Source organism: Providencia sp. UF-224, assembly GCF_058245955.1.
The window spans coordinates 56,509-171,851 of the sequence record NZ_JBSICC010000001.1 but is presented as its reverse complement, the minus strand read 5'-3'; the positions used below and the strand labels follow the sequence as shown (position 1 = coordinate 171,851).

Annotated in this window: 114 protein-coding genes and 3 pseudogenes (2 of these 117 only partly in view); 58 read left to right on the top strand and 59 right to left on the bottom strand. The window is 40.2% G+C overall.

All coding sequences use genetic code 11. The features are described 5' to 3' along the window. From mnmA to AC4IFO_RS00880, 4 genes are all read right to left on the bottom strand, one after another. Positions 1-581, bottom strand: the 5' portion of a protein-coding gene (gene mnmA, locus AC4IFO_RS00895) for a tRNA 2-thiouridine(34) synthase MnmA (RefSeq protein ID WP_490731487.1). It extends 523 nt beyond the left edge of the window; only the first 581 of its 1,104 coding nucleotides appear in the window; its start codon is at positions 579-581; its stop codon lies off the left edge, out of view. Between the two features lie 135 nt (positions 582-716). Further along, positions 717-1,166, bottom strand: coding sequence for an NUDIX domain-containing protein (locus tag AC4IFO_RS00890; RefSeq protein ID WP_490731064.1), 450 nt, complete (start codon positions 1,164-1,166; stop codon positions 717-719). Beyond that, positions 1,159-1,815 carry a 23S rRNA pseudouridine(2457) synthase RluE gene (gene rluE / locus AC4IFO_RS00885; RefSeq protein ID WP_490731062.1) on the bottom strand — a complete coding sequence of 219 codons (657 nt, stop codon included), beginning with the start codon at positions 1,813-1,815 and terminating at the stop codon, positions 1,159-1,161. Before rluE ends, AC4IFO_RS00890 begins: the two co-directional genes overlap by 8 nt. A gap of 131 nt (positions 1,816-1,946) precedes the next feature. Continuing rightward, positions 1,947-2,600 carry a hypothetical protein gene (locus tag AC4IFO_RS00880; RefSeq protein ID WP_490731060.1) on the bottom strand — a complete coding sequence of 218 codons (654 nt, stop codon included), beginning with the start codon at positions 2,598-2,600 and terminating at the stop codon, positions 1,947-1,949. A gap of 531 nt (positions 2,601-3,131) precedes the next feature. Between AC4IFO_RS00880 and icd the strand changes: the two genes are divergently transcribed. Further along, positions 3,132-4,385: an NADP-dependent isocitrate dehydrogenase gene (gene icd, locus AC4IFO_RS00875; protein ID WP_225818816.1), complete on the top strand. Its 1,254-nt coding sequence runs from the start codon at positions 3,132-3,134 to the stop codon at positions 4,383-4,385. A gap of 107 nt (positions 4,386-4,492) precedes the next feature. On the opposite strand, the pseudogene AC4IFO_RS00870 reads toward icd, so the two are convergent. Then, positions 4,493-4,795 (bottom strand): annotated as a pseudogene (locus AC4IFO_RS00870) (site-specific integrase); the annotation flags it as partial. A 92-nt stretch (positions 4,796-4,887) separates the two neighbouring features. On the opposite strand from AC4IFO_RS00870, the gene AC4IFO_RS00865 reads away from it, so the two are divergent. Both AC4IFO_RS00865 and AC4IFO_RS00860 read left to right on the top strand, forming a co-directional pair. After that, positions 4,888-5,451, top strand: coding sequence for a hypothetical protein (locus AC4IFO_RS00865; RefSeq protein WP_490731058.1), 564 nt, complete (start codon positions 4,888-4,890; stop codon positions 5,449-5,451). A 359-nt stretch (positions 5,452-5,810) separates the two neighbouring features. Beyond that, complete coding sequence (locus AC4IFO_RS00860) at positions 5,811-6,053, top strand: hypothetical protein (protein WP_490731056.1); 243 nt, start codon at positions 5,811-5,813, stop codon at positions 6,051-6,053. A gap of 292 nt (positions 6,054-6,345) precedes the next feature. On the opposite strand, the gene AC4IFO_RS00855 is transcribed toward AC4IFO_RS00860, so the two are convergent. After that, positions 6,346-6,498 (bottom strand): hypothetical protein, encoded by a 153-nt coding sequence (locus AC4IFO_RS00855; protein WP_490731054.1) that lies wholly within the window; start codon positions 6,496-6,498, stop codon positions 6,346-6,348. A gap of 82 nt (positions 6,499-6,580) precedes the next feature. Here AC4IFO_RS00855 and AC4IFO_RS00850 point away from each other — a divergent pair, with 82 nt between their 5' ends. Together AC4IFO_RS00850 and AC4IFO_RS00845 are read left to right on the top strand one after the other, a co-directional pair. Next, positions 6,581-6,727, top strand: a complete 147-nt coding sequence (locus AC4IFO_RS00850) for a hypothetical protein (RefSeq protein ID WP_490731052.1) — start codon at positions 6,581-6,583, stop codon at positions 6,725-6,727. A gap of 451 nt (positions 6,728-7,178) precedes the next feature. Continuing rightward, positions 7,179-7,301 (top strand): annotated as a pseudogene (locus AC4IFO_RS00845) (hypothetical protein); the annotation flags it as partial. A gap of 210 nt (positions 7,302-7,511) precedes the next feature. Here the strand turns inward: AC4IFO_RS00845 and aes are convergent. The 3 genes from aes to AC4IFO_RS00830 all read right to left on the bottom strand — a co-directional run bounded on the left by aes (position 7,512) and on the right by AC4IFO_RS00830 (position 10,132). Beyond that, a complete protein-coding gene (aes, locus tag AC4IFO_RS00840; protein ID WP_490731050.1) occupies positions 7,512-8,480 on the bottom strand; it encodes an acetyl esterase in 969 nt (322 codons plus the stop codon). A 471-nt stretch (positions 8,481-8,951) separates the two neighbouring features. Beyond that, positions 8,952-9,275: a helix-turn-helix domain-containing protein gene (locus AC4IFO_RS00835; RefSeq protein WP_490731048.1), complete on the bottom strand. Its 324-nt coding sequence runs from the start codon at positions 9,273-9,275 to the stop codon at positions 8,952-8,954. A 647-nt stretch (positions 9,276-9,922) separates the two neighbouring features. Beyond that, the gene (locus AC4IFO_RS00830; RefSeq protein ID WP_490731046.1) at positions 9,923-10,132 is read right to left on the bottom strand and encodes a hypothetical protein; all 210 of its coding nucleotides are present in this window, start codon (positions 10,130-10,132) and stop codon (positions 9,923-9,925) included. A 429-nt stretch (positions 10,133-10,561) separates the two neighbouring features. Here AC4IFO_RS00830 and AC4IFO_RS00825 point away from each other — a divergent pair, with 429 nt between their 5' ends. The 3 genes from AC4IFO_RS00825 (at position 10,562) to umuC (ending at position 12,588) form a co-directional block, all read left to right on the top strand. Beyond that, the gene (locus tag AC4IFO_RS00825; RefSeq protein ID WP_490731044.1) at positions 10,562-10,819 is read left to right on the top strand and encodes a hypothetical protein; all 258 of its coding nucleotides are present in this window, start codon (positions 10,562-10,564) and stop codon (positions 10,817-10,819) included. Positions 10,820-10,909: 90 nt separating this feature from the next. Next, positions 10,910-11,326 (top strand): translesion error-prone DNA polymerase V autoproteolytic subunit, encoded by a 417-nt coding sequence (gene umuD / locus AC4IFO_RS00820; protein ID WP_490731042.1) that lies wholly within the window; start codon positions 10,910-10,912, stop codon positions 11,324-11,326. Beyond that, positions 11,326-12,588: a translesion error-prone DNA polymerase V subunit UmuC gene (gene umuC / locus AC4IFO_RS00815; RefSeq protein WP_490731040.1), complete on the top strand. Its 1,263-nt coding sequence runs from the start codon at positions 11,326-11,328 to the stop codon at positions 12,586-12,588. The genes umuD and umuC overlap by 1 nt, the downstream gene beginning before the upstream one ends. A 321-nt stretch (positions 12,589-12,909) precedes the next feature. Here umuC and nqrE read toward each other — a convergent pair whose 3' ends face one another. Continuing rightward, positions 12,910-13,509 (bottom strand): NADH:ubiquinone reductase (Na(+)-transporting) subunit E, encoded by a 600-nt coding sequence (gene nqrE / locus AC4IFO_RS00810; protein ID WP_353241434.1) that lies wholly within the window; start codon positions 13,507-13,509, stop codon positions 12,910-12,912. Between the two features lie 579 nt (positions 13,510-14,088). Here nqrE and AC4IFO_RS00805 point away from each other — a divergent pair. The 9 genes from AC4IFO_RS00805 (at position 14,089) to AC4IFO_RS00765 (ending at position 22,742) form a co-directional block, all read left to right on the top strand. Next, positions 14,089-14,478 (top strand): nuclear transport factor 2 family protein, encoded by a 390-nt coding sequence (locus AC4IFO_RS00805; RefSeq protein ID WP_490731037.1) that lies wholly within the window; start codon positions 14,089-14,091, stop codon positions 14,476-14,478. Positions 14,479-14,912: 434 nt separating this feature from the next. Next, positions 14,913-15,476, top strand: coding sequence for a fimbrial protein (locus AC4IFO_RS00800; protein ID WP_490731035.1), 564 nt, complete (start codon positions 14,913-14,915; stop codon positions 15,474-15,476). A gap of 169 nt (positions 15,477-15,645) precedes the next feature. Beyond that, positions 15,646-16,350: a fimbrial biogenesis chaperone gene (locus AC4IFO_RS00795; protein ID WP_490731033.1), complete on the top strand. Its 705-nt coding sequence runs from the start codon at positions 15,646-15,648 to the stop codon at positions 16,348-16,350. Further along, on the top strand, positions 16,328-16,909 hold the full coding sequence (locus tag AC4IFO_RS00790) for a fimbrial protein (protein ID WP_490731031.1): 582 nt from the start codon (positions 16,328-16,330) through the stop codon (positions 16,907-16,909). Before AC4IFO_RS00795 ends, AC4IFO_RS00790 begins: the two co-directional genes overlap by 23 nt. Before the next feature lie 12 nt (positions 16,910-16,921). Then, complete coding sequence (locus AC4IFO_RS00785; RefSeq protein ID WP_490731029.1) at positions 16,922-17,458, top strand: fimbrial protein; 537 nt, start codon at positions 16,922-16,924, stop codon at positions 17,456-17,458. 11 nt (positions 17,459-17,469) lie between these two features. Beyond that, complete coding sequence (locus AC4IFO_RS00780) at positions 17,470-18,168, top strand: fimbrial biogenesis chaperone (protein ID WP_490731027.1); 699 nt, start codon at positions 17,470-17,472, stop codon at positions 18,166-18,168. A gap of 18 nt (positions 18,169-18,186) precedes the next feature. Then, complete coding sequence (locus AC4IFO_RS00775) at positions 18,187-18,930, top strand: fimbrial biogenesis chaperone (protein WP_490731025.1); 744 nt, start codon at positions 18,187-18,189, stop codon at positions 18,928-18,930. Positions 18,931-19,036: 106 nt separating this feature from the next. Continuing rightward, on the top strand, positions 19,037-21,580 hold the full coding sequence (locus AC4IFO_RS00770; protein WP_490731023.1) for a fimbria/pilus outer membrane usher protein: 2,544 nt from the start codon (positions 19,037-19,039) through the stop codon (positions 21,578-21,580). Then, positions 21,573-22,742: a hypothetical protein gene (locus AC4IFO_RS00765; protein ID WP_490731021.1), complete on the top strand. Its 1,170-nt coding sequence runs from the start codon at positions 21,573-21,575 to the stop codon at positions 22,740-22,742. The genes AC4IFO_RS00770 and AC4IFO_RS00765 overlap by 8 nt, the downstream gene beginning before the upstream one ends. Before the next feature lie 61 nt (positions 22,743-22,803). Here AC4IFO_RS00765 and AC4IFO_RS00760 read toward each other — a convergent pair whose 3' ends face one another. Further along, complete coding sequence (locus tag AC4IFO_RS00760) at positions 22,804-23,646, bottom strand: MBL fold metallo-hydrolase (RefSeq protein WP_490731019.1); 843 nt, start codon at positions 23,644-23,646, stop codon at positions 22,804-22,806. Between the two features lie 158 nt (positions 23,647-23,804). Next, a complete protein-coding gene (locus tag AC4IFO_RS00755) occupies positions 23,805-25,463 on the bottom strand; it encodes a methyl-accepting chemotaxis protein (protein ID WP_490731017.1) in 1,659 nt (552 codons plus the stop codon). Positions 25,464-25,830: 367 nt separating this feature from the next. On the opposite strand from AC4IFO_RS00755, the gene AC4IFO_RS00750 reads away from it, so the two are divergent. Then, positions 25,831-26,169, top strand: coding sequence for a GlpM family protein (locus tag AC4IFO_RS00750; RefSeq protein ID WP_490731015.1), 339 nt, complete (start codon positions 25,831-25,833; stop codon positions 26,167-26,169). Between the two features lie 132 nt (positions 26,170-26,301). Further along, positions 26,302-26,730: a hypothetical protein gene (locus AC4IFO_RS00745; RefSeq protein ID WP_490731013.1), complete on the top strand. Its 429-nt coding sequence runs from the start codon at positions 26,302-26,304 to the stop codon at positions 26,728-26,730. 54 nt (positions 26,731-26,784) lie between these two features. Here the strand turns inward: AC4IFO_RS00745 and AC4IFO_RS00740 are convergent, their stop codons facing one another. Continuing rightward, on the bottom strand, positions 26,785-27,567 hold the full coding sequence (locus AC4IFO_RS00740; protein WP_490731011.1) for a class I SAM-dependent methyltransferase: 783 nt from the start codon (positions 27,565-27,567) through the stop codon (positions 26,785-26,787). Between the two features lie 84 nt (positions 27,568-27,651). Further along, positions 27,652-28,143 carry an N-acetyltransferase gene (locus tag AC4IFO_RS00735; RefSeq protein WP_490731009.1) on the bottom strand — a complete coding sequence of 164 codons (492 nt, stop codon included), beginning with the start codon at positions 28,141-28,143 and terminating at the stop codon, positions 27,652-27,654. 123 nt (positions 28,144-28,266) lie between these two features. On the opposite strand from AC4IFO_RS00735, the gene AC4IFO_RS00730 reads away from it, so the two are divergent. Continuing rightward, complete coding sequence (locus tag AC4IFO_RS00730; RefSeq protein ID WP_490731007.1) at positions 28,267-28,611, top strand: DMT family protein; 345 nt, start codon at positions 28,267-28,269, stop codon at positions 28,609-28,611. A 59-nt stretch (positions 28,612-28,670) separates the two neighbouring features. Here the strand turns inward: AC4IFO_RS00730 and AC4IFO_RS00725 are convergent, their stop codons facing one another. Then, positions 28,671-29,822 carry a pyridoxal phosphate-dependent aminotransferase gene (locus AC4IFO_RS00725; protein WP_490731005.1) on the bottom strand — a complete coding sequence of 384 codons (1,152 nt, stop codon included), beginning with the start codon at positions 29,820-29,822 and terminating at the stop codon, positions 28,671-28,673. 271 nt (positions 29,823-30,093) lie between these two features. On the opposite strand from AC4IFO_RS00725, the gene AC4IFO_RS00720 reads away from it, so the two are divergent. Continuing rightward, positions 30,094-30,597, top strand: coding sequence for a DUF1543 domain-containing protein (locus AC4IFO_RS00720; RefSeq protein WP_490731003.1), 504 nt, complete (start codon positions 30,094-30,096; stop codon positions 30,595-30,597). A 55-nt stretch (positions 30,598-30,652) separates the two neighbouring features. Here AC4IFO_RS00720 and AC4IFO_RS00715 read toward each other — a convergent pair whose 3' ends face one another. Beyond that, on the bottom strand, positions 30,653-31,003 hold the full coding sequence (locus AC4IFO_RS00715; RefSeq protein ID WP_490731001.1) for a hypothetical protein: 351 nt from the start codon (positions 31,001-31,003) through the stop codon (positions 30,653-30,655). Between the two features lie 169 nt (positions 31,004-31,172). Beyond that, positions 31,173-31,397, bottom strand: a complete 225-nt coding sequence (locus AC4IFO_RS00710) for a HEAT repeat domain-containing protein (RefSeq protein ID WP_219247452.1) — start codon at positions 31,395-31,397, stop codon at positions 31,173-31,175. 292 nt (positions 31,398-31,689) lie between these two features. On the opposite strand from AC4IFO_RS00710, the gene AC4IFO_RS00705 reads away from it, so the two are divergent. Next, the gene (locus tag AC4IFO_RS00705; RefSeq protein WP_490730999.1) at positions 31,690-32,058 is read left to right on the top strand and encodes a hypothetical protein; all 369 of its coding nucleotides are present in this window, start codon (positions 31,690-31,692) and stop codon (positions 32,056-32,058) included. Positions 32,059-32,122: 64 nt separating this feature from the next. Here AC4IFO_RS00705 and AC4IFO_RS00700 read toward each other — a convergent pair whose 3' ends face one another. Both AC4IFO_RS00700 and AC4IFO_RS00695 read right to left on the bottom strand, forming a co-directional pair. Continuing rightward, entirely contained in the window at positions 32,123-32,494 is a 372-nt protein-coding gene (locus tag AC4IFO_RS00700; RefSeq protein WP_490730997.1) for a hypothetical protein, read from the bottom strand. A 361-nt stretch (positions 32,495-32,855) separates the two neighbouring features. Beyond that, positions 32,856-33,107: a penicillin-binding protein gene (locus AC4IFO_RS00695; protein WP_490730995.1), complete on the bottom strand. Its 252-nt coding sequence runs from the start codon at positions 33,105-33,107 to the stop codon at positions 32,856-32,858. Positions 33,108-33,696: 589 nt separating this feature from the next. Here AC4IFO_RS00695 and AC4IFO_RS00690 point away from each other — a divergent pair. Continuing rightward, a complete protein-coding gene (locus tag AC4IFO_RS00690; RefSeq protein ID WP_490730993.1) occupies positions 33,697-35,157 on the top strand; it encodes an alanine/glycine:cation symporter family protein in 1,461 nt (486 codons plus the stop codon). 164 nt (positions 35,158-35,321) lie between these two features. After that, the gene (gene yddG, locus AC4IFO_RS00685) at positions 35,322-36,218 is read left to right on the top strand and encodes an aromatic amino acid DMT transporter YddG (RefSeq protein ID WP_490730991.1); all 897 of its coding nucleotides are present in this window, start codon (positions 35,322-35,324) and stop codon (positions 36,216-36,218) included. Positions 36,219-36,268: 50 nt separating this feature from the next. On the opposite strand, the gene yidA is transcribed toward yddG, so the two are convergent. Both yidA and AC4IFO_RS00675 read right to left on the bottom strand, forming a co-directional pair. Beyond that, entirely contained in the window at positions 36,269-37,081 is an 813-nt protein-coding gene (yidA, locus tag AC4IFO_RS00680) for a sugar-phosphatase (protein ID WP_490730989.1), read from the bottom strand. Positions 37,082-37,308: 227 nt separating this feature from the next. Next, positions 37,309-37,692, bottom strand: a complete 384-nt coding sequence (locus AC4IFO_RS00675) for a helix-turn-helix domain-containing protein (RefSeq protein ID WP_490730987.1) — start codon at positions 37,690-37,692, stop codon at positions 37,309-37,311. 346 nt (positions 37,693-38,038) lie between these two features. Here AC4IFO_RS00675 and mgrB point away from each other — a divergent pair, with 346 nt between their 5' ends. Beyond that, on the top strand, positions 38,039-38,173 hold the full coding sequence (mgrB, locus tag AC4IFO_RS00670; protein ID WP_490731485.1) for a PhoP/PhoQ regulatory lipoprotein MgrB: 135 nt from the start codon (positions 38,039-38,041) through the stop codon (positions 38,171-38,173). Between the two features lie 231 nt (positions 38,174-38,404). Beyond that, positions 38,405-39,778, top strand: a complete 1,374-nt coding sequence (locus tag AC4IFO_RS00665; RefSeq protein ID WP_206086483.1) for an amino acid permease — start codon at positions 38,405-38,407, stop codon at positions 39,776-39,778. A 62-nt stretch (positions 39,779-39,840) separates the two neighbouring features. On the opposite strand, the gene pagP is transcribed toward AC4IFO_RS00665, so the two are convergent. After that, on the bottom strand, positions 39,841-40,416 hold the full coding sequence (gene pagP, locus AC4IFO_RS00660) for a lipid IV(A) palmitoyltransferase PagP (protein ID WP_490730985.1): 576 nt from the start codon (positions 40,414-40,416) through the stop codon (positions 39,841-39,843). A 584-nt stretch (positions 40,417-41,000) separates the two neighbouring features. Here pagP and AC4IFO_RS00655 point away from each other — a divergent pair. The 3 genes from AC4IFO_RS00655 (at position 41,001) to thiD (ending at position 44,376) form a co-directional block, all read left to right on the top strand. Next, positions 41,001-42,557, top strand: coding sequence for a YjjI family glycine radical enzyme (locus AC4IFO_RS00655; RefSeq protein WP_490730983.1), 1,557 nt, complete (start codon positions 41,001-41,003; stop codon positions 42,555-42,557). Then, positions 42,529-43,395, top strand: a complete 867-nt coding sequence (locus AC4IFO_RS00650) for a YjjW family glycine radical enzyme activase (RefSeq protein WP_490730981.1) — start codon at positions 42,529-42,531, stop codon at positions 43,393-43,395. Before AC4IFO_RS00655 ends, AC4IFO_RS00650 begins: the two co-directional genes overlap by 29 nt. A 183-nt stretch (positions 43,396-43,578) precedes the next feature. Then, positions 43,579-44,376 (top strand): bifunctional hydroxymethylpyrimidine kinase/phosphomethylpyrimidine kinase, encoded by a 798-nt coding sequence (gene thiD, locus AC4IFO_RS00645; protein WP_490730979.1) that lies wholly within the window; start codon positions 43,579-43,581, stop codon positions 44,374-44,376. A gap of 419 nt (positions 44,377-44,795) precedes the next feature. On the opposite strand, the gene trhP is transcribed toward thiD, so the two are convergent. The 6 genes from trhP to AC4IFO_RS00615 form a co-directional block, all read right to left on the bottom strand. Further along, positions 44,796-46,181 carry a prephenate-dependent tRNA uridine(34) hydroxylase TrhP gene (gene trhP, locus AC4IFO_RS00640; protein WP_490730977.1) on the bottom strand — a complete coding sequence of 462 codons (1,386 nt, stop codon included), beginning with the start codon at positions 46,179-46,181 and terminating at the stop codon, positions 44,796-44,798. Between the two features lie 126 nt (positions 46,182-46,307). Beyond that, a complete protein-coding gene (gene baeR / locus AC4IFO_RS00635) occupies positions 46,308-47,003 on the bottom strand; it encodes an envelope stress response regulator BaeR (RefSeq protein WP_490730975.1) in 696 nt (231 codons plus the stop codon). A gap of 2 nt (positions 47,004-47,005) precedes the next feature. Next, positions 47,006-48,394 carry an envelope stress sensor histidine kinase BaeS gene (baeS, locus tag AC4IFO_RS00630; RefSeq protein ID WP_490730973.1) on the bottom strand — a complete coding sequence of 463 codons (1,389 nt, stop codon included), beginning with the start codon at positions 48,392-48,394 and terminating at the stop codon, positions 47,006-47,008. Then, complete coding sequence (gene mdtC / locus AC4IFO_RS00625; protein WP_490730971.1) at positions 48,384-51,485, bottom strand: multidrug efflux RND transporter permease subunit MdtC; 3,102 nt, start codon at positions 51,483-51,485, stop codon at positions 48,384-48,386. The genes baeS and mdtC overlap by 11 nt, the downstream gene beginning before the upstream one ends. After that, a complete protein-coding gene (locus AC4IFO_RS00620) occupies positions 51,485-54,607 on the bottom strand; it encodes an MdtB/MuxB family multidrug efflux RND transporter permease subunit (protein ID WP_490730969.1) in 3,123 nt (1,040 codons plus the stop codon). Before AC4IFO_RS00620 ends, mdtC begins: the two co-directional genes overlap by 1 nt. Beyond that, positions 54,607-55,854: an MdtA/MuxA family multidrug efflux RND transporter periplasmic adaptor subunit gene (locus AC4IFO_RS00615; protein WP_490730967.1), complete on the bottom strand. Its 1,248-nt coding sequence runs from the start codon at positions 55,852-55,854 to the stop codon at positions 54,607-54,609. Before AC4IFO_RS00615 ends, AC4IFO_RS00620 begins: the two co-directional genes overlap by 1 nt. A 400-nt stretch (positions 55,855-56,254) precedes the next feature. Between AC4IFO_RS00615 and AC4IFO_RS00610 the strand changes: the two genes are divergently transcribed. After that, positions 56,255-56,545, top strand: coding sequence for a hypothetical protein (locus AC4IFO_RS00610; protein ID WP_490730965.1), 291 nt, complete (start codon positions 56,255-56,257; stop codon positions 56,543-56,545). Between the two features lie 73 nt (positions 56,546-56,618). Here AC4IFO_RS00610 and AC4IFO_RS00605 read toward each other — a convergent pair whose 3' ends face one another. The 7 genes and pseudogenes from AC4IFO_RS00605 to purM form a co-directional block, all read right to left on the bottom strand. Beyond that, positions 56,619-57,974, bottom strand: coding sequence for an MFS transporter (locus tag AC4IFO_RS00605; protein ID WP_490730963.1), 1,356 nt, complete (start codon positions 57,972-57,974; stop codon positions 56,619-56,621). A gap of 590 nt (positions 57,975-58,564) precedes the next feature. Next, positions 58,565-59,845, bottom strand: a pseudogene (gene mgtE, locus AC4IFO_RS00600) (magnesium transporter); the annotation flags it as partial. A gap of 365 nt (positions 59,846-60,210) precedes the next feature. Beyond that, positions 60,211-61,740: an exopolyphosphatase gene (locus tag AC4IFO_RS00595; RefSeq protein ID WP_490730962.1), complete on the bottom strand. Its 1,530-nt coding sequence runs from the start codon at positions 61,738-61,740 to the stop codon at positions 60,211-60,213. Between the two features lie 4 nt (positions 61,741-61,744). Further along, entirely contained in the window at positions 61,745-63,814 is a 2,070-nt protein-coding gene (gene ppk1 / locus AC4IFO_RS00590) for a polyphosphate kinase 1 (protein ID WP_490730961.1), read from the bottom strand. A gap of 54 nt (positions 63,815-63,868) precedes the next feature. Continuing rightward, a complete protein-coding gene (gene speG / locus AC4IFO_RS00585) occupies positions 63,869-64,456 on the bottom strand; it encodes a spermidine N1-acetyltransferase (RefSeq protein ID WP_490730959.1) in 588 nt (195 codons plus the stop codon). Between the two features lie 245 nt (positions 64,457-64,701). Further along, positions 64,702-65,340: a phosphoribosylglycinamide formyltransferase gene (purN, locus tag AC4IFO_RS00580; protein ID WP_490730957.1), complete on the bottom strand. Its 639-nt coding sequence runs from the start codon at positions 65,338-65,340 to the stop codon at positions 64,702-64,704. Continuing rightward, positions 65,340-66,380 carry a phosphoribosylformylglycinamidine cyclo-ligase gene (gene purM / locus AC4IFO_RS00575; protein ID WP_490730955.1) on the bottom strand — a complete coding sequence of 347 codons (1,041 nt, stop codon included), beginning with the start codon at positions 66,378-66,380 and terminating at the stop codon, positions 65,340-65,342. Before purM ends, purN begins: the two co-directional genes overlap by 1 nt. Before the next feature lie 358 nt (positions 66,381-66,738). Between purM and upp the strand changes: the two genes are divergently transcribed. The 3 genes from upp (at position 66,739) to hda (ending at position 69,601) form a co-directional block, all read left to right on the top strand. Then, positions 66,739-67,365, top strand: coding sequence for a uracil phosphoribosyltransferase (gene upp / locus AC4IFO_RS00570; RefSeq protein WP_047757238.1), 627 nt, complete (start codon positions 66,739-66,741; stop codon positions 67,363-67,365). A gap of 109 nt (positions 67,366-67,474) precedes the next feature. Beyond that, positions 67,475-68,767, top strand: coding sequence for a uracil permease (gene uraA / locus AC4IFO_RS00565; RefSeq protein ID WP_219247510.1), 1,293 nt, complete (start codon positions 67,475-67,477; stop codon positions 68,765-68,767). 129 nt (positions 68,768-68,896) lie between these two features. Next, positions 68,897-69,601 (top strand): DnaA inactivator Hda, encoded by a 705-nt coding sequence (gene hda / locus AC4IFO_RS00560; protein ID WP_490731483.1) that lies wholly within the window; start codon positions 68,897-68,899, stop codon positions 69,599-69,601. 711 nt (positions 69,602-70,312) lie between these two features. Here the strand turns inward: hda and arsC are convergent. Next, positions 70,313-70,669, bottom strand: a complete 357-nt coding sequence (gene arsC, locus AC4IFO_RS00555) for an arsenate reductase (glutaredoxin) (RefSeq protein WP_490730953.1) — start codon at positions 70,667-70,669, stop codon at positions 70,313-70,315. A 9-nt stretch (positions 70,670-70,678) separates the two neighbouring features. Further along, entirely contained in the window at positions 70,679-72,142 is a 1,464-nt protein-coding gene (bepA, locus tag AC4IFO_RS00550; protein WP_490730951.1) for a beta-barrel assembly-enhancing protease, read from the bottom strand. Positions 72,143-72,338: 196 nt separating this feature from the next. Here bepA and AC4IFO_RS00545 point away from each other — a divergent pair, with 196 nt between their 5' ends. After that, a complete protein-coding gene (locus AC4IFO_RS00545) occupies positions 72,339-73,403 on the top strand; it encodes an AI-2E family transporter (RefSeq protein WP_490730949.1) in 1,065 nt (354 codons plus the stop codon). A 53-nt stretch (positions 73,404-73,456) separates the two neighbouring features. Here the strand turns inward: AC4IFO_RS00545 and bcp are convergent, their stop codons facing one another. After that, positions 73,457-73,927, bottom strand: coding sequence for a thioredoxin-dependent thiol peroxidase (gene bcp / locus AC4IFO_RS00540; RefSeq protein ID WP_206086558.1), 471 nt, complete (start codon positions 73,925-73,927; stop codon positions 73,457-73,459). A gap of 14 nt (positions 73,928-73,941) precedes the next feature. Next, positions 73,942-74,499 carry a glycine cleavage system transcriptional repressor gene (locus AC4IFO_RS00535; protein WP_353241479.1) on the bottom strand — a complete coding sequence of 186 codons (558 nt, stop codon included), beginning with the start codon at positions 74,497-74,499 and terminating at the stop codon, positions 73,942-73,944. Between the two features lie 286 nt (positions 74,500-74,785). On the opposite strand from AC4IFO_RS00535, the gene dapA reads away from it, so the two are divergent. From dapA to purC, 4 genes are all read left to right on the top strand, one after another. Continuing rightward, the gene (gene dapA / locus AC4IFO_RS00530) at positions 74,786-75,694 is read left to right on the top strand and encodes a 4-hydroxy-tetrahydrodipicolinate synthase (RefSeq protein WP_490730946.1); all 909 of its coding nucleotides are present in this window, start codon (positions 74,786-74,788) and stop codon (positions 75,692-75,694) included. 16 nt (positions 75,695-75,710) lie between these two features. Continuing rightward, positions 75,711-76,763: an outer membrane protein assembly factor BamC gene (gene bamC, locus AC4IFO_RS00525; protein WP_490730944.1), complete on the top strand. Its 1,053-nt coding sequence runs from the start codon at positions 75,711-75,713 to the stop codon at positions 76,761-76,763. A 192-nt stretch (positions 76,764-76,955) separates the two neighbouring features. Beyond that, a complete protein-coding gene (locus AC4IFO_RS00520) occupies positions 76,956-77,615 on the top strand; it encodes a hypothetical protein (RefSeq protein ID WP_490730942.1) in 660 nt (219 codons plus the stop codon). 430 nt (positions 77,616-78,045) lie between these two features. Then, entirely contained in the window at positions 78,046-78,759 is a 714-nt protein-coding gene (gene purC, locus AC4IFO_RS00515) for a phosphoribosylaminoimidazolesuccinocarboxamide synthase (RefSeq protein ID WP_206086563.1), read from the top strand. 57 nt (positions 78,760-78,816) lie between these two features. Here the strand turns inward: purC and AC4IFO_RS00510 are convergent, their stop codons facing one another. The 6 genes from AC4IFO_RS00510 to AC4IFO_RS00485 form a co-directional block, all read right to left on the bottom strand. Beyond that, positions 78,817-79,617 carry an energy-coupling factor ABC transporter ATP-binding protein gene (locus tag AC4IFO_RS00510; protein ID WP_490730940.1) on the bottom strand — a complete coding sequence of 267 codons (801 nt, stop codon included), beginning with the start codon at positions 79,615-79,617 and terminating at the stop codon, positions 78,817-78,819. After that, positions 79,601-80,467: an energy-coupling factor ABC transporter ATP-binding protein gene (locus AC4IFO_RS00505; protein WP_490730938.1), complete on the bottom strand. Its 867-nt coding sequence runs from the start codon at positions 80,465-80,467 to the stop codon at positions 79,601-79,603. The genes AC4IFO_RS00510 and AC4IFO_RS00505 overlap by 17 nt, the downstream gene beginning before the upstream one ends. Beyond that, on the bottom strand, positions 80,458-81,162 hold the full coding sequence (locus AC4IFO_RS00500; RefSeq protein WP_490730936.1) for an energy-coupling factor transporter transmembrane component T: 705 nt from the start codon (positions 81,160-81,162) through the stop codon (positions 80,458-80,460). The genes AC4IFO_RS00505 and AC4IFO_RS00500 overlap by 10 nt, the downstream gene beginning before the upstream one ends. Further along, positions 81,163-81,744, bottom strand: a complete 582-nt coding sequence (locus tag AC4IFO_RS00495) for an ECF transporter S component (RefSeq protein WP_490730934.1) — start codon at positions 81,742-81,744, stop codon at positions 81,163-81,165. 36 nt (positions 81,745-81,780) lie between these two features. Next, entirely contained in the window at positions 81,781-82,206 is a 426-nt protein-coding gene (locus tag AC4IFO_RS00490) for a PPC domain-containing DNA-binding protein (protein ID WP_490730932.1), read from the bottom strand. A 357-nt stretch (positions 82,207-82,563) separates the two neighbouring features. Further along, complete coding sequence (locus AC4IFO_RS00485) at positions 82,564-83,208, bottom strand: epoxyqueuosine reductase QueH (RefSeq protein WP_490730930.1); 645 nt, start codon at positions 83,206-83,208, stop codon at positions 82,564-82,566. Positions 83,209-83,463: 255 nt separating this feature from the next. Between AC4IFO_RS00485 and AC4IFO_RS00480 the strand changes: the two genes are divergently transcribed. Beyond that, a complete protein-coding gene (locus AC4IFO_RS00480) occupies positions 83,464-83,916 on the top strand; it encodes a DUF441 domain-containing protein (RefSeq protein WP_369310960.1) in 453 nt (150 codons plus the stop codon). Then, positions 83,903-85,945 carry a tRNA(Met) cytidine acetyltransferase TmcA gene (locus AC4IFO_RS00475; protein WP_490730927.1) on the top strand — a complete coding sequence of 681 codons (2,043 nt, stop codon included), beginning with the start codon at positions 83,903-83,905 and terminating at the stop codon, positions 85,943-85,945. The genes AC4IFO_RS00480 and AC4IFO_RS00475 overlap by 14 nt, the downstream gene beginning before the upstream one ends. Here AC4IFO_RS00475 and AC4IFO_RS00470 read toward each other — a convergent pair. Beyond that, a complete protein-coding gene (locus tag AC4IFO_RS00470) occupies positions 85,926-86,117 on the bottom strand; it encodes a YpfN family protein (protein ID WP_353166721.1) in 192 nt (63 codons plus the stop codon). The two genes, AC4IFO_RS00475 and AC4IFO_RS00470, sit on opposite strands and share 20 nt — an antisense overlap. A gap of 237 nt (positions 86,118-86,354) precedes the next feature. Between AC4IFO_RS00470 and AC4IFO_RS00465 the strand changes: the two genes are divergently transcribed. Next, positions 86,355-86,747: a DUF454 family protein gene (locus tag AC4IFO_RS00465; protein WP_490730925.1), complete on the top strand. Its 393-nt coding sequence runs from the start codon at positions 86,355-86,357 to the stop codon at positions 86,745-86,747. Positions 86,748-86,793: 46 nt separating this feature from the next. On the opposite strand, the gene AC4IFO_RS00460 is transcribed toward AC4IFO_RS00465, so the two are convergent. The 4 genes from AC4IFO_RS00460 to AC4IFO_RS00445 all read right to left on the bottom strand — a co-directional run bounded on the left by AC4IFO_RS00460 (position 86,794) and on the right by AC4IFO_RS00445 (position 89,772). After that, the gene (locus AC4IFO_RS00460) at positions 86,794-87,462 is read right to left on the bottom strand and encodes a M15 family metallopeptidase (protein WP_490730923.1); all 669 of its coding nucleotides are present in this window, start codon (positions 87,460-87,462) and stop codon (positions 86,794-86,796) included. Continuing rightward, complete coding sequence (gene dapE / locus AC4IFO_RS00455; RefSeq protein WP_490730921.1) at positions 87,459-88,586, bottom strand: succinyl-diaminopimelate desuccinylase; 1,128 nt, start codon at positions 88,584-88,586, stop codon at positions 87,459-87,461. The genes AC4IFO_RS00460 and dapE overlap by 4 nt, the downstream gene beginning before the upstream one ends. 12 nt (positions 88,587-88,598) lie before the next feature. Next, positions 88,599-88,973: an ArsC family reductase gene (locus AC4IFO_RS00450; protein ID WP_490730919.1), complete on the bottom strand. Its 375-nt coding sequence runs from the start codon at positions 88,971-88,973 to the stop codon at positions 88,599-88,601. Between the two features lie 178 nt (positions 88,974-89,151). Next, positions 89,152-89,772 (bottom strand): LuxR C-terminal-related transcriptional regulator, encoded by a 621-nt coding sequence (locus AC4IFO_RS00445; protein ID WP_490730917.1) that lies wholly within the window; start codon positions 89,770-89,772, stop codon positions 89,152-89,154. Positions 89,773-90,361: 589 nt separating this feature from the next. Here AC4IFO_RS00445 and maeB point away from each other — a divergent pair. From maeB to AC4IFO_RS00420, 5 genes are all read left to right on the top strand, one after another. After that, positions 90,362-92,641 carry an NADP-dependent oxaloacetate-decarboxylating malate dehydrogenase gene (gene maeB, locus AC4IFO_RS00440; protein WP_490730915.1) on the top strand — a complete coding sequence of 760 codons (2,280 nt, stop codon included), beginning with the start codon at positions 90,362-90,364 and terminating at the stop codon, positions 92,639-92,641. A 129-nt stretch (positions 92,642-92,770) separates the two neighbouring features. After that, entirely contained in the window at positions 92,771-93,643 is an 873-nt protein-coding gene (locus AC4IFO_RS00435; RefSeq protein WP_490730913.1) for a ChaN family lipoprotein, read from the top strand. 130 nt (positions 93,644-93,773) lie between these two features. Continuing rightward, on the top strand, positions 93,774-94,568 hold the full coding sequence (locus AC4IFO_RS00430; RefSeq protein WP_490730911.1) for an energy transducer TonB: 795 nt from the start codon (positions 93,774-93,776) through the stop codon (positions 94,566-94,568). A 12-nt stretch (positions 94,569-94,580) separates the two neighbouring features. Continuing rightward, positions 94,581-96,755 carry a S9 family peptidase gene (locus tag AC4IFO_RS00425; protein WP_490730909.1) on the top strand — a complete coding sequence of 725 codons (2,175 nt, stop codon included), beginning with the start codon at positions 94,581-94,583 and terminating at the stop codon, positions 96,753-96,755. Between the two features lie 153 nt (positions 96,756-96,908). After that, positions 96,909-99,170, top strand: a complete 2,262-nt coding sequence (locus AC4IFO_RS00420) for a TonB-dependent receptor (RefSeq protein WP_490730907.1) — start codon at positions 96,909-96,911, stop codon at positions 99,168-99,170. 54 nt (positions 99,171-99,224) lie between these two features. On the opposite strand, the gene xseA is transcribed toward AC4IFO_RS00420, so the two are convergent. Further along, positions 99,225-100,601, bottom strand: a complete 1,377-nt coding sequence (xseA, locus tag AC4IFO_RS00415) for an exodeoxyribonuclease VII large subunit (RefSeq protein ID WP_490730905.1) — start codon at positions 100,599-100,601, stop codon at positions 99,225-99,227. A 171-nt stretch (positions 100,602-100,772) separates the two neighbouring features. On the opposite strand from xseA, the gene guaB reads away from it, so the two are divergent. The 3 genes from guaB to AC4IFO_RS00400 all read left to right on the top strand — a co-directional run bounded on the left by guaB (position 100,773) and on the right by AC4IFO_RS00400 (position 105,328). After that, on the top strand, positions 100,773-102,239 hold the full coding sequence (gene guaB, locus AC4IFO_RS00410) for an IMP dehydrogenase (RefSeq protein WP_490730903.1): 1,467 nt from the start codon (positions 100,773-100,775) through the stop codon (positions 102,237-102,239). 84 nt (positions 102,240-102,323) lie between these two features. Further along, positions 102,324-103,901, top strand: coding sequence for a glutamine-hydrolyzing GMP synthase (gene guaA / locus AC4IFO_RS00405; RefSeq protein ID WP_273803079.1), 1,578 nt, complete (start codon positions 102,324-102,326; stop codon positions 103,899-103,901). A 218-nt stretch (positions 103,902-104,119) separates the two neighbouring features. After that, a complete protein-coding gene (locus tag AC4IFO_RS00400) occupies positions 104,120-105,328 on the top strand; it encodes a tyrosine-type recombinase/integrase (RefSeq protein ID WP_490730900.1) in 1,209 nt (402 codons plus the stop codon). A 2-nt stretch (positions 105,329-105,330) separates the two neighbouring features. On the opposite strand, the gene AC4IFO_RS00395 is transcribed toward AC4IFO_RS00400, so the two are convergent. From AC4IFO_RS00395 to AC4IFO_RS00360, 8 genes are all read right to left on the bottom strand, one after another. After that, positions 105,331-105,516: a hypothetical protein gene (locus AC4IFO_RS00395; protein ID WP_490730898.1), complete on the bottom strand. Its 186-nt coding sequence runs from the start codon at positions 105,514-105,516 to the stop codon at positions 105,331-105,333. Next, the gene (locus AC4IFO_RS00390) at positions 105,509-106,162 is read right to left on the bottom strand and encodes an MT-A70 family methyltransferase (RefSeq protein ID WP_490730896.1); all 654 of its coding nucleotides are present in this window, start codon (positions 106,160-106,162) and stop codon (positions 105,509-105,511) included. Before AC4IFO_RS00390 ends, AC4IFO_RS00395 begins: the two co-directional genes overlap by 8 nt. 75 nt (positions 106,163-106,237) lie before the next feature. Beyond that, the gene (locus tag AC4IFO_RS00385; RefSeq protein ID WP_490730894.1) at positions 106,238-106,708 is read right to left on the bottom strand and encodes a hypothetical protein; all 471 of its coding nucleotides are present in this window, start codon (positions 106,706-106,708) and stop codon (positions 106,238-106,240) included. A 114-nt stretch (positions 106,709-106,822) separates the two neighbouring features. Continuing rightward, the gene (locus AC4IFO_RS00380; RefSeq protein WP_490730892.1) at positions 106,823-107,026 is read right to left on the bottom strand and encodes a hypothetical protein; all 204 of its coding nucleotides are present in this window, start codon (positions 107,024-107,026) and stop codon (positions 106,823-106,825) included. A gap of 38 nt (positions 107,027-107,064) precedes the next feature. Beyond that, positions 107,065-107,334: a hypothetical protein gene (locus tag AC4IFO_RS00375; RefSeq protein WP_490730890.1), complete on the bottom strand. Its 270-nt coding sequence runs from the start codon at positions 107,332-107,334 to the stop codon at positions 107,065-107,067. 39 nt (positions 107,335-107,373) lie between these two features. Then, on the bottom strand, positions 107,374-108,435 hold the full coding sequence (locus AC4IFO_RS00370) for a RecT family recombinase (RefSeq protein ID WP_490730888.1): 1,062 nt from the start codon (positions 108,433-108,435) through the stop codon (positions 107,374-107,376). Positions 108,436-108,490: 55 nt separating this feature from the next. Next, the gene (locus AC4IFO_RS00365; protein WP_490730886.1) at positions 108,491-110,218 is read right to left on the bottom strand and encodes a PD-(D/E)XK nuclease-like domain-containing protein; all 1,728 of its coding nucleotides are present in this window, start codon (positions 110,216-110,218) and stop codon (positions 108,491-108,493) included. 465 nt (positions 110,219-110,683) lie between these two features. After that, complete coding sequence (locus AC4IFO_RS00360) at positions 110,684-111,241, bottom strand: helix-turn-helix domain-containing protein (protein WP_490730884.1); 558 nt, start codon at positions 111,239-111,241, stop codon at positions 110,684-110,686. 186 nt (positions 111,242-111,427) lie between these two features. Between AC4IFO_RS00360 and AC4IFO_RS00355 the strand changes: the two genes are divergently transcribed. From AC4IFO_RS00355 to AC4IFO_RS00315, 9 genes are all read left to right on the top strand, one after another. Next, positions 111,428-111,649 (top strand): hypothetical protein, encoded by a 222-nt coding sequence (locus AC4IFO_RS00355; protein ID WP_490730882.1) that lies wholly within the window; start codon positions 111,428-111,430, stop codon positions 111,647-111,649. A 126-nt stretch (positions 111,650-111,775) separates the two neighbouring features. Continuing rightward, on the top strand, positions 111,776-111,979 hold the full coding sequence (locus AC4IFO_RS00350; protein WP_144141182.1) for a hypothetical protein: 204 nt from the start codon (positions 111,776-111,778) through the stop codon (positions 111,977-111,979). After that, a complete protein-coding gene (locus tag AC4IFO_RS00345; protein ID WP_226537963.1) occupies positions 111,976-112,161 on the top strand; it encodes a hypothetical protein in 186 nt (61 codons plus the stop codon). Before AC4IFO_RS00350 ends, AC4IFO_RS00345 begins: the two co-directional genes overlap by 4 nt. 9 nt (positions 112,162-112,170) lie before the next feature. Beyond that, on the top strand, positions 112,171-113,196 hold the full coding sequence (locus AC4IFO_RS00340; protein WP_490730879.1) for a DnaT-like ssDNA-binding domain-containing protein: 1,026 nt from the start codon (positions 112,171-112,173) through the stop codon (positions 113,194-113,196). Next, on the top strand, positions 113,189-113,638 hold the full coding sequence (locus tag AC4IFO_RS00335; protein ID WP_490730877.1) for a replication protein P: 450 nt from the start codon (positions 113,189-113,191) through the stop codon (positions 113,636-113,638). Before AC4IFO_RS00340 ends, AC4IFO_RS00335 begins: the two co-directional genes overlap by 8 nt. Positions 113,639-113,860: 222 nt before the next feature. Further along, on the top strand, positions 113,861-114,289 hold the full coding sequence (locus AC4IFO_RS00330) for a hypothetical protein (protein WP_490730875.1): 429 nt from the start codon (positions 113,861-113,863) through the stop codon (positions 114,287-114,289). Continuing rightward, positions 114,286-114,681 carry a RusA family crossover junction endodeoxyribonuclease gene (locus tag AC4IFO_RS00325; RefSeq protein ID WP_490730873.1) on the top strand — a complete coding sequence of 132 codons (396 nt, stop codon included), beginning with the start codon at positions 114,286-114,288 and terminating at the stop codon, positions 114,679-114,681. The genes AC4IFO_RS00330 and AC4IFO_RS00325 overlap by 4 nt, the downstream gene beginning before the upstream one ends. Positions 114,682-114,808: 127 nt before the next feature. Further along, positions 114,809-114,991: a hypothetical protein gene (locus AC4IFO_RS00320; RefSeq protein WP_490730871.1), complete on the top strand. Its 183-nt coding sequence runs from the start codon at positions 114,809-114,811 to the stop codon at positions 114,989-114,991. Positions 114,992-115,001: 10 nt separating this feature from the next. Continuing rightward, positions 115,002-115,343: the 5' portion of an XkdD/Y8K6 family phage-associated protein gene (locus AC4IFO_RS00315; RefSeq protein WP_490730869.1), read on the top strand. The gene runs 48 nt beyond the window's last position; 342 of the gene's 390 nt are visible here — the first part of the coding sequence; the start codon lies at positions 115,002-115,004; its stop codon lies beyond the right edge, outside the window.

Genomic DNA, 115,343 nt, shown 5'->3' with positions numbered 1-115,343 from the left:
TTTTTCTTTGCGGTGATTAAGCCGATTTCTTCTGCAATACGGCGGACTTCAGGTTTTTCGAGTTCACCGACAGGGAATAGGCTTTTTGCCACTTGCTCATGACTGAGTGTGTACAGGAAATAGCTTTGGTCTTTGTTGCCATCTAAACCACGAAGTAACTGACTTTTTCCATCAACATCACGGCGGCGTACATAGTGACCAGTAGCAATATAATCAGCCCCTAAATCTTCAGCGGCAAATTCTAAAAAGGCTTTAAATTTGATTTCTTTATTGCACAGGATATCAGGGTTTGGCGTGCGGCCTGCTTTGTACTCGGTTAAGAAATGTTCGAATACATTATCCCAATATTCAGCGGCAAAGTTGATGGTGTGTAACTCGATACCGAGCTTGTCACACACAGCTTGTGCATCAGCAAGGTCAGTTGCTGCGGAGCAATATTCCGTATCGTCATCTTCTTCCCAGTTCTTCATAAACAGACCAGCCACCTGATACCCTTGCTGCTGGAGCAAATAGGCGGATACGGATGAGTCAACACCACCGGACATACCGACGATGACTTTTTTCTGGCTGTTATCTGACATGGTACTGTTATTTGACATGGAAATAGTCTCAATGCGGAAAAATCAAGCCCCATACTTTAGCATGTTGACCCCTTGTTGCACCAGAGTTAGAGAGAATATTATTGCTTGGTGACTATTTCACCAAGCAAAAGGGCGTTATTGATAGTGAGTGCCATAAGCTGAAAGAATATCGAGTGAATAATTATTTCCAGTTTGAAAGCAACGTAAGCTTTCAGCGACTAAAGGGGAGCGCAGGCAGTCACTTTCTAAAATGTCTTGCGCGTCGACCCAGTGACAACAGGCGATATCGCTATCTTGCGGGTGGGTTTTACAAATAGCATCAAGTTCGACGGCAAATAAAAAACGAATAAATTGGGTACTATCTGGTGCTATCCATTGGTGGATTTGAATTAATTGGGTTGGCGTAGCCTGTATACCCGTTTCTTCAAGTAATTCTCGTTCAGCAGCTTGTAAGAGGGTTTCGTTGGCCTCTAGGTGCCCTGCGGGTTGGTTCCAAGTCGGCTTGTTATTGATCCATTCTTCCACGACCAAAAATTTGCCTTCAGCATGCACAATTGTTGCGACAGTGACATTGGGTTTAAACAACGTTGACCTCCATCCATTCACCTACTGATAAATTTCCTAAATTAAATTCGCCCATTTGATAGCGAATTAAACGCAATGTAGGAAATCCGATATTTGCCGTCATGCGACGTACTTGCCGGTTGCGGCCTTCATATAAGGTAATTTTAAGCCAGCTTGTTGGAATGTTTTTACGTTCTCTAATTGGTGGGTTGCGAGGCCACAGCCATTTGGGTTCCTCAACTAACTCTACCCCTGCGGGAAGCGTAGGGCCATCATTTAATGTTAGCCCTTGGCGAAATTGAACCAATGCGTTTTCATCAGGTATGCCCTCTACTTGAGCATAGTATATTTTTCCTGTTTTTTTCTGGGGTTGTGTCAAACGCGCTTGCAATTTTCCATCATTAGTTAGAATTAATAAGCCCTCGCTGTCTCTATCAAGGCGACCAGCGGCATAAACATCCGTAATGGGAATATAGTTTTTTAAGGTATCGCGGCCTTGTTCATCGGTAAATTGTGGCAGTACATCAAAGGGTTTATTAAATAGGATAACTTTGCGCACTTTCGCGGGCTGGTGACTAGCTGAAGTTGCTAAATGCTTGGTGGATTTGGCATGTTTTTGTTTTATAGGGGATGCGCCAAATTTAGCCCGTTTCTTAGGTGTTATATTCATTTATGGTTAATCAGATAGTGATGCCAGTAGAAAGGTAAACGTTAGAGTATAATCGAAATCAACGGAAAAAAATATTCTAAGGAGATAGGGAAATATGAGCCACAACGCGTTATGGCCCAGATTTTAATTAATTATTCGCTTATCTCATCAATAAAATCACGAAATATTTCGAATGTGCGCTCAATGAGACCTAAGCAAATTGTATATTCTTGATGACTAAAAGGAATGGTATCAATAAGCCCAACTTTACTACCCATAGTATGACCGCTTTCACGACTAAAATGAAGATCACCACAATAAACTAACGTATCAGGGGAATGTTGTGCAATTTCATTTAAATAAGTAAAAAATACACTGCCTGTGGCTTCAATTGACTCAATGATGACTAATCGAATTTTTGCAGGCTGGTTTGATAGCATTTCAATGAGTTGATAAGTGAGTTTACGATTCGCTTCCATTTGTGGTGACCATAGCCACGCTAATGTATCTGTTATAGGTTGTGACTTATTCATTTTCAATGTGCATAAATCACTGAGATACCATGGCCAATGATTTTCGTCTTCATGTGCGTGTGTATTAACAGCTACCTCTAACGCATTTTGTGGAGAAGTAAAAGGCAAAATAAATTTATTTAAATCACCAAAGCTCATAATAAAAAAGGCTATCTTAGGCAAAAACTCTAGAGATTCAGCGGTAGGGCGCTGAGGGTCGATGGGCCTTAAGAAAAAAGGATGTTGAGCATATTCATTTTTCTTTTTTTCAATAAAAATAGATAGTTTTTTCATATAATCACCTTTTTATAAGTTGTTTATTAATGATTTTATATTCATTTTATATTTGCCAATATTGCGATATTTATTAGTGAGAGTTATTTTTTAGCTTGTTTTATGTACTTATTGTTCGCTTTCACTAGAGATTAAAAACATTAAAATCATAAAAGTAATAAATTTAGGATTTGTTAATTAAAGCTATTGTTTATTAAGGATAAAAAATAACAGGCAACTCAATTTATGTGAGCAGTTCGAATGTTTATTAACGTTATTCCAGATAAAATTAATGTGAATTGAGTTTCAAAGTCGTCAATGTAGTGTTATTGGGTTTCGATGATTTGTAGGGTATGAGTAAGTTATCTTTCTCAGTAACGAAATGATTTTAAAAGGAATTATTCTGTTTTTATTCACGTGTTAGTGCGTTTAATGCGATCAAGACTAAAGCTTAGGTGAGTAATCATTGGCGTTCGACGCAGATTGCAGTAGTATTGACACGTCTCTTACAAAAAATTAACAAGCAAAATACGCAAGTGAAAGGAGAGGTTAATGGAAAGCAAAGTAGTAGTTCCGGCAGAAGGCGCTAAAATTACCATTGATGCAAAAGGCAAACTAAACGTTCCGAACAACCCAATTATCCCTTATATCGAAGGTGACGGCATTGGTGTTGATGTCACTCCAGCAATGTTAAAAGTGGTTGATGCGGCAGTTAAGAAAGCTTACAACGGTGAGCGCAAAATTTCTTGGATGGAAATTTACACTGGCGAAAAATCTACACAAATTTATGGTAAAGATGTTTGGTTACCAGAAGAAACTCTCGATTTAATCCGTGATTACCGTGTTTCAATTAAAGGTCCGTTAACAACTCCAGTTGGCGGTGGTATTCGTTCTTTGAACGTTGCACTGCGTCAACAACTTGACCTGTACATCTGCTTACGTCCAGTACGTTACTACAAAGGCACACCAAGCCCAGTTAAACAACCTGAACTGACGGATATGGTTATTTTCCGTGAAAACTCAGAAGATATCTATGCAGGTATTGAGTGGAAAGCTGGCAGCGCAGAAGCTGATAAAGTGATTAAATTCCTGAAAGATGAAATGGGCGTGACAAAAATCCGTTTCCCACAAGATTGTGGTATCGGTATCAAACCATGTTCAGAAGAAGGAACAAAACGTTTAGTTCGTGCTGCAATTGAATATGCAATTGATAACGGCCGTGATTCAGTGACTTTAGTTCATAAAGGCAACATTATGAAATTCACTGAAGGTGCATTTAAAGATTGGGGCTACCAATTAGCACAAGAAGAATTCGGCGGCGAATTATTAGACGGCGGTCCATGGGTTAAAATTAAAAACCCTAAAACGGGCAAAGATATCATCGTTAAAGATGTGATTGCTGATGCATTCTTACAACAAATCCTACTGCGCCCTGCGGAATATGATGTTATCGCATGTATGAACCTAAACGGTGACTACATTTCTGATGCATTAGCAGCACAAGTTGGCGGTATCGGTATTGCACCGGGTGCTAACATTGGTTCTGAGTGTGCATTATTTGAAGCAACTCACGGTACTGCTCCTAAATATGCAGGTCAGGACAAAGTAAACCCTGGCTCTATCATCCTTTCCGCTGAAATGATGTTACGCCATATGGGTTGGACTGAAGCGGCTGACTTAATCGTTAAAGGTATGGAAGGCGCAATCGCAGCTAAGACTGTAACTTACGATTTCGAACGTCAGTTAGAAGGCGCTAAATTACTGAAATGTAGCGAATTCGGCGATGCAATGATCGCACATATGTAATTTATTACGTGGTGTGATTAACAACGGGAGCCTAAAAACTCCCGTTTATTTTGCCTAGAAAAATTCTTCTGCAAAACTCTTCTGCAAAACAGGCTACAAAATAATCGTTATTTTATAGCTAAAACCTGCCAATTTTTCCCTCTGTCATCATGATACTTATCGGTCATTGCTTGGCTCTTATGTCTCAATAATGTTTTAGTATCGATGCCTTGATCTTTAGATAACCTTTCCGATAAAGAACGTTGCTCATGAAATGAAGTTGGCGTTCCTTCCCCCCAGTCAATATCAGTTTTATTTAGCGTCTTCTTAAAATTTGTTGTTATTGTATTAGCAGTGACTTGGTCACCGCGATTTGCTTGAGAAGTCGTGCGTAAGTAATGGACTAGATACGGACTGAGAACACGGTCTTTTTTATGCCAAAATAAACATAAAGCTTGCTGTTACCTTTGTTCAGAGTTACATGTGTAGTTATGCACAATAAGGTCAAACAAAGGTTTATCGTATGATTAAAAAAATCACCCTAATGCTGTCTTTGCTTTTTATGCTATCAGCATGCTCAGTTAAAACACTTCACTTAACACAGGAACAAGCAAGCAGAATTCCACCTATGGGAAATGTAAAGGTGCTTTTGCCTGAACTAAGTAAGCACAATATTCAGTTTGCAAGCACACCTTCACTTTTTATTACATATCGCTCCAGCGATTTAAATAAAATAAAGACGGAAAAATATCTTTTCATTTCTCTTGATGAAGCGACTAATAACCAAGAATATGTCATTAGTGTACCAGACTACGAAGGAGTCACTGTTGGCAGTATTTCATTATTGATTGCATATAGCGTTAATGGAGATTCAACTATATATGCTAATGCACCCATAAAGTTAAATGCTATCTATTATGAAGATAGATATGAGATAGATAAGCTGTTGAAAGAGAAACACTATAAAAATGGAGATAGCATTGACTATATTTTTGATATAAAAATGCAGCCAAATTTAAAACTAAAAGAGTTATATTTCTATACGGATAAAGATGTTGTCTATGGTTCAGGGCTTTCATCAGTGTAATGATATGCAGTGCTTATAAGTGAAACCGATACGGCAAGAAAGTTTAAGCAAGCACACTATTTCGAACAACAAAATATCCCCAAAATTATTCTAATGGCTACGCATTGCGTGGCCTTTTTTCGCATATAGTCATCGCAAATCACTATCAACATATTTTATTAACACAATAGCGTTTTATCGAGCGAGTTTTTATAACTATAAGGTAACATCAAGTATTAGCCCTGACGCTCTTGAAATCCACCCGCAAAGCTAAGAGTTACCTTATCATTGTGGAGAATGTTAAGATTGATTGGATAACTATTATTTTGACCTGATTAATATTATAGTATTCCTAAGTTAAATTAGCGGATGCAAACCAAATGAAAACACTAAGAATTAAAAAATATATTGAAGGTAGCTTAGATGAAGAGATAAACGTTCCTGTGGTCTTTATCTCTATGCTTAATGGTATTTTACCAAATCAGGCTGTTGTCTCATTAAGAAATGCTGGCTTTGATTTTGATGAAATCATTAATGCAGCTAAAAATAAGCAGAGCTATAAAGCAGAAGCGGTTATTGATGAAAAAGGTGTTACTAAGCGAGTAGAGCTTTCGATTAGTTAATAATATTGTTTAGCATTTTAAGAGGCTGCCTAGAGCAGCTTTTCTATTTAAGAGAAGTAGTTATGACTATTCAAGATTAATTTAATTTTTATAGCCGTCAGCTAATAACTGGTGGCTTTTTCATTTTTCGAGGAAAACAAAAAAGCCTCGACGCCGGGGCTAAATAAAAAGAAGCAATAGTTTTGAACACACTATCAGGATAGGTGATTAGAAAAGTTTTCACATGAATTAAGCGTAAGCAAATACGGAAAAGAAAATACGAATGTGAAGACATGGCAGGCGTTAGTTTTATCTAGTCTTCATTTTCTATGTTATTTTTAGTGTCTTCTTGTTGAGTAGCGGTCTTAGGGGTGTTACTTAGCATCAATACTAACCATACAAGAAATGCGATCGCTGAAAATACCAAGACATTAACAATCCATACAAAAATTTCACCAATAGCCATATACGACTCCATAGAAATTTATTAAATTCAGGTTAAGTTGGTTTAATGTGATTTAAATTGCAAATATATTAAGTATGTTGACTTGGTTAAGAAGTTACCGTGGACTGGTGTTGCATTGAAAGTCGTACTGGTAATGACAGTAGAAACAATGAAGCTAACACCAGCGGAAGCGGAGTGGCAGAACATTACTGTTGTAGCTGGCTATTCGCAAGACCATACAGAGAAATAATGGCAATAGACGAAGAGTATGGTTAAAGGGAAATTTCTAAATCATGTAGCAATATGCCATTGAATATTAAATAGATAACAAGAACTCACAATGACCCGCCTACAGCAGGTTTTTAATATAAATTAAAATTGTACAAAAATACTGCAATAAAAATAATTAGTGGAATCAAAAATGAAGCAAAGAATGAATTAAAGCATCCTGACATAGATGTGTCGCCTTTATATTTATTATCCATATAAAGCGCTATAGCTATGAAAGAAATAAATGAAACAAGGAAAGCGATGAGAAGTGCGGAAAAAACCTCAGCCATAAATCACATAATCTTTAAGTTATTTTAAGTTACCAGTACTATACATAAGTTAAATATTTATAGCCATTAGCTAATCATTGGCGGCTTTTTTATTGCAAATTACCAAGTCAGTTCATGCGGACTGGTTTTCTAATTTGTTATGAGGGAAATATTATGGCTAAACCGGGTTGGGGGACGCTACATTACGATTTCGAAAGTCAATTAGAAGGCGCTAAATTACTGAAGTGTAGCGAATTCGGCGATGCAATGATCGCACACATGTAATTTATTACGTGATGTGATTAACAACAGGAGCCTAAAAACTCCCGTTTTATTTTGTCTAAAAATATTCTTCTGCAAAATGATTCGAAATCGGTGCATCAATTTTCAATAGTTAGAGAACAAATTATTAGGTGTCATTTAATGTTTTGATTTTCTTATGAAAATATATATTTGCTGTTCATTTCTAAGTTGAATCATCGCAATAAATAGTACTTATCGTTTAAGTTGTTCTTTAAAATACTCAGCGCCATCTCTAATGGCTTCATCAGCAATATCCATCATACGGCTATAATGTAAAAATGCATGTAATGTACCTGGGTACATTTTATATTTGCAGGATATCTTATTGGCATTTAATACACCAAATAATGCGGTGCTATCATCCAGTAAAGGGTCAAATTCTGCACTGGCAATAAAGCAAGGCGGAATATTATGCGTTAAATCATTATTGAATAAACAGTAATATGGGGATCCGCGGCTTCCTGACTCACCAAGATAGGCATTATCATAACTTTCAAGGTCTTTTTGTGTTAAGCCATCCCATTCCCCACCATAAAGTCGGCGACTTGCTGAATCTTGTAAACCATAGAGCCCATACCAAAGTAAATTGGCTTTAATCTCTTGATTTTCAATGTTATTGTCGCGAAGCCAAAGCGTTGTTGCCAATGACAGCATAGCCCCAGCGGAGTCGCCTGCAAAGCCTGTTTGCGCCATATTAATATTATACTTATCGGTATTAATAGAATAAAACTGATATACCGCAGATATTTCCTCAATTGCTTGGGGATAGCGGGCTTCAGGTGATAAAGAATAGTCCACACCAATGACAGTGCAGCCCGTATATAATGCCAGCAAACGCATTATCCTGTCGTGGGTATCAAGGTTACCTAAAATAAACCCGCCACCGTGAATATAAAACAATGTCGCTGGCGAATTGATTATAGGCTGAAATATACGTGTAAGAACGCTTCCATAAGGGGTTTGGATGCAGACATCGCGGGTTGATTGCATGGATGGTGCGCCGGCATTCCAATGCTTTCTATCTTTATTATAAGCATCTCGTAACGATGCTAAATCAGCATCTTGGGGGGGATTGGAAGTTACTTTTGAATAAAAATCAATAACTTTCTTCATTTCTGTTGAAATAAGGTCAAGCACTTTTACTTTATTTTTTTGGTTCATTTTTCCTCCTACCATCGTGGTTTTTATTGTAGATGGACTAGAGTATTAAGATGTGACCTTGTTATCCAATATTAAAGAATATTTAATTTGTTATATGGTGACATAGCTTTAATTAACAAAAAATAATATAAATATGTTATTTGTTAAAATCATTGAAAGCCCAGGGGGAAGTGTGACTTTACCTTGGGCTTTCATCATGGCTAGTTCAAGTAAACTTCAATAAAATTCTTTATGTCTTTTTTTAATATTTTAGATATAAAAAAAAGGTGCTCTGCATAAATAGAACTATCGCCATTTTCATATTCTATATATAATTTATCTGATATTTTTAGTGAACTGGCCATTTCATGAATTGAAATTTTGTTCAGTATTCTGTTTTTTTGAATGTATAACCCAAGGTTTTTGTTGTTTTTTTTCATTTTTATAAGCTGTCTTGTTATTCTCTAGTGTTGGTGGTTAATACTATTTTTATTAAATGTATAGGTATTGGTTCTTTTTTGATGAAGGGTCTAAGTATAGTTTTAATCCCAAGTCTATTATTTCACCTTCACTTTCTAGTTCTCTTAATAAAGAAATAAAAAAAGATTCAACGCTGATATTTAGTTTCATTAAAAATAATAAAATAAGACTAAATGAAATAGTGTTAATTCCATTTTCATAACGAGAAATTTGTTGTTGACTAACATGGAGTAATTTACTGATTTCAGCGCCAGTCATATCATTTTCAATGCGCTTTTGCCTTAAATAGTTCCCCACTAATATATTGACTTTGCTATTTAAAATAGCACGATCCATATTGACTCCTTTTTTGATTAAGAATTTTCTGAGGTAAAAACTAGTCAAATATTTATATCAAGTACAATCGTTTTAAATGTTTTTTTATCAGTTTTTCAATTGATAAAAACTATCAATTGAAGTCAATCAATTGTTTGATATAGATGGAGCTTTGATTAAAAATTTTTTTAAAACAAGGGAATAGGTAAATCTACCTATTTTTTATTTTTTATAGAGATATTTATTGACAATTGCAGATACGCGCATAAGGAGTATTTACAAAGGCATTTTTTTTGTATCTATAAATAATAATATGAATCAGTAATTTCTAATTATTGTGTGGAGTTTTATTTTATTGCTATTACATTTATTTTTTTTATTATTTTTTTTACAAAAAAAATTTATATTTTGAATATTATGATTTTTTTTGAAATAAAATGTTACCCTTTGAAATTATTGGTTACAAATATTTTTGTAAGAAAAGAAATTACTGTTTCATCACTGGTTTAGAGTGGGGGAGTGTACAGAAACAAACAGGTACCCTATATCAGAATTAGGCGGAATAATTTAGGTTATCAGTGGATAGGACTAAAGCCTAATTCTTTGATGAAGAAAATGAGACTAGGCTTAGTTACATAGAAGCATTCAGTATTAAACAAGAATTAATATTACCCATTAGAGCAACGTTCAAAATTATGCTTAGCTTGCTTAATTGCTAGCTTTTCAATATCCCTTAAACTAAGGGCCATCATATCTAAACCTTTGATATCCATTTTAAAGTTGTGAGTAGACTTATCATCCCCTGTTAAGGTGATATCTAATCCTATAATTTTGGAGTTTTCTTCTAAGATACTTATTTGTGTTAAATTAAACCTCATAGCAAAGCCTTATATAGAGTTAACCTAATATTAGTCTAGGTAAAGGTAATATTAATTTACGTTAAAAAATCATGTATTACCTTAACAAAGGGTTAAATAATGTAACGACTAAGCAATGAACTTTGGATAATTGACATTCATTAGCGAAATATATTGCAATTAACTCTAGAAGGTTAAAAATTGTTGTTTAACATCGTCACAGGCTGAAATTAAATGAATATTCACCAGCATAAACGGATATATTCCATGTTAACTCTTTTTTAGCTACATATTTATGAGCATATCCTATGCTACGACAAGTGCGTCATCGGAAGCTTTTGTAAGAGAATTCCAACAAGACTATCTAAACTGGACAACCAATCGTTTAATCGTAAAGGTGCTCAACCGAAACAGTATGTGGTATTGGCTCAGAAGGAGTGGAACTATATTTTGTATAAATACACGTTACCTAATTTTTCTGGGGAAAATATTGCTTACGGATCTGAGTCAAGTCACCACCCAGTAAAAGAAAAGTTTTTATCTATAAAAAAGGACAAAGATAAAACAATCGTCAGGACTCAATTATTGAAAGAAGGGCATTATTCACCTATCTATGAGTATCACCTCATTTTTAAGGAAAACCGTTGGTATTTGACACAAATTTATGTTGTAGACGAAACTGATGGGCAGCTATACCCAGGTTTATGAGCTCTTTGAACGCAAAAATGAAATAGTGCTTTACAGTAAAATTAAATAAGTAAATAATACTGTTTATTTATACAGTATTATTGGTGGCGTATGAATTTTGAAAAGATAGAGTCTATGGTGTTACCTGTAAATCTCCCTTTGTTTCTTAGCGGAGTTCCTGCGGGGTTTCCATCTCCTGCAACTGACTATATTGAAGAGAAAATCAATCTAAATCATATCTTAATTAAACATCCTGAAAGTACGTATCTACTTCGAGTCGAAGGCCACTCAATGATCGATGCAAACATCAAAGATGGGGACATCATTATTGTTGATAGCGCCATTACAGCAAAAGATGGTGATATTATTATCGCGAGCTTGGAAGGGGAGTTTACAGTTAAAAAGTTGCAACAATATCCCCTTAGACTATTACCAATGAATAATGCATATTCGCCCATTTCTATTGAAGAAAATAATGATTTTCAAATATTTGGTGTTGTTACGTACATAATTTATCAGGCTAAATAATGTATGCATTAGTTGATGTTAATTCATTTTATGCCAGCTGTGAGAAAGTTTTTCGGCCTGATTTAACCCATAAACCCGTTATTGTCTTAAGTAATAATGATGGATGCGTAATTGCACGTTCTTCTGAAGCGAAGGCTTTAGGGGTAAAAATGGGGGAGCTTTACTATGAACGTCAACCATTTTATCAACGTAATCATATTCATGTTTTTAGCTCAAATTATGCACTGTATGGGGATATGAGCCAAAGGGTGATGGCTTTATTATCATCTTATAGCCCACATACTGAAATCTACTCTATTGATGAAGCTTTTTTAGACCTTACGGGAATGGAAAACCTTTTTAAACTAGAAGAGTACGGGCGAAATATTCAAGCAACAATATTAAAATGTACTCATCTTCCTGTTAGTGTTGGTATTGCCCCTACAAAAACATTAGCAAAAATGGCAAATCTAGCTGCGAAGCGTTGGAAAAAAACAGGCGGTGTTGTCGATTTATCTGTTAGAGAGCGTCAGCGAAAATTAATGGCTCTTATTTCGATAGAAGATACTTGGGGTATTGGACGAAAAATTTCCGCACAATTAAGAGGTATGGGAATTTATACTACTTTAGATCTCGCTAATACTTCACCTACCATGATGCGCAAATCGTTTAGTGTCGTAGTTGAAAGAACAGTTAGAGAACTTAATGGTGAAGCCTGCATTGCTATAGAAGAAGAAAGCAAGGTAAAACAGCAAATCCTTTTTTCTCGATCCTTTGGTGTTAAAGTTTTTGATTTTGAAACAATGCGAAGGGCCGTGTGTGATCACGCAGAGCGTGCAACCGAAAAATTGAGAAAAGAAAAACAGCGTTGTAAGTGTATTAGTTTATTTATTCAAACAAACCAGAGAGCTATAGGGCTAAATTATTCTAATAAAATCAGCGTGCCACTGGAGTATCCTAGTAATGATACTAGGGATATTATCCAAGCCCTAATGAAAGGATTGTCATTAATCTGGCGTGATGGTTATCGCTATTGTAAAGCAGGGATTATTTTATCTGATTTTACAGATAACGATATTACACAATTTGATATGTTTTCGACCCAAAAAATGTTTAAGAACAGTGATAAATTAATGCAAACATTGGACATGATAAATCGCAGTGGGTTAGGAACAATAGGTTTTGCAGGGAAGGGAGGAGCTTATGGTTATAAAATGAAAAGAGAGTTACTGTCTCCTGCGTACACAACAAACCTTGCAGAAATTCCTATTGTTAAGAGCTAATTATATTATGTAAAAAAAAGCCCCTGCAAGCAGGGGTATCTAATGGAAATGTATCTGTATAATTATAGTTATCTATTCATCCACCCTTGGGTAGATAGATTGATAATACCAGTGTTTATCTTTTAATCCAATTTAGAGTGAATATAAATATAAAAATGCGAGGGAAATGTCGCTAGGCTCGAGAAGAACCAAGTGTATAGTTAGTTGTATTGAGCGTGTTTTCAGGGTGTTTATAATGTTAAAAAAGCAAAATCCTTATTACTTTTTAACATTAAAGAGAAAATAATTACAATTTTTTAAAGCGAAGTTAGCACATTAAAATCAAAGTGAAATGCCTGAAAATGACATAAAGCCTAAAGACATTAAACCTACAGTAATAAAGGTTATTCCTAATCCTCTTAAGCCTTTTGGAATATCGGAATATTTCATTTTTTCACGAAGACCAGCGAGTGCAATAATTGCAAGCATCCAGCCAATCCCACAACCTGCACCATAAACAACAGATTCTGTAAATGTGTAATTTCTTTCCACCATAAAGATTGTTGCGCCGAAAATAGCACAGTGGATCGTTAATAACGGTAGGAAAACACCCAATGAGTGATAAAGTGAAGGAATAAATTTATCAAGAAACATTTCTAAAATTTGTACTAACGCGGCTAAAACAGCAATAAACGTTACAAAAGATAAGAAAGAAAGGTCAATACCTTCAGCTATAGCCCCATCTCTTAGAGCATAGTTATAGATCAAGTTATTGATTGGTGTCGCGATAGTGAGCAAAGCGACTACAGTTAATCCTAGCTTAAAGGATGTTTTCACTTCTTTAGACACGGCAAGGAATGTACACATCCCAAGGAAGAAACTCAGCGCCATATTTTCAATGAATGCTGCCCGGATAAATATGTTTAAATGATTTTCCAGCACAAACCCTCCTTTATATATATTATGGCAATATTTAACAATAAAAACAGTTCATTGTATTAAAAATTACCAATGTTAATGGGGGCAGAGATCTGTGTAAGATAGCCCTCCAATAAATTATAGATGTCATTTTCAGGACTTATCCAAGATTACTTGAAAAAACTGAATGGCATGAAATTACAAAAACAGTAGTTATCATTGTTTAATATTATGGATAAAATGATAAAAATTAGCAAGATGCATTGTTTTGGAAAAACGTGAAATTTTTGGTAATTATCATGTTTTATATGAATTTTGTGATCTAAATAAAGAAAAGACTCAAATAGCTTAAAAATAGAAAGTTAATAAGTATTAAAAGTTAGGTTTTTGGCTAGGTTTTAAAAAAAACCTGAATATACCGATATGAATTATATGGGTATTATTTGTGGGTTATATGTACTTTATGTGTTTTTAAGGTTTTTAAGTTGAAAATAAGCAATTTAAAAGCAAGGCCTACTCCGCATTAAAACATAAAACCCCTTGAAATAAACGATTTGCAACATATAAAGAATAAAGAAACTATTGTTAAGAAAAGAGGACAGAATGAATAGCATGCAATTGGTTAAGCTGGCGTTGGATTCAGTGTTAGGGGCTCAAATTGGCAATCTGTCGGTGATAGAGCAGTTTTTTTCTAGAAGTTATGTTCAGATTGTAGATGGTAAAAAAATTGACTTTGATGGATTTGTTAAGCATATGCAAGTACTAAAGGAAGCCACAGAGTCAATTAATATAACAATAAAGTCTATTGCACAAGAAGGCTACCGTGTTCACACACAACACTATGCAAAGGCAATTAAAAAAGATGGTTCTTGTAGCGAGTATGAAGTATTTGCTTGCTTTAGTCTCTCAGATGGCAAAATTGTGCGTTGCGAAGAGTTAACGAGAATGATCCAAGGTGCTAACTCTGACCATAATTTAGGTTCGAGAACCTAAATTATTCAAACATTGATTCCCCGTCTTATGAATGTAGTTAATTAACGACAAAAAGGTAAAATTAACTGCATTAATCTATCTTATTGATTTTCAAATAAATTATAAATCCCTCTCAGTCCAGACAAAACAAAAAAAGCATTATTTTTTTGCCTATCTATTACTAAATGTTTCTACTCCTTAAGGGTTATTTAATTGATTTATAAATGAAATATAACTTAAGTTCGATTTGTAGTGTGTAATAAATTAACATTTTACGCTTAATTTGATACACATTTGAAGTGTATTTGCGGGCTATTGCATTGTATCTTTATTTCATCGAAATCTGGTGATTAATACTTTGATTTGAAATTAAATTAGACTATTAAGTTGCTAGGAATTTTCTTAACGAATATAAATTCTATTTTTAAAATTATAAATTAAATGGGGATACACATATGTCAATGTTCAAAAAATTAACACCTGCATTCATTATTTCTAGCATCTTATTAAGCCCAACTGCGTTTTCAGCAAGCCAAGGTGCAACCGTAACATTTGAAGCTATGGTGCGTACAGCAAGTTGTACTGTTTCATCAACAACAGAAGGCGCTATGGTTAATTGGGGCGTATTCACAACGCAAGACCTCGCCAATACAGAGGCAGGTAATGCATTAGGTGAAACTAAAGATTTTAATCTGACACTGACAGAATGTTCATCAGAAAACGAGATTGGTGATACAGCTGTCCATGTGCATGCTTCTGGCTCCGCTTCTGCATTTAATCCTAATTTATTTGCAAACGCTTCATCTAAGTCTCTAGCAGTTAAATTACAGGCAGTAGATACAAAAAATACCCTTATTGATGTTAAGCCAAATAAAGATGCCGAAGTGACAATTGCAGATACATTAGCAGAACAAGGTTTTGCACTTATTCCAATGAAAGCGTCACTAATTATGGTTAATAAAGCGTCTGTAGGTGATAGTTTAAAAGTACCTGTCACATTTACAGTTTCTTATAACTAAGGATTACAGGTGTTGTCAGTATTAGTAAAACAATAAGCGAGATACTGTCAACACCTAAAATGTGTAGTAATATAGACAAAATAATGTGGAAATTTATGTTTTATTAAACTTACGCATAAAGCATAAATTCTGACATAACAATTTGAACGTGTGAAAATTGGAAATAACAATGAGAATACAAACAGCAAGAGCAGTTATTGTATCAAGTTTATTTGCGTTTATGGTACCTACCTTAGCCTGGGCCAAAGGTGTCAGTTTAGATGCAACACGCATTGTTTATCCACAAAATGAGAAAAGTGTTTCTATCGCTGTTAAAAACACGGATCCTCAAGTGACATATTTAAGCCGTTCATTCATCACGGATAAAGACAACAAGCCAACTAAAATATTTGAGGTAACGCCACCTGTATTCAAAATTACGCCAGGAATGAAACAGGATGTTAGGATTATCAGCAAAAATAATTCACTGCCAACAGACAGAGAAACATTGTTCTATTTTCATGCCACAATGATTGCAGGGCAAAATGCACAAGTCGATGGTGATGCGTTGAATATTGGTTATGATCACGTGATCAAGTTATTTTATCGTCCACAAAATCTATCAATGACATCAGCACAAGCACAAGAATTACTTAAATTTAAAATTGATGGGCAAACTCTTAAGGTTACTAATGATTCCCCATACTATATTAATTTAGCTCAAATTAAGCTAAATAATCAGCGTGTTGATATGAGTATGGAAAAAGGAAATACGATGGTCGCCCCATTTGAATCAGTGAGTTATCCAATTTCATCATCGATGATAAAGGGAACAGTAACTTGGCGTGTACTCACGGATTTAGGTGGAACAAATGAATTTAAAACACAGATTTAATAATAAAACTAATTGGCTAATTTTACTTTTATTGCTTGGTAATATAAGCGTTATGGCATATGCAGTAACAGAACAAGACCAGCAGACTGATTTGATTGTGAAGGGCAAGGTTTCAAAAGGAACTTGCTCTTTTGCTTTTTCTAGTAAAACAGTGGAATTTACCAAACCTTTAGTTTCGGCAGAAATAGGTAATGTAAAAGATACTCAGTCCCCTCTAGAGCCATTTAGTATTCAATATATTTGCCAAGACTACTCTGAAGAAATCATTCCTGATTTGCAGGTTGCAATAAAACCTGATGGAAACTCGAATATTATAGACGGAAAGTTATCTCCCAAAAATAATGTGACGAATGCGGCTTTTGTTTTGCAGCAATGTAATGAAGGAAGTGCAGATTGCTCCTTTATGAACTTTTCAAACCAAGGTGCTGAAGTGGGATTTCCGGTCCAAAATGGTGAAAATGAAAAACATTTTAAAGTTCAAGTAGTGAAACTAGATGGAGCCCCGATAAAATCAGGAAAATTAAGTGCGAGTGTTGTTTTTTCATTCATTCAACCATAAGAAGCAAACGTTATGAGAAATTTATCACCTCTATTTACATTATGTTTGTTACTCGCAGCCCCTCAGCTTGCTTTTGCTAGTAATACAGCGAACTTTGATTTTAATATCAAGATTATCGCACAAATGTGTAAAATTTCGATTGTTGGTACATCCCTCAATGAGGTGGATTTTGGTAATGTGACTGTCGCAGATATACGTGGAAATAAAGTCCAGCCTATTCAAACTAAAATTATATTAACTGATTGTACAACAAGCAATTTTATTGGCGCACATGTTAAAATATCACCTAAAAATTATTTGGATGGAATTACGTTTATTGATGACCCAAATAAAGGTTTTGGGATCAGCTTTTCTGATAAAAGTAACATCATGAATTCAACCTCGACTACAGACTTTTATGAAAGAGAAAGCAATGTCTGGAGTAACATCAGCGAAAATCAGCTTGATAAAACGCTTTATACTTATGTAAGGTGTAAACAGGGTAATGAATGTGCACCACAGGTCGGTGATTTTCAATCGACTATTACATTTTCATTTGTTGTTGATTAAATGAGGTAGGCATGAAGCATACAGCGTTACTTACATTGGCCATATTTTGTTTTTGGTTAATTCCAAATGCTGTATTTGCAGATGGTATCCGTTTGGAGCAAACCCGAGTTATCTTTAAAGATGATGCAAATAACCAATCAGTCACAGTATCGAACGATGAAAGTTCGCCATATTTAATTCAAGCCGGGGTAACAACACATGTTGATGGTGGGCGAAATCAGCATTTCGTAGTCACTCCTCCGTTGTTCAGAATAGATGCTAAAAGTAAATTTACATTACGTATTTTTTTAAAAAATAAAAGTGGATTACCTGCTAATGAGGAATCCATTTTTTATTTGAGTACAAGAGCAATTCCTGCAACGAATGTAGCTGAAAACTCAGAAAATAATGCGAAATTAGTTTTTGTTACAAATATAATAATTAAATTGATTTATCGTCCAAATGGTCTCGAAGTGCCTGATGATAGCATATTTAAACAGGTAAATATTGTGTACAAAGAAGGGCAATGGCAGTTTATTAATCCAACCCCTTATTATATGACACTCGTGAATATCCACGTGAATAATAAGCCTTATAAGCATAGTGTTCTTATTGCGCCATTTAGTCTGTTACCTATTGAGGGATTCTCTGGGAATATTACACAAGGTCAGTGGCAAATGCTAAATGACTATGGTGGGCTAACATCAGTATATATGCTAGCTTCAAAGTAATATGGGTAAGGTAGACTAATGTATAAAAAAACAATGTTTTTTATTCGATTTATATTTTTATTGGTGTTTTGTTCACAATATTCCTATTCACTCGCAGCAGAAAACGGCCTTAAATTTTCTTTGCAACGTTTAACTTATGTTTCAGGGGCTAAAAGTATTTCTGTAAGTTTACGAAATACAGATAATCAGCCTTACCTGATGCAAGCAAATATGAAATGGCTAGACGAAAAAACGGGTTTAAATATTATAGAAAAAAATGTCAATCCACCTTTTACTGTTACACCACCTTTGTATAAAATTTCTCCAGAAGAGTACCACAGCTGGCGAATTTTTTTTACAGGCAAACGGGATGTATTACCAGATGATAGAGAAAGTGTCTTTCTTGTTCAGTTGAAAGCCATTCCATCAACAGCTCCATCTCAGGAAACTTTGCAATTTACTGTCATGAGAGCGTTATTATTCAAAGTGTATTACCGGCCAAACTCATTAAAAGATATAAAACTGACCGAAGTTGCAAAGCAATTAAATTTTCGAAGAGAAGGTGATCAACTCATCGTTAAGAATAATATGGGAATATATGCCACATTTAATTCATTATCTGTGGGAGGGTACCGTTTAAAAGATGAGCAACTTTATGTTTCGGTTGCCCCATTTAGTGAGCAAAAATACGAGATCCCCAAGGATGTAATGGGCAATGTAGTTTGGGATATTCTTGATGAAAATTTATTTCCGACAGAAAAATTCACAGCAGAACTTAACTAAAATAAATGCTAAGCACAGCAATTAAAGGAACGTCATCAATAGAAATGATGGTGAAATAACATGAGAAGTAACCTTATTAAAAACATATTTATTATGTTCGTTTATATTGCTGCCATTTTCTAGTCGTAGTGATGTTTACTTCGATCCCAGTTTACTTGATGAACAACTAGGTATTGACCCAAATGAAGTTGATTTAAGCCATTTTTCACAGGAAAGTAGTGTTCCAACAGGAACTTATACAATGCTGGTTTATGTCAACCAAGCGTTAAAAGGTGAGTACACTCTCAAATTTGTTGCGAACGAGAAGAATGCAGTTGTTCCTGAGTTTACACCTAAATTTTTAGCCTTAATTGGCGTGAAAGTAGACAGCATTGCTGATCTTCGAGCGCTACCCGAAGAATATGTTATCACCGATTTACCACATTATATTGTGGACTCCAGCGTTAAAACGGATTTAGCGAATGTTAGCGTTAATATTAGTATTCCTCAAATTGCAATGGAACAAACGGCGAATGGTTATATTGACCCATCATTATTAGATAATGGTGTTCCAGCATTTTTAACAAATTATATGTTTAGTGCGAACCATGCGGTAAATAAGTCGACATCTAGCCAAAAACAAAAAAGTGACAATTTATTTGCAAGCTTACGTATGGGGGCAAATGCAGGCGCATGGCGTTTACGTTCTACTATGACCCATACTTATAATAGACAGGATAGTGCGGGAAACAGCATTACGCGCAACGAAAATAATTTTTCAAACACATATGTCTCTCGAAACTTATATGCGCTTCGTTCAGATTTGCTAGTTGGTGAAAGCACAACAGATGGCGAAATTTTTAATTCAGTTCCCTTTAAAGGGATTAAACTGAGTTCAAATGAGCAAATGTTACCAGATAGCACAAGGGGCTTTGCTCCAGATGTGAATGGCATTGCACAATCGAATGCGCAAGTCACTATTAGGCAGAATGGTTATGTCATTTATCAGACATATGTTGCTCCAGGGCCTTTTAGTATCAAAGATCTAACTACAGGAAGTAATTCAGGTGCTCTCGATGTAACGATAAAAGAGGAAGATGGTTCAGAAAGAACATTTATTGTTGCTTTCGCCTCATTACCTGTTATGCAGCGACCGGGCGGCTGGAAATATGAATTAACAGCGGGACGATATGATGGTGGTATAACGGTCGGCTCAAAAGAAGCTGATTTCATTTTAGCCACGGGAAGTTATGGTTTACCTAGGAATATAACGCTGTATGGTGGGTCATTAATCGCAGATGATTATTGGTCAGGTTCTTCTGGCCTAGGAATATCGTTAGGAAATATAGGTGCTATTTCAAGTGATATTACATATGCTCAGGCAAAAATAGATAGTGAAGAGTCAAAGGGGGCTCAAGCCTACCGTCTGCGTTATTCTAAGAATATAAATTCTACCAGTACATCTATTGATGCATCTACAACACGTTATTCATCGAAACATTATTATTCGTTTAGTGATTTTAATAATTTAAATTATCGTCTAAAAGAGGATGTTGCACCTTGGTTAGCATCCCGAGAGAAAAACCAATATTTTATCTCACTCTCTCAACCGTTAAGTAGCTACGGAAATGTTTATATTTCGGCAAGCAAATATGAATATTGGGATAATGCTCAAAATATGGTTCAGTTGTCTACAGGATATAATAATACATTCAAGGATATGTCTTATAGTATTAATTACAGTATTGACCGGGTGAAGAATAAAGACAAATGGCCTGAAAATAGGCAAATTAGTTTTAACGTAAGTGTACCATTGAGTGTTTTATCTAATGACCCTAGACTAAAAAATATGAGTAGTACTTACTCAGTTAGTCATGACAATACAGGAAAAACAAATCATCAAGCGGGTATAAGCGGTAGTTTATTAGAAAATAAATTAACCTATGGCCTTTCTCAAGGATGGGGAAATCAAGGGCAAAACCCAAATGGGTCTGTTTACGCTAATTACGCTGGAAATAAAGGCACAGCCTCTGCAGGTTATAATTACTCAAAAGACTATTATTCTGTTAATACCAGTTACAATGGTGGAGTCGTTGCTTATTCTGATGGCTTTATTTTGGGGCGCACTATGAGTAATAGCATTGCTATTATTGAAGCTGATGGGGCTGAAGGAACGGCCTTATCCACGAGTAATGCCTATATCAATCAGCAAGGAAAGGCCATTTACCCATATTTAGCTGATTATGCGAAAAACACCGTGGGATTGAATGTAAATACACTACCAGACGATGTGACTTTACAGCAAACAACATTAAATCTATATCCAACAGCAGGCGCTGTCATTAAGGCAAAATTTAATACAAAAGTTGGGTACCAAGCGCTTATTAGTTTACTTTCTGATAATAATGTTGTGCCATTTGGCGCCGTTGCATCCGTAATATCCCATGACGCTTTAGAAACTGAAAATACAGGCTTAGTGGGGGATGATGGAATGCTATATATGAGTGGTTTAGCTGATTCAGGTGAATTGCGTATTCAATGGGGCAAAAATAATAAGCAAAGCTGTTTAGCCTCATTTAGTGGGTTGAAAGAGATTGAGTTGAGTGTGGATAACCCAATAAGAACATTGGCAATCAAGTGTGTTACTGAGCAGGGGCATAATAATGACTAAGATAATTAAATTTATTTCCCAATCGGCTATTATCGCACTATTTAGCCCAAACATTGTATTTGCTGGTGTCGTTGGTACTGCGAATTTATATTTAAATGGCATCCTTGATATGACATTGGATACACGAGAGGAACATGAAGTTACTGGAGCGTTGACGGGGGACAATTCATTTAGAGTTGAACCGATTTATTCAGCTAAAAATTTATCTTACTGGACAGAGACAAATCCATTTATTGGAATTAGTAATTCACAAACAAATTGCACTTCTACAGGGTTTGAGGTGCGACCAGGAACATTTACATTTAGAGCTATCCCTTTAACCAATAATTCAGGTATCGGTGGAAAAGCATTCATATTACCTGCAATTAATTTTGAGATTTTGACTGAAAAGAATAACCGTTTTTTACCTTATTATGCAGGAACATTCTTCGCGACACCACCTGAAGGCTTAACCGTGAGTGCGTCTCAGGTTAGTAATAGTTGTTATATTCCTACAAAGAGTTATTTAGATGTTCCCGCTGGGGGCGTTAAAACAATAAATATTTCGTCGCCAAACAAATATACAATATATGTCGATAAAGATATTTCACCTGGTGACTTTTCATATGCAAATACAACAGCGCCATTATATATTATGACTGGTGGAAGTGCTGCCGCTTCAAGAGCAGCGTTACGATTGAATATCTCCGCGAAGCTGACTGTATTGCGCTATTGTGAAGTAAGTAGCGTTACGAATACAAAAATTGAACATCAATTTGCCAACGAAATGGAGAATATACAGAATTCCTCACTAACCGTAAGATGTAATGGAAGTAGGCTCGATACATTGAATATGGTGGCTTTAGCAAAAGAGACAACTTATGATGCAAATGAGCCAACGAAACTCCTCTTACAGCCTACGGATAACGCAATAAAAACGGATACACTCCCATGGGTATTAGGGCGAATATTCCCAGAGGGTACCTCTTCGTCTTTAAAATGTAGTGATGTAGGTCGGGATGAACTTATCCATTTTGATGGTCGCGAAAAAGATCTTGGTATTAGAATTGAACCCAATAAACCAATGATATTAAATATTAAATGGGCACTTTGCCGGACTCCAGAAGTAAAACCTGGAAACTACCATGGAAAAGCGGAATTAAGTTTTTTCGTGAAAAGCTGATTTCATTATTTTATCAGATAATGTGTCGTAAATGCCCAGATGATGCTGGGCATTTTGCTTATTAGCTGGGATATGTTAATTGCAAGCCTGTGCCAACTTCTTTTACAGGGGCATACTTGGATAAATGGATTTTGGCAGCAAGATCAGTGCAGTGACAAGGGTGGAGCTGTAATAAATCTTGTTGATTAAAATAGTTAGCTGTGTGCTCTAAAACTTCATCAGAGGCCTGCTGCAGGTGAAATCCACCGATAACAGTAACAATTTTATCTATTCCGGTTATATATTTTGCGTATTCAACAATGTTGCAAATCCCTGAATGAGAGCAGCCTGTTATGATGATTAGACCTTCAGTGGTTGTTATAGCGATAGCTGTATCATCAAGTACATAATCATCAATACTCTGTAGGTTTTCATTTATTGTGCTGCCAATAGGTTCTTTTCCTTCAAAGTGGTTATTACGCGGAATTTGCCCTAAAAATATAACGTTTTTGGATAAATGATATGGTTTGATTGATTCAATACACGTGAAGTATGCCTCAAGTATATTTTTGGGTGTGTTAGTCCCAATAACTTTTGATTGAAACTTTTTGGGTTTGAGTGCATCTGGGTGATAAACAAGCTGCTTAGGGTGTTTTGTTTCAACATTACGACGATCAAAATGTTGAATGAGATGACCCAATCCCCACGTGTGGTCATTGTGTCCATGGGAAAGAATTAAGTCTGTTATATCAGCTAGGTCAATACTGAGTATTTGGGCGTTATTAATGAAAATATCGGAGTAGCCGGTATCGAATAATATTTTTCTGTTATCGGCTTCAATATAGTAGCAAACACCTGGCTCACCACAAAAATAACTATCAATTAGGGTATTGTTATCAACGAGAACGGTAATTTTAATTGTCATAGTGTACTCATAGTCATTCAAAGTAATCGTAATATGTTATATCAGATAATGTGTGAGTAATATTAAATAACAAACAAACACGAGCAAAGAAGGGGGATTATGAGAGGAAATATAATAAGGGCGCAATAAAATAGCGCCCTTAAGTTGAATAACGTTATTTAGTTCAGTTTTTGCTCTTTTGTTTGCATGGTCATCTCAGTTTCTTTTGTCTCTTTGGCTTCAATATGAAATACAGCGATGATCTCTTCCAATAAATCAGATTGTGACTCTAAAGCTTTTAATGAAGATTGCAGTTCACGAGTCATTGAAGCATTTGCCTGCGTTGTATTATCGAGTTCATTGATAGCAAGATGAATTTGGCTCACACCGTGAGTTTGCTCATTAGATGCGAGGGCAACACTTTGGATCATTTCGTTAATGTTGGATGTGTCTTGGGCAATCGAAACAATATTATCGTTTGCATCCGCAGCTAATTGGAAACAGTGATTGATTTTATCATTTGAGTTATTGATGAGTAATTTGATTTCTTTTGAAGCCTGTGTACAACTAATTGATAACTCACGAACTTCATTCGCTACTACGGCAAATCCCTTCCCATGTTCACCGACCCGCGCAGCTTCAACCGCTGCATTTAGTGCCAACAAGTTGGTTTGGAAAGCAATGTTATCAATAGTAGAGGTGATTTTGCTGATTTCCTTTGAAAAATCAACGATATCATCCATGTTTTCTACGACATCAGAAATGAGTTCATTGCTCTTATCAATAGTGATACTGGTTGCTGACATGAGCTGGCAGGATTGGTTCGTATGTGCGGTATTGAGTTTAAATGAAGAGTCTAGTTCTTCTACACTGGCAGCTGTTTCAACAATTGCAGCAGCTTGCTGATCTGCTCGAATGGATAGGTCATGATTCATTTGAGTAATATCGCCTAACTCAACTTTAATATGATGTGTATTGTCATAGATATTTTTAACAATATCTATGAGCTTGGATTGCATATTAGAGACATGATGTTTAAGCAATTTTATTTCAGAAAGACCTTTATTATCAAAGCTGTGGTAAAGAATGCCTTGACTCACTTTCTCAATACCATCAATGACTTGGTTAAGCGGGCGGATAAAGAAAAATTGCAAAATAAAGCGTATAAATAGCGTGATAATGGTGATTATTACCATAATTACAATAAGACCAATAATGCTTTGGTTATAAAGTTTTTCGCTTGCAACTGCGATGTCATGATAACTGGTATTAAGCTGTTGGTGATAATTTATGTAATTCTTTTCAAATGCATCTTGAAACGATTGGGTGGGTTGATTTAAAAAGTCATAAGTTTTGCCTTCGACTAAGAATACAGAAAGCTCATTCAGTGCTGCATATAATGTGTTGTAAGATTTTTCTAAATCGGTGAAAGCGGCATTGTTTTGATACATGGAACTGTCAGAAAAACGTTTCCAATACGCGCTAGTTTGTGTCATTTTTTGATGATAAAACTGGATAAGACTATCGATATCAGTATTCGATGTTTTCATTTTATTGATAATCAATAAGTGGCGTGAACTCGCTCGATTTAAGGTATTACGAGCTTGGAGGAGTGACTGCCACGTATTGTTTAATTCAGTTTGTTCGTTATAAATTATATCCAGGTTATTGAGCGTTGTTTGATACTGTTTTAACGAGCTAAAGAAAAACCAGCAAGTTGACAGTAGAAGAACAATCAGCAGTCCTGAAATAAACCAGACTAACGTTGTCGTTTTGAGGCCAGTGAAGGTGAATTTAGCCGAACTGAATTTAGTTTTTTTTGAAGTATCAGACATCATTGATTATTTCCTTTCATACCATCGAGCAGTATGCTTTGAATACATACAAATAACGACTTTCAGACATAACGTTGTTAACCAGGAGCAAATCAAAGCTGTCCAATAGGCTAAAATGTTATATATAGTCACGCGAAAGCATCAGGCGTAGGGACTAGTTGAATGTATCGGCATCTATGATGGATACTTTATGGTCAGTAATATGACTTAGTTCATAAAAACGAATGAAAACTAGATGAAATTGCTTAATTTTCGGTTTGGTTAACAAAATGAAAATAGTTTATAAACGCTGTTATTGTTTATAGTGATACTGTTAACGTTTAAATATTAGTTGATAATAATTAGCAGAAATAAAAAGGGATTGGTTAGGATGATTTCGTTATTTTTGAAATGTCTCATTGGTGCTGTTGCTGTGCTTATTATTGCCTTGTTTTCGCGAAGTAAAGTTTATTATATAGCTGGTTTAGTGCCATTATTTCCAACATTTGCACTTATTGCACACGTGATTGTGGTGCAAGAACAAGGGACAGAAGCATTAAGAAAAACTGCATTATTTGGGTTATGGTCACTGATTCCATATGCTATGTATTTGCTCACGGTATATTTATTCGCAACAAAAATGACAGCTTGGGGGAGCTTAAGTTTGGCGACAGTCGTTTGGGTAATTACAGCCGCAATTTTAGTTTATGTTTGGCAACTTACTCAGTAGGTCGTAAAAACTGATATCAAGTTTGGTTTTTAGTGTGAAATAGCATTTAATAAATGAGAGTGCGATAAAAATAAACAACTTGCTTGCTCTTTGAGGTCGCAAAATTATAGGCATAAACTATAATAGTATTTAATGTTTTCTCTTGGTCATATAAATAAAATGTTATTAAGGTCTTTAGTTCTGTTACTCGTTGCTGGATGTGCATATATTGCCGGTATCATGACGGAAGTGACTCTGGATCCAGAGTTGGATACTGAAAGTAGAGTGAGAAGTTCTGTTGAAGATTTTTTAGCGTATCCGTCTGCTGCTACGTATAAAAATGTGAAATATTATGTATTAACAAAAAGTGATGAAGGTGAGGAAACAGGGTACTATTGTGGTGAAGTTTTCGGTTTTGAAAATGAATTACCGCATGGTTATAAGCGATTTATTGTTAGGTTACATAAAAATAGAACGGGCAAAGTGATGATTTCAATTCCATTTGTTGAAAAAACAGATGATATTATTCCCCCCGAACAATTTGAAGCTGTCTGGGATCGTTATTGCCACCGAGATGAGTAATCTATTCTAATAAATTTACATTCGTTAGCTATCCGGCCAACGAATGTAAGATATTTAGCGAATTTTAACTGCCATCGTTGATAGGAATGTTGGCAAATAATGGTCAACAACAAAACGTGGATGAGGCTGCCAATCTTCCTCAAAGCCTGCAATATGAAACCCTGCTTTAATCTGCCCACCAATTAAATCAGTTAAAGAATGACCAAATACAAAAGCTTCTTGTTTTTCATTCTTGAGTGCGATTTGTTCTTCAGATAAAGTGCTTAATTCAGAAAAAGGCATAGCGTAACTGGGTTTGATGATACCTTGCTCATAGTACTTTTTATCCCGATCACCTATAAAAACGATGGGGTTGAAAAAACTAGATAATAATTTTCCACCCATTTTTAATACACGGTGGCATTCCTGCCAAACTGGCGCTACGTTCGGAATATACAGGTTTGATATAGGGTGGAAAATAATATCAAACTCTTCATCAGCAAACATGGATAGTGAGCGCATATCACCTTGTACGGTCTCTAATGTTAAGTGGTCTCGCTCTGCGACCATTTTGTCTTGCTCAAGCTGCTTTATTGAAAAATCGAAAACAGTAACTTGTGCACCCGCAGCAGCTAATACAGGGCCTTGCTGGCCACCGCCAGATGCGAGGCAAAGAATTTTCTTCCCTTTAATGTCACCTAACCAATCTTTTGATACAGGGGAGGGAGTAAGGTGAACTTGCCAATTACCCTGTTTAGCTTCAAAGATAGTTTTTGAATCAACGGGTGTGGACCATGCTTGCTGTGATTCAGCTTGTTTATCCCATGCTTTTTGGTTTACAGAAAGAAAGTCTGTCATAAAATGTACTCCTTAATACAGTAATTTATTTAGTTTATCAAAATATGAACAAAATGAAATAAAAATGTACTAAGTAGTACTGAATTAATTTCCTATCATAAGATGGTACTCGGTATTATCAAAAATAAAATTTGTGGCAACATGCATACCTAATTTTTGGTGGGCAGCTAATGACCGTTGATTTTGAGTATTAATAAAGGCAATAGGCTTACCTGTATTCAAGGCGCAGATTTTGGCATATAAATTCTTAAGAATATCTTTGCCTCTGTAAGCGTTATCAATACAAACGGGCCCATAAAGCCAATTATCTTTGATAAGGTCTGGAAAGTGTTCAAGGATAAAAAGAGCAATAGGAGGGAGTGAGGAAGATAACGGATTAAAACTGAAAACAACACCGATCACGTCTTGAGGTGTGAAGGCGATAATGGTTCCTGAACTTCCTTTAAGCATAGCTTCTACCTTAGGAAGTGGAAATTCACCGAGAAGTTCACCATGGTTAGATGGCGCATTAGCTTGCAATAAATGAGCGACTTTAGGACTATCTGTAAGCGTCATTAGGCGATATTGAATAAACATGTAGTTCTCCATTTAGCTAAATTAAAATGGCTTTTAGAATGAATAATAGGCTTAATATACCGCATTGAAATTGTGATTGTTTAATTTCATAATAATGCAAATTACCTTCTTACTATGAAAAAAATGTTAGCAAAATTATATCCTGTATTTTTACTTATCGTTTCAAATGTTTTTATGATGTTTGCTTGGTATGGTCACTTAAAATTTACCACGAAACCTTTATACATAGTGGTGTTCTTTAGCTGGTTAATTGCCTTTGTTGAATACTGTTTTGCGGTCCCTGCAAATCGTATTGGGCATCAGTTTTACAGTGCAGCCGAATTGAAAACTATGCAGGAGGTGATTACTCTGTGTGTGTTTGTACTTTTCTCAGTTTTATACTTGGGAGAGAGTATCACAATCAACCATATTATTGGGTTTATACTCATATTTGCAGGTGCATTTTTTATTTTTAAAGGACCATTTTAAAAATAAAAAGAACAGGTTAGCGCCTGTTCCTTTTACTTTATAGCACGGGATTGGGGATATTATGCCCAGTCTTTTTTATGAAATTCTTTTAAAACCGTGACGAATTGTTCCATTTCCTCAGGGGTTCCTAGTGTTAAACGGTTCCAACCTACAGCAGGAGGGAACTCTCGCCCAACCATCACGTTAGCATCTGCCATGCGCTGCTTATAGGTTTTTACATCACCTTTTACTTTATGAAAAATAAAGTTTGCTTGGGAAGGCGCATATTCTAACCCCAATTCATTCAGTGCTGTTTCGACAATTTTACGCGATAAATTATTGGATTTAAGACTATGTGCAATAAATGGCTTATCTTTTAGTGAGGCAATGGCAGCGACTGCACCGGCAGTATTTGTATTATCTATAGATAAAAACTCATCGACTGCGGCAATAACCTCTGGTGCTGCTACGCCGTAGCCAACACGTAACCCTGCTAGCGCAAATATTTTTGAAAACGTTCGTGTCACGACAAGGTTTTGCTGACCTTTTTTAACTAACTCTATTGCACTGACAAAGTCAGGGTCTTCAACGAATTCAGCATACGCTTCATCAACAATAAAAAACTGGTTATCGGGAGCTTTACTCATCCAGCCATCTAACTGGCTATGAGGAGTGATCATGGCAGTTGGGTTATTTGGGTTACAGATATAAATCATGGATAAACCATCAAAATTATTTGCGGCTTGCTCCATTTTTTCTAAGTCAAAAGACAAATCCTCTTTTAGAGGAACTTTTGTAATTTGTACGCCAAGTGGAAGCGAGTATAACTCGGCATAATTGAACGTAGGATCAGGGGTAACCAGTTGGATTTTGATCCCTTGGTTTTTAGCTTTATTTACCAACATGGCAACGGCAGCTTGGATGGTTTCTGATGAACCATTACCGATACTAATATGCTTATCAGATAAATTATAAAGCGAACCAATGTTGGTGATTAATTCAGCCCGTGCATCGTCAGGGTAGCGAAACGAATTTGGTAAAGCAGCGATAATGGCGTCTTTCGCTTTTGGGGACATCCCTAATGAGTTCTCATTAAAATTGAGTAATAGCGGATGCTTAGCATCTGGTAGCTGTATCGATGCTGTATTAGCAGAAGCTTGATTTATAAGTGTATTTAGCGCTAATCCACCAGCTACTAATGATGTGGATTTTAGAAATGAACGACGATCCATAATTATTCCCTGAAATTATTATTCTTGAGCTTATTAGATTACTCAAAATAATTTCAAAGTAAATAATTATATAATAAAAATGATTTTTTATTCATTTTTTATGCTACTGACAGTGATGCCGAGTAGAGGACGTAATGTGAACAAAACGAATATAATGAAAAGGATAAGTAAAAATTTAAGTTGTTATTTTCCTACAAAATGGAAGATTATGAATTGAATTATAATGGTTGTATAATTAAGTATATAACCATGGTAATAAATTGGAGTTAGAATGAAATTATTTATGTTTTACATTGGTGGGAATGCAGGCAAATCAAATATAGAGGTTCACGATATCCAGTTTGTTGTTGCAGAAAAACCGAAGGATGCCTGGCCAACATTGAGAGAAGCTTGGTTTGGTGATAAAGATAAGATTCATATTGATGGTTATGCAATTATTACATGGGTTGATGGTTTTGATGTGACTCTAAGCCGAGAACCCTCAAAAACTAGCCATAAATTGTATTTTGTTAATGTCGGTGGGTATACCCCAAACAGCTTAGCAGAATTACACGAATTTGATCTTTTTGTTGCGAAAACAGCCGATGAAGCAAAGCAAAAGGCCATTAAAAAGTTATTAGTTAACAGTGAACAACAGCATAAAGATAATTTAAAAGATGTAGATGACTGTTTATTGCTACAACAAGTGGGGGATTTTTATATTCACCTTGTTGAGAAACAAAACGGGGAGCATTTTATGCCAAAATGGCAAGGTTATCAGCCTATTGGCCTATAAAAATTATTAGATGTATGTAATATACAGGGTAGCTTTAGCTACCCTGTTTTTTCAATTATTGAGCTTGTACGGGGGTAGGGGGTGTGATTTCGACCACGGCAACTTTAACCATGTACTGTTTGCCATTTTCACCTTTAGGAACATCAGTCACTATTTTTTTAAGTGCTTCTTCAGGTTGAGTTGTTTGAATTGAGGTTGAATATTGCATCATACCCCGATGACGTCCATTATAATTATTATGGCGGTAGTTATCACAAGGACGGTTATTATATTGCTGTTGGTTTTGATATTCGCCACGATGCCAAGACCCATTGCCATTTCCGTAACCATCTCCGTGATAAGCAAAAGTTGAGAAACTTGCCACCAATAAACTTGCTGAAATAATTAATGGTTTAAGTATGTTCATATTTCATCTCCTTTGGAATATTTATTAATTATTATATTGGCAGCTTAATTAATTAATTAATTCAATTGGATTTACTTATCTAAATACATAAACCATATTTTATGCAATATTCATTCATTATTTCTACATAATGAAAATAGGTTGTTAAAATAATTGAAAATTAGTTAACTTACTGGTTTTCAGTGAAAAATTTAGCGAGCTTGCTGAGTGAGGTTATTGAGGCGACAGCAATATCTTTATTATAATCATCACACAGATTTAATAACCGGTCGATAGCATGTTGTTGTTCAATAGAACATTTATAATCACCTAATGCATTGATGGCGGCAATTTTAACATCATTATTTGTGCCATAAGTTAATTCAACTAAATTTTTAACGATTTTTTCTTTCATAAAATAATTGGCGGTCAAAATACGGGAATACGCTAAGTATAAAACTAGAAATGAAAACTTAAAATGTTTTTTTTATCAATGATTAACAAAATGATATAAAAACAACTAATATTAATAAAAATAAATAATAGAAAGATAAAAAATATTATTTGTGCATAGTAAAATATAAATGAATGCTAAAAAAGAGTAGGGTAGTGTATCTGTGGCAGCTGAAAGGCTCATTTTGCTCACTGTTACAGTGACTAAACCTCTATAATGATGAGTATTAACATTTTACATGAAGGGTAGTCGATTGAAGCGTATCAAAACAAAACTTTTAATCGTTGTGTTATTAGCTTTGGGGGTTTTTGCTTACCATTTTGTTACCACAATTGGGGATTCAGACGTTGAAAGTGAAGCTAAGCAATTGGTTGAGAAGAAGTTAAACCAACCAAGCAATATTACATTTAATGATGTCAGAATTGTTTTAAAGAGTGAATACAAAGAGGGGGAAAGCTACCGAGTTTGTGGGTTATATAGCACTTCCACTCAAAATGACAGATTGCCTTTTGTAGCTAATGTTAGTGTTCAAGATGGTAAATTTTCTGAACATAGCCAGCTAATTATCAGTGAAACACCTGAGTTGCAGTTCTCAATAGAAAATCTATGTGTTAAAAAATGATTAAATGAAAAAGAGCGCGATTTTATGTAGCGCTCTTTTTAGTTTGTGGTGAGAACTGTTTTGGTTACGATTTATTTAAAAGCAATTCTGTCTGGATCTTACACGCTGATATTGAATCATTTAATGATTTAGAAAACTCGGCTTCATTTTTGAATTGAGATTTGTTGCTGCGAATTGCATCAATCGCTGATGTAAGGTTTTGACGAAGATCAGTTTCAACAGTCTCTAGTTTTTTCAAATCGACGTTTTCGCGTTTCAATTTCGCAATTGTTTCACGGGTTAAGTCGTCACTACTCTTATTAGTGCTGTATGCCTCACTTAGCGCCTGACCTGTTATTTCACAATAATCCTTGGCAGTTTCACTAATGTTTAACGGGGCATTGGCTGCCATAGCTAATGCGGGTGACAGGCAAAGAGCCAGTAATAAACGCTTCATAGTCATACCTCAGTTTGCACTCAATGAATAGTTACTCTAAATAAACACTCGGAATTACTATAGCAGATTAGGACTAAAACGGGGGAGGTTGAGGTGCTTTTCGCATCATTTCATAAAAAAGAGCCAGTATAAATACTGGCCGCTATAATTAGCAAAAGCAATGTAAATGAAAATTACGTTATATACTCTAGCATATAACGGTAAAAAATAAAGGCATTTTACTCAAGTACATTAAAATAGAAGGTTAATTATGATCTGGATCAGGCTTTAGGAATGCAAAGATGAATATTGGGGGATTTGGAGGAGATAAAAAACTGACTGAAGCCTTACAGCAACAGCCAGTAATGGTTAATCGTGGTGCTTAGTTATTTTTTAGCCAATGACCATGTTTCAAAACATCTTCAACGAGTTCATGTAAAACGATGTGAGCTTCATTATCGTTATGGAAACCTTTGGTTGAGAAAGTTGTTGGTCCGCTATCATGGGTAATCAATAAGTTGCTGCTAGGATAAACTTCTAAAACGCGAGCTTTTAACTCTGCACAAAACGCATCATAAGTTTTAGCAGGGAGCTGTTCAATTGAATCATCAGATACTGTAATCGTAATTTCCATATGTTAACCTCTTGTCAATAAAGCGAATTTGCGTTCAGTGTATTGTTATCGGAATGCATAAGCAATATTCGTTTTAAGACTATCATTATTTGACAGTAAAGTGCTGTAATTATATAAAAAAATATATTCTTTATAATTTAAATAAATTAATTTTTATTTTTAAATATAGTTTTATTTAATTTTGGTGTGAAATTGTATTAAGCATATTTTGGTTAAAATGTAATGAATTAAGATTAACCATTATCTTAATTAGTTAATGGTTTAAAAAAATAGCTAAAAATCAAACGATTGATTTTAGATTTTAAAGTAAAATTATTTATTGGTTAACTTATTGATATTATTGTTAATATATATTTAACTGTTTCTGTTTTAATCACTTTGTTTTGTGTTTTTCGATTTTAAAAATTTTCAAAAAGCGAAATGAATTTACATCAAAGATAAAAAAATATAATTTCATGGATAGGCTGTTTTTATATTAAATATATGGTTGTTTTACTTTTAGTGGTTATATTTAAATGTTTGGCTGATATGGGGTAAGCTCAATTACCAACTAGTTGTCTTAGTTGATTTAATAAAAAAGGAGAGTAATTTGATAGAATTTATAAACTCATTAACGAATATTATTTGGGGCTCCCTGCTCATTTATTTATTACTTGGTGCTGGGCTATATTTTACTATTCGTTCAGGTTTTATTCAAATCAGGCATTTTGGCCATATGTTTGGTATCCTGAAAAATAGCAAGCAATCTGATAGCGCAGGGATTTCTTCATTTCAAGCGTTGTGCACCAGCCTCGCTGCAAGGGTTGGCACTGGAAACTTAACAGGGGTCGCTATCGCATTAACGGCAGGAGGGCCTGGTGCAATATTTTGGATGTGGGTAGTTGCATTACTTGGAATGGCAACGTCATTCGTTGAATGTACATTAGCTCAATTATATAAAACGAAGGATGACCAAGGAAATTACCGAGGAGGGCCTTCTTATTATATGCAAAAAGGTTTAAATCAACGCTGGATGGGGATCCTGTTTTCTATATTTCTTATTATCGCATTTGGGTTGGTTTTTAATGCCGTTCAAGCTAACTCAATTGCTCAAGCGACCGCAGTTGCTTTTGACTTCAATCCACTTTATGTCGGTATTGGCTTAGTTATCCTTAGTGGTGTCATTATTTTTGGCGGATTAAAATCAATAGCAAAAGTGGCAGAACTTGTTGTACCTATTATGGCTCTTGCCTATTTATTGTTAGCTTTTTGGGTTGTTGGCCACCATATTGAGCGCTTACCCGATGTGTTTATGATGATTATTCGTAATGCATTTGGGCTGCAAGAAGCGGCGGGGGGAGCTGTAGGTTATGGTGTCGCTCAAGCGATGACTCAAGGCATTCAGCGCGGTTTGTTCTCCAATGAAGCAGGGATGGGGTCAGCACCAAATGCAGCGGCTTCTGCATCGCCTTATCCGCCGCATCCTGCTTCCCAAGGGTATGTTCAAATGCTTGGTGTCTTTATGGATACAATTGTTATCTGTAGTGCGACAGCGATTATTATTTTATCGTCTGGGGTATTAGATAGCGGAGTTGATAAAATTAATGGTATTGAATTGACTCAATTAGCATTGTCATCGGCTGTAGGCAGCTGGGGAAGCACATTTATTGCAATTGCGATATTTTTCTTTGCTTTTACATCAATCATTGCAAATTATGCTTATGCTGAAAGTAATATGATCTTTTTAGAAAATAACCATACGGCGGGCTTGTTTATCTTCCGTTTAGCGGCACTTGGCATGGTAATGTTTGGCGCCTTGGCTGAAATGCCATTTATATGGAAGCTAGCTGACTTGTCTATGGGATTAATGGCTGTGACGAACCTTATTGCAATACTTTTATTATCGGGGATCGCATTCAAATTAGCCAAAGATTACAACCAACAATTAGCGGCAGGAAAAGTTCCCACATTTGATATTAACCAACACCCTGAATTGAAAAAACAATTTGAAGAAGGGATTTGGGAAAAAGAGCAAGTTGAGAAATGGGTTGAAAAAGAAAGCTCCCGGTAATCAAAAAAATATTTAATCATAAAATTCTTAGGTTAATACCTAGGAATTTTTTTATGTTGAAAGAAAAGTACTTGCATTCCAATGTATTGAGCTATAAGGTTTTTTAAAAGAATAATAGTATTGCTTATTAGGTGTGTTTTTGAAATTAACTGGCAGAGAAAATAATGAAACTAGGTCAATACGCTGCGACACTGTATGGGGTGATTTCTATCCTATTGTGGAGCACTATGGTTGGGCTGATCCGTAGTGTTAGTGAGAATTTCGGTCCTGTAGGCGGTGCTGCATTAGTGTATACCATTGGTTCAATTGTTTTAGTTTTAGCAATGGGCCTTCCAAAGATAAAACAATACCCTAAACGCTATTTGTTATGGGGAACACTGCTGTTCGTCAGTTATGAAATCTGTTTTGTACTTGCACTCGGTTTGGCCAATAATCGTCAGCAAGCGATTGAGCTTGGAATGGTGAATTATTTATGGCCAAGTTTTACTATCGCTTTAGCCGTATTTTTTAATCGTCAGCGTTTTACCGTATTACTTGCTATAGGGTTAATTCTTGCATTTATGGGGCTTGTCTGGGTTATTTCAGGCGATCAGCCACTTTCTACTGACTCTATTTTAGCCAATATTCAAAGTAACCCACTTTGTTATTTTCTCGCCTTTATCGGCGCAATTTTTTGGTCATTTTATAGCAATGTAACGAAACGAATCTCTGGTGGGCACAATGGAATGGTGCTCTTTTTTATTATGACGGCAATAGGGTTGTGGATTCTCTATTTATTTAGTGCGCCTAGTGAATTTAACATTACGCCAAATAGCCTGACGTTATTACTTATTGCGGCTATTGCGACGGGAGGGGCGAATGCCTTGTGGACGTTTGCGGTCATTAAAGGCAATGTTGCTTTTTTGGGCACGCTATCCTATTTCACCCCTGTTATTTCAACGGCATTCGCTTCCGTTTTATTAAGCACAGCATTAACGTTGGGCTTCTGGCAAGGCGTCTTGATGGTTACTGTCGGTTCAATTATTTGTTTTCTTGCAACCAGACAAAAACAGGTTAGATAGTGTGTGAAAACAGCTCACGTACATGGGCTGTTTTCTGGTTGACTGACGAATTACACATTAACAAACTTATTAATGGCGATAGCGACACCATCTCCTTCATTTGTACGGGTGACAAATTTCGCCATCTTACGTATAGGCTCTACCGCATTTCCCATCGCGACAGAAACACTGGCATATTGCAGCATTTGGATATCATTATTTTGGTCGCCAATGCTCATGACTTTATCAGGAGTCAGACCTAATTTTTCACAGATAATCTGAAGTGCCGCACCTTTATTGGCTGCCTTATTGGATACTTCAAGAAAATAAGGGCTGGTTCTGGTTAAGGCATAGTTGTCGAAAACATTTTCAGGAATATAACTGATACCCGTTTCCAATGTTTCAGGGTGGTCAATCATCATAAATTTTGTGAATGCGAGAGAATTGTCCATTTCATTGACAGGGCAGTATACCAGCGGCGTATTGGTGAGATAAGCATCCATTACGGTGTAGTGGCTAATATGACGATTAGCGGTAAACATCGTGTTATCTGCAAGGGCATGCATGTGAATTCCCACATTCCGAGCTAATTCTTCAAAATACTGAAAATCATCAAAATCTAACGGCACTTCTACTAAATGACTGCCATCGCTTGCTTGGTGGATAACACTGCCATTGTTACTAATACAATAATTATTAGCAGTATCGAGACCTAACTCTTTTAGGTAAGGAGCAATCCCTGAAAAAGGGCGCCCTGATGCGAGTACGACATAAACCCCTTTTTGACTGGCTTGTATGACGGCATCTTTAACAGCTGGGGATATTTGATGTTGGGGATTGAGTAATGTGCCATCTAAATCAATAGCAACCAGTTTGATAGACATCCACTGCCTCCTGAAATTAATACATTACCACAGTACCTTACTCTAATTATTCGGAATGTAAATTATCTAAGTGAGTATAAATAAAGAGGTGAAGGATAAAAAATGGCCTTGAACAGCGCGTAATTTCAGCGACTGTTCAAAAATATTAAGGATGATGATGGGTTGAAATGACAATGTGTTAGAACATTAATTAAAAAATTCAAGGTATTAATGTGATTAACACATCTTCACTCATACTCTCGGGTTAAATGTAGCGGCTCTTTGACATCAAGCTGAATTTGGTCATTTTGCCTAAAATCGAATGGCGTAATGCCATACTCCTTACGGAACATATAGGTAAAGTGAGATTGAGAACCAAAACCAAAATCGAGGGCAATGTCGAAGATAGTTTGGTTACTATTGCGTAATAAATTAACGGCGCCAGCTAAACGGCGCTGGCGAATGTATTTTCCCAAGGAAATCCCAGTGACTTCTTTGAATATTTTTTGCATATGCCAAAGTGAGTAGCCTGAGTAGGCTGCGAGCTCTTCCAGATGTATGACTCGACCCAGATGTTCTTCTATCCATTTACTCAACGCATAGACAAGTGCTAAGTGGTTATCTTGTGGCATCTCAAATTATTTCTTGTTTTACGGTAGCTGAAGTATACACAACTTCATTTCCCCATGACAAAGGCTGGTTGTGCGATATTCACTGTTTTTTGAATAAAAAAAGCACAAACAGAATAAGTTAACGAAGGATAGCGCTTAAAATAAGCTCAATTATTGTAAAGGTGAGCCAATTGCTTATTTTCCTCAAATTTCACGTAAATGATTGGCGTACTATTCACTATTCGAAAATTTACCTGTAATGCAATTAAAATGCACGGTCATAAAATGACAGGGCATAAGTATTGTAATCATTTGAAAAATAAAAATCATCTTTGTTATTTTGAAGGAATGCCAGGTGTTAGGTCGTATCATTGTTATCACAATTAGCGTTTTACTTGTTTGCCTGTTTCTGTACTTGCTTGCTATGGATAGTGTTTGCGATCAGGGAGGTGATAATTTTATTTTTGGAATTTGCCGTGTAACCGACTTGTTACCATTTTGAATTTGCTTTTTAATGCACAATACTTGATATTGAAGCGCGATAATAATTATTCAGTATCAATGCGTAATGTACGAATAAATAAAAGCAACAAATAAAAAATGCCCTTGGGCATTTAAAATGCAAAAACAGCATCATAAGAATGTGGTTTTAATAAGAAAATTCAAATAAACTTGTCCGATTATTATAATTTTGGACGATAAAAAGCAAGTAATAGGACGAAAGGGTAAAGTTATGGCGCAAGAGCAGCAAATGCTAAAGCGGGGATTGAAAAATAGGCATATCCAGTTGATTGCATTGGGGGGCGCTGTTGGTACAGGTTTGTTCCTCGGGATTGCAACAACGATACAAATGGCAGGGCCATCTGTTCTGTTAGGTTATGCATTGTGTGGCGTTATCGCCTTTCTGATTATGCGTCAATTGGGCGAGATGATTGTACAAGAGCCTGTTGCGGGTTCTTTTAGTCATTTTGCTTTTAAATACTGGGGTGGTTTTGCAGGCTTTTTATCGGGCTGGAACTACTGGTTTATGTTTATCCTTGTCGGCATGACAGAATTAACTGCCGCTGGGAAATACATGCAGCATTGGTGGCCAGAGCTACCAATTTGGGTATCCGCAGTAATATTTTTTATCGCTGTGAATGCAGTAAACTTGATTAATGTTCGTTCTTACGGTGAAACTGAATTCTGGTTTGCATTAATTAAAGTGATTGCCGTTGTTGGTATGATCATCTTTGGTTGTTACCTCCTGCTAAGTGGTCATGGTGGGCCACAGGCTAAAGTCAGTAACTTGTGGGAATATGGTGGCTTTTTTGCGAAGGACTTCCATGGCCTTCTGATGGCGCTGGCCATTATCATGTTCTCGTTTGGTGGTTTAGAGCTGGTGGGGATCACGGCGGCTGAAGCGGAAGATCCTGAAAAAAGCATTCCAAAAGCCATCAACCAAGTCGTTTACCGTATTCTCATTTTCTATATCGGTTCACTTGCTGTCTTGTTGGCGCTTTACCCGTGGGTTGATCTCGACGGCAAAACAAGCCCATTTGTCTTGATTTTCCATGAATTAGGCGATTTGCTGGTTGCGAACACCTTAAACTTTGTGATTTTGGTTGCGGCACTTTCTGTCTATAACAGTGGCGCTTACGCAACAAGCCGCATGTTATTTGGCCTGGCACAACAAAATAACGCACCAAAGTTTTTATCCAAAGTGAATAAAGGTGGCGTACCAATCATGGCATTGCTGGTTTCAGGTATTGCAACATCAGGCGGGATACTGATTAGCTTTGTGATGGAAGGAAAGGCATTTGAATTATTAATGTCTTTAGTCGTCACCACATTAGTATTGAACTGGATTATGATTTGCGTTTCAAACTTGAAATTCAGAGCGGCAATGAATAAACAAGGTGTAGCAACCAAGTTTAAGAGTATCTGGTATCCATTTGGTAACTACCTGTGCTTAGCTTTCTTATTGTTAATTCTAGGGATTATTTTAACGATGGACGGGTTACGCGTTTCTGTTCTGATGATCCCGGTATGGATTGGTGTGCTGTGGATTGGCTATCAATTCTCTGGTGCGAAGAAGCAAGATGTCGCGAAACGCCAACAAAGCTAGAATTAAACGTTAAAAAAAGGCCAGTAGATAAAATCTCTGGCCTTTTTTGTATCACAGGGTTTTTACCACTGCCAACGCAACCAGGCAAACAGCACGTTTCCGTTATTGTAGGTTCCAGGGATATATGTTGCTTGAAGTGAAAGCCTATCATATTCGACCGAAACTAAAGGAAGTGGCGCAGGGATTGGAATGTAGTACATGTCCTTACGTGCAGTGACACTCAATGTGAAACCCGCTCCCATTCGAAAACCATCAAGGTCCCCGGGGATCCACATTTTTTGGTAGGCATAACCGCCAATTGGCTCCCAATCGTTATGTGAATCTTTGAATGCCATCGCATAAATCGCGTGCCAGTCATTATCTTCATCATAACGGTATTTGCCAAAGCCAATCCCCCAAGGGCGCTCATTGTATTCATCCGTTTTCTTTTTGTCGTACATTGCACGGTTGTGCCATGTGACAGCAGGAACATACAACTCATACTGATCGGAATCCCAAGTGGAACTCACATTCCCTTTGAAGGTGTCCCAAAGATTGGTTGATTGGTCTTGTGCAAGTGCAGGTGTTGACATGCTAAGGGAAGCGCCCAGTAATATTGAGGCACCGATGACCCATTGTCTCTTTTTATAAACTCTCATTGAAGATCCAGTTCTTTATCGCTGATATAAATGATAATTAGCTCGCTAATGATTATCAGATTAGCATTTTTATAATAATTATGAGCTGAATTATTTTAATTAAGATACGCCAAAGATGACAGTATTTATTCGATAGTTAAGAGGAATAATTAAATAAGACTGTCATAACAGATTTTATACAGGTAAAAAATGTTCAAATTACAATCATTGATAGAGGCTATTTTAGCCTAGTTTCACGTCATTTTGGCGTATAACTTTCCTAAAAAATTTAATGGGGTGATTTAACGCTATTTTTTGTGCCGCACAGAGCAGTTTTTATGTGTGAATTACATCAGTAATTCATAAGGAAAAATGATTTTTAACACATTTTTTGTGTTGCTAATGAATTGTAATTTCAAGATTTTACGTAATTATTAGTAATAATATTGACCAGGTAGACATTTATGAGAAAAACCCTGCAAACAATACAGAAAAGTATGACGGGCATCAAATAACGAAGACGCACAATGGGATGAAATGAGCTTATAGACGGCGTATTGACCGCCAAAGGTGTGCTACAGCACCCAGAAAATAAGGAATCTCCTATGATGAAGCGCCAAGAACCTTTAACCGATTATCAAGCCAAATGTTTGGCCATCGCCACGGATAAATTATTATCTCCCAGACAAAAAGCAAATTTTTTAGCCATCGAGGCAGAAAGCCACATCCCTTATCTATCAATGAGTGAACCTTTAGCTGAAGCGCTAGATGAGCGCGTTATTTGCGACATGTATGAAGGGAATGCGCCATATAAGCCACGCTATGTATTACCTGATTACGCGAAGTTTCTTAAACAGGGGTCAACTTACTTAGAATTGGCGCCTGCGGAAGATTTTGACGATGCACTGAATCATTTGATGATTATTTACAATCATGTCCCTTCCGTCACAGGTTTCCCCGTTTTCCTTGGGTATCTCGATAAAATCTTAATGCCTTATGTGGGCGAATTTACGGAGGAACAGCTTTATCCGAAGTTAAAACGCTTCTGGGTGATGTTAGACCGTACTTTACCTGATGCGTTTATGCACGCCAACATTGGGCCTGATGATAATATCATTTGCCGCCTGATCTTGCGTATTGATGCAGAATTGAAGCAGGTTGCGCCAAACCTAACATTTGTTTATCACCCACAAAGAACGCCTGAGTCGCTTTTCTTACAAGCTATCGAAAATATATGCGAATGCAGTAAGCCGCATATCGCCAATGACCTTGTGCACAGTGCTGCATTTGATGAGCAGGGGTATGGTATTGTGAGTTGCTATAATTCCTTGCCTGTGGCGGGAGGTGGTAGCACATTGGTGCGGATCAATTTACGTGAAGTGGCTTTGCGCAGCCAAAACTCAGATGACTTCCTGCAAAATCAACTGAAAAAGTATTGTGATTTACAAATGGAGCTTATTGAAACGCGCAGCGCGTTTTTATTTGAAGAGTCTAACTTCTTTCAAACCAGCTTCCTTGTACATGAAGGCTTGATTGAGCCACAGCGTTTTGCGCCAATGTTTGGTATTTTTGGTTTAGCAGAAGCGGTCAATCTGTTAATGGAAAAAGATGGGGTGAAAGGCCACTATGAACCGAACTCCCCAGCCTTGCCGTTATCTTATCAAATCAGTGAACAACTGGCGGATTATGTTGAAGCAACCCCTGTTAAATATGGTTATAAACAGCGGGCGATGTTACATGCCCAGTCAGGGATCAGTTCAGATATTGGCACTACACCAGGGGCTCGTCTGCCTTATGGGGAAGAGCCAGACCCCGTTTCACATATTCAAGCTGTCGCACCGCATCATAAACACTACTTATCTGGGATCAGCGACATCTTAACCATCGATGAAACCATTAAGCAAAACCCGCAAGCGCTTTTGCAACTGTGTAAAGGGGCATTTAGCTGTGGGATGCGTGAATTTACCGCAAATGTGGCCAGCAACGATTTAGTGCGTGTCACGGGGTACATGGTGCGTTTATCCGATATTGAAAAATTCAAGGCGGAAGGGTCGAGAAGTAATACCACGTGGTTAGGGGAAGAAGCGACAAAGAATTGCAAAATTACCGCACGGCAACAACGAGTGATTAGCCATGAGCAATCGATGCGCTACGCTGAATAAAATTATTCCGTTCTCTTGCGTTGATGGGCCGGGGAACCGGCACGTGATTTTCTTACAAGGCTGCAATTTGCGTTGCTTGAATTGCCATAACCCATACACCATGGCGTTGTGCGATGACTGTGGGGACTGTGTGGTTACCTGTCCTCACGGGGGTCTATCTATGGTGGATGGCAAAGTCATTTGGGACACTGTGGCTTGCCAGCTTTGTGATACGTGCCTGCAAACCTGTACAAAAAACTCAAGCCCTATGACAACGTCGCTGAGTGTGAGCGAGGCCATCAGTAGCTTGAATAAAAACGTGATGTTTTTAAATGGCGTGACGATAAGCGGTGGGGAAGCGACAACTCAGCTTCCCTTTATTGTTGATTTGTTTAAAGCCATTAAAGCATCACCCACACTGAATCATTTAACGTGTTTTATTGATAGTAACGGTCACCTTGCAAAAGCGGGGTGGGCGCGGGTGATAGATTACACTGATGGCGTAATGATTGATTTAAAGGCCTGGAGCGATGAATGCGCATTACGGTTAACGGGGAAAGATAACCAGCGTGTTTTTGAAACAATTCAATTATTAGCAAATGCAGGGAAATTATACGAATTGCGCTTATTGTATATTCCGCAGCAAACTGATTATCACGATCATATTGATGCGCTGGCAGAATTCCTCACTTCATTGCCATCGGCAACACGAATAAAAATTAACGCATTTCAGCAGCATGGCGTTAAAAATGACGCGGCAAATTGGCCAGCCGCCACTCAAACTGACGTAGAGGCATTTGCGGCTCAGTTGCGTGAGCGTGGTGTTGATAATATTCATTTACCCAATGTGTATTTATAAGACAAGTTAACCCTTTCAATAGAAAATGACGGTTTTAATTCACTAAGTCATTAAAATTCATTCAGTAACCGCTGGTATTTGTTAAATGTTATGAGACAATCGAAGCGGTTTTATTGTTTGGTTTAAAGTCTATTTTAAACGGATGATATTGACGTATTTTCTAATCAAAAAGGGGTGCCACTCATGCGGATCAACGCGTTAACCATTGCCGGAACAGACCCATCAGGTGGGGCGGGTGTCCAAGCGGACTTAAAAACTTTTTCGGCGCTTGGGGCTTATGGAACCAGCGTGATGACAGCATTGGTGGCGCAAAATACCCGTGGCGTGCAATCTGTTCAGGATTTACCTGCACAGTTCGTGGCAGCGCAGCTGGACTCGGTTCTCAGTGATGTGCGCATTGATAGCGCGAAAATAGGCATGTTATTTAACCAAGCCAATGTCGAGGTTGTGGCGAACGCATTGAAACAGTACCCGATCCCGTTTGTTGTATTAGATACAGTGATGGTTGCAAAAAGTGGCGATCCTTTATTGTTACCTGATGCGGTTGATGCATTGCGTCAGCAATTATTACCGCTAGTTTCATTAATCACCCCAAATTTACCGGAAGCGGCGGCATTGTTAGATGAGAACATGGCGCAAACAGAAGGTGAAATGTTAGCTCAAGGCTATAAACTCCTAGAAAAGGGCTGCCAAGCGGTTCTGATGAAAGGGGGGCACTTAACGGATGCACAAAGCCCTGACTGGCTCATAACACCACAAGGGGAATGGCGCTTTACCTCTGTGCGCATTAACACGAAAAATACACACGGTACGGGGTGCACGTTGTCTGCGGCATTAGCGGCATTACGCCCTCGCCATCTTGACTGGCAATCGACTGTGAGTGAGGCAAAAGCCTATTTACAAGCGGCATTAGAACAAGCGGACAGTTTGGAAGTGGGACAAGGTATTGGGCCTGTTCATCACTTTCATGCATGGTGGTAACGAATTTATAGGCGTAGCATTATTGAAAATCATCAATAATGCTACGTTAGCTGTCTTAATTCATTGAAAGTAAAGTAGATAGAGGGAATTTAGATAAAAGAAATGGCTAGCTCAAGGGAGATTGAGCCAGCCAAGGAGGTGGTTCCTAGTCTTATTTTATGACTTTCTAGTTCTTCGTTTTCGATAGTGACTATACGATATTGAATAACCAATTGATGTGATCTGTTGCATAAAATTGGATATTAAGTGCACTTTTCAAAGAAAATGTCAATAACGAGAATGATTCTCAAATGCGAAATGGCATTTAAAGTGAAACTGGCTTATCGATTACCCATAAAAAAGCCAAAAATTCAAATGATTAGATTACGAATTTTTGGCTAGATAATTATGTGTTTTTTATCGAAAATTATCGCTGAATGTTAGCTTGCAATGTGGTTTTCTGACTGAGATTGGTGCGGGTCGCGCGTTGTTGCCCCTGCAAGGTTACGGATCAACAAACCAAAGTTGACATCAACATCGTCAGGAATAGGCAGGTACACTATATGCCCATTACCCGGTGCGACATCGATAGCTTCACCTTTGCGGTTCGTTAAGGCATCGAGGGTAAACACGATATTGCCCGCAGGTGTCATCATTTCTAAGCTATCGCCCACGCTAAATTTATTTTTCACATCCACTTCCGCAAGGCCATTGACGCGTTTACCTGTAAATTCGCCAACAAACTGTTGGGTATCTGACACAGAATAACCGTATTCGTAGGTTTGATAGGCATCGTGAGTATGGCGGCGTAAGAAACCTTCGGTATAACCACGGTGAGCTAACCCTTCTAGGGTAGACAGTAACGTTGGGTCGAACGGTTTACCTGCAACGGCGTCATCAATTGCACGGCGATAAACCTGTGCAGTACGTGCACAATAATAAAAAGATTTAGTACGGCCTTCGATCTTCAGTGAATGAACACCCATTTTGGTCAGGTTTTCAACATGTTCAATGGCACGAAGGTCTTTAGAGTTCATAATATAGGTGCCGTGTTCATCTTCAAACGCAGTCATATATTCGCCTGGGCGTTTGGCTTCCTCAATCATAAACACTTTATCCGTTGGCGCGCCAGCACCCAATGTTGGGGCAACGTTTTGTACAGGGATAGGTTCATGAACATGAACAATGTTGCCTACATCATCTTCTTTACCTTCTTCCACTTTGTATTCCCAACGGCAGGCGTTGGTGCAGGTGCCTTGGTTCGGGTCACGCTTATTAATGTAGCCAGATAACAGGCAACGGCCTGAATACGCCATGCACAATGCACCGTGGACGAACACTTCCAATTCCATATCGGGCACTTGCTGGCGGATTTCTGCAATTTCTTCCAAAGACAATTCGCGGGATAAAATTACACGGGTCAGCCCCATTTGTTTCCAGAATTTTACCGATGCCCAGTTAACCGCATTTGCTTGAACGGATAAATGAATATCCATATCAGGGAAGGCTTCGCGCACCATCATAATCAGACCGGGGTCAGACATAATCAGTGCATCAGGGCCCATTTCGATAACGGGTGTTAAGTCACGAATAAAGGTTTTTAATTTGGCATTATGCGGTGCGATATTTACCACCACATAAAATTTCTTACCCAGTTCATGGGCTTCTTGAATGCCTTTGGCGAGATTTTCGTGGTTAAACTCGTTATTACGAACGCGTAGGCTGTAACGGGGTTGCCCTGCATAGACTGCATCGGCGCCATAGGCAAAGGCATAGCGCATATTTTTTAATGAACCGGCAGGGGATAAAAGCTCTGGTGTAAACATGGTTTGTCTCTATCTGATATCAAGTCAGCACCATTTCAGGGGAAATGGCGTATTAAGGGCGGTGATTTTAACGCTAATTGCGTCAAAAACCAAATATCCCTTAATAAAAGTACGTCTATTGAGTATTTAAACGTCATCCCAGCGATAACCTAACCCATAAATTGAGCGAATAAAGGTTTTTTCGTTATCTAATGACTCTAATTTGCGACGTAAGTTTTTTACGTGGCTATCAATTGTACGGTCTGTGACGACCCGGTGGTCATCATAAAGAATGTCGAGAAGCTGATCGCGGGAGAACACTGTGCCTGAGTTATCGGAAAGAAACTTGAGCAACCGAAACTCAGCAGGGGTGAGCTCAAGCAATTTTGGCCCATAACGCACTTGGAACGCATTTTCGTCAATAATCAGTTGTGTTGAATTATTGGATTGAGAGGGCGCCATGGCAACTTGGCAACGGCGCAAAATGGTTTTAACTCGAGCAACCACTTCCCGTGGGCTAAAGGGTTTGCAAATATAGTCATCAGCACCAATTTCTAGCCCTAATAATCGGTCTATTTCCTCTGTTTTCGCCGTCACCATCACGATAGGCACATCACTGAATTTGCGTAATTCACGGCAAACCGATAACCCATCTAAGCCGGGTAGCATTAAATCCAATAATATCAGGTCAGTATGGTTATTTTGCACATAAGGAATAACCTCATCGCCACGACTTAATAAGGTGGGGAGGTAATTCGCCGCTTGCAGGTAATCAAATAACAGTTGGCCTAATTTAGGTTCATCTTCCACAATCAAAATATGGCCATTGTGACTTTCTGCCATGATCAAACCCCTTTTTCCTGAGATTGTATCGGTAATGTGATAGTGATTTTGACACCGCCAAGGGATGAAGGCGCAGCGGTGATAGTGCCATTATGCGCTTCAACGATATTATAGCAAATGGCTAACCCCAAGCCTGAGCCACCACTAGCACGGTTACGGGAACCTTCCGCACGGTAAAAACGTTCGAAAATATGTTGGCATTGCAATGCTGTCAGGCCCGGCGCGCTATCTTGCCAAACAATGGACAACTGATGGTGTTGCTCTGTGACATCAATGGTAATTTGCCCCTCAGGATCCGTATAACGCAGGCTGTTTTCCATCAAATTATAGAATAATTGATTAATGCGATCTGGGTCAGCAAACACGATGGCGTGTTCAATGAAGTGACGAAAAACTGTCAATTGTTGGTCTTCAATGCGCCAACGGGATTGCCCAATGACCATATCCAGTAAAGGAATAATATCAATAGGTTGCTTACGATAAATCAAAGAGCCACGGTCAGAAAGCGACAACTGATGCAAATCATTTACCAGCTTAATCAGCGTGTGTGTTTCATTGAGGAGAGAATTAATGGTTTCCGGTGTCGCTTGGCGTACACCATCTTGCACTGCTTCTAACTCCCCCCGTAAAACGGACAATGGGGTGCGTAGCTCATGGGAAATATCCGCCATATAATCTCGGCGCATTTGCTCATTTTTTTCGAGAGTAGAGGCGAGGTGATTGAAATCTTTCGCTAATTGACCTAATTCGTCTCGGCCTTCTTCGGGTACGCGAGTGGTAAAGTCACCGCGTGCTAACTGGTTAGTGCCTTCAAGTAAGCGTTTAATTGGCTTTAAAAAGCTGCGAGCGAGAAAAATAGTAGCGATCAGCGCCACAAACAGGGACAGCCCCGCAATCACCCAGCTGGTATACAGCTGTTTGCTGTCAAAGCGGCGGTCAAGAGCACTGCTGATACCGTCTTCATAGCTGGCAACCAGCCAACCCACGGTTTTCCCGTCATCGGTGATAATCGGTTCACGGATCACTTTGTTTGGCGGCGTGATTTCTTTACCAAAAATCAGTCTATCTTGCGAGTCATAGACCCAAAATATCGTCCGCCAGCGTTGGCGCATAGGGCCACGGTGTTGCTGGTGCTCAACTGAGCGTAAAATGCGGAAAAAAGTGCGTTCATCGCCTAATAAAAAGCGCCAATTTCCCGTTTCTTGATATTGTTCCGCAAGGGCTGCTGATACCTGCTCAACCCGTTGTTGGTCATTTTCTTTAATATAATCAACGAAGCCATGTTGGAAACTCATGCGCACGCCTTGGTGCATGATCACCACGAGCAGCAAACAGGTAGCGAAGATAGCCAGAAACAGGCGGGTACTCACACTGTTAAATCTAAGCTTCATGGCGTTTCTCCGTTTTAAGGCGTGACGCTGTTTTTCTGCTTGCCCAACGCTGTCTTAAGCTATCAAAGCTTAAATACACCACGGGAGTGGTGAACAGCGTGAGCAGCTGGCTCATGATCAAACCGCCCACGATGGTGATCCCCAGCGGTTGGCGTAATTCTGCACCATCACCACTACCTAAAACTAAGGGTAAAGCACCAAAAATTGCAGCCAATGTGGTCATCAAAATGGGGCGGAAACGCAATAAACTGGCACGGAAAATGGCTTCACGAGCGGTTAAACCCGCAGTTCGTTGAGCTTGGATAGCAAAGTCCACCATGATGATGGCATTTTTCTTCACGATACCAATAAGCAACATGATGCCAATTAAGGCGATTAAACTAAATGGAGTATCAAATAATTCTAAGGCTAATAATGCACCGACCCCCGCAGACGGTAAAGTGGATAAAATCGTCAGTGGATGAATGTAGCTTTCATACAAAATACCGAGCACTAAATAGACGGTGACGATAGCTGCTAAAATCAAAAATAGCTGAGATTTTAAGGTTTCTTGGAATACCTGCGCCGTACCCGCAAAGGTGCCTCGTACCGTCGAAGGCACGCCAAGGGCCGTCATGGTTTTTTCAATTTCGACCATCGCATCGTTTAGTGTGTAGCCATCTGCCACGTTAAAACCGATGGTGGATGCAGCGGATAACCCTTGGTGATTCACGCTAAGTGGTGCATTAGCGGGTTGCCAACGCGCAAAGTAGGAGAGGGGGATCGCTTGCCCGGTTTTGTTAATCACAAACATTTTATCAAGGGCGCTGACATCTTGGGTATATTCGGGCGCGACTTCCATCACCACTTTATATTGGTTCATAGCTTCATAGATGGTGGAAACTTGGCGCTGGCCAAAGGCGTTATTCAGTAAACTGTTGGCTTCACGTACGTCGATCCCTAATTGTGCCATCAGGTCTCTGTCATATGTGATGGCCATTTCGGCGCCTTTGTCTTCTTTATCGGAGTTCACGTCGGTTAACTGTGGAAGTTCACCTAACGCTTTACGGATAGCGGGCTCCCAGTCTCGCAGTGCGTTAAGTTCATCGGCAAGCAAGGTAAATTGGTAGCTGGCATTTGCTTGGCGACCGCCGACACGGATATCTTGCACAGGCATCATAAATAAGTTTGCCCCTGGCTCATTGGCAAGCTTGGCGCGTAAACGGTTGATAACCATCGCTGAATTTTCAGTGCGCTCCCCAAGAGGTTTCAGGGAGATATACATAAAGCCACTGTTAACGCGGCTGCCACCCGTAAACCCAGTCACATTATCGATAGCCGGGTCTTCTTTAACCTGCTCCATAAAGCGGGTCATTTTTTCTTTCATCGATTGGAACGAAATACTTTGGTCAGCACGGACAAAGCCCAATACTCGGCCTGTATCTTGTTCAGGGAAAAAGGCTTTAGGAACCGTGATATACAAATAAACATTGAGCCCAATAGTAGCAAACAAAATGGCTAATACGCTGCGGCGGTGGTTTAACACCCAGTTCAGTGCAACACCATAGCGTTCTTGAACCCACAGTAAAACACGGCCAAAGCCACGGTGCTTGGCTTTGACATTTTTCCCGCGTTTTTTGAGCAAATAGGCGCACATCATCGGGGTCAGGGTGAGGGAAACAACCAATGAAATTCCAATGGCGGTCGCAAGGGTGATGGCAAACTCACGGAAAAGCCGACCAACCAGCCCATCCATCAAGAGGAGCGGGATAAATACTGCCACTAAGGAGATACTCATGGAAACCACGGTAAAACCGACTTCGTGTACCCCTTTGACGGCAGCCATAAAGGGTTTCATGCCATTTTCAATATGACGGGAGATATTCTCCAGAACCACTATGGCGTCATCGACCACAAAGCCCGTGGCAACGGTCAACGCCATTAAAGATAAGTTATTAAGACTAAAGCCGCACAAATACATGGCAGTAAAAGTCCCAATTAACGAAACGGGTACGGCAATAGCAGGAATTAAGGTGGCACGCCCAGAGCGCAGGAACAGCAGAACCACTAAAATAACCAGTGCGACGGCGATTAATAGGGCACGTTCAACTTCCGCAAGGGAAGCACGAATGGTCGGTGTTCTATCCTGGGCAACTTTGAGGTCAATGGCGGCGGGGATCATATCTCTAAATTCTGGGATTTCAGCCCGAATGCGATTGACCGTTTCAATAATATTGGCACCCGCTTCACGGCGAATAACAATCAAGATGGCGGGCTTGCCATCTGCCATACCCGCGGCACGGACGTTTTCAATGGAATCTTTTACATTGGCAACATCACTGAGCTTAACTGCATTACCAGCCTTATAGTGGACAATAATAGGGCGGTAATCGGCGGCTTTTTTCAGCTCATCGTTGGTTTGTACCTGATAGCGTTTTTCGTTGTCGTTAATGTAGCCTTGGGGTTGACGTACGTTAGCGCTGCTAATCGCTGAGCGCACGGCATCAAGGGAGACACCTTGGTTGAATAATGCGGTTGGGTTTAACTCGACACGCACTGCGGGAAGTGAACCGCCGCCCACAGACACTTCACTGACGCCTTCAATTTGAGCAATGCGTTGGGCAAGGCGTGTCGAGGCGATATCATAAATTTCCCCTGTCCCCATGGTTTGCGATGTCATGGTTAAAATCATGATAGGGGCATCGGATGGGTTCGACTTGTAGTACCGCGGGCGGCTCGGCATGCCGCTAGGTAACAGGGTTTGGGCGGCATTAATGGCAGCTTGGACTTCACGGGCCGCGTTATTGATATCTTTATCGAGGTTAAATTCAAGGGTAATGGTGGTGCGACCCAGCGCGCTGCTTGAGGTCATCTCGCTGATCCCTGCGATGCTACCTAATGAGCGTTCTAGCGGGGTTGCAACGGAAGATGCCATAGTTTCAGGTGATGCACCAGGAAGTGACGCTGTCACGTTAATCACGGGGTAGTCCACTTGGGGAAGTGGCGCGACAGGTAAAAAGAGAAAGCTTAATGCGCCGCACAAGGTGATCGCCACACTAATCAGCGTGGTAGCAACGGGGCGGCTAATAAACAGGGCAAAAAAGCGTTTCATTACGACACCTGCGCCTTATTCATTTGACGACGTGCTTTTAGGTAATGTGACAAACGGTCAAATAACAAATAAATCACTGGAGTGGTGAACAGCGTTAATATCTGGCTCATAATCAAACCACCCACCATGCAAATCCCCAGAGGTTGGCGCAATTCAGCACCCACACCCGTACTGAGCATTAATGGCAATGCACCTAGCAGAGCAGCCATTGTTGTCATCAATATTGGGCGGAAACGTAATAAACAAGCTTGATAGATGGCATCGTAAGGAGACATGCCTTGCTCTCGCTCTGCGGCGAGTGCAAAGTCAATCATCATGATGGCGTTCTTTTTCACGATACCAATCAATAAGATAATCCCTATTACCGCGATCACATCGAGGTCTTTTCCTGCCATCATTAAGGCAAGAAGTGCCCCCACGCCCGCCGTCGGTAAGGTGGAAAGGATGGTAATTGGGTGAATAAAGCTTTCATATAAGATACCCAGTACAATATACATCGCCACAATCGCCGCTGCGATTAGCCAAATGGTGCTGCTTAAGGCGGCTTCAAAGGCTAAAGTGGCACCTTGGAATTGCGTGGTAATGGATTTTGGCATCGAAATTTGTGATTCCGCGTGCTTGACGGCATTAACTGCGGATTCTAGAGACGCACCCTCGGCCACATTAAATGAGAAGGTGACGGCTGGAAATTGGTCAAGGTGATTAATCGCCAATGGGCCATAACCCTCTTGAATATTCACTAAGGTGCTCAGTGGTACAATAGCGCCATCAGTGCCTTTTAAGCGGATATCATTCAGGGCATCCAGCCCATCACGAGTTTGCGTATCATGTTCTAAAATAACGCGATATTGATTCGATTGGGTGTAAATGGTCGAGATCATGCGCTGGCCGAAGGCATTGTACAGCGCGTTATCGATGGATGACATGGTAATGCCAAAACGGCTTGCCGTGTCACGGTTAACATTCACGTAAGCGACTAACCCTTTATTTTGCCAATCGCTACTCACGTCGGTCAATTCAGGTTGTTGCTCTAACTCACTCATCAACTTAGGTACCCACGTCGACAATTCATCGAGGGTGCCCGCTTGCAGGGTGAATTGATATTGAGTACGAGCAACTTGCGTATCAATGGTTAAATCTTGCATTGGTTGCAGGTATAAATTCACCCCAGCAATGTTATCAACGGATTGTTGCAGGCGAGCAATAATCGCCACCACGCGATCTTCACGGTCATCAAGGGGCTTCAAGGTAATTTGAATGCGTGCGTTATTCAGTGTTGCGTTTGTACCATCAACACCAACGTAGGTTGTGACGTTGTCAACGGCAGGGTCGGCGAGGAGCTTGTCCGCGACTTCTTGCTGTTTTTGCGCCATCGCAGAAAACGAAATGGACTGCCGACTTTCAATGGAGCCTTGGATAATGCCGCTGTCTTGTAATGGGAAGAAGCCTTTTGGGATCCACATATACAGCAAGACGGTAAGCACCATGGTGCCGAGTGCAACGGACAGTGTGAGCCATTGGTGGTTTAAAATTCGCTTCAGCCAAACGGCATAACCTGCCACCATACGGTCAAAGAATCGCTCACACGCTAACTCAAAACGGTTATGTTTATGCTGTGATTCTGGCTTTAATAGCCGTGCGCACATCATTGGGGTTAAGGTGAGGGACACCACCGCTGAGATCAAAATAGCGACAGCAAGGGTAATGGCAAATTCACGGAATAAGCGGCCAACAATATCCCCCATAAACAGCAGCGGGATTAACACTGCGACAAGGGAGAAGGTCAGGGAGATAATGGTAAAACCGATTTCTCCTGCACCTTTTAATGCGGCAACCAGCGGTTTATCCCCTTGCTCTAAATAGCGAGAGATATTTTCGATTACCACAATTGCATCGTCCACCACAAAGCCGGTGGCGATGGTCAGCGCCATTAATGTCAGGTTATTCACGGAAAATCCGCAAAAATACATCACCGCAAAGGTGCCCACTAATGAAAGGGGAACCGCAATGCCGGGGATCAACGTGGCAATACCATTACGTAAAAAGAGATAAATAACCATAACAACCAGCGCGATAGCTAACATCAACTCAAATTGTACGTCGTTGACTGATGCGCGAATGGTGCTGGTTCTATCCGTTAAAATATCCACATTAACGGATTTAGGGAGGCTTTCAATCAGTTCGGGCAATAATGTGCGAATAGTATCCGTGGTTTCTATGACGTTTGCACCGGGTTGGCGCTGAACGTTAATCACGATAGCTTGTTCGTTGTTTGCCCATGCCCCCAAGTAGGCATTTTCAGCGCCTTCTTTAATGGTCGCAATATCCCCAAGGCGCACCGGTGCGCCATTTTGGAATGCCACAATTAACTTGCGGTAATCCTCAAGGGATTTCATTTGGTCGTTGGCTGAAAGAGTCACTGCGCGTGTTGGACCATCAAAGCTCCCTTTGGCGGAATTGACGTTGGCATTATTAATGGCGACACGAATGGTTTCGCTGTCTAGCCCTTTGGCGGCCATCGCTTGTGGGTTCAGGTTCACACGGACGGCAGGGCGCTGACCACCCGCGAGCGTCACTAAACCAACGCCATTAACTTGGGAAATCTTCTGTGCAATACGCGTTTCGATAATATCTTGTACTTGAGTTAACGGCATCGCATCGGATGTTACTGCCAGCGTTAAAACAGGCGGATCCGCGGGGTTCACTTTGTTATAAATCGGGGGATAGGGTAAATCCGATGGAAGTAGGCTGCTAGCGGAATTAATGGCAGCTTGCACTTCTTGCTCGGCAACTTCTAATGGCAATGAAAGTTGGAACATCAAGGTGATGACGGACGCGCCACCTGAGCTTTGGGATGACATCTGTTTCAAACCTGACATCTGCCCAAACTGGGTTTCAAGGGGAGCGGTAACCGCGGAGGTCATCACATCAGGGCTTGCGCCGGGGTACAGGGTGACAACCTGAATTGTTGGGTAATCGACCTCAGGTAAGGCGGAAACAGGTAAGAAGCGATAGCCAATGATCCCTGCTAATAAAATCGCTACCATAAAAAGAGTGGTCGCAACAGGGCGTAAAATAAATAGGCGAGAAGGGCCGCCGCCTTTCAACGTTTCAGGCCGCATTACGCTTTCTCCGCGCTAGACGGTTTACCTTTGCGAGGTTCTTTGTCTTTTTTAGTTAGGCTTTCAGGGGTAACGACCTCAACAGTAGTACCATCAGTGAGTTTATCAACGCCGTCTGTAATGACTTTTGTATTAGCAGCTAAACCACTTTCAATCACCACTTGTTGGCTATCTTGCATACCTACCGTTACAGTATGCTTGCTGACTTTGTTATCCTCACTGAGGATCCACACATAATGGCCTTCATTACCCATTTGTAATGCGGCGGTAGGGATAACCACAGCATCTTGTAAGGTTTCAACCTGCATCTTCACATTAACAAATTGATTTGGGAACAATTTTTGTTCTTCATTGGTGAAGCGCGCTTTAATTTTTAATGTGCCAGTAGCTGCATCAATTTGGTTATCAGTACTGAGCAATTCGCCACGGGCAATCAGTGCAATATTATTGCGGTCCCAAGCTTCAATCAGCACATTTTTACTGGTTGCTTGGGCTTGTTGGATTGCTGGGATGTCCCCTTCAGGTAACGCAAAAAGCACATCCGCAGGTTGAGTTTGGGTGATCACCACAATCGGTGTCGAAGTCCCAGAGGAGACAAAATTCCCCACATCCACCTGTTTTAACCCTACGCGGCCTGAGATAGGGGCGGTGATTTTGCTGTAAGTTAATTGCAATTTGGCGCTGTCGACCGCGGCTTGGTCAACTTTAATACTGCCTTGGGCTTGCAATACTAACGCACGCTGGTTATCCAGTTCTTGTTGTGAAATAACTTTTGTGCCCGCTAATTTCTGGTAGCGCGCTAAATCCAATTGGGCATTGGCAAGCGTTGCTTTATCTTTTGCCAGTTGGCCTTCTGCTTGGGCTAATTGTACTTCAAACGGGCGAGGGTCAATTTGTGCCAGTAAATCCTCGGCATTGACATATTGCCCTTCGGTGAAATAGAGCTTCATCAATTGCCCTTCAACGCGGCTAGTGACGGTCACGACATTGGCCGCTTGAACGGTTCCTAAGCCAGATAAAAACCGTGGTACTACTTTTTGTTCTGCAACAGCAAATTGTACAGGCGCTAACACGCGAGGTGGACGCCCCATCGCGCTGCGTGAATTGGGTTTGGCAACAGCACTTGAGTTAGGCGTGTCTGTTGCTTTTTCTTGATTGTAAAAATACCAAGTGGCTCCGGCTGCCACAATGATGGCAACAAAAATAGCAGAGCGAGTAAAAGATTTGCGGCGATTTTGCTTATTCATTTTTGGACATTCGCTTAACTCAAAAGAGTGGATAAAATTAGTCTGGCTTTGAGGCAAAAAACTAACTGAAAAGAGTCAGTTACACATACTAATAGTTTAGCCTGATAGGTACAAAGAAAAATGGAGGAATTATGAATAAGTGTCAATTTATGTGGAGGAAAACACAGGGATTTGTCATGTAAAACGAACAAATTTTTTTTAGGACAATCTCTAAAATTTCAAATGAGAAGTATTATCATTTGAATTCAAAGGATTATGTCTTCCATATATAATTTGGATATGAATTATATCGGTTTATATAAATAAAAAATTAGTTAAAAAAGAACAAAAATAATATTGTGTTTACGTGCAAAGCACAAAAAAAATTTACTTAACTCAATATAATAAAAGGATTTTATTTATGGCGTTACTCGATATGATGAACTTCGCTGAAATGGCGCATGAAATTGCAAATACTGCAAAAAGTAAAACTGAAAAGGGCGCAGTTACCGCCGGTTTAGACGCTGAAATTGCAGAATTTGGCCGTGATTTGCACAGTTTCTTTGGTCAAACTGTAAAAGACATTCAGCAGTTGGAGACATTGGTTTCCTCCTCTGCACATTTTAAACAAGATGATAGCGTCGCAAATCAAGCGCCTGTAGAAGTTAATTATTTAGAAATGGCTTTTGCATTACCAATCGTAACTTTGTAATCAGCCTATAAATAAAAATGGCCTCTGTTTGAAATTAAACAAGAGGCCATTTCACTGGTGTATAACAGATTAACTACTGAGTAGCACTGGTATTTAATACAGGTGCACGATCATCCGTTTGGTTTTCTTTTGCAGTCCAACCTTTCCAAGACAGTGGTAAGAATGCAACGGCAACCGCTAACAATGACACGCCCGCGACATAATATGCTGGTGCCATGTGAGATTGCTGTAACCATGCCCCTGTTAAGATTGGGGTTAAGCCACCAAAGATGGCGTAGGCAACGTTATAAGCGAACGACAGGCCTGAATAACGAATTTCAGGTGGGAACGCACGGGTGCTGATAATGGGGGTTGTTGCAATTGCACCGACAAAGAAGCCCATCAAGCCATAGTTAAAGATTAAAGTACTGGCCGCAATATCCGTTGATAACGACGAATAGAAATAAATCGCGGTGACAGCCAAGCCACCCCATGACAAGGTCATTGACGTACGCGTACCTGTTTTATCCCCTAACCAACCCCAGAAAATACAGCCTAAGGTTAAGGTTAATGTTGCAGCACAGTTTGCTTGCAACGCAATATTACGGTCAATATTGTAGATACCTTTTAAAACCACGTCTGGCGTCATCAAAATCGTTACAACAATCGCAGTGGATAATGACCATGTCAGTGCAGCGGTGATCATACAGGCTTGTTTATGGGATTTAATAACGGTTTTTACTGGTAATTCTTGGGATAATGCTTTCTTCGCCGCTAACTCTTTAAAAATAGGTGTTTCTTGTAAAAAGCGACGTAAATACACAGAGATAAAGCCAAAAACACCACCTAAAATAAACGGAATACGCCATGCAAAATCATGCACTTCAGCAGTGGTATAGGTGCGTTCGATGATAATCGCCACGATTGAGCCTAGTAAGATACCACCAGTGATCCCAGACGTTAACGTACCAACACCTAAGCCGTAGCGTTGTTTTGGCGTATGTTCAGCAATAAATACCCATGCGCCCGGCATTTCACCCCCGATAGCAGCACCTTGCATAATACGCATTAATAATAATAACAGTGGCGCTGCGGCACCAATGGTTTCGAATGTCGGCAAGAAACCGATAACAAACGTTGGAAACGCCATCAAGAAAATACTTAAGGTAAACATTTTTTTACGGCCAATTTTGTCTCCAAAGTGAGCCATAATAATGCCGCCAAGTGGGCGAGCAAGGTAACCTGCAGCAAACAAGCCGAGTGTCGCCATTAGCGCGAGAAATTCATTATCCCCAGGGAAAAAGAGCTGAGAAATAATTTTCGCGTAAAAGACGAAAATAACGAAATCATAAAATTCTAGTGTGCCGCCCAAAGAGGACAAGCCTAACGTTTTATAATCTTCTTTGCCCAACGGTCGCGCCGAGGGCTGGCTAGCTGTTTGCGATGTCATAGTACTATCCTTCTAAAATACCTGAAAATACCACGATGATATAAATTCAGGGTAACAAGCATTTACTCAAAATAATGAGCCAATCATATTTATTGGGTGCAGATAAGAGGTCGAAAACGTTGGATGGGTATAACGTAGTTCAATACACAGTATCTTTTTGCATACCCATATTTATAGCAGGAAATTCTATATTCTGTAAACCGCAACACTGAAAACAAGCATAACATTCCTATTAGTTTTCTTTGTTAGGACTTAACATCTAATATGGATATAAATAACCTTATATGATGTTATGAATACGTAATTTGCAGAATATCGTATATTTAAAATGGCAATATATTTAGCTAATTATGATTAATTTAATAATTCCTTACTATTTAATATAATGAATTACGCACTAAATATAATTAATTGAATATTATTTTTAATGAATATAATGGATGAACACGCTAATAAAATAATAAATACATCGTAAAGTAATTTGTTTGATGATTCAGATTTGGAATGTTTATGCGGTTTTTATGGGGAATGGCAGAGTTTTATAAATCGTGCATGCTCTGAAACTACCACTGAGCATGCACGAACAAATATTATACTAAGAATAGGGTCGCGAGACCGAGGAAAATAAAGAAACCGCCAGTATCGGTGATTGCAGTGATCATGACACTAGAACCAATGGCAGGGTCTTTGCCCATTTTGATCATAATCAGTGGGATAAGCACCCCCATAATTGCCGCCATCAATAGGTTTAGTACCATCGCAAGCGTCATGACGGCACCCATTGCGAGGTCGCCATAGAGGAAATAGGTAACAACCCCCATGATGCCGCCCCAGACAATGCCGTTGATAAAGGCGACGCCCAGCTCCCTTAGCATCAAGAAAGAGAAACTACCACTTTGAATTTGGTGGAGCGCGATTGCCCGCACAATCATGGTAATGGTTTGGTTACCTGTATTCCCCCCAATCCCTGCCACAATAGGCATCAAGGTAGCGAGAGCAACCAACTGGGAAATGGTGTCTTCAAACACACCAATTACGCGGGATGCGACGAAAGCCGTACATAGGTTAATAGCCAGCCATGTCCAACGGGTTTTTACTGCTTGGCCAACAGGGGCAAAGACGTCTTCTTCGGGGCTTAACCCCCCCATACGGCGAATACTGTTATCATTTTCTTCGCTGATATTATCAACGATATCTTCAACAGTTAGACGACCCATCAGTAAGCCATTGCTGTCGACAACGGCGGCAGAAATTAAGTCATACCGTTCGAACGCACTTGCTGCATCTTCCCCTTTTTCATCAGGCAAGAAGGTGACTGTATCCGTTTTCATCACATCCGCGACAATTTTATCGGGAGATTGTGTCAAAATGGTGGTTAAGGGTAATTCCCCTTGCAGGTAATTGTTGCTATCGACTACGAAAATTTTATCGGTTGCTTCTGGAATTTTACCCCGTTGACGCAGATAGCGTTGAACCGTTTTTAACGCCACGTTTGGGCGTACGGTAACGAATTCGAAATCCATCATTTGGCCAACGCTGTCTTTTGCGTATTGTAAAACTTCACGAATACGGCTGCGTAGGCTTGGTTCTAAATAGGTCAGTAGGCGGCGCATGGTATCGCGCGGCAGGTGTTCGGCGATGTAAGCTTGTTCATCCACATGTAGGCTAGCGACTGCACGCAGCAGTTCTCTATCCGACATGTCTTTAATCAGGCTATCCCATACAGAAACGGAGGCTTCAACAAGCACTTCACCGCGTTCGTTGTTATCGACCAAACGCCATAAGGCGAGACGCTCATCGTAAGGGAGCATTTCTAAAATATCGGCGATATCCGCGGTGTGTAAATCAAGGAGTAATTCTTTAACAGTACTGATCTTTTCACTAATTGCTTTGTCATCAATACTGACGTGTTGATCATTTTCAACAAGCGCGTGGACGAATTCTTCGTCATCTAAAAAAAGCGTCAGGATCTGCTGGCGAATGTGTGCCAGCTTTTGTGAGTGCGGGTTAACCATTGGCCCCACATCGTTTGAGAAAGCAGATTGTGACATTTTAATCCTTAAAACAATAGCCGCGCCGAAGCGCGTTTTATTAATTCGTCTGCGAGCGGACGAAATTTATTATCATTATTGTCGCCCATTTGAATAATATATCAAATAGTCGCGCTAAACAGGCAGTGATTTCCGCGCTTAGCGTGAAAAAAATAAGAAGAAATCACCACAATAATGGCTGAAAGTTATTCATTCTCTGCACATATACTTAATGACCACCCAGGAACCTCTTCCCAGTAACCACTTTCTTTTTCTAAATCCAGTAACATCAAGGCATTCTGCTCAAGATATTCAGCAGGTAAATAAAGTGTCCAATACCCATCATCAGTTTCAATGCGCAGTGATGAAGGGGTGGTGGTGGACTGTCGTTGATTATTTAATAAGATAGCGAGCCGTAAAATCTGAATTAACGGCATAAATTGTTTGCGTTTAAATAAGTTAAACTTAGGGATATCATCGTACTTGATGGCACGTCGATGGTTTCTAACCAGTGTGGCTAACAAAAGCTGTTGTTCTTGGTTAAAACCGGGCAAATTGGTATTTTGTAGGATATATGCCGAGTGCCGGTGCATACCGCTGTGGTTAATGCTTAAACCCACTTCATGGAGCATCACTGCCCAAATTAGAATAGATTCTAACTGTGGGTTGAGCTGCTTAGGGTTTTGCTGTCCCCATTGGTAATAAAGCTCTTCCATCGTTTTCAGGACACGTTTTGCTTGCTCTCTATCAATATTATAGTGCTCAGCAAGGCTTAGAGCAGTGCGCTGGCGGATATCTTGGTGACGAAAACGGCCTTCCATTTCATATAAAACCCCTTCACGCAGGGCGCCATCGGACAAACGTAATTCTTTAATATCTAAGGAATCAAACACGGCGAGCAAAATGGCTAAGCCGGGAACAAAAACCTGCTTGCGTTCATTGGAAAGGCCTGGAATATCTAGCGAAGAAAAAGATTTATATTTCAACGCCATGCCTTTAATTTCAATCAGTCGTTCACGGGTAATAATGCCATCTTTGTAGCCAAGCTCCACTAAAACCCCGTGTGCAGCTTTAATCGTACCTGATGCGCCCATTGCCACATCCCACGTGTATTTTTTAAATAGGATGGCGGTGCTTTCTAATTTTAAACAAGCCGCGAGGTAGGCGCGGTTAAAAAACTCAGGCGTGATGGTTTCATTGGGAAAATAGCTTTTTGCAAAGCTAACACAGCCCATACGACGGCTTTCTATTAATAATGGCTCGAATTTTTCACCGATAACAATTTCGGTGGAGCCACCACCAATATCTAAAACCAGCTTACGGCCTTTTTCTGGCTGGGTGTGTTCAACACCCATAAAAATTAAACGTGCTTCTTCTTGCCCAGAAATGATTTCAATGGGATAGGGCATTATCTCTTTTGCGCGTTGCAAAAAGTCTTTTACATTGGTTGCGACACGTAAAGAGTGGGTGCCGACAATGCAGACGTTATCAGGCGAAAAGCCTTGTAAACGTTCAGCAAATAGCGCTAAACAGGAAAGCCCGCGCTCCATCGCTTCTTCGCTTAATTCATTGGTATCACTGAGCCCATCAGCAAGATGAACACGTTTTTTCAGGCGAGTTAGCACTTGGAGCGCACCATTGACGACGCGCGCAATCACCATATGAAAGCTATTTGAACCTAGGTCAATGGCCGCAATCTCTTGGGGTCTCGGTGCTGATGTTGTTGTTATTGGCATAGTATCAAGCTCGGGTATCTGGCGTTTCAAGTGACTTCAAATGTTCATAAATGGCAAGCTGAGAACGAATTTTTCGCTTGTTGCCGCGGGGAACATAATGATTACTTAAATCTTTGTCAACATAACGCGCTTTTACCGTATCACTGAATTGCAATTCCAGAATATCCAAAACCCGTTGCTTTAATAGGGGATCGACTAACTGAACGGCGACTTCAATTCGGTAGTCAATGTTTCGTGTCATCCAATCCGCTGAAGAAATAAAAACTTTGTCATCACCGGCATTGGCAAACACGTAAACACGGTCATGTTCCAAAAAACGGTCAACAATGCTGGTGACTTGAATATTTTCGCTGTAACCCGCTTGGCCAGCCACGAGTGAACACATTCCGCGAACTAGTAGGCGAATTTTCACCCCAGCATTGGACGCATCATAAAGCTTGTCAGTCAGTTCTTTGTCAACCAAGTTATTAATTTTTAATGTAATTCCACTTGGTAGACCTTCTAAGGCATTGGCAATTTCTTGGTCAATTAATGCGGTTAGTTTTGTTCGTGTATTTTGCGGGGAAACCATCAAATTCTCGAAGGTAACAGGACGGTACGGATTTTCAATAAAACTAAACACACGGCGAACTTCATTGGTAATTTGCTCGTTAGCTGTTAACAAGGAATAGTCGGTGTATAACCGCGCGGTTTTTTCGTTGAAGTTCCCTGTACCAATGTGGGCGTAGCGAACAATTTGGCCTTCTTCCATTCGGGAGATAATAAATAATTTGGCGTGGATTTTCAGTCCCGGCGCGGAGAAAATAACGTGGACTCCCGCTTCTGTAAGTCGCTTCGCCCAATGGATGTTAGCTGCTTCATCAAAACGCGCTTGTAATTCAACGACCACAGTGACTTTTTTGCCGTTGTGCGCTGCGTGGATCACTGAATCGATGATGCGCGAATCTTTTGCGACACGGTAAATATTGATTTTGATGGATAACACATTCGGGTCGAATGAGGCTTGGCGCAGTAACTCCAAGGTATGTTCGAAGGTGTAATACGGATAATACAACAGCACATCCCGCTCACGAATAGCATCAAAGCCGTTGCGGAAATTATCGAACCAGCGGTGGCGTAAACGGGGGAGTGGCTTGTTTAATAAGTTTTTATTTCCTTCATTGGGGAAATTAATAAAATCTTTGAAATTGTGATAACGACCGCCAGCAATGACGGAGTCATCATTGGATAACCCTAATTTTTCCCGCAATAAGGCGACCATTTCATCCGGCATATCCCGTTGGTAAACAAAACGCACCGGCTCTGCGGTTAAGCGCTGTTTTAATGTAGACGACATGATTTCCAGTAAGCTGGACTCCATTTCGGTCGCGATATCGTATTCGGCGTCACGGGTCATTTTCATGGAATACGCATTAAGTTCATCGTAATCGAAAAAGCCTTTGAAAATTTCGTCTAGCGTGTAACGCAAGATGTTATCAATAAGGATCATGGATTTGCGGCGTTTTGGCATCTCGGGCGGGAGATTCACAAATCGCGGGACTTTATCCGATGGGATTTCTAACAGCGCATACTGAATATCACTGCCATGAATTATTTCAACCGCAAGATAGGTATAGTCATCTTTTAGAAACTCAACTAAGTCCGTATCTGGGTTGATTAAAATCGGTGTAATGTGTTGGCGTAAATTTTGACGAAAATACTGACGCAGCCAGATTTGTTGGCGCGGGGAAATTTGGCGCTCGTTAATCAGGAAGATTTGGTTACGGGCCATTTCAAGCAGTAAGTCATTGTATAAAACGTCAAATTCTTGTTCTTGTTTGGCGACTTTTGATTGAATACGCTTGAGTAAATGGCGAGAGCCACTGGCCGATCCTCGTTCTTCGTTAATTAAAATACGGCGCTTTACATCAGCAAAGCGCACTTTATAAAATTCGTCTAAGTTATTGGAATAAATGCCCAAAAAACGCATTCGCTCAATCAGCGGGTTACGCTTATCGGCAGCTTCTTGCAAAACGCGCTCGTTAAAAGACAGCCAGCTGAGCTCTTTTTCATGATAGAGACGTTCTTGGGACATTCTGACTCCGTATTAGACGCTTATTACTTAATGGCTATTGTATCAGCCAGTTAACTAAATGTGATGCTTAATTGCGTTATCTTGTGCGATGACGCTTTCTGGGTTCTCTGATTGCTGTTTCATCGCAAAATATTGCTGTTGGAAAACGCACATACGGATAGCCGTATGGTAGCGACCATTCACGAAAAACTCGTCGATCAATTCACCTTCGGTATGGAAGCCAAGTTTATTATAAATGTGGATCGCTTTGACATTTTCTTTATCAACAATGAGATAAAGTTTATATAAATTTAATACAGAGAAAGCATAGTCCATTGCCAGCCTTGCTGCACGGCTCGCATACCCATGGCCTTGATGGCTCGGGGCAATGATAATTTGGAACTCAGAACGGCGGTGAACATAATCAATTTCAACCAATTCAACTAACCCAACTTTTTCGCTATCATTTTCCACGATAAAACGGCGTTCGGATTGGTCATGAATATGTTTGTCGTAAAGATCACTTAGCTCAACAAAAGCCTCATAAGGCTCTTCAAACCAGTAGCGCATCACACTGGCGTTGTTATCAAGTTGATGAATAAACGCTAAATCTTCACGTTCAAGTGGGCGCAACCTAAACGGATGAACTTGCCCGGTAGTCATAAAACACCTCTATTGGTTATGAAAAAACATTTTTTGCTTAAATAAGGATACCACTTATTTGCGATAAAATAATGACATAACACAGAGAGATCATCCCCTTGTTGAAGAATAGTTCACTTTATGCAGAACTAAGTGGTTAATCGCAGAAAAAACAATCAATTGACAGGTTGTATATTCGCCAATTTTAGTGCAACAAAAAGGGTGGAAATTCCACCCTTTGAATCGTTATTTAGACAGTCAATAAACTACTCATTAGCATAACCCTGTTGAGGGAGCACTTTACCATCTAATACGGCTTTACCGTCGACCATAGTTAGGCGGTTATCACTAAACCATTGTACAACCAGAGGGTAGATAGCATGCTCTTGCGTTTTTACACGCTCAATCAGGTCTTCTTCGGTATCTTCAGGGAAAATAGGCACTTTAGCTTGTAAAATTACAGGGCCGCCGTCTAATTCTTCAGTGACAAAGTGAACGGAAGTACCGTGTTCTTTATCGCCATTTTCCAAGGCCTTACGATGAGTATGAAGCCCTGGGTATTTGGGTAATAAAGAAGGGTGAATATTGAGTAATTTCCCTGTGAAATGAGTCACAAATTCTGGGGATAAAATACGCATAAACCCAGCTAAGACCACTAAATCGGGCTGGTACTGCTCAATAAGCGATAATAAAGCAGCATCATAGGCGTGGCGATTTGCATACATTTTTGCATCAAGGCAAGCGGCAGGGATCCCTGCCTGCTGTGCCCGCACTAGCCCATAAGCTGTGCTTTGGTTGCTCACTACGGCAACAATACGACCCTTTATCGTGCCTGATTGGCAACCTTCAATGATCGATTGTAAGTTACTGCCACTGCCAGAAATGAGGACAACAATTTTTTTCATTAGCGGATCACAACCTGCTCTTCACCGGCAGGTAACTGACCGATTGAGCCAATTTGCCATGCGTTTTCACCCAGTGCTTCTAATAACGCTAATGCTGCGTTAACTTCACTTTGTGGCAGAGCAATGATGATACCAACACCGCAGTTAAAGGTGCGGTACATTTCATGGGTACTGACATCACCCGCGTGTTGTAACCAGCTGAAAACAGAAGGCCATTGCCAGCTGCTACCATCGATAATGGCTTGGGTGTTATCAGGAAGAACGCGAGGGATATTTTCCCAGAAACCGCCACCCGTAATGTGCGCGATTGCATGAATGTCATTCTTCGCGATCAGCTCTAGCACGTTTTTCACATAAATACGTGTAGGTTCTAATAAATGGTCTGCTAATGATTTACCATCTAACTGTTCAGTTTCTGGGTTCGTTTTGCTGACTTCTAAAATTTTACGTACTAATGAATAGCCATTTGAGTGGGGACCACTTGAGGCGAGGGCAATTAGTGCATCACCAGCGCTGACTTTACTGCCATCAATGATTTCAGAGCGCTCTACCACACCGACGCAAAAGCCTGCAACATCATAGTCTTCACCATGGTACATGCCTGGCATTTCAGCGGTTTCACCACCCACTAATGCACAGCCAGACTGTTTACAGCCTTCAGCAATTCCCGTGATGACCCTGGCAGCGGTATCCACGTCTAATTTGCCTGTTGCGTAGTAATCAAGGAAGAATAATGGCTCAGCCCCTTGAACGATTAGGTCATTGACGCACATAGCAACAAGGTCAATCCCGATTGAATCGTGGCGTTTTAAATCCATTGCCAGACGTAATTTTGTACCAACACCATCGGTACCTGAAACAAGTACAGGCTCGCGGTATTTTTGTGGCAGGGCACATAATGCACCGAACCCACCAAGACCCCCCATCACTTCGGGACGACGCGTTTCTTTTACAACACCTTTAATACGTTCAACCAGTGCGTTACCTGCATCAATATCGACACCGGCATCTTTATAGCTGAGAGAGGTTTTATCAGTCACTACGGCCCCCAAGGCAATTACATTTTTGAGAAAAATAACATCATGGGGCGTATTCTAACAGGCAAAGCAAACGTTTGCGATAGCTTTGTGAATGAAAATTCTTATGGCTGGAAATGGCAGAAAGTGAGCGTGTTCACAAGGTGAAATGTGTGTGGTATTTAAATATTGGCAAAAAAATAAATTCAGAGGATCATCAACATGCAACTTAACCGATATGGGGTATACTATTTTAAAAAAGTTTGCCTAATCGTTGATGTTTTGACCAAAATCAAACGTAATCTAGTGGCATTCATGGTTAAAAGAGTTATAATCCCGCGATTTTTTTGTCCGCCAGCGTCTAAAATAGTAGGAGAAACCCATGAAGATCGTTGAGGTAAAACACCCTCTCGTTAAACATAAACTTGGCCTGATGCGAGATCATGATATAAGCACCAAACGCTTTCGTGAACTGGCCTCAGAGGTTGGTAGCCTACTGACTTATGAAGCAACCGCTGACCTAGAAACTGAAAAAGTGACTATTGATGGTTGGTGTGGTCCTGTCGAAATAGAACAAATTAAAGGTAAAAAAATCACCGTAGTACCAATTCTCCGTGCAGGTATTGGTATGATGAATGGTGTATTAGAAAGCATTCCTAGCGCACGTATCAGTGTGGTTGGTGTTTATCGTGATGAAGAAACACTGCAACCTGTCCCTTATTTCCAAAAACTGACTTCAGATATCGATGAGCGTATGGCGTTAGTTGTTGACCCTATGTTAGCAACAGGCGGTTCAATGATCGCAACTATCGATTTACTGAAAAAAGAAGGGTGTAAGTCAATTAAAGTTTTAGTTTTAGTTGCAGCACCTGAAGGGATCAAAGCATTAGAAAAAGTCCACCCAGATGTTGAACTGTATACCGCTTCCATTGATCAATACCTCAATGAAGAAGGTTACATTGTTCCAGGCCTCGGTGATGCGGGCGATAAGATATTTGGTACTAAATAAAAATGAGCCGACTGAGAAGTCGGCTTTTTTTTGATTTATTGAATGAGATGAAACGTTTGCAAGCCTTAAGGGGCTTGCATAAACCATAGCTAAAAGGGGATAAGCTAAAATGACACGTCGCACCATTGGTGTTGAAGAAAGGCCACCATTACTACAAACCATTCCACTGAGTTTTCAGCATCTTTTTGCGATGTTTGGCGCAACCGTTGTCGTACCCATTTTGTTTGGTGTAAACCCAGCAACAATCTTGCTGTTTAACGGCATAGGGACATTAATCTACCTCTTTATCTGTAAAGGCCAGATCCCTGCATATTTAGGGTCAAGTTTTGCTTTTATTTCACCGGTGCTGATTTTACTGCCATTAGGTTATGAACTGGCACTTGGCGGCTTTATTATTTGTGGTGTGCTGTTTTGCCTTGTGGCGTTAATTGTCAAAGTGGCGGGAAGGGGCTGGATCAACGTCATGTTCCCACCTGCAGCGATGGGGGCGATTGTTGCCGTTATCGGGTTAGAGCTCGCACAAACGGCAGCGGGTATGGCAGGTTTACTGCCAAAAGATGGAGCTGCGGTTGATACCAACACTTTAATCATTTCATTAACCACGTTATCGGTTACCATTTTATGTGCGGTCATGTTCCGTGGGTTCTTATCGATTATCCCTATTTTAATCGGGTTCTTAACGGGGTATGCATTGTCATATTTTATGGGAATTGTGGATTTCACCCCAGTGATTGAAGCGCCTTGGTTTGCTATCCCAACATTCTATACCCCACGTTTTGAGTGGTTTGCTATCCTCACCATTTTACCCGCAGCGTTAGTGGTCATTGCAGAACACGTAGGGCACTTAGTGGTTACAGCCAATATCGTTGAGCGGGATTTAATGAAATCCCCAGGTTTACACCGTTCGATGTTTGCTAACGGTTTCTCAACAGTGTTATCCGGTTTCTTCGGTTCAACACCAAATACCACCTATGGCGAAAATATTGGTGTGATGGCAATCACCAAGGTTTACAGTACTTGGGTTATCGGTGGGGCGGCGATTATTGCGATTTTGTTATCGTGTATCGGTAAATTAGCTGCGGCTATCCAATTAGTACCTGTGCCAGTGATGGGCGGTGTTTCTTTATTACTGTACGGGGTCATCGGTGCATCAGGTATTCGTGTCTTGATTGATTCGAAGGTTGATTACAATAAACCACAAAACTTAATTTTAACCTCTGTGATCTTGATTATTGGGGTGAGTGGTGCGGTTATTCATATTGGACAAGCTGAATTGAAAGGGATGGCATTAGCGACTATTGTCGGGATCTTTATGGCATTACTGTTTCGCTTTATTACCTTTGTTCGCCCTGAAAAACAGTTTATTAACAGTGAAGTTAAAGAGCTAAATAGCGATAAGTAATCGCATTCTTTTATTTCAGGCAATTGCCGCTGTGGTTAAAGCAGCGGCAATTGAACGGGATCCTGTTCATCTAACCGCGTTTTTTGTGGTAAACTGTTTAGCGAAAATTGATTTGTACAGCCAGAGGCAATTCTGAACACACCATCACAGCTTTCACTACCACTTTATCTACCGGATGATGAAACCTTTGCCAGCTTTTATGCAGGGGAAAATGATGCGTTGCTGTCTGCTATCAAATCTGCCATTAACCAAGCCCACGGTAGCTACATTTATTATTGGTCACGTGAAGGCGGAGGGAAAAGCCATTTGCTCCATGCTGCATGTGCAGAGCTTTCAGAGCAAGGCATTGCTGTTGGCTATGTTCCGTTAGATAAACGCGCCTATTTTGTACCTGATGTCCTTGAAGGCATGGAAAACCTCTCACTGGTATGTATTGATAATATCCAATGCATAGCGGGGGATGAAGAATGGGAAATGGCGATTTTCAATTTATACAATCGTATTCTCGAAATTGGCCGTACCTGTTTGTTGATCACCAGTGATCGCCCACCTCGTCAAATTGACCTCAAACTGCCTGATTTAGCGTCCCGCCTTGACTGGGGGCAGATTTACAAACTGCATCCATTAAGTGATGAAGATAAAATCTACGCCTTACAATTACGTGCTCGCATGCGTGGCTTTGAACTGCCCGAAGATGTATGCCGTTTTGTGCTTAAGCGTCTCGACAGAAAAATGGGTACGTTGTTTGATATTCTCAACAAGCTCGATCACGCCTCAATTGTTGCCCAGCGCAAACTCACGATTCCGTTTGTTAAAGATATTTTGAAGCTATAGTAATATTACGGTCTTAATGATTAATATAGTCTTAAACTTGAATGGCAATGGTATTTAAAATAATAAATATAAAAGATATGGTTAGTTGACTATAAAAAAATAGTATTTTAGATTTTTCTTTACTATAAAATAAAGTAAGGAAATCAAATCATGCATGAAAGGGAATATATAGGTTCTTTTACAGTAACAGCAAGCTCTTCATTATTTCGGGCAGAAAAAAACTCAATGATTAGATAAGAAAATGAATACGTGGCCTAGTGGGCTGAAAGAACGATTTTTAACCCATATGCCATCCATATCTGCTCCGCCAAAACAATCTAAGTAAAGTACCCTAATATTATTGGTAGTGCTACGGGTGCTGTATCATCAGAATTAACGAAGAAAAATAGAGATGACAACTTAAACGGAGATAATAAATAAATGAAAATTTTGTTGTACTTTATCTATTTTTATTTAAGTTTATTTGTTATTTTTTTTGGCGTTATAGCCATAAGCCAATTAATTAACCAATTAAATATACTCTATAAGGTTGGTAAATTATCTTATGGTAAAAGTGATTTTATTGAAGCAATAATAATTTCAAATATAGTGGGCTTTACCACTGCTTTTTTTTTAACCATACTGAGCTATATGGAATATAAAGGTCAGAAATAACAAAAAACCAGTCTTAATTTTTCAGTGAGACTGGTTTTTGCTTATTAAGAGGAATTTTTACAAAATCTCCAACACTTGCTCAGGTGGGCGGCCTAAACGGGCTTTATCACCCTTAACCACAATAGGGCGTTCAATCAATTTAGGGTTTTCATGCATCGCTTTAATGAGTTGATCCTGCGTTAAACTGTCATCGCTTAAATTCAACTCTTTATACAGCTCTTCCTTCGTACGCATTAATTGACGTGCATCTTTAAAACCTAACATTTTTAGTAATTTTTTAATCTCTGCAGCAGTCGGTGCTGTTTTTAAGTATTCAACCACCGTTGGTGCGATCCCTTTTTCTTCTAAAAGCGCTAAGGTTTCACGGCTTTTCGAGCAACGCGGGTTATGGTAAATCTTAATTGGATCCGTCATTTTGAGTCCTTACGGTTTTGCGTTTTCATCACGTAATTGTAGTTTTCTCAATGCATCAATACGCGCATCGTAGCGTTGTTGTTCATAACTGCCTAAACGGCTTTGGCGGCTGGCATCACTTAAATAATTGATTGCCGTGTCATAACCACCACGCAATGCGAGGCCTTCGGCATAAGCGGCGAGTTCTTCGGGGCGATTGCCTTGTTTTGCTGACGCTTCAGCCAATAAATCCCAACCAATCGGGTCATCTGGGTAATCAAAGGTGTATTTATTCAGTAGTGTAGTGGCTTCTTTATACTGATGGTTGTTGATTAACGCATTCGCCAAGTTAACGATAAATACCGTGTTTTTCGGTGATTTTTTCAGTGCAGTTTGCAGGCGTGTGACCGCTTTCGTTGCTTGGTTTTGTTCAATGTCGATATCGGTCATGCTATCGATAAACCATGGGTTATCTGGCTGTTTATTTAGCAGCTCAGTGAGGATTTTCCCTGCATCTGCATATTTTTTATCCTGTGAAAGGATCAGCGCCTTACCATATTGCGCAGCGAGTTGTTCGTTTGACGTACCTTTTTCGTAGTTTTCAATGATCTGGTCAAGGGCATGTTTTTGGTCTGTGCCATACATGGCTAAAATACGAACTCGGGCTAGCATAAAATCTAAAGATGAAGGCACGCTGACTTTGGGTAACTGACTTGAACGGTTACGCGCATCTGCTAAACGGCTATCGGGAAGGGGGTGCGTTAACAAAATTTCAGGCGGTTTAGACATATAGCGGGTTTGGTCAGCCATGGTTTGCATAAAATCTGCCATTGCATGAGGGTCAAAACCCGAGCGGCGCAACGTTTGCAGGCCAATACGGTCCGCTTCTTGCTCATTCGCTTGGGTGAAACTGATCATCCCTTGTTGCACACCCGCCATGGTACTTGTCAATGCAGCAAAGCCCGCTTGAGGGTTGGCCATCACTAAAAGGAGCGAGCCGATTGTCCCTGCAATGGCTAACGGCGTGGTGCTTTTTTGGTCTTCCATCATTCGCGCAAGGTGCCTTTGCGTGACGTGGGAAATTTCGTGCGCCATTACCGACGCGAGTTGGCTTTCATTTTGGCTATAACGGAATAAGGCAGAATGCAGCACCACATTGCCGCCAAAGTAGGCATAGGCGTTGATATTTGGGTTATTGACTAAATAAAACTTAAACGGCGTTTTAACTGAGTCGGCATTCTTCACTAAGCGCATGCCAATCTTGTTAACATACTGAGTTAAAAGAGGATCGTAAATAAGTGGTGTGCTGGCACGAATTTGCCGAGTGATGGCATCACCCATAATAATTTCTTGGTTAATACTGAGCGTGCCACCGGCAGTGGTACCGATGTCGGGTAAGGTATCTTCAATTGCGCTATAAGCAGGCAAAACTGCACCATTTATGAGTGCAGCGATCATGAAAGCCAATAATGGGTATTTCAATTTTTTTTTCATGAAACGTGAGTATCCCATACAACGTTTAAAATTTAGGGTAAATACCGACTTTATTTCGAGTTCATAAGTACAAGGTATTAAATAACTCGAAAAGTTTAAAACACATGATAGCAAAAGCTATCGTAAAATCTGTTATTCGGTATAATTTTCGATAATTTAGGAACTGTCCTTCGCATTAATTCCTCAGGAGCAACACATGCTGGAATTGTTTTTACAATGGTACCGTCGGCGTTTTGCCGATCCACAAGCCGTGGCACTGTTTACATTACTTGTCTCAGGTTTTGTGATCATCTTTTTTTTCAGCAGTATACTGGCTCCGTTGCTGGTGGCAATTGCCTTGGCCTATTTACTTGAATGGCCAACAAATATGTTACAACGCACCGGGTTATCTCGCGCTCTTGCGGTGAGTATCATTTTGACCCTATTTGCGGGAATAAGTGCCATGGTAATTTTAATTATTGCGCCAACAGCATGGCAGCAAGGCATTAATTTGATGGCCGATCTGCCTAATATGGTCAATCGCTTTAATGAATTTGCCCAAAAACTGCCTGAGCAATACCCTGCATTAGTCGACGTGGGGATCATTGATATGATGGCAGACAACCTGCGAAGTCGCATGTCTGGGATTGCAGACTCCGTGGTTAAAGCGTCAGTGGCTTCATTAATTGGGATTTTTTCCCTCGCCGTGTATTTAGTTTTAGTGCCATTAATGACCTTTTTCCTATTAAAAGATAAAGAACGTATTAGCCGTAGTTTTTTAAAATTGTTACCAAAAAACCGTTTACTCGTCGGGAAAGTTTGGGTCGAAATGAACGAGCAAATTACCAATTATCTACGCGGAAAAGTGACGGAGATGGTGATTGTCGGTGTCGCAACCTATTTATGTTTTGCCTATTTCGACTTGCGCTATGCGGTATTGTTATCGGTGTTAGTCGGTGTCGCGGTACTTATTCCCTATATTGGTGCAGTCGCTGCCACCATTCCGGTGGTTATTGTCGCGTTGTTCCAGTATGGCATTGGCAGTGAATTTTGGTACCTGATGTTAGTTTATTTGGTCATTCAAGGGTTGGATAGCAACGTTGTAGTGCCATTACTGTTTTCAGAGGCCGTTAACTTACACCCATTGGTGATTATTTTATCTGTGGTGGTATTTGGCGGATTATGGGGCTTTTGGGGCGTTTTCTTTGCGATCCCGTTGGCGACGTTAATTAAAGCGGTTATCCATGTTTGGCCAGAAGAGCCAGTAGAAGCGGCTAAATAAGAAATCAATCATAGTGCTGTATGGGATATACAGCACTATTGAATTATAAAATATTATGCGTTTGCGTTGATGTACGCGAGAACGATTTCGTGGTGGTTAGTGGTCTTGAAATCATCAAAAACGTGTTCGATTTTCCCTGTTGGGTCGACTAAGAAACTAATACGGTGGATCCCATCATAGGTTTTCCCCATAAATTGCTTTTCGCCCCAAACCCCAAATTGCTCGCACACTTGGTGGTCTTCATCGGATAACAGCGTGAAATTCAACATTTCTTTTTCAGCGAAACGCGACAGTTTCTCTGGTTTATCTGTGCTAATCCCTAAAACTTCGACGCCTTTTGCTTTGAGTGTATCCATCTCATCACGTAAGCCGCACGCTTGAACAGTACAGCCGGGAGTCATCGCTTTCGGGTAAAAGTAAACTAATACGCGCTGACCCTGGTAATCAGAAAGATTGATGATCTCACCATCTTGGTCAGGAAGGCTAAATTGTGGCGCCTTATCACCGGCTTTCAATGGGTTCATTACATATATCTCCGTTAACTCTGCATATTGGGGTTGTTAACAATACTGATGTTGCCTTTGGCATTTAGCATTGTACATAGTTGTTGAAATTTATTCTTTATAATTATGCCATTATCGTCCAACGGGTCATGTGCAGTAATCTGAATTTCCAGTTGAGCAGGCATATCATTATTGGCTGGTTGTGTCTTAGAAACAAGTTCTGCGATATTACATTGCGAAGTTGTAAATAAATTTGTGAATTGCTCGACAATTCGAGGTGCATCATCGACAACCACATTCACAGTTACTGTAGATGGGTAATAGGTTATTTGAACACTCTGCGTCCGCTTCATGACGATCAGCAAATCGAGTTCGGCGCCCTTAGGGGGTAAAGTTGCTTCAAGCAGGGTAATTGCATTCCAGCTACCCGATAACATCATAATAAAGGTGAATTCCTTGCCAAACATCGCTAAGCGACTATCTTCAATATTGCAGTCGCACTCACTAACAAGGCGAGTTATGGTGTTCACAATGCCCGGACGATCTGTTCCCAGCGCAGTAATGACAAGAAATTGCTGTTCAGTCTTAGGCAAAGTCTATTCCTTATTTTTTTGATTATGCCAGTTAAACATTTGATTAGAATATAGCCTTAAAATGAGACTATAAAAACTGACGCACACTGTGGGTAAGGAAACCATAAAAAGTGACATCTGCCAAGAGGCGTCATTCACTCTTGCGAGAAAAGTCAGTGAATTATTACTTCTATTTAAGTTAACTACGCTGGCATTAACAAAATTCATTAAAATCTTGCTGTTGGGTGGTTTTCTTCTTGGAAATGAAAACGTAACATGGAGGTTCAATTATTTAAGGGGTATCGCTATGGCTAATGGAAACGCAAACTACAAAGATTTTTTAACGGGAAGCATTGTTGCCGTTATCACACCAATGGATTCAGCTGGGCGCTTAGATAAAGCAAGCTTAAAAAAATTGGTCGATTACCATGTTGAAAGCGGCACAACAGCCATCGTTTCTGTTGGTACTACTGGTGAGTCTGCGACGTTAACGCATAAAGAGCACGTGGAAGTCGTGAAAGCAACGTTAGAGCTTGCTGATGGACGTATCCCGATTATCGCAGGGGCAGGTGCGAATGCAACCGCAGAAGCAATTTCACTGACAAATGATTTTGAAAACAGTGGTGTAGTTGCTTGCCTGACCGTAACACCCTATTATAATAGGCCTTCTCAGGAAGGGTTATATCAACATTTTAAAGCAATTTCAGAAAACACGAGCTTGCCACAAATTCTTTATAATGTACCATCACGTACTGGTTGCGATATGCTGCCAGAAACTGTGGGTCGTTTAGCAAAATTGGCGAATATTGTCGCAATTAAAGAAGCGACAGGGAACTTAGCACGTGTTCATCAAATCAAAGAGCTGGTTGATGATAATTTTGTGCTGCTAACCGGTGACGATGCGACCGCACTTGATTTCATGCAACTGGGCGGAAAGGGCGTTATTTCAGTGACTTCGAACGTTGCTGCCGCGCAGATGGTAAAAATGTGTGACTTAGCGCTTGCAGGCAAATATACTGAGGCGCGTGAATTAAATAAAAAACTGATGGGCTTACACCAGCAGTTATTTGTTGAACCGAATCCAATTCCAGCGAAATGGGGTTGTCATCGCTTAGGTCTGATTGCAGATGGAACATTACGGTTACCTATGACACCGTTAACTGCCGCAGGCCAGCAAAAAGTTGAGGACGCTTTAAAACTCGCTGGGTTACTGTAAAATTTAGGGAATTTTAATGGCAACATTATTGCAAAAATCGAAGGTTATGAAGGTTGCTGGCCTGTCACTTGTTGTGTTACTGGCAGCCTGCTCCAGCGATCAGCGCTATAAACGTCAGGTCAGTGGTGATGAGGAATATCTTAACGCCGCGCCATTGAAAGTGTTAAATGTGCCGCAAGGGATTACATTGCCTGCACAAAATGGTGAATACGACATTCCAAAAACCACGTCAACAGGCCCTGTTGGAAAAGCGTTGGATATTCGTCCACCAGTACTGACGATTTCGCAATTAGCAGGTTCGCGCACGGAAGATAGTGCTGATGCAAGCCGTTTGTTGCTAGAAAATACACCTGAAAACAGTGCGTTATGGTCACAAGTTACGATGATCTTAGAGCAGCGAGGAATTCCTGTTTCCTCAAAAGATGACGGTACGCATTCCATTGAAACCAATTGGGTAAAATGGGATCGTGCAGATGAAAACGTCCCAATGGAAAGCCGCCATAAAGTGTCAGTTAAACCTGAAAATGGCATGATTGCCTTGACAGTGACGAGCTTAGGCATGCGCCAAGGGGATGAAACCATTACGGATGTCGTTGAAGTTCAACGTTATAACAAATTGTTATTAAATGAATTAACCGACAACCTGTATGCGTTACGTGATACATCGAACAAAAACAGCCTGCAAAACGCTTATGGCATCATTGATGTGCAAACTGGCAGTGATGACACTGGTTTACCACTGATTGTTGTCCGTGCACCGTTTGATGCTGTTTGGGAACGTTTACCACATACCTTAGAAAGCGTAGGGATGAAAGTGGGTGACCGCACGCGTTCAACGGGTTCAGTGATGGTGACTTACAAAGGCTTAAGTAGCTCTGAGTGGCAAGCGCTGGGTATTGATGACCCAACAGTGCCAGAAGCGGACTATAAAGTGCAAGTGGGTGACTTAAACAACCGTAGTACGTTGCAGTTTATTTCGACAAAAGGTGTTGCGTTAACGCAGAAACAAAATGACGAAATGGTTGCAGCATTAAAAGCGGCGTTTAGTAAAGCCCCTGCAAAGAAATAACTACTCCGTTTTGATCGTTAAAAATAGAAACCGTGGCTCTGCTAGCCGCGGTTTTTTTATGGATAAACAAATAATAATGTTCGATTATCTATATTAATAATTGATACAGCTAACGCATATTTTGATGAATTTATCATCAGCAATTTTTCGGATATACTTCAATTAATATCAATAACAGCGCGGAGGTGAAACGTGCATAATCACTCGACGAAACCCATAAAAGACGGTAGCAGCGATATTATGCCAAGAAAAATTTCAGGGACGGAATTTAACCAAAAATTACGCATCACCCGCCGAAATGTAGAAGATACCCAATATTTTTTAACAGAAGGTGTGAGTGAATTTGTACTTCCTAATTTTGCCTTACCGGAAGGTTATCGGTTAGTAAAATCACGAAAGAAGGAGCAATACCGCTTAATTTCAGAAGGTGAGAAGCCTGAAACGGTATATTTGGTTGAATTGCGGTTTCGGCAGGACATCGTAATAGGGAAAACCACGGGTACTCAGGTTAAAGTCTGGCGCAGTAGCGCATATAACCATGTTGAAATAATTAAAGATTTACCTCGTCAGTTTTTCATTAACTTACTGAATTCTTATTCCATTATGGTTACTGATGAAGAACAAACCGACGCTGGGCAGCGTTTTTGGGAAACGATGATCAGTTGGGCTTTTAGTCAAAATTATTTTGTCTACGCCTCTAATGGCGAAGAAGAAGAGAGGCTCCTTGGCCGTATTGCGAATATGGAGGATTTTTACCTTAACTGGATGGACGTGTACTGGGGGAAAGACAAGGATATTCATCCACATAAATTAGTTGTTATTAGTCAATCACCATTGAACCAATCCAAATAATAACTCTGATTATTAATCAGTTTATTCATTATACTGCTTCCTTTTGTTATCAAAGATATAGCTAATTAGCTATTAGCAAATTAAAGGTGGATGCTTCATTTTAACACCTCCCATTATTAATGATGACTTTCAATAGAAAAAACAAATGGACAAAAAATCAGTGTTTATCGCTAAGTAATCGTTTGCGTCAGGCGTGAAATTTTATTATCATAATAGGTATTGAAAGATAAAATATTGAATATCAGTAAGTTAGGTAAGTCGCATGGTTTGATGGCTAACTGACTGAAACAGAGCAAAAAACTAACGGCGAAAGGGCATTTTTACCCATTTTGCATCTTCCGTTAATTTTGTGTTCTGCAAAACAGCGCCACAAAATCTATTCACGTATTGTTTTTCTCTATAGTTTAATCACATCTCTGGAGTGTGTAAGATGCAAAAGAAAGCTGAGTTGTATCGTGGCAAGGCAAAAACTGTCTATACCACTGAGGATCCTGATCTGCTAGTTCTGGAATTCCGTAATGATACATCAGCACTCGATGGTGAGCGTATCGAGCAATTTGACCGTAAAGGCATGGTTAATAATAAGTTTAACCACTTCATTATGAGCAAATTAGAAGAAGCGGGTATTCCAACACAAATGGAAGCGCTGCTGTCTGACACTGAGGCATTAGTCAAAAAATTAGACATGGTACCTGTTGAGTGCGTTATCCGTAACCGCGCCGCAGGTTCATTAGTGAAGCGTTTAGGTGTTGAAGAAGGTATGGTATTAAACCCACCATTATTTGACTTGTTCTTAAAAGACGATGCCAAACACGACCCAATGGTTAACGAATCTTACTGTGAAACCTTTGGTTGGGTGAGTAAAGAAAACCTCGCTAAAATGCGTGAACTAAGCTACAAAGCCAACGATGTATTAAGCAAAATTTTTGCAGATGCAGGTTTGATTTTAGTCGATTTTAAACTGGAGTTTGGCTTATTCAACGGGCAAGTCGTTCTGGGGGATGAATTCTCCCCAGACGGTAGCCGTTTATGGGATAAAGAAACCTTAAATAAAATGGATAAAGACCGTTTCCGCCAAAGTCTTGGTGGTTTAATCGAAGCTTATGAAGAAGTTGCGCGCCGCATCGGGGTTCAATTAGATTAATCATTTCCTATAAATAGAACGACTTTAGCCTGCTTAGCAGGCTATTTTTTTATCTAATCAGAGGGAAATGAAATTTCTAACCCACGCTTCAGGTGTGACTGATTCAGATGATAATGCTAATGTTTGGCCTAATGAAATCAAGGTAGGGGCAGGGAGTGCAGACTCAACTTGCAATGCAGGGTGATTGAGCACCTCAATCGGTGAACCATCAGCAATCAGTTTTCCATGGGATAAATGTAGCACCCGTTTAAAATGACGCGCCACAAAATCAAAGTCATGGCTAATTGTCACAATAGTCGTACCTTTATCTCGTTGTAAATTCAACCAGTTTTCAAAGCGCTGCATCCATAATGCATCAAAATCGCGGCTTGGCTCATCCAGCAAAATGAGTGGTGGAGATACCGCCTCTAAACAGGCGACTGCAACCATTCTGCGTTGCCCTGCATGAAGGTCAAGGGGGTGTTTTTCAGCGACATCGGCTAAGTGGCAAGCCTCAAGCGCATTTTGCACGCGTTCTGTAACGACCTCTTTTGCCAGCTTTTGCCGCTTTAGTCCGAAAGCGACCTCGGCTTTAACCGTGCTGTGGAAAATTTGCTTTTCAGCCTCTTGGAATAGGATACCGACTTGATTAGCGCGTTCTGGAGCCGTTAATTGGGCAAGTTGCTGACCATGTAACCGTAAATCCCCTTGATTAGGGGATAATAACCCAGCAAGAAGCCGTAAGAGTGTGGATTTCCCTGCGCCATTATCACCGACAAGCGCCACCCATTCACTGGTTTCGACCTTTAACGATAAATTAGCGATATTGTTGATAGTTGAGCTTGGCCAGCGGTAACTTAAATCATTGAGCTCTAGCATATAATTCCTTAAACGCATTCACTAATTGAGTTTCATTTTGAGGGATTGCGCTTTGCCATTTGCCGAGTTTGACTAACTCACCCACCACGCGCCATGCATCTGGCATATTAATCGAGGCAATTGAGCTCGGAAAAATTGTGTCTAAAGAACCACTGGCGAGCATTCTACCTGCCTCTGAAAATACATTTCCTGTACTTAACAACAGAAAATTCTCACAAAAACTGATAGCAGGTAACAAATTACGCTCAAATAATATGACGCAGCAATTTGTTTGCATTGAATAGTGTTTCAATTGAGTTAATAGTCGCTGAGTCGCACTGGGCGTCAGTCGGCTAAAAGCTTCATCTAACAACAATAATTGTGGGCGCATAGCAAGGGCACTCGCCAACACAACACGTTGCGCTTCCCCACCAGATAAGGTTGCGGGGTGCCGATGCCTGAGTGATTCACAAAACGTAAAGGCGATGGCATGCTCTACGCGCTGGGTAATTTCATTTTCGGTAAGGCCTAAATTTTCGGGGCCAAAAGCTATTTCTTGTTCAACCGTAAATGTGCAGCCTGAAAGCTGTAAATGTGGTGATTGCTGAATATATTGGCGCGTAGCAGATGCTTGGACTAGTGAGTTATTGACTAGCGGTTGCTGCAAGACTTCGGCTGTTCCTGTTAATTCGCCGTGTAATAAATCCCCATGCCAACCAGCAACAAGCTGAGCTAACGTGCTTTTTCCACTGCCATTTCCGCCCAAAACACAAAACCATTGCCCCGCATTAAGCTGGAGATCAATGGGCCCAAGTAAAGGTTGTTGCGCACCTTGGGGAGTAAAGTGCATTTGCTGTAAATTTACCACCACAGAACTAACCCACCTTCAATCAAAATCAATAATAATAGGCTGTAACGCAGTACAACTTGCCAGCGATTATCTACAGGCGGATTTAATGTTGTGCGTTTGGCACTATAGCGAAAAGCATGCATATCCAGTGCTGCACCACGAATACTTAACTCGCTTAATGCATTGCTGGCTAAGGGGAACAAAATGGCGGGTAATGAAGTGCACCGTTGCCAAAAATTACCGTCAAGGGGAACGCCTCTTGCTAATTGTGCTTCACGGATAATATTCAGCTGTTGCTTAAGTTGTTCAGCAAGCAATAGAGGCCCAGCAAGAAGGTAAGAAAAGCTAGCAGGTAGCCTGCTAGCGAACAAAGCACGGATAAACCGCTCGGTTGGAACATATTGTAGCCAGATTTGGGAAGTACTGATGATGGTGAGTAGCTTAAACCATAATGCTAAAGCGAATTCAGGGCGGCTATTTTTCAAGGTTTCACCCGTCAGTAATTGCGCTAACCAGCCCCCGTGTATCAGCCATAAACCTAATCCCATCGGGAGCATAAACCACGCGACAAATTTCCAGCGAAAGCGAGCGGGTTGCCACAATAATAAAGCAATAAACGTGCTGCACCCCAGCAGAACCAACGGCCAGCCCAGCGGCAAATAGATGGCACTGACACTGAGCCAAAACCACGCGGTTAGTGAGGTAAAAGGGTGCATTTAACGTACCTTCGCCATATTAGGATAGTTACGCTGTACGCGCTCAGGTAATTGTCGAACCAATAACCATGCGACAAGTGCTGAGATAATTTTATCGGCAATATTTGCACCTAATACTGTAATTGCAACGGATTCAAGTAAGTTATCGCCTACAGCATGGAAATAAGCGACAAAGAAGTCCGCACCGCTACCAGTTGTTCCGCCAAACAAATAAGTACGAATTGGCACGGCAACAATCATTAATGCAAAGGTGATGACAACACCCGATAAAATCACTCTTGGTAACGTACGAAACCCACCTGCACGCGCTAATAAACCCGCACTTAACCCAATCATCATTGCGACGGGGGCAAAAGCCGCGGCAATAGGCCCGCTTAATAATCCCCACAATAAGTTAGTGAGTAGGCCAGTTGTTAATGCGGCCCAAGGCCCTGCGAGTAATGCACAAATAATTGTGCCAATAGAGTCGAGGAAAATCGGCAGCTTTAACATGGAACTTAATTGGCCAACAACCATGTTAATCGCGATTGAAAAAACAATTAACGTCAGTGTACGACTGGAAATAAACGATGACTTACTCATAAGAAAACCATTCCTTGCAAAAATAAAATATGAAAATCAACGTGAAATAACAACAAGCTCTTCGTAACCTGAAAGAGCACAGGGTTCTCGTGTAAAGGCGATATTTTCAAGCTCGCCAATAACTAACTCCAATGTGGTTCTAACGCTACAGCCTGGCATCATATGGCCACCACGCATGTAGCCTTTTTCATCAGAAACGGATAAATGAAGATGCTCACCATTGGCTTCTAATGTGCCAATTAACGAGACAATTTCGAATTTCCCACTGATATGGTCGGTGTCTTCTTGTCCTGCAAAGCGTAACGCAACGTCCGTTAAACTCCCGACACAACCCGCAATAAACGCGGCTTGGAACCCATGAAGGGCAATCTGTTTTCTTAACGTTAATAAAACGTCTTCACCTGGAAGCAAACGCACAGCGATAAAACGCGCGTTTGAGTAAGGGGATAATGTTTGGGGCATGTTTTCAATCCTAGAGCTGAAATTGTGCAGAATGTCGCACAACCATGTAAAACATTAAAATGATAAATAATGCTAGGTTATAAGTTTTTGTGTATTGATTACTCAGGGGTATTATACGCAATAATTGAAGGGTTTCTGGGGGGAGAGGTCATTTGAGGCAAACTTCAGGAAAACACACTGTAAGTTGGTGTTTATGGTGTGGAAAATCAAAAAAAAGGATAAGTTAAAAATTAAAGAGTGATGAATATTCCGAGAATTTAGCTTAAGTTTTTCCTCTCGATGTGAAAAACCAGCACAATCATGGTTTGTTTTTACATTTTGTCGGTTTGCCATGGATTATGCTGGGAGGGGAATTTGCTATGGCGTGTAATACAGGACGCCAATTTTAATAATATCTCGCCCTTGGGACTTTCGATGTTTATTGGTATCCCTCAATGAGTAAATGCAACCACAGTATTCTTGTTGATAAAATTGTTCACGTTTACTTATTTCGATCATTCGGGCGGAGCCGCCTTTTTTGCGCCAGTTATAGTCCCAATATTCCATACCTTCATAAGGCGCAACGGCACGTTTCCCGCAATCATTGATTTGCTGCATATCTTTCCAACGCGAAATCCCAAGTGAACTGGAGATCACAGAAAATCCATTTTCGGCGGCATACAAAGCCGTGCGTGCAAAACGCATGTCAAAACACATAGTACAACGAATGCCACGCTCAGGTTCATCTTCCATTCCTTTCGCGCGTTCAAACCAATTATCAGTATCATAATCAGCATCAATAAATGGAATATTATGTTTTTGAGCAAAGCGAATGTTTTCTTCTTTGCGGATTAAATATTCTCTTTTAGGATGAATGTTAGGGTTATAAAAGAAAATTGTATAATCAATTCCAGAGGCCTGAATGGCTTCCATGACTTCGCCTGAACAAGGAGCACAGCAGGAGTGCAATAACAATTTGTTGGCATTTGCAGGTAAAGTGAGTTTTTCTCGAGTTATATTCATAAAAAATTCTTATGTTGAGTCTATTTGCTGGCAGTATAAAACAATCAGATAGAAATTAAAGTAATAACTGTTGCTGATGAGTATTTAAAATGTAATGCCTAAGTGAATAAAAATCATGAGCCTGATACTGGATAGGGTTAATAACAAAAAGAGTTGATGTAATTGTTTGCTTCTTAACTAATGAGCCAATAACATGTTTTAAAATAAGTTATTTTGCTACTCACAAAAAATTGCCAGTTTTACAGGGAAAAATCTATGAGTCACGTTGACCCCACATTAATCATTCTTTTGGTCTTAGCAGGGTTAGGGATTATTAGCCATAATATGACCGTCACACTTGCCATGTTATTTTTATTGGTTGTCCGAATAACACCACTAAATAATTATTTCCCTTGGATTGAAAAATATGGGTTAACCATCGGGATCTTGATTTTAACCATCGGAGTCATGGCGCCCATTGCGAGTGGTAAAATCAGTGCGGGTGAAGTACTGGGGTCATTTTTAAATTGGAAATCCATTCTGGCAATCGTCATTGGTATCGCGGTTTCTTGGTTAGGGAGCCGTGGGGTGACTTTGATGTCAAACCAACCCTCGACCGTCGCTGGACTGTTGGTTGGTACCGTGATAGGGGTTGCCTTATTTAGAGGTGTGCCTGTTGGGCCGTTGATTGCCGCAGGGATATTATCATTATTAATTGGAAAATCTTAATCGCCTCATGAATGATTTGCTGTCTGCCTGCGTAGAGCAGCTGCGTATATTGGGTTTTCGTCGTTTGTTGGTTTTATCTGGCGATGATGAATGGGTTACTCAGCAATTAGTCGAACTACAAACCCGCTTAACAGGGGATTGGGTAACGCTTTCTTCGGAATTACCCAATAGTGAGCGACCAGAAAATGCCCACTTATTGCTGGGGCGTGAGTTCTTGCATGGTGTTTTTGATGCACGCAAAGGCGTTCACAGTGAAGCGCTTGCCATGCTATCCGGCACGTTAAAGGCAGGAAGCTTGCTGGTCTTTTGTACTGTGCTGCAAGAGGTTTGGCCGAACCATCCAGATATAGATAGCTTACGCTGGAATGAACAGCATGGCATTATTCCAACGCCCAATTTTGTTCACCATTTACAGCGCACGATGAGTAACTCAGAAGGCGTTATCTTTTACCAGCAAGGTAAGAACCCAAGCATAAAATTGCTGAATAATTATCCTACTTGGCTACCGCCTACAGGGCAATTAACAACGCAACAGCAACAAGTCTTGAATCAATTATTATCTGCTACCACTGGCGTTTGGGGGATCATTGCGCCAAGAGGCCGGGGAAAATCAACGGTAGCAGGTCAGCTCATACAACAATGGCAAGGGGAGTGTTGGTGTTGTGCTCCCGCTAAAGTATCTACCGAAGTTTTGGCGAAACATGCGGTGAAACCTCCGCATTTTTGGGCGCCAGATGCATTGCTCGCTTATTGCCAAGCGGGTAATAACATAGCAGCTGATTGGTTGATTATTGATGAAGCCGCGGCTATCCCAAATTATATATTACGCCAGTTGGTGAATTATTTTCCTCGTGTATTACTGACGACCACGGTTGATGGTTATGAGGGGACTGGACGCGGTTTTATGTTGAAATTCTGCGCAAGTTTAACAACTTTTACACTATTAACCCTTGATGAGCCTATTCGTTTTGCGTGCCATGACCCGCTCGAAAACTGGCTAAATGAAGCGCTATTATTGCAAGAGCCAAATCCAACTTTTATACCGCATGCGCTTATCGAACATCTATCAATTAGCCAAAGTGAGTTAGCAAAAGATGAGCGTAAATTAGCGTCATTTTATGGCTTACTAATGAGCGCCCATTATCGAACCTCACCATTAGATTTACGGCGTTTATTAGATGCAAAAAACCAACATTTTATGGCCGCATTTAATTCACAAAATGATGAGAGTTATTTAGGTGCGTTATGGTTGGTAGATGAGGGATTATTAAATGAATCATTAAGTTGGCAAGTTTGGGCCGGATTACGTCGTCCTCGTGGGAATTTAGTTGCTCAATCATTAGCTGCGCACAGTTATTTTCCGCAAGCGGCTCAGTGGAAATCGCGACGGGTAATGCGCATTGCTGTCGATGCCCATTATCGGCGACAGCAAATTGGCCTGACGTTGCTTGAACAACAAAAGCAGGATTGCATCGCACAAGGTATTGATTTTCTTTCTGTTAGTTTTGGTTTAACGCCAGATTTACTTAAGTTTTGGCAAAAAGCGGGGTTTAGGATTATTCGAATAGGTTCACAGAAGGAGGCCAGTAGTGGCTGTTATACAGCGATGGCTATTTTACCGCTATCATCGAGAGCTAAGCTATTATGTGAGCAGGGTGAAACCTTGTTTCAACGCGATCTCCACTGGCGAACAGATCTCACTGAATTTTCCCTGCGTTCAACGGATGACCAGCAACTTAAACAAGAGGATTGGGTTGAACTGATTGGTTTTAGTGAGTTTAAACGCCCAGTTTCTGCCAGCCAAAGTGCCATTTTACGTCTTTTAGCTGAAGTTTCTGATCCTACGCCTCTTTTACGAAATTACTTTGAGCAGGAGCTGCCATTAGCGAAAATTTGCGAAGAATTTAAGCTAACAGGGCAAAAACAGTGGTTAAACAGTGCGAGAACGCAGGTTGGTATTTTTGTTAGGCAATACCAGCCAGCATTATTATCAGAAATTGTTCAAAAGGTTACTGCTTCTTGTCCTTAGGCCAATCATCTTCATCATCCCACAAATGGTTATTATCTTTATGAGGAGGGATCTCGGGTTTATCATCAAGAAACTTTTTAGGGTCAAGCTTCATCATTTCTTTGACGGAATTCCAAATGAGCCCAACCAAGAGAAGCGGAATTATCCACCAGTAGTCTGCTAACCATTGCATTTTTTATCACCATTTATCATTTTTACTTTGTCGCTGTGTGAGTTCTATAACGTTTATACCACTAATAAAAATTGCACGATATAAACCAACGATTTCACTGATGGGTTTAAACAGGGAAAAGCGACTTTTCATTAAACACGTTTACGATTACAGTATATCATTGATATTACTGTGAGTTACCACATGTTTATCAGGGTTTTTACTTTTGTATGAGTTTGCAAAGGAGCGCAGGCAAATTTGAAAAAAATCCTTCTTATTATACTCGGTTGGCTGGCTGTGGCGCTTGCATTTGCAGGCGTGGTATTGCCCGTCCTTCCCACAACGCCTTTTTTATTATTAGCAGCATGGTGCTTTTCGCGCTCCTCACCCCGTTTTCATCATTGGTTATTGTATCGCTCTTGGTTTGGTGGGTATATACGTCATTGGCAGAAGCACAAAGGGCTACCGAAAGGCGCTAAACCTAAAGCGATTATCTTGATTTTGCTTACCTTTTCGTTATCGATTTGGGTTGTGAGCTATTTGTGGTTGAAAATTGGTTTGTTTGGGTTACTTTGCTGGCTGCTTATTTTTATGTATCGGCTTCCTGTCGTTGAAGAACCCATCCCGACGCGTGATAAAACAGCCCCATAGGCCAATATTAGGCCTATGGGGGTAATAAAAAGGAAGGGGTTAAATGTTACTCTGGAATTTTAATATAGCGGTTAAAAACATAATCTAGGTTGCTGATTAACCATTTTTTTCCCAAGATATCTTCTTGTTCTAACACTTGTTTGATAACATCCGGCGTTAATAATTGTTCCGCTTCGTGTGAAAGCGGCCAATAACTAATATGCCAAGGTTCGTAGGCAACGCCAGCATCTTTCGCCGTGAAAGGGCGATAAAAATCAAAAGTGGCCATATTGTCTGACAGCCAATCATTTAATTGAGCTAGGTAACCACCCGTTTCATACTCCCAAGGCTCTAATTGCAATGTTTGCCCAGTAGGAATGCGCAAGGGGTCATAAACGTCAACTTCAGTTCCCCAATGATGGCGGCTTGCTCCGGGTAATGCAGACCAATGCAAGATAGCTTCACACAGTTCGCCTTCTGAAAGCTTTGTTATATCAAGAGGCTGGCTGTGAGTGTCTAGAACAGGGCGCTTACCTGAAAACTTTTCATTCCATATCAGTTGTTGCCGCGAAAAATCACGAAATGCACTTGCTGATTGTAATTTAAAGCCTGCCTTTGCTGCGGCTTGCTGCATCGCCAGAAAGGCTTTGGTTGCATTAAATTGTAAACAATGGGGGCCACCAAGAGTGACTAAGTGGTCCGTCGAACGGCCTGTTAGCATTTCAATGGTGATCATAGGATTAGTAGCTCCATAATTCGTTCATAAATCAGTGCTAGCTGCTGTAAATCCTCCACGCTAACGTATTCATCAACTTTATGAATAGTGGCATTTAATGGGCCTAACTCAATAACTTGTGTCCCCATTTGTGCAATAAAACGCCCATCGGAAGTACCACCGCTGGTGGATAACTCTGCGGTACGACCGGTTAATTCTTGGATTGCTTGTAAGGTTGCAGAGACCAACTCGCCTTTATCGGTAAGGAAAGGTTGCCCAGATAATGACCATTCGATTTTATATTCCAATCCATAGCGAGATAGCATCTCTGTGACCCTGTCACGAATTACAACATCGGTTAATTCTGTACTAAAACGGAAGTTAAATTGCACAAATAGCTCACCAGGAATGACATTACTTGCCCCGGTACCTGCATGGATATTGGCGATTTGCATCGTGGTTGCAGGGAAAAATGCGTTGCCGTTATCCCATTTTGTCGTGGTTAACTCTTGTAAAAAGGCCGTTGCGCGGTGGACAGGGTTATCGGCGAGGTGCGGGTAGGCAACGTGGCCTTGAGTGCCTAGTACAGTTAAATCAGCAGTAATTGACCCGCGGCGTCCATTTTTGATGATATCACCGAGCTTCGATTGGCTTGATGGCTCACCCACTAAGCAATAATCAACCTTTTCATTACGTTGCATCAGTGCTTCGACAACTTTGACGGTGCCGTCGTGGGCATCAGCCTCTTCATCAGATGTGATTAAAAAAGCGAGACGACCTTGATGGTCAGGGTGTTTTTCAACGAAGCGCTCTGCGGCAACAACCATTGCAGCAACAGAACCTTTCATGTCCGCAGCACCGCGACCATATAGGTGTTGATTAATAATGGTCGGGGTAAATGGCGGTGTTTGCCAATTTGCGCTATTTCCTGCTGGGACAACGTCGGTGTGACCTGCAAATGCGAGTGTTACACCGGATCCTCGATGTGCCCAAAAATTGAGTGTATTGCCAAATGGCATTGATTCGATAGTGAAACCTATCTTTTTTAGGCGCTCAGTCAATAAAACTTGGCAGCCTTGGTCATCTGGGCTAATTGAAGGTCTTGAAATAAGGTCTTTAGCTAATTGAATAACAGGGCAGTCCATAATATTTCCTGATTACTTGTGAGTAAATGCTTTATATTCATCAGCATTAAAGCCGACTAAATAACGATTATCCGCAGAAACGAGCACAGGGCGTTTAACCATTGCAGGCTCTTCAAGCAAAACAGCTTTTGCACTTACTGCATCAATGACGGCATTTTTTTGCTCATCACTGAGTTTACGCCAAGTGGTACCACGCTTATTCACCAAGACTTCCCAATCTATGTGATCCATAAATGTAGAGAGCAAGGCGTCGTCTAGGCCGTCAACGCGATAATCATGAAATTGATAGTCGACCCCATTGTCTTCCAAGTAACGGCGTGCTTTTTTTATGGTGTCACAGTTTTTAATTCCGTACATAATATAAGGAGAAGATGGGGTTTTAGACATACGATTTTCCTCTAAAGCAAATGATTTAGCTTACATAATGCGGGAAAATGCATTACGGATCTACCCCAAGAATACAAATAAAAGCAGGCGTTTATGATGATGATTATAATAGGTGCTATTTGTAATCATAATAAATTAATGTGTATCTTATTATATTAAATTTAATAATTCATATTGATTATTTTGAGCGCATATAAATTAAACTGGCTTCTAGGCGAGAACGAACGCGTAGTTTTTTTAAAATATTGCGAATATGGACTTTAACGGTTTCTTCTGAAATAAAAAGTAATTTGGAAATTTCACGGTTTTTTAGCCCGGCCGCGAGTTCATGTAAAATTTCACACTCTCTTCGGGTCAATGTGGATAATGGGTCACTTGACTGGTGACGTGTCATTAAATGCTGGTATATTTTTTCGCTAAACACATGTTGCCCAGCAGAGGCTTTTTTCATACTGTAATAGAGCATATCAAGTTCACTACTTTTTAATAAATAGCCTTGTGCTCCAGCATCAATAGCACCATAAATATCCGTTTTTATTGTTGAATACGATAAAACCAATAGGTAACTATTTGAACATTGTTTACGGAGTAACCTTATCGTTTCAAATGTTTTGTTGCCATGCATATTAGTATCTATGACGATAAGGTCTGGTTGTAAATGGGTGGCAATATTCAATGCTTCTGTACAGTTACAACTTTCCGCTGTAACAACAAAATGTTCATCTGTATTCATGAGCTGACGCAATCCAAAGCGTATAATAGGATGCTCATCAATAATCATTACTGTGTAATTAGACATAGAGGGTTCCTTTGTTATGTCTGAAACGTCATGGACTATTCTGGTAGGCGTGAAGAAATAATCACTATGTTGACGTTAATATAATCATTTTATTTTTTAATATATTAATGATTATAAATTTGATATGAATAAAATTATTTGACATTACTAAAATAAGCTATTTATAACGAAATTAAAGATAAAATTAAGATGGCTTTTGCTGTTTTTTGATAATACATTAAATTCAAAAAAATAATATCAGTAATTTAAATAAATTAAATGATATTTAATAAATGATGAAAATAAAATTGAAAAATATATAATAAATATATTATCTAAATAAGAATGAATAAGAAATAAATTATAAGCCTATAATAATATTTGGAATGCACTAATTGTATATTTTAAAGTGTCGTTAGGTTGTTAGTTGTGGTTTGGGTGGGGAACTGCACAAAGAAACTTATTGAAATGATGATGTTTTATCCATTTTATTGTCATTTTAGGTGTGTAAAAAGATTTTTCTGGAAATTGCCAGCATGATCATGATTTGCTAGTAAGATGTGTTTATACTGTTAGCGCTCTTACCTTACCAATTTGAAAGGACTTGACGATGGATGATAAATTAAAACAAAGCGCTCTTGATTTTCATGAGTTTCCACATCCAGGGAAAATTACGGTTACCCCGACAAAACCCTTAACAACTCAACGTGACCTCGCGCTAGCGTATTCGCCTGGTGTGGCAGTACCTTGCCTTGAAATTGCCGATGACCCACTTAAAGCCTATCGCTACACAGCAAAAGGTAACCTCGTTGGTGTGGTTTCAAACGGTACGGCAGTTCTTGGTTTAGGCAATATTGGAGCCTTAGCAGGCAAGCCTGTTATGGAAGGAAAAGGCGTTCTGTTCAAAAAGTTTTCTGGCGTTGATGTCTTTGATATTGAAGTCGATGAAACTGATCCTGATAAATTGGTAGATATTATTGCCTCTCTTGAACCGACCTTTGGTGGGATAAACTTAGAAGATATCAAAGCGCCAGAGTGCTTTTATATTGAGCAAAAATTACGTGAACGCATGAAAATTCCTGTGTTCCACGATGACCAACACGGTACGGCGATTATTTGTACAGCTGCGGTAATTAACGGCCTGCGTATTGTGAAAAAAGAAATTGGCGATGTTCGTTTAGTGGTCTCCGGGGCAGGGGCTGCATCAATCGCATGTATGAATTTATTGGTTGCATTAGGCCTTAAACGTGAAAATATCACTGTTTGTGACTCAAAAGGTGTGATTTTTAAAGGCCGTGACGAACGTATGGATGTCACGAAAGCCGCTTATGCGATAGACGACAATGGCCAGCGCACTTTAGCGGATGCGATCCCTGATGCTGACATTTTCTTAGGTTGTTCTGGTCCTCGCTTATTGACACCTGAAATGGTGAAAACAATGGCGAAGGACCCGCTGATTTTAGCGCTAGCGAACCCTGAACCCGAAATTTTACCACCACTGGCGAAAGAAGTTCGTCCAGATGCAATCATCTGTACCGGACGCTCTGATTACCCGAATCAGGTCAATAACGTATTATGTTTCCCATTCATTTTCCGTGGTGCGCTGGATGTTGGGGCGACGACCATTAACGAAGAAATGAAACTGGCTTGTGTTTATGCTATTGCCGATTTGGCGCTTGCAGAACAAAGTGAAGAAGTGGCTTCAGCATATGGTAACCAAGACCTGTTCTTCGGTCCTGAGTACATCATTCCAAAACCATTTGACCCACGTTTGATTGTTAAAATTGCCCCAGCAGTTGCGAAAGCGGCGATGGATTCTGGTGTGGCAACTCGCCCAATTGCAGATTTTGACGCGTATATCGAAAAACTGAATCAATTTGTTTATAAAACAAACTTGTTTATGAAACCGATTTTCTCCCAAGCGAAAACAGCGAAAAAACGCATTGTTTTAGCTGAAGGGGAAGAAGAACGCGTACTGCATGCAACGCAGGAACTGGTTTCCCTAGGTTTAGCATTCCCAATTTTAGTCGGTCGCCCAAGTGTTATTGAAATGCGTATTCAAAAACTGGGCCTACATATTGAGTTAGGCAAAGATTTTGAAGTGGTCAACAATGAAAATGACCCGCGCTATAAAGAATACTGGCAGGAATATTACCAAATCATGAAGCGCCGTGGTGTTTCGCAAGAAATGGCTCGCCGTGCAGTGATCAATAACCCAACACTAATTGGCGGTATCATGGTGCTACGTGGTGAAGCTGATGGGCTGATCTGCGGCACAGTAGGCAGCTATGGCGAACACTATGAAGTAGTCAAAGATCTGTTTGGCTTCCGTGAAGGCGTTCATACAGCAGGTGCCATGAACGCATTATTGCTACCAACGGGTAACACTTTTATTGCCGATACTTATGTCAATGAAGACCCAACCCCAGAAGAGTTAACCGAAATTACGCTGATGGCTGCGGACACTGTACGTCGTTTTGGTATTGAACCAAAAGTGGCCTTGTTATCTCGCTCAAGTTTTGGTTCTTCTAATTGTCCTTCTGCACAAAAAATGCGTGATACCTTAGCGATGATCAAAGCGCGTGATCCGCACCTTGAAATTGATGGTGAAATGCATGCAGATGCGGCATTGGTTGAGTCTATCCGTAAAGACGTGATGCCAGATAGCCCATTAAAAGGTTCTGCTAATTTATTAATTATGCCAACAATGGAAGCTGCACGTATCAGTTATAACCTGTTGCGTGTGACTAGCTCTGATGGCGTGACTGTTGGGCCTGTACTCATGGGGGTTGCGAAACCTGTGCATATTTTAACGCCAATTGCCTCTGTTCGTCGTATTGTGAACATGGTGGCACTGGCTGTTGTTGAGGCACAAACTAACCCGCTTTAATATTCTAGTGGTCAGTATTAAAATTAAGCATAAAAAGGCTTCCATATTTATAGGAAGCCTTTTTTAATTGAAAATGATTATCATTATCTGTATTTTGTGGGCTTCATCTGCAGAACGGAGAATAAAATAATGATATCAAAATGCTTTATTGGAAAAGCTATCGCATTACTGGCTGGCTTCGTATTACTGGCGGGGTGTGTTCAGAAATCCCCGCAAAAAATACTTCAACTCGATGATAAGCTCGTAGAACAAAATCAATTGATTGATTTATCCACGGGGAGATCAATCACTCCAGAGCAACTAATACAACAACTCGCTCAATCTTCCCATGTGATTGTGGGCGAAAAACACGATAACCGTTATCACCATCAAATAGAACAGTGGATAGCCCAAGAAATGCAGCAGGTCAGGCCGCAAGGTTCTGTTTTATTGGAGATGATGACACCCTCGCAACAGAAAGAATTCAATAGAGCAAAAGCGGAATTACAGGGTAATACTTATATCCGTGATGAGCGGTTACAAACGGCGATTAAATGGAATACGGGTTGGCCATGGGAGCAATACGGCGAGCTGATTAAACATGTATTAGCGCAACCTTACCCTGTGTTAGCTGCAAACTTAGATAAAGATGTGATTACAAAGGCTTATGCAAATCCGCCTAAATTGACGGGAGCACATTCAACTCAACCCGTTGTACAAGAGATTATTACTAAAACGATTGAGTCCTCCCATGGTGGTGAATTGACCACTGAACAGGTCGCCAAAATGACGGTTATTCAACAAATGCGTGACCGCGCAATGGCTACCGCTTTGATTAATGCGCCGCAGCCTGCATTGTTGTTTGCGGGGGGATATCATGCAACTCGTGCTATTGGCGTACCGCTTCACTTACAAGATTTATCACCAGAAACGGAATTTAAGGTGTTAATTATTTCAGAAAAAGGCAGCGAGATTGATAACTTACATGCTGATTACGTCTGGTATACCCCAACAAGTGATTAATCGTCAGGTTAATTAAGCTAAATAAATATTAATAATGTGAATGAATTAGCACTATTTGTAATAAATAGTTTTCATTTGCATTTGTTATTGATTATCATTTGCGTCCTTTGTTGTTACGTGAAAGATTAAAATGTCGACGATCACTTTAGAATACGCTAGAACGACGAAAACCAGTGGTGCTTTTGCTTTGGCCGTTATTCTGCATGTTGCAGTTATTCTCCTTTTTTTAAAGGTCACTGAAAATGATTGGCAACATTTATTACCACCCCCCTCAGTGGTGATGGAAATTTCGATTGAGTCACAAGCAAAACAGTTAACTGAAACTAATATCGGTGAAACTCAAGAGCTCTCGATTGCCAGCCAAGCACAAGAAGCGGTTATGGATGATGTTGACATCCCCTCAGTGCCGATTAACGAAGAGGCTGAAGTGCTAGTGACAAAGGTGGAAAAAAAGAAAACTACACCGCTGCCTAAAAAAGAACGCAAGGATGTGAAAAACAAGCGTATTAGTGAGTTGGAAAGTGATAACTCAAAAGCCAGCGATGCCCCTGTTACAAGTGATGCAGCAGCGAAACAACAAACTGAGCGCGTTGCGGCGGCATTTAACAGCCATGCTCAATCAGATGATGAGCAACGCCAATGGGAAGCGCTCGTCCTTGGGCAACTGAATAAATTCAAGCGTTATCCAGAGGATGCCAAACGGCGTAATCGTATTGGAAAGCCAGTAATTAAATTTGAGGTAGATGCGCAGGGGTATATTGTGAATAGTGCATTAGTCAGAAGCTCAGGCACAAATTCATTAGATAGAGAAGCTCAGCGGGTACTCAGTCGAGCAGAGCCTTTACCGATACCGCCTGCTGATATGTTAATTCAGGGCAAAGTGACGGTAGAATTGCCGATTGATTTTACGATTGAAAATAAATAATCAGGGTAAAAAATGCGAACGCACTTAAATAGATTGTCAGGCTTATCAGGAGCCGTTAAATTTTGTCTTATTGCATTATTGGGATTACAGACAAGCGCAGTGTTTGCGGAGGAACGAATGACAGCACCGATGGCCAAAAAACAACCACACACGATGACTATCCACGGTGACACCCGTGTCGATAACTATTATTGGTTAAGGGATGATGAGCGCAAAGCACCAGAGGTCATTGACTATCTCACCAAAGAAAATGCCTATACACAGCAAGAGCTTAAATTAGGTGAGTCATTAAAAAAAGAGATTTATGATGAGTTATTCTCACGGATGAAACAAGATGACGAGTCAGTTCCGTACGATTTTAATGGTTACACGTATCGCACACGTGTTGTTGCTGGAAAAAACTATGCAATTTATGAAAGACGCCCTGTAAATAGCCAAGGTGAATGGGTTGTTTTGGTGGATGGCAACCAACGCGCTGAAGGTGTTGAATATTATCGCATGGGAGCGTTAACTATTTCTCCCGACAACACCATGATGGCAATTGCAGAAGATAGGCAAGGGCGCAATGAATTCGCAGTTTCATTTCGTAAAATTAATGAAAGCCAGTGGCAAAATGATGTTCTGCTGAATACATCAGGCAATATTGTTTGGGCGAATGATAACCAAACTTTATTCTATGTGAACAAAGACAAGCAAACTTTATTACCATATCAAGTGGTTAGCCATAAGTTAGGCACAAAGCAAGCGCAAGACAAACTGCTTTATGAAGAAAAAGACGACACGTTTTATGTGAGTTTAAGCAAATCGACTTCGAAAGATATCATTTTTATTGGCATTACCAGTACTGAGACATCTGAATACCGTTTTATCGATGCTAACCACCCTGACAAAGCGATTGAAACCTTTAAGCCTCGCCAAACGGGTGTGGAGTACTACCCTGATCATTTCAATGGAAAGTTCTACATTCGCTCAAACCATCAAAACCCATTATTTGGCTTGTATACCAATAACAATGCAGAAAAGCATGATGATTTTGCTGCGTGGTCGACATTAATCGCTCCTCGCGATGATGTTGATTTAGAAGGGTTTGAACTCTTCAATAACTGGCTAGTGCTTGAAGAACGAGCGAATGGGTTGGTAAACATCCGCCAAATTGATTGGCAAACCCAGCAAGAAAATTATGTGACGTTTGATGACCCTGCGTATATGGCATGGATATCCAATAATCCAGAACCTAATACCAATAAATTGCGTTATGGTTATTCATCGATGACCACGCCGTCTTCTGTATATGAAATTAATATGCAAACGCAAGAAAAACAGTTACTAAAACAAGAAGATGTCAAAGATTTCGATAAGGCAAATTACCAAAGTGAACGTTTGTGGATAACGGCGAAAGATGGTGTGAAAGTGCCTGTTTCATTGGTTTATCGCAAAGATCTCTTCAAGCAGGGTAAAAACCCATTACTTGTCTACGGTTATGGCGCGTATGGTTATGGTTTAGACCCTTCATTTAGTTCATCAAGGTTGTCACTGTTAGACCGTGGTTTTGTCTATGCTATCGCGCATATTCGTGGAGGCGGTGAGCTGGGTAAAAAATGGTATCTGCAAGGTAAAACTATCCATAAGATGAATACCTTCACTGACTTTATCGATGCAACTAATGCACTTATTGACCAAGGCTATGGGCAAAAAGGGCATATCTATGCGATGGGTGGCAGTGCAGGCGGTTTATTAATGGGGGCCGTTGTGAATATGGCGTCTGAGTTATATGAAGGTGTGGTTTCTGCGGTGCCGTTTGTGGATGTTGTGACCACAATGCTTGACCCTTCTATTCCATTGACCACAGGGGAATATGATGAGTGGGGCAATCCAGAAAATGAAGAGGCTTATTGGCGCATAAAATCCTATAGCCCTTACGACAATATTAAAGCACAGCGTTATCCACATATGTTGGTGACTACTGGCCTGCATGATTCCCAAGTTCAATATTGGGAACCCGCTAAATGGGTGGCTAAATTACGCGACATGAAACAAGGTAATTCCTTATTGTTATTAGAAACCAATATGAATGCAGGGCACGGTGGTAAATCTGGGCGTTTTAACGCACTTGATGATATTGCATTAGATTACAGTTTTCTTTTAATGCTAGAAAATAAAGCAAAATACTTTCCTTATTTAAAATAGTTTATTTAATCTAATAATAACCCTCTAAATGTGTTGATGCATTTAGAGGGGGCTTTTTGGGAAAATTCAATTAAGGGTATTGAATTTATCCTTTTTATATTGGAATGCACTGTGGGCGCGAATTGAAATATTGCGTTTACAGGAATGGTTTACATGAAAAATAAAATAATAATATTGAGTGCGAGTATGGTTTTTACTGGCGCTCAGGGCATTGCTTTGGCTGAAAATACACAGCAAGAAAAGCAAGGCAAAGAGAAAGTTGTTAAATTTAGTCAATTAAAAGTCTCAGGTGCGCAAAAACAAACACCTTTGGTTAAAGCACTGGAAAAGCCCGGTGCTTACAGTGCTGTTGGTACGGAAAATAAGTTACAAGGTATGGATAAAATTATCCGAACTATGCCCGGAACGTATACCCAAATGGATGGTAGCCAAGGCACAATTAACGTAAATATTCGAGGCCTGAGCGGTTTTGGCCGAGTGAATATGATGGTGGATGGGGTAACGCAAAGTTACTATGGTATTTCACCTAGTCAATATACACATGGACAACAACCCAATAATGATTTCGGCGCGTTAATTGACCCTAATTTTATTGTTGAAGTTGAGGTAGAAAAAGGGCAATTAAATGGCAGTAATAGTGTGAATGCTTTAGCAGGCAGCGCAAACTTTCGTACTCTTGGTATTGATGATGTCATTTTTAAAGATAATTTATATGGACTACGTAGCAAAGGAAGTTGGGGAGATAACGGCATTGGCTATAACGGTATGGTTTCCGTTGCAGGAAAAATATTATTAAATGATGGGGATGGATATTTTGGTGGTTTAATTGCCGTCAGCGGTCACAATATTCCCGGAAGTTATAAAAATGGTGCGGGATATGACAGTGATGATTTTGCAACGGATTCAACGTTCAAACAAAAGCCTCAATCACAATTAACCAAATTAAAATATAAACCCAATGATACGCATGAATTAGAGTTTAGCGGTCGTTTTTTACAAAATAAGTTAACTCGCCGTAAAATTGACAGTGAAGATTATTACCTTAAATATAAATATACGCCATTAAATGAACTAGTGGATATTGAGGTGTTGGCAAACCACAGTAATAGCAACCAAAAGTTTGAAGGGGATTCCCTTGGGTGGGCTTTAAGAGAGGGCGGGTCTAAAAATATTGCAGATGGCCTTAATGTTTCAAATACCAGCCGGTTTTCTTATGGGGATATTGATTTTCAATGGAAAATAGGTTCTAAATTATCGAAAACGAAATACCAAAAGACAGTTAGTTCAGTTATTGATGATGACACATTAAAATATAACCCTTTTTCCCCAGAAGGCACACTGGACTTAGCCAGCGGTTATACGCAATTAGAAGCGACATACGATATTTATACGGCAGTATTTGATTTAAATTATATGCACTATCGTTTAAAAGGTTATAAACCCGCTTGCGATGAAACAGAGAAATGTTTCCCTCAGGAAGAAGCCAATATTAACTTAAAAGAGAGTGGCTTTAACCCTGGAGTATTACTTTCTGCTGAAATCATACCTGAATTCCAGCCTTTTGTGAGTTATGCACATTCAATGAGGGCACCAAATTCACAGGAAGTATTTTATTCGCAAAATGGCGGACAAAGTATGAACCCATTTTTAAAAGGCGAAAGAGCAAATACGTGGCAGGTTGGGTTTAACAGTTTAAAACCTGATTTATTTGTTGAAGGCGACCAATTTAATCTTAAAGCGTTGTGGTTTAATACAAAAATTAAAAATTACATTACGAGCAAGCCATATTTATTGTGTAAGCCAACAAATGCGGCTGAATTAGAATGGTGTTTGATGAACGATGATGTTTGGGATAACGAGTTTCCGAATATTACTCAAAAAAGTTATATCTATTCGAATGAAATAAAAGACGTTAATTTGCGTGGTTATGAACTGCAAGCAAACTATGATGCAGGTGTATTCTATTCAATGCTTTCTTATACAAAAGAGACTGGAGACCAGCCTACGTCCATCGCAAAAACAGCAGATTTTAGTGCAGGAGATTTTACGGAACTACCTGATTATTATCTAACTTTAGATTCAGGTGTCCGTTTATTGGATGAAAAGTTAACATTGGGAACGACGGTTACATGGACTGGGCCATCCAAACGTATTGGTGTTGAATCTATTGTAGATAATGAAGGGAATGCTTTAAAAGATAAATATGAAAAGCAGCCAACCGTGATTGATTTATACACCGATTATGAAATCAACAAGAACGTCAAATTGATGATGACAATAAATAACGTAACAAATAAAAACTATTCTGATGCACTAAACCGTTCAAATTCGACAGCAATTATGGAGGAACGTGGTAAACACAATGCAACAGCAAGAGGGCGCACCTATATGCTGGGTGGGCAAATTCGTTTCTAATTAGATTTAAAATATGGGTTTCATTAAATTAAAAAGATGAAACCCATAAAACAGTTAATTTGTTTTTTTCGTTGAGCGTTTTGTTTTTACTTTTTCAATATGGGTAACTTCACTTTCTACCCAACCATCATTTAAGCGCGTTCGCAGTTGTTGCCCCAGTTTAACTTGAGTGGTTTTTTTCAAAACGGCGCCATCAGGTGCTTCGCTGATACTAAAGCCACGCGCCAGTGTTGCTAATGGGCTGACCGCTTCCATTTTTGAACACGCCACTGCAAAACGTTGCTTATAACTATTCACTAACTGCGTCATCATATTTTGTAGATGATATTGTGTTTGTTGCAGGTGTCGTTGTTGTTTTTGCAATTGCGGTCGTAAATCATTTTGTTGCAGGCGACGGTTGGCTCTATCAAATTTAACAGAGGCAGTTTGCAATTGACGAGTCATTGACTGAGCAAGTTTTTGTTGTAACAAATTCAACTGATTATGTTGCCTTGCTAAGCGTAATTGCGGGTGTTGCTGTTGTAAACGGTGGTGGAGCTTAGCAAAGCGTTGCTGTTGCCCCGCAATGTAATAATCCATCGCCATTTCAAGGTGTTGCTGTGCCGATTTTATTTGGCGTAGCATTTCTTGTTGGTTGCGGCTGACCAGTTCTGCGGCCGCAGATGGCGTAGGCGCTCTCACATCAGCCACATAATCGGCAATGGTGACGTCAGTTTCATGGCCTACAGCGCTGATGATGGGCAATTGGCTTGAAAATATCGCTCTTGCGACGATTTCCTCATTAAACGCCCATAAGTCTTCTAATGAGCCACCACCACGGCCAACAATCAATACATCACATTCACGACGTAAATTCGCTAATTCAATCATACGTGCGATTTGTGCCGGAGCGAGATCCCCTTGAACCGCAGTGGGGTAGATAACAATCGGCAGTGAAGGGTCACGGCGGCGAAGAATATTTAAAATATCGTGTAAAGCCGCCCCCGTTGCAGAGGTAATAATCCCCACGGATTTTGCTGGGCTGGGTAACGGTTTTTTATGCAATGTATCGAATAAACCTTGCGCACTTAGCGTTTGTTTTAGCAACTCGAAGCGTTGCTGTAATAACCCTTCGCCCGCGGGTTGCATACTTTCGATGATTAACTGGTAGTCACCACGGGGTTCATACAATGTGACGGTGGCGCGTACTAAAACCTGTTGCCCATTTTGAGGGCGGAAGGTCACTCTTGCATTTTGCCCACGGAACATCGCCGCACGAACCTGCGCACGGTCATCTTTCAGCGTCAGATACCAATGGCCTGAACTTGGCTGAGAAAAATTGGAAATTTCTGCGGTTAGCCATATCCGACCCATTTGCTGATCGAGAAGTTCGCGAACGGCAAGGTTAAGCTTACTAACAGAAAAAATTGCACTATTTTGTGATGTCGACATGTGAGCCAGATCAAATTTTAAAACAAGGACTTAATCGCTAAATACTAACCTAGCTATCGGAGTTATCAAGTAATTTTTCAAAAAAAGGCTGGAAGCAACCGATTACGGTGTGTATAATGCCGCGGCAATATTTTATACCTTTCCATAACGCTGCCTGGTGGGATATTGCCTATGTTACGCATTAAAAAAGAAGCACTAACTTTCGACGATGTATTACTCGTTCCTGCACACTCAACTGTATTACCAAATACGGCTGATCTCTCTACTCAACTGACTGCAAACATCCGCCTGAACATTCCAATGCTTTCTGCAGCAATGGACACCGTCACCGAATCTGACCTTGCAATCGCCTTGGCTCAAGAAGGTGGGATTGGCTTTATCCACAAGAACATGTCTATCGAGCGCCAAGCGGAAGAAGTTCGCCGCGTGAAGAAACATGAAAGTGGTGTTGTCACAGACCCTGTCACTGTTACCCCAGATACCACTATTCGCGAAGTGCAAGAAATGGCTGAGCGTAATGGTTTCGCGGGTTACCCTGTGGTGGCAAAAGACAATTCATTAGTCGGTATCATTACGGGCCGTGATGTGCGTTTCGTAACAGATTTAGACCAACCTGTTACTGCGGTTATGACGCCAAAAGAGCGCTTAGTGACGGTCAAAGAAGGCGAAGCACGCGAAATCGTATTACAAAAAATGCATGAAAAACGCGTAGAAAAAGCCTTAGTCATCGACGATAACTTCCACCTATTAGGAATGATCACCGTTAAAGACTTCCAAAAAGCGGAACGTAAACCAAACGCGTGTAAAGACGACCAAGGTCGTTTACGTGTTGGTGCTGCGGTAGGTGCTGGTGGTGGCAACGAAGAGCGTGTTGATGCGCTGGTTGTGGCAGGTGTTGACGTCTTACTGATTGACTCTTCACACGGTCATTCTGAAGGTGTATTACAACGTATTCGTGAAACTCGCCAAAAATACCCTGACTTACAAATCATTGGTGGTAACGTAGCAACTGCGGAAGGCGCAAAAGCGTTGGCAGATGCTGGCGTGAGCGCAGTAAAAGTCGGTATTGGCCCAGGTTCAATCTGTACAACTCGTATCGTAACGGGTGTGGGTGTACCGCAAATTACCGCAATTGCAGAAGCGGCGGAAGCTCTTGAAGGCACGGGAATTCCAGTTATTGCTGATGGTGGTATTCGTTTCTCTGGTGATATTTCCAAAGCGATTGCAGCGGGTGCTGCGTGTGTGATGGTGGGTTCCATGTTCGCAGGGACTGAAGAGTCCCCGGGTGAAACTATTTTATTCCAAGGTCGTACTTACAAAGCATACCGTGGTATGGGTTCATTAGGGGCAATGTCTAAAGGCTCTTCAGACCGTTATTTCCAATCGGATAACGCCGCAGATAAATTAGTGCCAGAAGGTATCGAAGGCCGTGTTGCTTACAAAGGTCGTCTGAAAGAAATCATTCACCAGCAAATGGGTGGTTTACGTTCCTGTATGGGGCTGACCGGTTGTGGTACGATTGACGCTCTGAGAACAAAAGCGGAATTTGTCCGTATCAGTGGCGCAGGTATTCAAGAAAGCCACGTGCACGATGTGACTATCACAAAAGAATCACCAAACTATCGTTTGGGACAATAACCGATAACTTTACAGGGTGGCGTGCTGATGTCCCGCACGCTACCAATTTTTATTTTTGACTTGAATTTTTGGAATTCTCCTCAAATGACAACAAATATCCATAAGCATCGCATCCTTATCCTTGACTTCGGTTCGCAATATACACAGCTAATTGCCCGCCGTATTCGTGAAATTGGCGTTTATTGTGAACTCTGGGCGTGGGACGTTACAGAAGAGCAAATTCGAGAATTTAATCCAAATGGTATTATTCTTTCTGGTGGCCCAGAAAGTACGACTGAGACTGATAGCCCACGTGCGCCAGATTACGTCTTCAATGCCGGTGTACCAGTATTAGGTATCTGCTATGGCATGCAAACTATGTCTATGCAACTTGGTGGCGCGGTTGAAGTTTCAGGTGAGCGCGAGTTTGGTTACGCTAACGTTGAAATTACAGAGCAATGTGAACTGTTCCGTGATATCAAAGACTCTCTCAATGAAGCGGGCAAACCTGTTTTAGACGTGTGGATGAGTCATGGTGATAAAGTGACTGCTATCCCAGCAGACTTTAAAACCATCGCGAGCACGCCAAGCTGCCCGTATGCCATCATGGCAAACGAAGAGAAAAAATTCTACGGTGTGCAATTCCACCCAGAAGTGACTCACACTCACCAAGGTCTGAATATTTTAACGCGTTTTGTTAAAGATATCTGCCAGTGTGATGCATTATGGACACCTGCGGCGATTATCGAAGACACCGTTGCGCGCTTAAAAGAGCAAATCGGTGATGACCACGTATTACTGGCATTGTCAGGTGGCGTAGACTCTTCTGTTACTGCGTTACTGTTAAACCGTGCCATTGGCAAACGCTTAACCTGCGTTTTCGTTGACAACGGCTTATTGCGTTTAAATGAAGCTGACCAAGTGATGGAAATGTTCGAAGGTAAATTTGATCTGAACATTATTCACGCGAAAGCCGAAGATCGTTTCTTAAGCGCTCTGGCAGGGATCAGTGACCCAGAAGCGAAACGTAAGAAAATTGGCCATGTGTTTATCGAAGTTTTCGATGAAGAATCATCTAAACTGCCAAACATCAAATGGTTAGCTCAAGGTACTATCTACCCAGATGTTATCGAGTCAGCGGCTTCTGCAACGGGTAAAGCACACGTCATTAAATCTCACCACAACGTGGGTGGGTTACCGGATGACATGAAACTTGGTTTAGTTGAGCCGTTAAAAGAGCTGTTCAAAGACGAAGTGCGTAAAATCGGTTTAGAGTTAGGCCTGCCTTATGACATGTTATATCGCCACCCATTCCCGGGCCCAGGTTTAGGGGTTCGTGTATTAGGTGAAGTGAAGAAAGAGTACTGTGACTTACTGCGCCGCGCAGATGCTATCTTTATCGAAGAACTGCATAAAGCAGATTTATATCATAAAGTTAGCCAAGCATTTACTGTGTTCTTACCTGTTCGCTCTGTTGGCGTTATGGGTGATGGCCGTAAATACGACTGGGTTGTCTCACTGCGTGCCGTTGAAACCATCGACTTTATGACCGCGCACTGGGCACACCTACCATACGATTTCTTAGGCCGCGTTTCTAACCGCATCATCAATGAGGTTAGTGGCATTTCCCGCGTAGTTTATGATATCAGCGGTAAGCCACCTGCGACGATTGAGTGGGAATAATATAGTTATTGTTGATAACAGTTTTTAGTTATTGATAAATCCAAAGGCATCAGTTAGTTACTGGTGCCTTTTTGTTTTTAACAGTCTTTAGTAGTTGACAATTGCCGATAATTTTGACGGTATATATGACGGTATCAGAAATAATAATGACTAAATTGATAACTTAATACCGTCGCTAAAAACACAAAAATGACGGTATCACGCAAAGGAATACCGACGTGTTAACCGATAAAAAACTAAAGAGCTTAAAGCCAGAAGATAAGCTATACAAGGTAGCTGATCGTGACGGTTTGTATGTTGCTGTTACAAAAACTGGTTCCATATCATTTAGATATGACTACCGCTTTAACGGGCGTAGAGAAACCATAACTTTTGGGCGCTACAGTGATGACGGTATTACACTTGCGGAAGCAAGAGAAATGCTAATCGATGCCAAAAAGACGCTAAACGCAGGCGTATCACCAGCTTCACAGAAGCGAGACGGTATTACAAAGCGTAAAGCAGGGTTAACCCTGAAAGACTATACCGTCAAATATCTATCAGAAACCCGTTTCGCAGACAGCACGCTAGATATGAAGACTGCCATTGTCGAAAGGGATCTATATCCAACACTGGGTAAACTACAGCTAGAAGAAATCACAACACAAAAGGTTAGGGCCTTATGTGAAAAAATTAAAGAGCGTGGCGGCAAGTCAACGGCTTTGCAGATACGTGAAATTGTTGGCTCTGTGTTCGACTACGTTATCGATCGTGGCTATGAGATAGAAAACCCTGTTAGCAGTATTAAAGCTTCATCCATAGCTACATTTGAAGCACGCGATAGGGCAATGACAGCTAAAGAGGTCGGGATATTTTTTAATGAGTTAGAAAATTATAGCTGTTATCCAACACTAAAGCTGGCTGTTAAGTTTGTGATATTAACGTTGGTTAGAAAAAGCGAGTTTATAAAAGCGACATGGAGTGAAATAGATTTTGAGGAAAGGGCTTGGATCATACCTAAGGCGAGGATGAAAGGAAGAAGGGCGCACGTAATTTATTTATCTGAGCAAGCCTACGATATTCTCATTGGCTTAAAGGCCTGTGCTATGGGGAGTGAATATTTGATACCGGGTAGACATGATATTAGCAAGCATATGTCTAATGCATCATTAAACAACGTGATCACTGGTGTTATTAAGCGTATTAATAATAAAGGGATTAATTTTGAACCGTTGACGGTACATGACCTGAGGAGAACAGCCAGCACATTGCTACATGAAGCTGGCTTCAATTCTGACTGGATAGAGAAGTGTTTAGCCCACGAGCAAAAAGGCGTACGTGCTGTTTATAACAAAGCAGAGTATTCAGAGCAGCGCCGCGATATGCTACAGCAGTGGGCTAATATGGTGGATGGTTGGATAGAGAAAGAGAAAGGTAAAATTAAATAGGTTTATTTTTCTGAGCCTAAAACTTTTGTGGCCAGTAAAGTTGATAGCATCGATGCACCAACCACCAGCCAGAATATGGAATAAAAAAGCCGCTCAATAATTACTGGGCGGCTATCGTTTTCGGCACCAATTACAGAGAACACATAACCTGCAATCCATGCGTACGCTATCAAAATGAATTCAATCAATGGTCGTCTCCGTGGTTATAAATTGTGGCCCAGTAAGTTCAATGCTGTTATTCGGGCATTCATTTCCCCAAGCATCCCAACCTTGTGACATGTCACGCGCAAACAATTCTATGCGATTAACGTCACCGTATAATTGTTCAAGCCTATTTTTAACCTCCCACGGCTTTTGGCTATGCTCACCTAAGCAGCTAAATACGATTTGCTTAACGCTGGCGCTCATTCGCTCTAAGCCATTGCCGCGAGTCGCTATTAATACATCCTCGCTATTGGCTCTTGTATAGTTGCCACCATTCATTTTTGTTTCGGCGTTGAGTAAATCAAGCAGGTCATGCCAATCAAATAAGGTTCCATTTTGCATGGCTTTATCAAAACGCTCATGAGCTAGTGAGTTGAACTTAACCCATGTAAAGGCTTTTGATGTTCGAACGGTAAAGCCCCATGCCTTGGCTAGCTCAAATGCTTCTTGCACAAAATTGCCTGTATACCACATGGCAAGCACTGCATCATCTGCGGCAATGGTATGAACGGGTAGGTGTTTTAAATCAAAAAGGCTGGTGGTTTGGTAGTGGTTATTTGCGGCACCGTTGGAAACTTTATTGCTGTATTGCCAAGGGGGATCGCAATAAATAAGGTCATATTTTTTCAATGTACCTCCTGAAATTTAGGTATAGAAAATCCTGCTAGTGCAGGATTTTATCGCAATATTCAGATTCTAATAATTTCACTTTGAATTTTCAGTCTGTTTTGCAGTTTCTTTCTTCTTATCATTCGTTTTTTTTCTTAATTTAAAAAAGAAAATCGAAAGTGAAATATAGGCAACAATAATTATAAGATACAAAATAATAGCGAAGTATGTTTGTTTCATAAAATCAGGTCCGTTATTATTAAGGATTCTAGTTAAGTCCCCAATGATTGATAATGTGCTAAGAGTTAAAAGTACTAGGCTAGCGATCAATAAAACATCTTTTTTCCCATACTCTTTCGGTCCAGAATTAGCATATAAACAAATAGATGCGATCAATATTAAAACATTTAATATTATGGGTAAATATTCAGAATCAAGGGTATTGTAAAAGCAATCAATTGGATAAAAGATATTAACTAAAGGCAGTATAACGGCAAGAGCAACGATAATTAAACCAAAACAGCCTAAGCAATAATACATTGCATCACGCTTAATTTTTTTGCACATAAAAACCATCCATTTTAAAATATATAAACTTTATTTGTGTACGTATTGTTATCATAATTTATTTACTCAATTTTATCTATCTCCTGTTTGCATCCTTGCAAATATTCCCTGTAATTAATCGTCGTTTGGGTTATCCCATTCGATATAAGCGCAATCTTCTGCTTCAACCGTTATCTGACCTGTGTTTGAGCATCCGCAGCAAGTAACGCTATCGCCATTAAATACTTTCTTTCCGTCGCCTTTGGTTTCAATCGTGCATGCATCGTCATTGCATACATCACAGCTATTAAAATCTGTGGAATCAATTAACTTTTTCATGGTTATATCCTTTGGTTAAATCACATAAGAAATGGTGACTATTGCTTAGCCTTTTTGGCTTCAAGGGCTTTTCTTGCTTTATCAGCGGAGGATTCACCTTTGTTTTTTGTTGGGTTATTCATGCAAGAGGTGACATAAGCATTAACTTGATCAAGCTGATAAACATACTTGCGGTCGCTAAAGTAAATCTTTGTTAATACACCTTCTGCATTTAACTTATCCAATACCGTGCGACCAAGGCCCGTTATTTTTTGTAATTGGGAAGATGAAATAACTTTTCCCAATGCGCCTAATTCTTCTAAATTCATAATTTCCCCTAAGGTGGGGCGAACCCCACCACAAGTTTATTATTGGTATTCGTCTTTCATGTCGTTCAGCGTCAGGCTGAATGAATCGAACAGTTCATCGCCAAGCTTGCGTTTGTTGGCGTTAAGGAATTGAAAAACCTTTTCGAAAGCTGCTTTAGCTTCTGGTGAGCCACCAGCTGGCAGGCTGTTAATTTGTGCTTCAAGGTTGTTATTTGCATCGATGCGGTGATAAGCCTGAACCGCTTTATTTTTCAACTCTGTGAAAAGTGCGGTACCAAGTGATGATTTAAGCTCATCAATTTGTAATCGAATTTCTTTTACTTCATCCAGTGTTGAAGCATCAGTAATTGATTGGCGCAGTAATTCAGGGTTAAACCCATCATCAACAATCTCACCAGTAATTACATCGCTATCGCCGCTGGTGGCTTCTTGATGCTGCTCAGGCTCATTTTGCTGAGTGATTTCATTGAGGCTTACACGCTCTTTTGGTGGAGTAACATCTTTAATGGTGCGCTCTTCAAGTTCATCTGGCGTATAAACCCCCATGATCACTTCAGGGCAATACAGGCGAGACCAGTATTTAACAGCCAAGTAAGCAATTTGTTGCTTCGGCATTGTTTTCCATAATGGTGAATTACGCGTTTGCACATCGGCTAAGTAAACCGGTTCACCGTATGTAATTTCTGTTTCACCTCTAAGAACTGCACCAACACGGATATATAAACCTGATTCGTCACGATTTTCTTTTTTGCCTACAATTTTTTCCCAGTCACCGCCGTATTCGTAATGAAAGCGACCTGTAACAACGTTTGAACTGGTGATCACTGCATTTACCAGCTGAGCTTCATAACCTAGCGTGCCATTAATTAAATGCGTTTTTTGGCCTACTACAAATGGGTCCATTCCCCAGCGAGACGCTTGCATTGTGATAGCCAAGCAATCGGCTGGTTTTCCCTGTAAATGTTTAGGTACCGTCGCGGTACCAGATGCCATTAAATCAGCAACACGAATAACGCAATTCATTGCTTCCGTATTAAAAAGGAGTGACATGTTATTCATGACACTGGTTTGCGGTTGGTTACTTAAAGCGACTTCTGACATGATGATTACCTCTAAATTGATAAGCGCCATGCAGTAAGCAGGGCGCTAGAATTGATTAAGCTTCTTCTAATTGAAGCTCTTCTAACTTGCGTGTTTCAAAGTCAGTAAGATTAATGGTGAGCGTTTCGGTTATCGGGGCAGGCCATACGCCAGTATTCATTGAGTTATTGATATCTCGCAGCGTCTTTTTGTACTCCAAGCGGCCTAGCTCTAATAACTCTGGCGAGGCTTCGACGATTGCAACCCAGTGGTAATGAGGATCAGAGTTAACGAATATCCAATAAAACTGGTCAAGTTGCGCGATATCGGAATACATACCTGCACTGATGTGATAATCGCGATTAAGTATTTCTCTGCGGATCATCGATGTAATTGCTTCTTGCTTAAATCGACCAAGAGAGACGGATTTCAGGTCAAATCCAATTCGATGATTATCATTTAGTTGAATTTCAATATCTGGTCTAACTCTTGTTTCAAGCCCTGTATCATCATCAACACCGTAATAACTAACTTCGGATACTCGGTTTGGATGATTGATTAACGCGCTAGCTTCTGGATGATTCATTACAGCATCGCGCATGTCTTTAGCTGTTTGAAAATCAATTGTTTCAACTTGAATTTTAGTTTCGTCACTTCTCCAAGCGCTGATTAAATCATCTTCAAATATTGCATCTGGTTTAATCGCTTTAATTGATGCTGCAATTTCTTCTTTCTTGCCTGATTTTTTAAGATGCTCAGGTTTGCTAGTTTCCTCGCCCCATAAATCAGGATTAATTGCGTAAACTTGATTGAGTAAAAAATCACGACTTCCAGAAGTTTTTAATGGCTCTGGTAGTGTTGCGTTAAACTCTTTAATACACGCTTTCATTGCTGCGGCGGTGTGTTTATCTGATTCAGGTATTTTTCTAAATTCATCAGGTAAATCTGCATATAGCCCGCCGATTTCCTCTACTGAACCAGATAACGGTAATGGTGCTGGTAGTGTTGCGTTATGAGCTTCAATTATTGCTTTTAGCTCGTCAGTGCTACGTGGCTGAGGTAGACCAGCATTATATTCATCAATCCATTTCGTCATTGATTCAGTGTTTGTAAATGCTCCCTCTGGAATAGCAGGGCGAACACTGAATTCAGAACCAAATTTTTCAGGCTCCATTGTTAATGTATGAAACGCGCTACCTAAATCAAAGCAGCGTTTATTTTCACGTAGAATGATTTTGCTTACGTGCCTTAGGTTGTAATACATCAGGCTTATACGAGCATCTTTCAACATTGAACTACTGATACCGTTTGAGCTGTGATAAACATCATTAGGGATATCAGGGTAACGCCCAGGTTCAAAGTAAGGCGGTTCATTTACGGGGCATTCTTCAATAACTTCTGGCTCGACATTACCAGTTTGTTTATCTTCACTGGCGTGAGTAATCACATCAGGTTTAGCAGGTTCGATTACTTCCTCTTTATCAGGCGAAACCAAAGACTGGAAGTATTTCTTGCGGTCAATGTTAGAACGGAATTTGTCAGGGTTCTTAATGACATGAATGTAAGCATTGATAATGTCGTTATTGTGCAGAAACATCAGCTTTGGCGTTGATGTGGTGGTAATGCTTAATTCAAAGGCCACTTTCTCAAACGGTTCAAACTCTTCGCTGGTGTCTGTTTTGTTCAAGTGATTAGCTAGTTTATCAATATTTTCAGGCGTGTTAATGTCATTGGCCATTAAGATTGCGCTAACAATGTTGCTTAACTTGCGTTGGTCAAATTGCTCTTGTTCTTGATTGCTCATTAGATAATTCCTTGTCGGTTTGAATTGCTACACAGGTAGTAAAGGCCCATACGATGCCTTCTTTAAAACTGCTAAATGCTTTCTTGTTCCCACGTACGATGAATACATGAAAACCATTTTCGATAAAAAACATCATTTCAATCACCTTTGATAAACAAATTGTTTATGTTTGGGGTGTGAAAAAAATCCAGCCAAAACAGCTAGATTGATTAATATTGTCACTGTCCAAATCTTGCATTCCGAATCTACGGGTTAGCTAAGACATTCTGCGGCTCACAGAATTTAGGAGTGTGATAGCCATTCTGTATTGTTAAAGAGCGTTAACCTTGTGGGTTAATATGAGATAAAGAATAAACCATAAAAGACAGTTGTCAACTGTTAAAAACAATAAAATAACCAAATTGTTTATCTTTTTCGTGAATAAAAAAGCCAGCTAGAGGCTGGCTATAAATGTAATGCTTTGTTTTACTTTTCGTTTTTACTAATAATGAACTCAATAAAGTCTTGTATCTTTTCTTTTTCGTTATCGGGCAATGCCGCAAATTTTTTATGATCGTAGTGTAGAACGTCTTCATCATCTTTAGACATGAGTAGTTCGTATGGTTTACGGCCTAGTGCGTCCGCAATTGCTGCAACACTGTCAACGGTAGCACTGGACTCATTCTTGATAATACGGTTTACAGTGGCTTGGCCTAACCCTGACTTAACTGACAGTTGGGCCTGTGATTTAAAACCGTCAATCATCATATACGTAGTGATGTTATCACCAAGTATGCGCCCAATATCGGTAGGTTGGCGGGCTAATTCATCCGCAATCTGTTCAGCAGGGACATTTAAGTGATCCTTGTCCATGTAGTATTTCGGCAACTTGGTAAGGTGCTCAATCTTTCTGGCGATAGGATCGCTAAGCGAACGATGGCTTTTCATGTCAGAGGACATTAAATAACGAGAAATGACGTTAGGAGCGCAACCCAATGCTGTAGCTAAGCTCTTTTGCTTCCCTTCATAATGCTTTTCTATCACGAATACCAGATTGTCTCTCCTGATATCTTGGATGCTTTTCACGGTGTCTTTCCTTTGTGTGTATTTTGTTCGATATTGTTTATTTTGTTTATCTATTAAATATCAAATTAACCATGGAGGTAAATTCCCAATTTGTTTATCATTGTTGCAATCAATGGCTAATGTTTATCTTTTTGGGTGGTTAATATGGCATTTACAGACTTCAAAACATTCTGGAATGGTCTATCTAAACGTGAGCGCCAGCAATTTGCAGACAGCGCAAACCTGACTGTTCAGTATATTTCTATTCATCTGCGCTATTGCAGTCGTAGCGTGTCAATCAAGACAGCTTGGCGATTGCAAAAGGCGTTCAAAGACTTTGGTAAAGAGTATTCTTTAGAGCAAATCGCAGACCATTTCATGAAGTAAATCACACTAGGCCGCGAAAGCGGTCTTTTTTTGATTAGCTAGATAAACAATCGATCATTTATGGTTGATTTATTTTTTAAGAGTGTATAATCTTACTGCTAATTAATCATAGATAAAGAGGTGTCAATGAAAATTATCACTAGAAAGGAGGCCGTCACTAATGGTCTTAGTCGTTTCTATACGGGGAAGCCATGCAGGCATGGGCACGATTCAGAGCGATTTACTAGCAATGGTGTTTGTGTTGAATGCTCAGCAATTAACTCAGCGGCCTATCGCAAAGAGATAAGCAAGCTATTGAAACAGGCAAGAGAAATGGGGGTACAGGCATGAAAGCACGTATTAATGAAAACGCCACAATTATTATTGAGCCTGAAACAGATGAAGAAGTGGCGCTGTTAAGGCTATGGCATCAACTTAACTATTCAGAAAACACAACTTACTGTGAGCTAATCAATACTAGCTGCCTTGCATCAATTGAAATAGACGGAATTAGTGATAACGCTACGGCGTAGAGGTGGCCCATGTCTACATATAAATGGCTTAGGCTCTGGCATGACATGCCTAACGATCCTAAATGGAGAACAATTTCAAGGGCTTCAAAGCAGCCAATTGCATTAGTTCAGGCTATTTACATTCATCTTCTTGTTGATGCGTCACAGAATGTCACGAAATGTCACGATGGGTCACAACGTGGTCACGTGACAGTCACGATTGAAGATTTAGCAAGCGCGCTGGATGTCGAAAATGAACAGATTGAAGCTGTTTTAAATGCCATGCAGGGACGTGTTTTAGATGGTTCAAAAATTACTGGCTGGGAGACTCGTCAGCCAAAAAAGGAAGACTTAGGAAACGCAGAAACAGGAGCAAAATCAGCAGCTCAGCGAAAACGAGAGCAACGCGAACGAGAAAAAAACCAAAGAGAGGAAGGGAAAAATAAAAATGATAGTCACGACGATGTCACGAAATGTCACGATGTGTCACAACAAGATAAAGATAAGAGTAGAGATATAAAACCTCTCTCTAATACACGCGAGGATAATTTTCAATCTAATCCGAATGCCAATAATTCTATCTTGAATGGTCGTGTTCCAGCTGGTGGTTTTGGTGTGAATGACAAATTTGTGATGTATCACGGATGGGAGCCTGATCAGGACTTTACGCAAAAGGCGGCGTACTGGGGAACGATACTCAAAGAGCCGTTACAGCCTCATGAGCTAGCCGAGTTTATAACCTACTGGGGGGCAGAGGGAAAAGCCAAAACACACGAGCAATGGGAGTTAGCCCTTGCTAAAGGCTTGAAACATAGTCGATTGAAAAATGAAAAGGTGGTGAAAAATGGGTCAGGTCAGAGAACTAAGATCGATAGCCAATTCGCAGGAAAGCCAAAAGCGCTGCAGGAATTCTTACAGCACGTCAGCGACAAGTACGGACCTGAAACTCTTGCAGCTTTGGAGGGGAATGATCGACCTATACGGGGACAAGTGGAAGAGCAAGAATGGAACGGAACCATCGTTGATTTGGAGCCAGAGTATCGAAAGATTGACTGATACACAGTTCGAGGCCATTTTTCAGTATTGCACTGACCGCTGTATGAGTGGTAATCCATGGCCACCAGAGTTATCAGACGTGATTGTCGCGCTATCTGGTGAAGCGGCTAAGCATAATCCGTTTGGGCTTGATCCTGACGAACAGTTAAGAGATTTTCTAACCTACTGCGCTAAGCGCAATAACTACCAGAGCGCGGAAATGTACCCATTCAAACACCCGGTTCAGTACTGGATGTTTACAGACCTTAGAACGAAGATGATTGACCTAAGGCTAACTGAGGTTGAATGTGAGAAGCGACTAGACAAAATGCTATCACAATGGACTGAGCGAGTTAGAAAGGGCGAAAAGGTGCCAGAGCCAACACTAACACTTACGGATAAATCAAAACCTCGTCCTGCTTGGATGGATATAATTGAAAAAGGTAAACAACGGACACAATAAGATTCAAAGGTTATTAAAATCGTTAGCAGGATTAACATACAGGCATTTTTGATATGCAGGATGATAAATCCCATAGGTTGAATGTGAAAATCAAATGTAGAGCGTTACAGGGCGTTTTAAAGGGTGGTAAGAAAATCAATTCTTACTGATTTTTTATGGTTGAAAAGATAAACAAATTGTTTATATTAACCATGTAGGTTAATCGAATTTGAGGTAATGGTTATGTTATTTCAGGATAGAGTGATTGAGGTACTCAAATCAGGCAAAAGTATGTCGATTAAAGGCCTGCGAGCACACTTTGAAAGCAATGGCGTTAAGGCTTCGTACAACACCGTTAAGTTCGCATTAGGGCAACTTGAATACTTTGATGTTATTTCGTTAGTAACCGTTGAAGAAGACGGCGTGAGAGCGTTTGGCTACAAGCTGAATGATAACTATGAAGCTGGATTAATGAGACAAGCAAACAGCGGTCAACGCCACAAGGTAAGGGCTAGTAAGCCAAGCAAGCCTAAGAAACCAGTCGTTCCTGTTGTGATGCCTGAGTATGGGCCATGGTGCCAAACGGGTGAACCAGCACGCTTACACATCATGTTTAACGAGTTATTGGTGAAGCCTAGGGCGAAGCGCATCAAGCGAGGCTTAGCTGTATGAAAACCCTTGAATATCCAATTGTGCCAGTGCCTAAGCCCCGTATGACCCAGCGTGACAAATGGCAGAAACGACCAGCGGTAATGCGTTATAGGGCGTTCTGTGACGAGGTGAAAGCAAGGGGTATTAACCTGCCTGAGAGCGATTACCACGTGATTTTTGTTATTCCTATGCCGAAGTCATGGAGCAAGAAAAAACAGGCTGAAATGGACGGTAAGCCCCACCAGCAAAAGCCAGATAAGGACAACTTAGAGAAAGCTTTGCTTGACGCCATCTTTGACGATGATTCGCGTATATGGGATGGGCGAGTTTCTAAGGTGTGGGGCCCCACTGGAATGATAAGGGTAAGGTTACCAGAAAAATCGACAATTCATGAACTTATTACCAATAGGTAAGTTTGTGAGCAGATTAACGAATCGTTGAATGAATGAGGTAAGTCCTTATGAGTCCAGAAGATTTTATTAGAAAGAACATCATTCAGAAGCTTCAAGAGCTTGATTATCAGGGGGGGGGTATTACAGCTTGCCGCTGATGAAGGTATCGCACATTACCGTAGATGCTCGCAAGCAAGTAAGTAAGCGCGGCGCCATGTTTGATGATTGCTTTCACGTAGCAAAAGTTTGGATAGATAAGTACGGCGGTAACACAAAGGCTAAGCCTAAGCGCCGTGGGAAAACAGTAGTTAAACAAGTTTCGTTATTTTAAGGGTAATACGATGATATGTGCAGATTGTGGTGGTGAGGTGGTTTGGGTTGGCCCTATAACAAACTTATCTCACACGGAGTGTAAGCAGTGCGGTTCCGTAAATAATTATCTCACTGAAAAGGTGGAAGATGATGTGGTTTGTGAAGTCAGTGGCATGCAACTGGAAGCTGATAGCGAGTTCGTTTCTTTCGCTGTTACCGATGATGTTATTTGCAGTATAGCCTCTGGTTCCTATGAAAATGACGACAAGATAGCAATGTTATTTGCAGCGTCACCAGAGTTATTACAAGCACTACAGTTAATCATCAATTATCACGATGATGGGTATGTAGGCTTGCATCATGAAGACTTA

What these genes read in the sequence shown, in the direction of transcription:
- rluE (WP_490731062.1), bottom strand. Translation starts at nt 1,815, where the DNA reads ATGAATATAACACCTAAGAAACGGGCTAAATTTGGCGCATCCCCTATA.
- AC4IFO_RS00880 (WP_490731060.1), bottom strand. Translation starts at nt 2,600, where the DNA reads ATGAAAAAACTATCTATTTTTATTGAAAAAAAGAAAAATGAATATGCT.
- icd (WP_225818816.1), top strand. Translation starts at nt 3,132, where the DNA reads ATGGAAAGCAAAGTAGTAGTTCCGGCAGAAGGCGCTAAAATTACCATT.
- AC4IFO_RS00865 (WP_490731058.1), top strand. Translation starts at nt 4,888, where the DNA reads ATGATTAAAAAAATCACCCTAATGCTGTCTTTGCTTTTTATGCTATCA.
- AC4IFO_RS00860 (WP_490731056.1), top strand. Translation starts at nt 5,811, where the DNA reads ATGAAAACACTAAGAATTAAAAAATATATTGAAGGTAGCTTAGATGAA.
- AC4IFO_RS00855 (WP_490731054.1), bottom strand. Translation starts at nt 6,498, where the DNA reads ATGGCTATTGGTGAAATTTTTGTATGGATTGTTAATGTCTTGGTATTT.
- aes (WP_490731050.1), bottom strand. Translation starts at nt 8,480, where the DNA reads ATGAACCAAAAAAATAAAGTAAAAGTGCTTGACCTTATTTCAACAGAA.
- AC4IFO_RS00835 (WP_490731048.1), bottom strand. Translation starts at nt 9,275, where the DNA reads ATGGATCGTGCTATTTTAAATAGCAAAGTCAATATATTAGTGGGGAAC.
- AC4IFO_RS00830 (WP_490731046.1), bottom strand. Translation starts at nt 10,132, where the DNA reads ATGAGGTTTAATTTAACACAAATAAGTATCTTAGAAGAAAACTCCAAA.
- umuD (WP_490731042.1), top strand. Translation starts at nt 10,910, where the DNA reads ATGAATTTTGAAAAGATAGAGTCTATGGTGTTACCTGTAAATCTCCCT.
- umuC (WP_490731040.1), top strand. Translation starts at nt 11,326, where the DNA reads ATGTATGCATTAGTTGATGTTAATTCATTTTATGCCAGCTGTGAGAAA.
- AC4IFO_RS00805 (WP_490731037.1), top strand. Translation starts at nt 14,089, where the DNA reads ATGAATAGCATGCAATTGGTTAAGCTGGCGTTGGATTCAGTGTTAGGG.
- AC4IFO_RS00800 (WP_490731035.1), top strand. Translation starts at nt 14,913, where the DNA reads ATGTCAATGTTCAAAAAATTAACACCTGCATTCATTATTTCTAGCATC.
- AC4IFO_RS00795 (WP_490731033.1), top strand. Translation starts at nt 15,646, where the DNA reads ATGAGAATACAAACAGCAAGAGCAGTTATTGTATCAAGTTTATTTGCG.
- AC4IFO_RS00790 (WP_490731031.1), top strand. Translation starts at nt 16,328, where the DNA reads ATGAATTTAAAACACAGATTTAATAATAAAACTAATTGGCTAATTTTA.
- AC4IFO_RS00785 (WP_490731029.1), top strand. Translation starts at nt 16,922, where the DNA reads ATGAGAAATTTATCACCTCTATTTACATTATGTTTGTTACTCGCAGCC.
- AC4IFO_RS00780 (WP_490731027.1), top strand. Translation starts at nt 17,470, where the DNA reads ATGAAGCATACAGCGTTACTTACATTGGCCATATTTTGTTTTTGGTTA.
- AC4IFO_RS00775 (WP_490731025.1), top strand. Translation starts at nt 18,187, where the DNA reads ATGTATAAAAAAACAATGTTTTTTATTCGATTTATATTTTTATTGGTG.
- AC4IFO_RS00765 (WP_490731021.1), top strand. Translation starts at nt 21,573, where the DNA reads ATGACTAAGATAATTAAATTTATTTCCCAATCGGCTATTATCGCACTA.
- AC4IFO_RS00760 (WP_490731019.1), bottom strand. Translation starts at nt 23,646, where the DNA reads ATGACAATTAAAATTACCGTTCTCGTTGATAACAATACCCTAATTGAT.
- AC4IFO_RS00755 (WP_490731017.1), bottom strand. Translation starts at nt 25,463, where the DNA reads ATGATGTCTGATACTTCAAAAAAAACTAAATTCAGTTCGGCTAAATTC.
- AC4IFO_RS00750 (WP_490731015.1), top strand. Translation starts at nt 25,831, where the DNA reads ATGATTTCGTTATTTTTGAAATGTCTCATTGGTGCTGTTGCTGTGCTT.
- AC4IFO_RS00745 (WP_490731013.1), top strand. Translation starts at nt 26,302, where the DNA reads ATGTTTTCTCTTGGTCATATAAATAAAATGTTATTAAGGTCTTTAGTT.
- AC4IFO_RS00740 (WP_490731011.1), bottom strand. Translation starts at nt 27,567, where the DNA reads ATGACAGACTTTCTTTCTGTAAACCAAAAAGCATGGGATAAACAAGCT.
- AC4IFO_RS00735 (WP_490731009.1), bottom strand. Translation starts at nt 28,143, where the DNA reads ATGTTTATTCAATATCGCCTAATGACGCTTACAGATAGTCCTAAAGTC.
- AC4IFO_RS00730 (WP_490731007.1), top strand. Translation starts at nt 28,267, where the DNA reads ATGTTAGCAAAATTATATCCTGTATTTTTACTTATCGTTTCAAATGTT.
- AC4IFO_RS00725 (WP_490731005.1), bottom strand. Translation starts at nt 29,822, where the DNA reads ATGGATCGTCGTTCATTTCTAAAATCCACATCATTAGTAGCTGGTGGA.
- AC4IFO_RS00720 (WP_490731003.1), top strand. Translation starts at nt 30,094, where the DNA reads ATGAAATTATTTATGTTTTACATTGGTGGGAATGCAGGCAAATCAAAT.
- AC4IFO_RS00715 (WP_490731001.1), bottom strand. Translation starts at nt 31,003, where the DNA reads ATGAACATACTTAAACCATTAATTATTTCAGCAAGTTTATTGGTGGCA.
- AC4IFO_RS00710 (WP_219247452.1), bottom strand. Translation starts at nt 31,397, where the DNA reads ATGAAAGAAAAAATCGTTAAAAATTTAGTTGAATTAACTTATGGCACA.
- AC4IFO_RS00700 (WP_490730997.1), bottom strand. Translation starts at nt 32,494, where the DNA reads ATGAAGCGTTTATTACTGGCTCTTTGCCTGTCACCCGCATTAGCTATG.
- AC4IFO_RS00695 (WP_490730995.1), bottom strand. Translation starts at nt 33,107, where the DNA reads ATGGAAATTACGATTACAGTATCTGATGATTCAATTGAACAGCTCCCT.
- yddG (WP_490730991.1), top strand. Translation starts at nt 35,322, where the DNA reads ATGAAACTAGGTCAATACGCTGCGACACTGTATGGGGTGATTTCTATC.
- yidA (WP_490730989.1), bottom strand. Translation starts at nt 37,081, where the DNA reads ATGTCTATCAAACTGGTTGCTATTGATTTAGATGGCACATTACTCAAT.
- AC4IFO_RS00675 (WP_490730987.1), bottom strand. Translation starts at nt 37,692, where the DNA reads ATGCCACAAGATAACCACTTAGCACTTGTCTATGCGTTGAGTAAATGG.
- AC4IFO_RS00665 (WP_206086483.1), top strand. Translation starts at nt 38,405, where the DNA reads ATGGCGCAAGAGCAGCAAATGCTAAAGCGGGGATTGAAAAATAGGCAT.
- pagP (WP_490730985.1), bottom strand. Translation starts at nt 40,416, where the DNA reads ATGAGAGTTTATAAAAAGAGACAATGGGTCATCGGTGCCTCAATATTA.
- AC4IFO_RS00655 (WP_490730983.1), top strand. Translation starts at nt 41,001, where the DNA reads ATGATGAAGCGCCAAGAACCTTTAACCGATTATCAAGCCAAATGTTTG.
- AC4IFO_RS00650 (WP_490730981.1), top strand. Translation starts at nt 42,529, where the DNA reads ATGAGCAATCGATGCGCTACGCTGAATAAAATTATTCCGTTCTCTTGC.
- thiD (WP_490730979.1), top strand. Translation starts at nt 43,579, where the DNA reads ATGCGGATCAACGCGTTAACCATTGCCGGAACAGACCCATCAGGTGGG.
- trhP (WP_490730977.1), bottom strand. Translation starts at nt 46,181, where the DNA reads ATGTTTACACCAGAGCTTTTATCCCCTGCCGGTTCATTAAAAAATATG.
- baeR (WP_490730975.1), bottom strand. Translation starts at nt 47,003, where the DNA reads ATGGCAGAAAGTCACAATGGCCATATTTTGATTGTGGAAGATGAACCT.
- baeS (WP_490730973.1), bottom strand. Translation starts at nt 48,394, where the DNA reads ATGAAGCTTAGATTTAACAGTGTGAGTACCCGCCTGTTTCTGGCTATC.
- mdtC (WP_490730971.1), bottom strand. Translation starts at nt 51,485, where the DNA reads ATGAAACGCTTTTTTGCCCTGTTTATTAGCCGCCCCGTTGCTACCACG.
- AC4IFO_RS00620 (WP_490730969.1), bottom strand. Translation starts at nt 54,607, where the DNA reads ATGCGGCCTGAAACGTTGAAAGGCGGCGGCCCTTCTCGCCTATTTATT.
- AC4IFO_RS00615 (WP_490730967.1), bottom strand. Translation starts at nt 55,854, where the DNA reads ATGAATAAGCAAAATCGCCGCAAATCTTTTACTCGCTCTGCTATTTTT.
- AC4IFO_RS00610 (WP_490730965.1), top strand. Translation starts at nt 56,255, where the DNA reads ATGGCGTTACTCGATATGATGAACTTCGCTGAAATGGCGCATGAAATT.
- AC4IFO_RS00605 (WP_490730963.1), bottom strand. Translation starts at nt 57,974, where the DNA reads ATGACATCGCAAACAGCTAGCCAGCCCTCGGCGCGACCGTTGGGCAAA.
- AC4IFO_RS00595 (WP_490730962.1), bottom strand. Translation starts at nt 61,740, where the DNA reads ATGCCAATAACAACAACATCAGCACCGAGACCCCAAGAGATTGCGGCC.
- ppk1 (WP_490730961.1), bottom strand. Translation starts at nt 63,814, where the DNA reads ATGTCCCAAGAACGTCTCTATCATGAAAAAGAGCTCAGCTGGCTGTCT.
- speG (WP_490730959.1), bottom strand. Translation starts at nt 64,456, where the DNA reads ATGACTACCGGGCAAGTTCATCCGTTTAGGTTGCGCCCACTTGAACGT.
- purN (WP_490730957.1), bottom strand. Translation starts at nt 65,340, where the DNA reads ATGAAAAAAATTGTTGTCCTCATTTCTGGCAGTGGCAGTAACTTACAA.
- upp (WP_047757238.1), top strand. Translation starts at nt 66,739, where the DNA reads ATGAAGATCGTTGAGGTAAAACACCCTCTCGTTAAACATAAACTTGGC.
- uraA (WP_219247510.1), top strand. Translation starts at nt 67,475, where the DNA reads ATGACACGTCGCACCATTGGTGTTGAAGAAAGGCCACCATTACTACAA.
- arsC (WP_490730953.1), bottom strand. Translation starts at nt 70,669, where the DNA reads ATGACGGATCCAATTAAGATTTACCATAACCCGCGTTGCTCGAAAAGC.
- bepA (WP_490730951.1), bottom strand. Translation starts at nt 72,142, where the DNA reads ATGAAAAAAAAATTGAAATACCCATTATTGGCTTTCATGATCGCTGCA.
- AC4IFO_RS00545 (WP_490730949.1), top strand. Translation starts at nt 72,339, where the DNA reads ATGCTGGAATTGTTTTTACAATGGTACCGTCGGCGTTTTGCCGATCCA.
- bcp (WP_206086558.1), bottom strand. Translation starts at nt 73,927, where the DNA reads ATGAACCCATTGAAAGCCGGTGATAAGGCGCCACAATTTAGCCTTCCT.
- dapA (WP_490730946.1), top strand. Translation starts at nt 74,786, where the DNA reads ATGGCTAATGGAAACGCAAACTACAAAGATTTTTTAACGGGAAGCATT.
- bamC (WP_490730944.1), top strand. Translation starts at nt 75,711, where the DNA reads ATGGCAACATTATTGCAAAAATCGAAGGTTATGAAGGTTGCTGGCCTG.
- purC (WP_206086563.1), top strand. Translation starts at nt 78,046, where the DNA reads ATGCAAAAGAAAGCTGAGTTGTATCGTGGCAAGGCAAAAACTGTCTAT.
- AC4IFO_RS00510 (WP_490730940.1), bottom strand. Translation starts at nt 79,617, where the DNA reads ATGCTAGAGCTCAATGATTTAAGTTACCGCTGGCCAAGCTCAACTATC.
- AC4IFO_RS00500 (WP_490730936.1), bottom strand. Translation starts at nt 81,162, where the DNA reads ATGCACCCTTTTACCTCACTAACCGCGTGGTTTTGGCTCAGTGTCAGT.
- AC4IFO_RS00495 (WP_490730934.1), bottom strand. Translation starts at nt 81,744, where the DNA reads ATGAGTAAGTCATCGTTTATTTCCAGTCGTACACTGACGTTAATTGTT.
- AC4IFO_RS00490 (WP_490730932.1), bottom strand. Translation starts at nt 82,206, where the DNA reads ATGCCCCAAACATTATCCCCTTACTCAAACGCGCGTTTTATCGCTGTG.
- AC4IFO_RS00485 (WP_490730930.1), bottom strand. Translation starts at nt 83,208, where the DNA reads ATGAATATAACTCGAGAAAAACTCACTTTACCTGCAAATGCCAACAAA.
- AC4IFO_RS00480 (WP_369310960.1), top strand. Translation starts at nt 83,464, where the DNA reads ATGAGTCACGTTGACCCCACATTAATCATTCTTTTGGTCTTAGCAGGG.
- AC4IFO_RS00470 (WP_353166721.1), bottom strand. Translation starts at nt 86,117, where the DNA reads ATGCAATGGTTAGCAGACTACTGGTGGATAATTCCGCTTCTCTTGGTT.
- AC4IFO_RS00460 (WP_490730923.1), bottom strand. Translation starts at nt 87,462, where the DNA reads ATGATCACCATTGAAATGCTAACAGGCCGTTCGACGGACCACTTAGTC.
- dapE (WP_490730921.1), bottom strand. Translation starts at nt 88,586, where the DNA reads ATGGACTGCCCTGTTATTCAATTAGCTAAAGACCTTATTTCAAGACCT.
- AC4IFO_RS00450 (WP_490730919.1), bottom strand. Translation starts at nt 88,973, where the DNA reads ATGTCTAAAACCCCATCTTCTCCTTATATTATGTACGGAATTAAAAAC.
- AC4IFO_RS00445 (WP_490730917.1), bottom strand. Translation starts at nt 89,772, where the DNA reads ATGTCTAATTACACAGTAATGATTATTGATGAGCATCCTATTATACGC.
- maeB (WP_490730915.1), top strand. Translation starts at nt 90,362, where the DNA reads ATGGATGATAAATTAAAACAAAGCGCTCTTGATTTTCATGAGTTTCCA.
- AC4IFO_RS00435 (WP_490730913.1), top strand. Translation starts at nt 92,771, where the DNA reads ATGATATCAAAATGCTTTATTGGAAAAGCTATCGCATTACTGGCTGGC.
- AC4IFO_RS00430 (WP_490730911.1), top strand. Translation starts at nt 93,774, where the DNA reads ATGTCGACGATCACTTTAGAATACGCTAGAACGACGAAAACCAGTGGT.
- AC4IFO_RS00425 (WP_490730909.1), top strand. Translation starts at nt 94,581, where the DNA reads ATGCGAACGCACTTAAATAGATTGTCAGGCTTATCAGGAGCCGTTAAA.
- AC4IFO_RS00420 (WP_490730907.1), top strand. Translation starts at nt 96,909, where the DNA reads ATGAAAAATAAAATAATAATATTGAGTGCGAGTATGGTTTTTACTGGC.
- xseA (WP_490730905.1), bottom strand. Translation starts at nt 100,601, where the DNA reads ATGTCGACATCACAAAATAGTGCAATTTTTTCTGTTAGTAAGCTTAAC.
- guaB (WP_490730903.1), top strand. Translation starts at nt 100,773, where the DNA reads ATGTTACGCATTAAAAAAGAAGCACTAACTTTCGACGATGTATTACTC.
- guaA (WP_273803079.1), top strand. Translation starts at nt 102,324, where the DNA reads ATGACAACAAATATCCATAAGCATCGCATCCTTATCCTTGACTTCGGT.
- AC4IFO_RS00385 (WP_490730894.1), bottom strand. Translation starts at nt 106,708, where the DNA reads ATGTGCAAAAAAATTAAGCGTGATGCAATGTATTATTGCTTAGGCTGT.
- AC4IFO_RS00380 (WP_490730892.1), bottom strand. Translation starts at nt 107,026, where the DNA reads ATGAAAAAGTTAATTGATTCCACAGATTTTAATAGCTGTGATGTATGC.
- AC4IFO_RS00375 (WP_490730890.1), bottom strand. Translation starts at nt 107,334, where the DNA reads ATGAATTTAGAAGAATTAGGCGCATTGGGAAAAGTTATTTCATCTTCC.
- AC4IFO_RS00370 (WP_490730888.1), bottom strand. Translation starts at nt 108,435, where the DNA reads ATGTCAGAAGTCGCTTTAAGTAACCAACCGCAAACCAGTGTCATGAAT.
- AC4IFO_RS00365 (WP_490730886.1), bottom strand. Translation starts at nt 110,218, where the DNA reads ATGAGCAATCAAGAACAAGAGCAATTTGACCAACGCAAGTTAAGCAAC.
- AC4IFO_RS00355 (WP_490730882.1), top strand. Translation starts at nt 111,428, where the DNA reads ATGGCATTTACAGACTTCAAAACATTCTGGAATGGTCTATCTAAACGT.
- AC4IFO_RS00350 (WP_144141182.1), top strand. Translation starts at nt 111,776, where the DNA reads ATGAAAATTATCACTAGAAAGGAGGCCGTCACTAATGGTCTTAGTCGT.
- AC4IFO_RS00345 (WP_226537963.1), top strand. Translation starts at nt 111,976, where the DNA reads ATGAAAGCACGTATTAATGAAAACGCCACAATTATTATTGAGCCTGAA.
- AC4IFO_RS00340 (WP_490730879.1), top strand. Translation starts at nt 112,171, where the DNA reads ATGTCTACATATAAATGGCTTAGGCTCTGGCATGACATGCCTAACGAT.
- AC4IFO_RS00330 (WP_490730875.1), top strand. Translation starts at nt 113,861, where the DNA reads ATGTTATTTCAGGATAGAGTGATTGAGGTACTCAAATCAGGCAAAAGT.
- AC4IFO_RS00325 (WP_490730873.1), top strand. Translation starts at nt 114,286, where the DNA reads ATGAAAACCCTTGAATATCCAATTGTGCCAGTGCCTAAGCCCCGTATG.